The 112,211-nt window shown below is 67.9% G+C and carries 103 protein-coding genes (2 of these 103 only partly in view); 58 read left to right on the top strand and 45 right to left on the bottom strand.

All coding sequences use genetic code 11. The annotated features are described in order from the left end of the window. The 15 genes from AC1D2O_RS16125 to AC1D2O_RS16055 form a co-directional block, all read left to right on the top strand. On the top strand, positions 1–490 hold the 3' portion of the coding sequence (locus tag AC1D2O_RS16125; RefSeq protein ID WP_478157457.1) for a 3',5'-cyclic-nucleotide phosphodiesterase. Its footprint begins 326 nt before the window's first position; the window shows 490 of its 816 coding nt (coding positions 327–816); the start codon falls outside the window, past its left edge; its stop codon occupies positions 488–490. A gap of 50 nt (positions 491–540) precedes the next feature. Further along, positions 541–834 carry a helix-turn-helix domain-containing protein gene (locus tag AC1D2O_RS16120; RefSeq protein WP_478157455.1) on the top strand — a complete coding sequence of 98 codons (294 nt, stop codon included), beginning with the start codon at positions 541–543 and terminating at the stop codon, positions 832–834. Continuing rightward, positions 831–2,105, top strand: coding sequence for a type II toxin-antitoxin system HipA family toxin (locus AC1D2O_RS16115; RefSeq protein WP_478157453.1), 1,275 nt, complete (start codon positions 831–833; stop codon positions 2,103–2,105). Before AC1D2O_RS16120 ends, AC1D2O_RS16115 begins: the two co-directional genes overlap by 4 nt. Positions 2,106–2,307: 202 nt before the next feature. Next, entirely contained in the window at positions 2,308–2,823 is a 516-nt protein-coding gene (locus tag AC1D2O_RS16110) for a pilin (protein ID WP_478091934.1), read from the top strand. A 307-nt stretch (positions 2,824–3,130) separates the two neighbouring features. After that, a complete protein-coding gene (locus AC1D2O_RS16105) occupies positions 3,131–3,355 on the top strand; it encodes an acyl carrier protein (protein WP_478091933.1) in 225 nt (74 codons plus the stop codon). A gap of 6 nt (positions 3,356–3,361) precedes the next feature. Then, positions 3,362–4,399, top strand: coding sequence for a ketoacyl-ACP synthase III (locus AC1D2O_RS16100; RefSeq protein ID WP_478157451.1), 1,038 nt, complete (start codon positions 3,362–3,364; stop codon positions 4,397–4,399). Further along, positions 4,396–5,193 carry an SDR family NAD(P)-dependent oxidoreductase gene (locus AC1D2O_RS16095; RefSeq protein ID WP_478091929.1) on the top strand — a complete coding sequence of 266 codons (798 nt, stop codon included), beginning with the start codon at positions 4,396–4,398 and terminating at the stop codon, positions 5,191–5,193. Before AC1D2O_RS16100 ends, AC1D2O_RS16095 begins: the two co-directional genes overlap by 4 nt. Further along, positions 5,190–5,966, top strand: coding sequence for an SDR family NAD(P)-dependent oxidoreductase (locus tag AC1D2O_RS16090; RefSeq protein ID WP_478091927.1), 777 nt, complete (start codon positions 5,190–5,192; stop codon positions 5,964–5,966). The genes AC1D2O_RS16095 and AC1D2O_RS16090 overlap by 4 nt, the downstream gene beginning before the upstream one ends. After that, positions 5,963–6,619 (top strand): LbetaH domain-containing protein, encoded by a 657-nt coding sequence (locus tag AC1D2O_RS16085; protein ID WP_478091926.1) that lies wholly within the window; start codon positions 5,963–5,965, stop codon positions 6,617–6,619. The genes AC1D2O_RS16090 and AC1D2O_RS16085 overlap by 4 nt, the downstream gene beginning before the upstream one ends. A 7-nt stretch (positions 6,620–6,626) precedes the next feature. Next, entirely contained in the window at positions 6,627–7,769 is a 1,143-nt protein-coding gene (locus tag AC1D2O_RS16080) for an aromatic ring-hydroxylating oxygenase subunit alpha (protein WP_478157449.1), read from the top strand. After that, complete coding sequence (locus tag AC1D2O_RS16075) at positions 7,766–8,425, top strand: LbetaH domain-containing protein (protein ID WP_478157448.1); 660 nt, start codon at positions 7,766–7,768, stop codon at positions 8,423–8,425. The genes AC1D2O_RS16080 and AC1D2O_RS16075 overlap by 4 nt, the downstream gene beginning before the upstream one ends. A 10-nt stretch (positions 8,426–8,435) precedes the next feature. Further along, a complete protein-coding gene (locus tag AC1D2O_RS16070; RefSeq protein ID WP_478094388.1) occupies positions 8,436–9,587 on the top strand; it encodes an aromatic ring-hydroxylating oxygenase subunit alpha in 1,152 nt (383 codons plus the stop codon). Further along, positions 9,577–10,224, top strand: coding sequence for a DapH/DapD/GlmU-related protein (locus AC1D2O_RS16065; RefSeq protein WP_478094386.1), 648 nt, complete (start codon positions 9,577–9,579; stop codon positions 10,222–10,224). Before AC1D2O_RS16070 ends, AC1D2O_RS16065 begins: the two co-directional genes overlap by 11 nt. A gap of 21 nt (positions 10,225–10,245) precedes the next feature. Continuing rightward, positions 10,246–11,421, top strand: coding sequence for an FkbM family methyltransferase (locus AC1D2O_RS16060; RefSeq protein WP_478157447.1), 1,176 nt, complete (start codon positions 10,246–10,248; stop codon positions 11,419–11,421). Between the two features lie 42 nt (positions 11,422–11,463). Continuing rightward, entirely contained in the window at positions 11,464–12,696 is a 1,233-nt protein-coding gene (locus AC1D2O_RS16055; RefSeq protein WP_478157446.1) for an FkbM family methyltransferase, read from the top strand. A 30-nt stretch (positions 12,697–12,726) separates the two neighbouring features. Here the strand turns inward: AC1D2O_RS16055 and AC1D2O_RS16050 are convergent, their stop codons facing one another. The 3 genes from AC1D2O_RS16050 to AC1D2O_RS16040 form a co-directional block, all read right to left on the bottom strand. Next, positions 12,727–13,800: a DegT/DnrJ/EryC1/StrS family aminotransferase gene (locus AC1D2O_RS16050; protein ID WP_478157444.1), complete on the bottom strand. Its 1,074-nt coding sequence runs from the start codon at positions 13,798–13,800 to the stop codon at positions 12,727–12,729. Positions 13,801–13,926: 126 nt separating this feature from the next. After that, entirely contained in the window at positions 13,927–15,888 is a 1,962-nt protein-coding gene (locus tag AC1D2O_RS16045) for an O-linked N-acetylglucosamine transferase, SPINDLY family protein (protein WP_478157443.1), read from the bottom strand. Between the two features lie 2 nt (positions 15,889–15,890). Beyond that, positions 15,891–16,205, bottom strand: a complete 315-nt coding sequence (locus tag AC1D2O_RS16040) for a hypothetical protein (RefSeq protein WP_477650299.1) — start codon at positions 16,203–16,205, stop codon at positions 15,891–15,893. A gap of 415 nt (positions 16,206–16,620) precedes the next feature. Between AC1D2O_RS16040 and AC1D2O_RS16035 the strand changes: the two genes are divergently transcribed. After that, a complete protein-coding gene (locus tag AC1D2O_RS16035; protein ID WP_477650300.1) occupies positions 16,621–16,914 on the top strand; it encodes a hypothetical protein in 294 nt (97 codons plus the stop codon). Here the strand turns inward: AC1D2O_RS16035 and AC1D2O_RS16030 are convergent. The 7 genes from AC1D2O_RS16030 to AC1D2O_RS16000 are packed head-to-tail and all read right to left on the bottom strand — an operon-like array spanning position 16,901 to position 24,979. Next, positions 16,901–17,674 carry an energy transducer TonB gene (locus AC1D2O_RS16030; RefSeq protein ID WP_478157442.1) on the bottom strand — a complete coding sequence of 258 codons (774 nt, stop codon included), beginning with the start codon at positions 17,672–17,674 and terminating at the stop codon, positions 16,901–16,903. The two genes, AC1D2O_RS16035 and AC1D2O_RS16030, sit on opposite strands and share 14 nt — an antisense overlap. A 10-nt stretch (positions 17,675–17,684) precedes the next feature. Further along, the gene (locus tag AC1D2O_RS16025; protein WP_478157441.1) at positions 17,685–21,581 is read right to left on the bottom strand and encodes a pilus assembly protein; all 3,897 of its coding nucleotides are present in this window, start codon (positions 21,579–21,581) and stop codon (positions 17,685–17,687) included. A 30-nt stretch (positions 21,582–21,611) separates the two neighbouring features. Beyond that, the gene (locus AC1D2O_RS16020) at positions 21,612–22,247 is read right to left on the bottom strand and encodes a pilus assembly PilX family protein (RefSeq protein WP_478157440.1); all 636 of its coding nucleotides are present in this window, start codon (positions 22,245–22,247) and stop codon (positions 21,612–21,614) included. A 38-nt stretch (positions 22,248–22,285) separates the two neighbouring features. Beyond that, positions 22,286–23,467 carry a PilW family protein gene (locus AC1D2O_RS16015; RefSeq protein WP_477650620.1) on the bottom strand — a complete coding sequence of 394 codons (1,182 nt, stop codon included), beginning with the start codon at positions 23,465–23,467 and terminating at the stop codon, positions 22,286–22,288. Between the two features lies 1 nt (position 23,468). Beyond that, complete coding sequence (pilV, locus tag AC1D2O_RS16010; protein ID WP_477650621.1) at positions 23,469–23,942, bottom strand: type IV pilus modification protein PilV; 474 nt, start codon at positions 23,940–23,942, stop codon at positions 23,469–23,471. Positions 23,943–23,958: 16 nt separating this feature from the next. Next, positions 23,959–24,552: a GspH/FimT family pseudopilin gene (locus tag AC1D2O_RS16005; protein ID WP_478157439.1), complete on the bottom strand. Its 594-nt coding sequence runs from the start codon at positions 24,550–24,552 to the stop codon at positions 23,959–23,961. A gap of 16 nt (positions 24,553–24,568) precedes the next feature. Beyond that, entirely contained in the window at positions 24,569–24,979 is a 411-nt protein-coding gene (locus tag AC1D2O_RS16000) for a type IV pilin protein (protein WP_478157438.1), read from the bottom strand. Positions 24,980–25,224: 245 nt separating this feature from the next. On the opposite strand from AC1D2O_RS16000, the gene AC1D2O_RS15995 reads away from it, so the two are divergent. Both AC1D2O_RS15995 and AC1D2O_RS15990 read left to right on the top strand, forming a co-directional pair. Further along, positions 25,225–26,865, top strand: a complete 1,641-nt coding sequence (locus tag AC1D2O_RS15995; protein WP_478157437.1) for a PglL family O-oligosaccharyltransferase — start codon at positions 25,225–25,227, stop codon at positions 26,863–26,865. 92 nt (positions 26,866–26,957) lie between these two features. Next, a complete protein-coding gene (locus AC1D2O_RS15990; protein ID WP_478157435.1) occupies positions 26,958–27,872 on the top strand; it encodes a hypothetical protein in 915 nt (304 codons plus the stop codon). A 34-nt stretch (positions 27,873–27,906) separates the two neighbouring features. Here the strand turns inward: AC1D2O_RS15990 and moaC are convergent, their stop codons facing one another. Continuing rightward, positions 27,907–28,386, bottom strand: a complete 480-nt coding sequence (gene moaC, locus AC1D2O_RS15985) for a cyclic pyranopterin monophosphate synthase MoaC (protein WP_478093238.1) — start codon at positions 28,384–28,386, stop codon at positions 27,907–27,909. A gap of 55 nt (positions 28,387–28,441) precedes the next feature. Between moaC and AC1D2O_RS15980 the strand changes: the two genes are divergently transcribed. Beyond that, complete coding sequence (locus AC1D2O_RS15980) at positions 28,442–30,028, top strand: M48 family metalloprotease (protein ID WP_478093236.1); 1,587 nt, start codon at positions 28,442–28,444, stop codon at positions 30,026–30,028. A gap of 21 nt (positions 30,029–30,049) precedes the next feature. On the opposite strand, the gene AC1D2O_RS15975 is transcribed toward AC1D2O_RS15980, so the two are convergent. The 3 genes from AC1D2O_RS15975 to AC1D2O_RS15965 are packed head-to-tail and all read right to left on the bottom strand — an operon-like array spanning position 30,050 to position 31,680. After that, complete coding sequence (locus tag AC1D2O_RS15975; RefSeq protein WP_478093235.1) at positions 30,050–30,406, bottom strand: phage holin family protein; 357 nt, start codon at positions 30,404–30,406, stop codon at positions 30,050–30,052. Positions 30,407–30,425: 19 nt separating this feature from the next. Further along, complete coding sequence (locus tag AC1D2O_RS15970) at positions 30,426–30,890, bottom strand: hypothetical protein (protein WP_478093234.1); 465 nt, start codon at positions 30,888–30,890, stop codon at positions 30,426–30,428. Positions 30,891–30,942: 52 nt separating this feature from the next. After that, positions 30,943–31,680 (bottom strand): TerC family protein, encoded by a 738-nt coding sequence (locus AC1D2O_RS15965; RefSeq protein WP_478157433.1) that lies wholly within the window; start codon positions 31,678–31,680, stop codon positions 30,943–30,945. 416 nt (positions 31,681–32,096) lie between these two features. Between AC1D2O_RS15965 and AC1D2O_RS15960 the strand changes: the two genes are divergently transcribed. Then, positions 32,097–32,546: a DUF3717 domain-containing protein gene (locus AC1D2O_RS15960; protein ID WP_478094490.1), complete on the top strand. Its 450-nt coding sequence runs from the start codon at positions 32,097–32,099 to the stop codon at positions 32,544–32,546. A gap of 5 nt (positions 32,547–32,551) precedes the next feature. Further along, on the top strand, positions 32,552–32,857 hold the full coding sequence (locus tag AC1D2O_RS15955) for a DUF2007 domain-containing protein (RefSeq protein WP_478094488.1): 306 nt from the start codon (positions 32,552–32,554) through the stop codon (positions 32,855–32,857). 16 nt (positions 32,858–32,873) lie between these two features. Here the strand turns inward: AC1D2O_RS15955 and AC1D2O_RS15950 are convergent, their stop codons facing one another. Together AC1D2O_RS15950 and purB are read right to left on the bottom strand one after the other, a co-directional pair. Continuing rightward, positions 32,874–33,434, bottom strand: a complete 561-nt coding sequence (locus tag AC1D2O_RS15950; RefSeq protein ID WP_478094486.1) for a YaeQ family protein — start codon at positions 33,432–33,434, stop codon at positions 32,874–32,876. Between the two features lie 82 nt (positions 33,435–33,516). Beyond that, entirely contained in the window at positions 33,517–34,896 is a 1,380-nt protein-coding gene (gene purB, locus AC1D2O_RS15945) for an adenylosuccinate lyase (RefSeq protein WP_478157431.1), read from the bottom strand. A gap of 134 nt (positions 34,897–35,030) precedes the next feature. Between purB and AC1D2O_RS15940 the strand changes: the two genes are divergently transcribed. Then, a complete protein-coding gene (locus tag AC1D2O_RS15940; protein ID WP_478157429.1) occupies positions 35,031–35,642 on the top strand; it encodes a glutathione S-transferase N-terminal domain-containing protein in 612 nt (203 codons plus the stop codon). A gap of 488 nt (positions 35,643–36,130) precedes the next feature. Here AC1D2O_RS15940 and AC1D2O_RS15935 read toward each other — a convergent pair whose 3' ends face one another. Further along, on the bottom strand, positions 36,131–36,778 hold the full coding sequence (locus AC1D2O_RS15935) for a glutathione peroxidase (RefSeq protein ID WP_478094671.1): 648 nt from the start codon (positions 36,776–36,778) through the stop codon (positions 36,131–36,133). Positions 36,779–36,907: 129 nt separating this feature from the next. On the opposite strand from AC1D2O_RS15935, the gene AC1D2O_RS15930 reads away from it, so the two are divergent. Further along, complete coding sequence (locus AC1D2O_RS15930) at positions 36,908–37,765, top strand: ferritin family protein (RefSeq protein WP_478157428.1); 858 nt, start codon at positions 36,908–36,910, stop codon at positions 37,763–37,765. A 278-nt stretch (positions 37,766–38,043) separates the two neighbouring features. Here AC1D2O_RS15930 and AC1D2O_RS15925 read toward each other — a convergent pair whose 3' ends face one another. Continuing rightward, positions 38,044–39,084: a septal ring lytic transglycosylase RlpA family protein gene (locus AC1D2O_RS15925; RefSeq protein ID WP_478092828.1), complete on the bottom strand. Its 1,041-nt coding sequence runs from the start codon at positions 39,082–39,084 to the stop codon at positions 38,044–38,046. Positions 39,085–39,193: 109 nt separating this feature from the next. Further along, entirely contained in the window at positions 39,194–41,977 is a 2,784-nt protein-coding gene (gene glnE / locus AC1D2O_RS15920) for a bifunctional [glutamate--ammonia ligase]-adenylyl-L-tyrosine phosphorylase/[glutamate--ammonia-ligase] adenylyltransferase (protein WP_478092827.1), read from the bottom strand. 25 nt (positions 41,978–42,002) lie between these two features. Here glnE and AC1D2O_RS15915 point away from each other — a divergent pair, with 25 nt between their 5' ends. The 4 genes from AC1D2O_RS15915 (at position 42,003) to AC1D2O_RS15900 (ending at position 49,696) form a co-directional block, all read left to right on the top strand. Continuing rightward, positions 42,003–46,082: a YhdP family protein gene (locus AC1D2O_RS15915; protein WP_478157426.1), complete on the top strand. Its 4,080-nt coding sequence runs from the start codon at positions 42,003–42,005 to the stop codon at positions 46,080–46,082. Positions 46,083–46,192: 110 nt separating this feature from the next. Then, on the top strand, positions 46,193–47,008 hold the full coding sequence (locus AC1D2O_RS15910) for a carbon-nitrogen hydrolase family protein (protein WP_478092841.1): 816 nt from the start codon (positions 46,193–46,195) through the stop codon (positions 47,006–47,008). Positions 47,009–47,076: 68 nt separating this feature from the next. After that, positions 47,077–49,059 (top strand): two-component system sensor histidine kinase NtrB, encoded by a 1,983-nt coding sequence (locus AC1D2O_RS15905; RefSeq protein ID WP_478092848.1) that lies wholly within the window; start codon positions 47,077–47,079, stop codon positions 49,057–49,059. A gap of 10 nt (positions 49,060–49,069) precedes the next feature. Next, positions 49,070–49,696: a response regulator transcription factor gene (locus tag AC1D2O_RS15900; protein WP_478092842.1), complete on the top strand. Its 627-nt coding sequence runs from the start codon at positions 49,070–49,072 to the stop codon at positions 49,694–49,696. A 12-nt stretch (positions 49,697–49,708) separates the two neighbouring features. Here AC1D2O_RS15900 and AC1D2O_RS15895 read toward each other — a convergent pair whose 3' ends face one another. Both AC1D2O_RS15895 and AC1D2O_RS15890 read right to left on the bottom strand, forming a co-directional pair. Next, on the bottom strand, positions 49,709–50,374 hold the full coding sequence (locus tag AC1D2O_RS15895; protein ID WP_478092843.1) for a YiaD family glycine zipper/OmpA-like lipoprotein: 666 nt from the start codon (positions 50,372–50,374) through the stop codon (positions 49,709–49,711). A 205-nt stretch (positions 50,375–50,579) separates the two neighbouring features. Continuing rightward, on the bottom strand, positions 50,580–50,753 hold the full coding sequence (locus AC1D2O_RS15890) for a hypothetical protein (protein ID WP_478092844.1): 174 nt from the start codon (positions 50,751–50,753) through the stop codon (positions 50,580–50,582). Here AC1D2O_RS15890 and mltA point away from each other — a divergent pair. Further along, positions 50,752–51,888 (top strand): murein transglycosylase A, encoded by a 1,137-nt coding sequence (gene mltA / locus AC1D2O_RS15885; RefSeq protein WP_478157424.1) that lies wholly within the window; start codon positions 50,752–50,754, stop codon positions 51,886–51,888. The genes AC1D2O_RS15890 and mltA overlap by 2 nt on opposite strands. A 113-nt stretch (positions 51,889–52,001) precedes the next feature. Here mltA and AC1D2O_RS15880 read toward each other — a convergent pair whose 3' ends face one another. Then, on the bottom strand, positions 52,002–52,154 hold the full coding sequence (locus tag AC1D2O_RS15880; protein WP_478094323.1) for a hypothetical protein: 153 nt from the start codon (positions 52,152–52,154) through the stop codon (positions 52,002–52,004). Positions 52,155–52,229: 75 nt separating this feature from the next. After that, positions 52,230–52,691 carry an Lrp/AsnC family transcriptional regulator gene (locus AC1D2O_RS15875; RefSeq protein WP_478094321.1) on the bottom strand — a complete coding sequence of 154 codons (462 nt, stop codon included), beginning with the start codon at positions 52,689–52,691 and terminating at the stop codon, positions 52,230–52,232. Positions 52,692–52,797: 106 nt separating this feature from the next. Here AC1D2O_RS15875 and aceE point away from each other — a divergent pair, with 106 nt between their 5' ends. From aceE to AC1D2O_RS15850, 5 genes are read left to right on the top strand one after another with little or no spacing between them, the layout of a single operon-like run. Continuing rightward, the gene (gene aceE, locus AC1D2O_RS15870) at positions 52,798–55,539 is read left to right on the top strand and encodes a pyruvate dehydrogenase (acetyl-transferring), homodimeric type (protein ID WP_478157422.1); all 2,742 of its coding nucleotides are present in this window, start codon (positions 52,798–52,800) and stop codon (positions 55,537–55,539) included. 48 nt (positions 55,540–55,587) lie between these two features. Continuing rightward, a complete protein-coding gene (gene ltnD, locus AC1D2O_RS15865) occupies positions 55,588–56,481 on the top strand; it encodes an L-threonate dehydrogenase (RefSeq protein ID WP_478091865.1) in 894 nt (297 codons plus the stop codon). Between the two features lie 21 nt (positions 56,482–56,502). Then, complete coding sequence (gene otnI, locus AC1D2O_RS15860) at positions 56,503–57,327, top strand: 2-oxo-tetronate isomerase (RefSeq protein WP_478091867.1); 825 nt, start codon at positions 56,503–56,505, stop codon at positions 57,325–57,327. Continuing rightward, positions 57,324–58,526 carry an amidohydrolase family protein gene (locus tag AC1D2O_RS15855; protein ID WP_478157420.1) on the top strand — a complete coding sequence of 401 codons (1,203 nt, stop codon included), beginning with the start codon at positions 57,324–57,326 and terminating at the stop codon, positions 58,524–58,526. The genes otnI and AC1D2O_RS15855 overlap by 4 nt, the downstream gene beginning before the upstream one ends. Continuing rightward, positions 58,523–58,981 (top strand): RidA family protein, encoded by a 459-nt coding sequence (locus tag AC1D2O_RS15850; RefSeq protein ID WP_478091871.1) that lies wholly within the window; start codon positions 58,523–58,525, stop codon positions 58,979–58,981. Before AC1D2O_RS15855 ends, AC1D2O_RS15850 begins: the two co-directional genes overlap by 4 nt. A gap of 114 nt (positions 58,982–59,095) precedes the next feature. Here the strand turns inward: AC1D2O_RS15850 and acs are convergent, their stop codons facing one another. Beyond that, entirely contained in the window at positions 59,096–61,081 is a 1,986-nt protein-coding gene (gene acs / locus AC1D2O_RS15845) for an acetate--CoA ligase (RefSeq protein WP_478091873.1), read from the bottom strand. A 129-nt stretch (positions 61,082–61,210) separates the two neighbouring features. Between acs and AC1D2O_RS15840 the strand changes: the two genes are divergently transcribed. The 4 genes from AC1D2O_RS15840 to AC1D2O_RS15825 all read left to right on the top strand — a co-directional run bounded on the left by AC1D2O_RS15840 (position 61,211) and on the right by AC1D2O_RS15825 (position 66,108). Then, positions 61,211–63,202, top strand: a complete 1,992-nt coding sequence (locus AC1D2O_RS15840) for a hybrid sensor histidine kinase/response regulator (RefSeq protein ID WP_478157419.1) — start codon at positions 61,211–61,213, stop codon at positions 63,200–63,202. Then, complete coding sequence (locus tag AC1D2O_RS15835; protein WP_478093952.1) at positions 63,199–63,957, top strand: response regulator transcription factor; 759 nt, start codon at positions 63,199–63,201, stop codon at positions 63,955–63,957. Before AC1D2O_RS15840 ends, AC1D2O_RS15835 begins: the two co-directional genes overlap by 4 nt. 121 nt (positions 63,958–64,078) lie before the next feature. Next, positions 64,079–64,387, top strand: coding sequence for a DUF485 domain-containing protein (locus AC1D2O_RS15830; protein ID WP_442284308.1), 309 nt, complete (start codon positions 64,079–64,081; stop codon positions 64,385–64,387). Further along, positions 64,384–66,108, top strand: coding sequence for a cation acetate symporter (locus AC1D2O_RS15825; protein WP_478157417.1), 1,725 nt, complete (start codon positions 64,384–64,386; stop codon positions 66,106–66,108). Before AC1D2O_RS15830 ends, AC1D2O_RS15825 begins: the two co-directional genes overlap by 4 nt. A gap of 281 nt (positions 66,109–66,389) precedes the next feature. On the opposite strand, the gene AC1D2O_RS15820 is transcribed toward AC1D2O_RS15825, so the two are convergent. The 10 genes from AC1D2O_RS15820 to AC1D2O_RS15775 all read right to left on the bottom strand — a co-directional run bounded on the left by AC1D2O_RS15820 (position 66,390) and on the right by AC1D2O_RS15775 (position 77,849). Further along, entirely contained in the window at positions 66,390–67,019 is a 630-nt protein-coding gene (locus AC1D2O_RS15820) for a 3'-5' exonuclease (protein WP_478093937.1), read from the bottom strand. Further along, positions 67,016–68,857: a putative nucleotidyltransferase substrate binding domain-containing protein gene (locus tag AC1D2O_RS15815; protein ID WP_478093939.1), complete on the bottom strand. Its 1,842-nt coding sequence runs from the start codon at positions 68,855–68,857 to the stop codon at positions 67,016–67,018. The genes AC1D2O_RS15820 and AC1D2O_RS15815 overlap by 4 nt, the downstream gene beginning before the upstream one ends. Positions 68,858–68,964: 107 nt before the next feature. Then, positions 68,965–69,639 carry a TetR family transcriptional regulator C-terminal domain-containing protein gene (locus AC1D2O_RS15810; protein ID WP_478093941.1) on the bottom strand — a complete coding sequence of 225 codons (675 nt, stop codon included), beginning with the start codon at positions 69,637–69,639 and terminating at the stop codon, positions 68,965–68,967. Positions 69,640–69,676: 37 nt separating this feature from the next. Then, entirely contained in the window at positions 69,677–70,645 is a 969-nt protein-coding gene (locus AC1D2O_RS15805) for a PDR/VanB family oxidoreductase (protein WP_478157415.1), read from the bottom strand. Between the two features lie 7 nt (positions 70,646–70,652). Next, entirely contained in the window at positions 70,653–71,672 is a 1,020-nt protein-coding gene (locus tag AC1D2O_RS15800; protein ID WP_478092419.1) for an ABC transporter substrate-binding protein, read from the bottom strand. A gap of 41 nt (positions 71,673–71,713) precedes the next feature. After that, positions 71,714–73,114: an FAD-binding oxidoreductase gene (locus AC1D2O_RS15795; protein ID WP_478157413.1), complete on the bottom strand. Its 1,401-nt coding sequence runs from the start codon at positions 73,112–73,114 to the stop codon at positions 71,714–71,716. A gap of 141 nt (positions 73,115–73,255) precedes the next feature. Beyond that, positions 73,256–74,137 carry an ABC transporter permease gene (locus AC1D2O_RS15790; protein ID WP_478092415.1) on the bottom strand — a complete coding sequence of 294 codons (882 nt, stop codon included), beginning with the start codon at positions 74,135–74,137 and terminating at the stop codon, positions 73,256–73,258. Next, positions 74,115–74,915, bottom strand: coding sequence for an ABC transporter ATP-binding protein (locus tag AC1D2O_RS15785; RefSeq protein ID WP_478092424.1), 801 nt, complete (start codon positions 74,913–74,915; stop codon positions 74,115–74,117). Before AC1D2O_RS15785 ends, AC1D2O_RS15790 begins: the two co-directional genes overlap by 23 nt. 2 nt (positions 74,916–74,917) lie before the next feature. Then, positions 74,918–75,739, bottom strand: coding sequence for a creatininase family protein (locus AC1D2O_RS15780; protein WP_478092413.1), 822 nt, complete (start codon positions 75,737–75,739; stop codon positions 74,918–74,920). Between the two features lie 202 nt (positions 75,740–75,941). Beyond that, on the bottom strand, positions 75,942–77,849 hold the full coding sequence (locus AC1D2O_RS15775; protein WP_478157412.1) for an acyl-CoA synthetase: 1,908 nt from the start codon (positions 77,847–77,849) through the stop codon (positions 75,942–75,944). A gap of 145 nt (positions 77,850–77,994) precedes the next feature. Here AC1D2O_RS15775 and AC1D2O_RS15770 point away from each other — a divergent pair, with 145 nt between their 5' ends. From AC1D2O_RS15770 to AC1D2O_RS15735, 8 genes are all read left to right on the top strand, one after another. Then, positions 77,995–78,378 carry a VOC family protein gene (locus AC1D2O_RS15770; protein WP_478157411.1) on the top strand — a complete coding sequence of 128 codons (384 nt, stop codon included), beginning with the start codon at positions 77,995–77,997 and terminating at the stop codon, positions 78,376–78,378. Continuing rightward, a complete protein-coding gene (locus tag AC1D2O_RS15765) occupies positions 78,362–79,591 on the top strand; it encodes an NAD(P)/FAD-dependent oxidoreductase (RefSeq protein ID WP_478157410.1) in 1,230 nt (409 codons plus the stop codon). Before AC1D2O_RS15770 ends, AC1D2O_RS15765 begins: the two co-directional genes overlap by 17 nt. Before the next feature lie 95 nt (positions 79,592–79,686). After that, positions 79,687–80,202 carry a DUF1269 domain-containing protein gene (locus AC1D2O_RS15760; RefSeq protein ID WP_478157409.1) on the top strand — a complete coding sequence of 172 codons (516 nt, stop codon included), beginning with the start codon at positions 79,687–79,689 and terminating at the stop codon, positions 80,200–80,202. A gap of 48 nt (positions 80,203–80,250) precedes the next feature. Next, positions 80,251–81,414 (top strand): cytochrome c oxidase subunit II, encoded by a 1,164-nt coding sequence (locus AC1D2O_RS15755; protein ID WP_478093669.1) that lies wholly within the window; start codon positions 80,251–80,253, stop codon positions 81,412–81,414. A 26-nt stretch (positions 81,415–81,440) separates the two neighbouring features. After that, the gene (gene ctaD / locus AC1D2O_RS15750; RefSeq protein WP_478157486.1) at positions 81,441–83,207 is read left to right on the top strand and encodes a cytochrome c oxidase subunit I; all 1,767 of its coding nucleotides are present in this window, start codon (positions 81,441–81,443) and stop codon (positions 83,205–83,207) included. A gap of 43 nt (positions 83,208–83,250) precedes the next feature. Further along, a complete protein-coding gene (locus AC1D2O_RS15745) occupies positions 83,251–83,877 on the top strand; it encodes a cytochrome c oxidase subunit 3 (protein ID WP_478157408.1) in 627 nt (208 codons plus the stop codon). 11 nt (positions 83,878–83,888) lie between these two features. Further along, entirely contained in the window at positions 83,889–84,587 is a 699-nt protein-coding gene (locus AC1D2O_RS15740; protein WP_478157407.1) for a heme-copper oxidase subunit III family protein, read from the top strand. Between the two features lie 8 nt (positions 84,588–84,595). Then, positions 84,596–84,910, top strand: a complete 315-nt coding sequence (locus tag AC1D2O_RS15735) for a cytochrome C oxidase subunit IV family protein (RefSeq protein WP_442284327.1) — start codon at positions 84,596–84,598, stop codon at positions 84,908–84,910. 270 nt (positions 84,911–85,180) lie between these two features. Here AC1D2O_RS15735 and AC1D2O_RS15730 read toward each other — a convergent pair whose 3' ends face one another. Continuing rightward, positions 85,181–86,809, bottom strand: coding sequence for an MFS transporter (locus AC1D2O_RS15730; RefSeq protein ID WP_478094114.1), 1,629 nt, complete (start codon positions 86,807–86,809; stop codon positions 85,181–85,183). Positions 86,810–86,815: 6 nt separating this feature from the next. Further along, on the bottom strand, positions 86,816–87,334 hold the full coding sequence (locus tag AC1D2O_RS15725) for an Lrp/AsnC family transcriptional regulator (RefSeq protein WP_478094112.1): 519 nt from the start codon (positions 87,332–87,334) through the stop codon (positions 86,816–86,818). Between the two features lie 167 nt (positions 87,335–87,501). Here AC1D2O_RS15725 and AC1D2O_RS15720 point away from each other — a divergent pair, with 167 nt between their 5' ends. The 5 genes from AC1D2O_RS15720 (at position 87,502) to AC1D2O_RS15700 (ending at position 97,035) form a co-directional block, all read left to right on the top strand. Next, positions 87,502–91,107: an indolepyruvate ferredoxin oxidoreductase family protein gene (locus AC1D2O_RS15720; protein ID WP_478157405.1), complete on the top strand. Its 3,606-nt coding sequence runs from the start codon at positions 87,502–87,504 to the stop codon at positions 91,105–91,107. A gap of 211 nt (positions 91,108–91,318) precedes the next feature. Next, the gene (yajC, locus tag AC1D2O_RS15715) at positions 91,319–91,648 is read left to right on the top strand and encodes a preprotein translocase subunit YajC (RefSeq protein WP_478090479.1); all 330 of its coding nucleotides are present in this window, start codon (positions 91,319–91,321) and stop codon (positions 91,646–91,648) included. A 54-nt stretch (positions 91,649–91,702) separates the two neighbouring features. Next, positions 91,703–93,580, top strand: coding sequence for a protein translocase subunit SecD (gene secD, locus AC1D2O_RS15710; protein ID WP_478090478.1), 1,878 nt, complete (start codon positions 91,703–91,705; stop codon positions 93,578–93,580). Between the two features lie 12 nt (positions 93,581–93,592). Further along, positions 93,593–94,546, top strand: coding sequence for a protein translocase subunit SecF (secF, locus tag AC1D2O_RS15705; protein ID WP_478090477.1), 954 nt, complete (start codon positions 93,593–93,595; stop codon positions 94,544–94,546). Positions 94,547–94,650: 104 nt separating this feature from the next. After that, the gene (locus AC1D2O_RS15700) at positions 94,651–97,035 is read left to right on the top strand and encodes a DUF1631 family protein (RefSeq protein WP_478090476.1); all 2,385 of its coding nucleotides are present in this window, start codon (positions 94,651–94,653) and stop codon (positions 97,033–97,035) included. 271 nt (positions 97,036–97,306) lie between these two features. Here the strand turns inward: AC1D2O_RS15700 and AC1D2O_RS15695 are convergent, their stop codons facing one another. The 3 genes from AC1D2O_RS15695 to AC1D2O_RS15685 form a co-directional block, all read right to left on the bottom strand. Then, the gene (locus AC1D2O_RS15695) at positions 97,307–97,822 is read right to left on the bottom strand and encodes a Smg family protein (protein ID WP_478090475.1); all 516 of its coding nucleotides are present in this window, start codon (positions 97,820–97,822) and stop codon (positions 97,307–97,309) included. A gap of 67 nt (positions 97,823–97,889) precedes the next feature. After that, a complete protein-coding gene (gene dprA / locus AC1D2O_RS15690) occupies positions 97,890–99,017 on the bottom strand; it encodes a DNA-processing protein DprA (RefSeq protein WP_478157403.1) in 1,128 nt (375 codons plus the stop codon). An 18-nt stretch (positions 99,018–99,035) separates the two neighbouring features. Beyond that, positions 99,036–100,256, bottom strand: a complete 1,221-nt coding sequence (locus tag AC1D2O_RS15685) for a LysM peptidoglycan-binding domain-containing protein (protein WP_478089057.1) — start codon at positions 100,254–100,256, stop codon at positions 99,036–99,038. A 160-nt stretch (positions 100,257–100,416) separates the two neighbouring features. Between AC1D2O_RS15685 and def the strand changes: the two genes are divergently transcribed. From def to AC1D2O_RS15660, 5 genes are all read left to right on the top strand, one after another. Further along, entirely contained in the window at positions 100,417–100,950 is a 534-nt protein-coding gene (def, locus tag AC1D2O_RS15680) for a peptide deformylase (RefSeq protein WP_478089056.1), read from the top strand. Between the two features lie 2 nt (positions 100,951–100,952). Continuing rightward, positions 100,953–101,441 carry a hypothetical protein gene (locus tag AC1D2O_RS15675; protein ID WP_478089058.1) on the top strand — a complete coding sequence of 163 codons (489 nt, stop codon included), beginning with the start codon at positions 100,953–100,955 and terminating at the stop codon, positions 101,439–101,441. A gap of 154 nt (positions 101,442–101,595) precedes the next feature. After that, a complete protein-coding gene (fmt, locus tag AC1D2O_RS15670) occupies positions 101,596–102,549 on the top strand; it encodes a methionyl-tRNA formyltransferase (protein ID WP_478089055.1) in 954 nt (317 codons plus the stop codon). A gap of 46 nt (positions 102,550–102,595) precedes the next feature. Beyond that, complete coding sequence (locus AC1D2O_RS15665; RefSeq protein ID WP_478089054.1) at positions 102,596–103,336, top strand: AzlC family ABC transporter permease; 741 nt, start codon at positions 102,596–102,598, stop codon at positions 103,334–103,336. Next, positions 103,333–103,680, top strand: a complete 348-nt coding sequence (locus AC1D2O_RS15660) for an AzlD domain-containing protein (protein ID WP_478089053.1) — start codon at positions 103,333–103,335, stop codon at positions 103,678–103,680. The genes AC1D2O_RS15665 and AC1D2O_RS15660 overlap by 4 nt, the downstream gene beginning before the upstream one ends. A gap of 18 nt (positions 103,681–103,698) precedes the next feature. On the opposite strand, the gene AC1D2O_RS15655 is transcribed toward AC1D2O_RS15660, so the two are convergent. From AC1D2O_RS15655 to AC1D2O_RS15630, 6 genes are read right to left on the bottom strand one after another with little or no spacing between them, the layout of a single operon-like run. After that, positions 103,699–104,670, bottom strand: coding sequence for a Bug family tripartite tricarboxylate transporter substrate binding protein (locus tag AC1D2O_RS15655; protein WP_478089052.1), 972 nt, complete (start codon positions 104,668–104,670; stop codon positions 103,699–103,701). Between the two features lie 37 nt (positions 104,671–104,707). Then, a complete protein-coding gene (locus tag AC1D2O_RS15650) occupies positions 104,708–105,667 on the bottom strand; it encodes an MBL fold metallo-hydrolase (protein WP_478089051.1) in 960 nt (319 codons plus the stop codon). Beyond that, on the bottom strand, positions 105,664–105,882 hold the full coding sequence (locus tag AC1D2O_RS15645; protein ID WP_478089050.1) for a DUF2783 domain-containing protein: 219 nt from the start codon (positions 105,880–105,882) through the stop codon (positions 105,664–105,666). The genes AC1D2O_RS15650 and AC1D2O_RS15645 overlap by 4 nt, the downstream gene beginning before the upstream one ends. A gap of 13 nt (positions 105,883–105,895) precedes the next feature. Beyond that, positions 105,896–107,536: an FAD-dependent oxidoreductase gene (locus AC1D2O_RS15640; protein ID WP_478157401.1), complete on the bottom strand. Its 1,641-nt coding sequence runs from the start codon at positions 107,534–107,536 to the stop codon at positions 105,896–105,898. 26 nt (positions 107,537–107,562) lie between these two features. After that, entirely contained in the window at positions 107,563–108,684 is a 1,122-nt protein-coding gene (locus AC1D2O_RS15635) for an alpha/beta hydrolase family protein (protein ID WP_478089048.1), read from the bottom strand. Beyond that, on the bottom strand, positions 108,677–109,228 hold the full coding sequence (locus tag AC1D2O_RS15630) for a VOC family protein (RefSeq protein WP_478089047.1): 552 nt from the start codon (positions 109,226–109,228) through the stop codon (positions 108,677–108,679). The genes AC1D2O_RS15635 and AC1D2O_RS15630 overlap by 8 nt, the downstream gene beginning before the upstream one ends. A gap of 214 nt (positions 109,229–109,442) precedes the next feature. Here AC1D2O_RS15630 and AC1D2O_RS15625 point away from each other — a divergent pair, with 214 nt between their 5' ends. The 3 genes from AC1D2O_RS15625 to pyk form a co-directional block, all read left to right on the top strand. Next, positions 109,443–110,351, top strand: a complete 909-nt coding sequence (locus AC1D2O_RS15625; protein WP_478089046.1) for a LysR family transcriptional regulator — start codon at positions 109,443–109,445, stop codon at positions 110,349–110,351. A 65-nt stretch (positions 110,352–110,416) separates the two neighbouring features. Further along, on the top strand, positions 110,417–111,607 hold the full coding sequence (locus AC1D2O_RS15620; RefSeq protein WP_478089045.1) for a phosphoglycerate kinase: 1,191 nt from the start codon (positions 110,417–110,419) through the stop codon (positions 111,605–111,607). A gap of 170 nt (positions 111,608–111,777) precedes the next feature. After that, positions 111,778–112,211 carry the start of a pyruvate kinase gene (pyk, locus tag AC1D2O_RS15615; RefSeq protein WP_478089044.1) on the top strand. The gene runs 1,015 nt beyond the window's last position, so the window shows 434 of its 1,449 coding nt (coding positions 1–434); its start codon is at positions 111,778–111,780; the stop codon falls past the right edge of the window.

The raw sequence follows: 112,211 nt of genomic DNA, 5'->3' as shown, positions 1-112,211 counted from the left end.
GTCGCCCTTCGTGAGCTTTCACGAAGTCACGATCGGTCAGCAATTGCAGCTCGGCACCCGGGCGCCCAAGGTGATCGAAGTGCTGCCCGCGGTCCACACGGTGCCGGCCTGCGGCTACGCCGTGCGCTGCGCGCAGGGCACGAGCCACTGGGTCTTCAGTGGCGACACCGAGCGCAATGCGCCCTTCTGGGCGCGCGTGAACCAGCTGGAGGTCGCGATGCTGGTGATCGAGACCGCCTTCAGCAACCGCGAGCAGGCGCTGGCGCAGCGCAGCCTGCACCTGTCGCCCACCACCCTGGCGGACGAGCTGGCCCAGATTGCACCCGGGCGGAACTACCCGATCTACATCACGCACACGAAGCCGGCGGAGACGGAAGAGATCATGAGCCAGATCGACGGCATCGCCGACAGCGCGCCGCCCGTGCCCAGCGGCGCGGGGCGGGCGTGGGACATCCGGTGGCTGCAGGCCGCGGAGGTGCTGCAGATCTGAGCTGCTATCTATATGTTGCATTTCCTCTCGCAAAAAGAATAATGCAACATATGAATAGCAAACCCGCCGCACCCATCTCCTCGCTGTCCGAGGTCGGGGCGGCCATTCGCAGCGCGCGCCGCCGCAAGAAGCTCTCCCAGGCCACACTGGGCGAGCACGCCGGCCTGTCGCGCATGCCGGTCTACCGGCTCGAGGCCGGAAAGGACGTCTCCCTGGCCTCGCTGCTCGCCATGCTCCCACCGCTGGGCCTGGCGCTGAGCCTGGACCCGCGCGAGCCGGGTCCGCTGCGCGCGGCCGACCTGGCGAAGGCCTTCGCGCACCTGCAAGAGCCCGACGAGACGTGACGGCGCTGCCCGAAAAACTGCGCGACCTGCAGCTGGCCATCCGAGGCCAGCCGCAGGCCCTGCTTGCCAAGCGGTCGATCTATTCGCTGGTCTATGAAGCAGAGGCGCGCCATCAGGTCGGCCTGGGCCTGCCGATCGCCGACCGCGTGTTCCAGGACGGCGACCTCTTCGCCGCCCTCGACATGAACCTTCCCGAGGGCTATCTGTTCGAGCGCATCCTGGCGCGTTTCGGCAAGTTCCAGGTCACCAAGATGCACCTGCTGGCCCTGATGGGCGCCGGCGCCATCGGCCGCGTGGCCTACCAGCTGCCCGGCGAAGCGCCGCTGGGCGCGGGGGCCGCCGGCCTGGTCTCGCGCGACGACCTGCTGGCGGGCGGGCGCAGCGAAGCCCTGTTCGAGGAACTGGTCGACGCCTTCATGGGCCCGGGCACCGGCCTGGCCGGCGTCCAGCCCAAGATCATGGTGCCGGTGGCCGACAAGGCCGTGGTGCCCGGCCCCAACGCCATCGTCAAGGCCGAGGGGCCGCGCTACCCCGGCCTGAGCGCCAACGAGTGGCTGTGCCTCGAAGCCGCGCGCCACGCCGGCCTGCCCGTGCCGCGCGCCGACCTCTCGGCCGACGGCAAGCTGCTGGTGCTCGACCGCTTCGACATCCTGCCCGACGGCAGCCGCCTCGGTTTCGAGGACATCGCGGCCGTCATGCAGCTGCGCGTGCGTGAGCGCCTGTCCAGCCGCAAGTACATCGGCAGTTATGAAGACGTGGCCGCGGCGCTGCGCCTGGTGTGCAGCGAACCTGCGCCGGCCCTGCACCAGTTCTTCAAGCTGCTGGTGCTCACGGTGCTGGTGCGCAACGGCGACGCCCATCTCAAGAACTTTGCGGTGCTGTATGACGACGAGCGGGTCTGGCCCAGCCCGGTGTACGACCAGGTGTGCACCGTGCTCTATGCCTACGAGCGGCCGGGCGGCATCGAAACCGTCGACCACACGCTGGCGCTCAAGTGGCGGCGAGGCGGCCGCAGCGGCGACAAATCCCCGGCCCGCAGCTACCCGAACCGGGCCGAACTCGAGGCCTTCGGCCGCGACGTCTGCGGCGTCCATCATCCGGGCGCGGTGATCGAGCACAGCTGCGAGGCGATGAGTGCGACCCTGGCCGCCCCGCATCCGGCGGTGCCGGCGGAGCTGCTGCAGCGCATGGTGCAGGTGTGGGATGGATCGCGGGCGTGGATGCGGGTGGAGCGGATGGGAAGTGCGGCCGGCCGGGAGCCGCGGGCATGACGCGGGTTGGCAGGAAGCTGACAAAAATGTCACCCTACGTCGGTGGGCAGCAACAGTTTTCGTCACACGTTGTAACTAGAACGTGAACAACTGCACGGTCGAAGTGGCCTGGGAGGGGGCGAAACCGGGGTGGCATGGATGCTGCGGTTACCTGAGCGCACCGGGGGCCTCCTCGGGCCCTCAACCAACCTGGAGTAAGTAAATGAACCGTCGTTCCATCGTACGCAATGTGCAAAAGGGTTTCACCCTGATTGAATTGATGATCGTTGTCGCGATCATTGGTATTTTGGCTGCGGTGGCGCTGCCGGCTTATCAGGACTACACGGTTCGCGCCAAGGTTACGGAAGGCTTGGCGCTCGCATCGTCGGCGAAGACTGCCATCGCTGAAAACGCCGCCAACGGTGCCCCGTATGCATCCGGCTGGACGAAACCCGAGCCCACCAAGAACGTCGCCAGCATCACCATCGACGACGCGGCCGGCTTCATCACCATCACCTATGACTCCAGCATCGACGGCGGCAAGACTGTGATGCTGAACCCCATTGACGGTGGCAAGTTGACGGGCTCCGTGTTCAGTGGGGGCACTACATCGAAGACCACCATCCCCACTGCTGGCTCGATCAGCTGGACCTGCACTTCGTCCCTTTCGCCATCTGCCGTGCTGGGTCAAAAGGGCACGCTGAATGGCAAATACGTCCCGGCAGAATGCCGTACCTGATAGTCACGCACTTGTGAACAAAGCCGCCTTCGGGCGGCTTTGTTTTTCCCAAAGTTTTCCGATTCCTGACAAGCATTAAGCTGGAAATTGCTGCAAATCAAATTGAATGATCTTTAAGGCGTAAAGGTCGATGAATAAGGGATGTTTTCAAGATTCAGAAAATCAAGTATCAGCGCTTTAAGCGGTATGGGTTGGCTGATCTTATTTCAAAATGGAATTGAAAATCGCATCTCGTTCCGGTTCACATTTGAGCTAGACTAGCCCGCAAATACATACGCTGCTGTCTTGCGTCCACACGATATACAACATGACCACCATTGCGCAGTTCATCGAGAACTTTCTGATCGCCGTCGACTTTCAAGAACCCATCGAGGTGACCCCCGAGACCGAACTGCTCAGCCTCCCCGAGTGGGACTCGCTGGCAGCCCTGGGCGTGATCGTGATGTTCGATGTCGACTACAACAAGACCATCGTCGGCGACGACCTCAAGAACTGCGCCACCGTCACCGACCTCTACAAGCTGCTGGGGTAGGGCGCCATGGGCTTGTCCACGCTTCACAACGTCCGCTTTGCGGGCATGGCCTCCTGCGTTCCCAAGCGAGTGCTGTCGAACCTGGAGGATTGCCCGCCCAAGATGCGCTCGGAACGCGAGCGGCTGGTGCGCAACATCGGCATCCACAACCGGCGCATCTGTGCCGAATGGCAGTGCTTTTCCGACCTGGCCTTCGACGCCACCGAAAAGCTGCTCGAAGAACTGCAGTGGCAGCGTGAAGAGATCKATGCCTTGATCGTGGTCACCCAGTCGCCCGACTACCTGATTCCGGCCACCGCCATCATCCTGCAGGATCGGTTGAAGCTGTCCCACGCCACCATCGCCTTCGACGTCAACCTCGGCTGCTCGGGCTACCCGTTCGGGCTCCACATCCTGGGCAGCATGATTGCCTCGGGTGCGGTGAAGAAGGGGCTGGTGCTGGTGGGCGATCGCTGCGCCACGGTCAACGACCCGCTCTTCTCCGATGCCGGCACCGCCACCGCGCTCGAGTTCGACCCGAACGCGGCGCCCATGCATTTCGACCTGAACAGCGACGGCAGCGGCTTTCGCGCCATCATGCTGCCGGTCGGCGGCCATCGCGAGCCCTTCGGTCCGCAGCATGCGGTTCCTACGAAGGACGAGAACGGCAGGCTGCACTGGCCCTCGGAGCTGATCCTCGACGGCCCGGCGGTGCTGAGTTTCTCGACCCATCAGGTGCCGCCCTCGGTCCGCCGTGCGCTCGAGCACGCCGGCGTCACGAGCGACGACGTGGACTACTTCATCTTCCACCAGGCCAACCGGATGATCAACGAGACGGTCCGCAAGAAGCTCGGCCTGCCGGTGGAAAAGGTGCCTTCCACCTTGCACGATTTCGGCAACACGAGCGGTGCCTCGCTGCCGGTGACGATGACCGCGCGGATCCACGAGGCCTTGAGCAGCGGCCGCAAGCGGCTGTCGCTGAGCGGCTTTGGCATCGGCCTGTCGTGGGGCACCTGCGTGCTGGAAGTCGCCGACGCCAAGTTTCCGCCCCTGCTGATTTCATGAGCCTGGACGCCGACACCCCGGAGCCGTCCTCCGTTCGCGCGGCCGCCTCGACCAGCGCCTTTTCGCTGGAGGGCCGCGTCATCCTCGTGACCGGCGCGTCTTCCGGGATCGGAGCCGCCACGGCGCGCTTGTGCGCGGAACTTGGCGCCCGGCTGGTGCTCAATGGGCGTGACGTCGATCGGCTCCACGCGGTGCGCGACGAATTGGCCGGCGAGGGCCACGTCGCCATCGCCGGCGACCTGTCCCTCGCCGACACCCGCGAGGCGCTGGTGGAAGCCGCGCCCGCCTACGACGGCCTGGCCTCGTGCGCCGGCATCGCCGCCCTGGTTCCCCTGCGCATGGCCAACGAGGCGCACCTGCAGAAGATGCTGTCGGTCAACTACCTCGCCCCGATCACGCTGACGCAGCGGCTGCTCTACAAGAAGCGAGTGCGTCACGGAGCGTCGCTTGTTTTCGTGACCGCGCTGTCGGCCAACGCCGCGCCTCAGGCCGCAGCCGGCTATGCGGCCTCCAAGGCCGCGTTGGAGGCTGCTTCGCGCACGCTGGCGCTGGAGCAGGCCAAACTTCGCATCCGTTCCAACTGCGTCGCGCCCGGCTATGTTGAAACGCCGATGCTGCAAGGCCTGGGCGCTCAGGCTGGAATGGACGACAAGATCGACCTCACGCCGCTGGGGCGATTGGCGCCCGAAGATGTCGCATCGTCCGTCTGCTTTCTGCTGTCGGGCGCGAGCCGGTGGATTACGCGCTCCACACTGACGGTCGACGGTGGCTTGGGCATTCCGATGCGCATATGAACATGACGGCAATGACTTCTGAAGGTTTCGGCAAGGATGCCGCCCGCCGTCTGTACGGCCTCGAAGGGAAGACGGTGCTGGTGACCGGTGCTTCCAAGGGTATCGGCGAAGCGGTCGCGCGCAGCTGTGCCGAAGCAGGTGCGCGTCTGGTTCTATCAGGGCGCGACCCCGATCGGCTTGAGGCCACGCTGAACGCGCTGGCTGGCGACGGCCATCGGGCCCTGCGAGCGGACCTCACCGACATGGCCTCGTTGCGCCAACTGGCGGTTGATTGCGGCCCCGTGGACGGCGTTGTCCACAGCGCCGGCATCCGTGGCCTGTCGCCCATGAAGATGGTGAGCGACAGCTTTCTGCGCGAGGTCATGGAAACCAACTACATCGCGCCGATGATGCTGACGCGTCAGTTGCTCAGTCGGTCCGCCATTCGGCCCGGCGGCTCGATCCTGTTTCTGTCGTCGATCGCGGCGGTGACCGGTACGGTAGGGCTGGGCCCGTATGCGGGTTCGAAGGCCGCCTTGATCGGGTCCATGCGTCCGTTGGCTCTGGAAATTGCGAAGCGGGGCATCCGGGCAAATGCTCTGGCGCCAGGCATCGTCGAAACGCCATTGACAACGATCGATGCAGACTGGTTCGAGTCCATTCGCAAACGTTATCCGCTCGACGTCGGGCAGCCGGAAGATGTAGCTTGGGCCTGCCTCTTCTTGCTGTCGGACGCCAGCAGCAAGGTCACCGGCACCGTGTTCAGCCTCGACGGCGGGGTCGAATACACATGACGGATCGTGCGGCGGGCACCGTCCCGAATCATCTGCTGGTCGTCAGTGCCGGAGGATTCGGCCGCGCCACGGCCAGCCTCGCACGCTCGGACATCGCATGCGGCACGCACTGGGACGTCAAGGGCTTCCTCGATGGCCGCAGCGGGCTGCACAACCCTTCGGATTTGCCGATCCTGGGCGACCCGATGACCTACCAGGTACAGGAAGGCGACATCTTCACCTGCGCACTGGGCAATCCGGCCGACAAGCGCCGCTACACCGAGCGATTGCTCGCCCAGGGCGCGAACTTCATCGTGCTGCGGCCCGATCTCGTCACCGGCGAACGCACGCAGCTGTCGCCGGGCGGGCTGTTCGAACGCAACGTGTCGCTCGGTCCGGACGTGCGGGTCGGCGCCTTCGTCACCATTCTGTCGACCACCATCGTCGGCTATGACGTGCAGATCGGCGACTACTGCCAGATCGCCAGCTTCGTCTTCATCGGCGGTGGCGCGCGCATCGGCGACGACGTCGTCATCCATCCGCACGCGACGATCCTGCCGGGCGTGCAGGTCGGCCAGGGCGCGGTGGTCGGTGCCGGCAGCGTGGTCATCCGCGACGTCGCGCCCGGCACGACGGTGATGGGCAATCCGGCCAAGCCGTTTTCGTTCCGCTGAGCCCCTGATGCTCTCGAAGCTGTCCCCGGCGCATTACCTCGACCCGGCGGTCTTCGACCGGGAGCGAACCCACATCTTTCGCAAGCTCTGGTTGTTTGCCGCCTTTCGCACTGCGCTGGCGGAGCCAGATGCCTTCGCCACCCGCGAGATCGGTGGCCTGCCGGTGCTGCTGCAAAACTGCGACGGCGAGATCCGCGCTTTCGAAAACCTGTGCCCGCACCGTCAGATGCCCTTGCAGAAAGAGGCTTTCGGCCAGGCGCGCATGGTCTGCCCGTACCACGGCTGGGTGTTCGACCATGCCGGCCAAGTGAAGACCATTCCGCACGAGGACAGTCTCTACGCCTATGCGCCGCAGGAGCGCGCGGGGCTCTGCCTGCGTCGTTACGCGGTGCGGGAAGTGGGCAATCTGGTCTTCGTCAACCTCGACGAGGATCCGCTGCCTTTCGATGCGCAATTCGCGCCGGAACTCCAGCAGAAGCTTCGCGATATCAGCGGCCACTTCGGCGCCCAGGCGATCCATGCCGACCTGCCCGTGCGCTACAACTGGAAGTTGAACTACGAGAACGTTCTGGACTACAACCACGTTCCGTATATTCACCCGAAGACGTTTCAGCCGTTGTTGCGCAAGGACACCTCCGACAACCGCGACAAAGCGACATCGAAGCCGGTATTGGACGAAGGCCGCGGCGACGGAGCCGATGCATCGCCTTCCGGCAACCTTGCTGCCCAGAGCTTCTGGACCCGCTCCCCGATTCGCATCGAAGCCTGGCCCTGGCACACGGGTGTAGCTCGCTATGGCGAAGACGATGACTACTACAACTTCTTCCTGTACCCCAACGTCAATTTCATTTCGCTGGGTGGCCTGACCTTCCTGTTGCAGCAGTTCCATCCGGTTGCGCCGGACCGCACCGAGGTGCGCTTCACCTTGTGCGCAGCCCGCGAGACGCGGCGACTGCCCGGCTTGCCCGCCATCTTGTGGGGCCATCTCAAAAGCGAGGTCGCCGTGCTGCATGAAGACGTGGGTCATCTCGAGGCGCTGCAACAGCGCCTGCACGCCGATGCACCCCACGCACGTCACGGCCGCTACGAAGAACGGCTGATCGCGGCGGCCGACACGTACCTGCGCCTGATGGGCGAGGAGGCGGCATGAAGGTCCGGGTTGACCTTTGCCTGCTCGGCTTCGGCAGCGTCTTCGACGCCATTGAGGGCGATCCCATCGGTCATGGCCTGCCGGTCGATTGGCAGGCTCGTCGAGCCGACAGCGTCGCCGCGCTTTCCACGTCCTGCGCGCAATTGCTGGACGGGCTCGATCCGGCCGCGACCCGGTTGTTCGTGGCGGTGGACCAGAACGCGCTCAATTACGCAAGGCTGGAACTCTATGGCGCCGCGCGCCTGCGCGGCTTCAAGCTGGCGACGCTGGTCCATGCGCGCGCGTGCGTGGCACCGGATGCGCGCCTGGACGACAACGTCTGGATCGGCGCGGGCGCGCTGGTGGGCAGCCGCGCGCACCTCGGGAGCGACGTGCTGGTGCATCCAGGGGCGCGCATCGATGCCGGCGCGCGCATCGGCGCGCATGGCTGGATCGGCCCCGGCGCTTCTGTCGGCGCCGAGGCCGAAGTCGGCATCCACTGCGTCATCGGCGCCGATGCTCGACTTCGGACCGGCCTGCGCATGGGCCGCCATTGCCTGATCGACAGCGCCGGCCCCTGGAGCCGGGACCTGGCGCCCGGCAGTTTCATGGCTCCGGAATTCGCCGTGCCGGCGCGGATCATTGGCGCTGGCTACAGCTTCGAAAAGCGGCGCTAGGAAAGATCTCATGCAATCGCTGATGCCTGCGGAGGCCTATACCGATGACGCCTGGTTCGCCCGCGAGCGCGAACTGCTGATGCGTCCGCTGTGGCAGTTCGTCGCGCCGCGCATGCTGCTGGGCAAACACAATGCCTTCGTGCGCCGCAGCATCTGCGGCGTCGATGTGGTGGTGCAGAACTTCAACGGCGAGCTGCGCGCCTTCGACAACCTTTGCCTGCACCGCCAGAACCCGCTGCAGCAGCAGCCGCAAGGCGTGCGGCCGCTGGTCTGCGGCTACCACGGGTGGGGCTACCGCTCCGACGGCGGGGTCGACAACATTCCGTTCCATGACGAGTCCTACCGGCTGCCCAAACAGGAGCGCGAATGCCTGCGGCTGCGGCGCTTCGCACTGGCCTGTATCGGAGGCCTGGTCTTCGTGAACCTCAGCGAGCAACCGATGCCGATCGAGGACCAGTTTTCGATCCCGGCACTCGAGATGCTCCGCGCGGCGTCCGAACAGTTCGACGACGAGGTGCTGGTCACCACATTCGAGGCGCGCTTCAACTGGAAGCTGGCTTACGAGAACCTGCGCGACAGCCTGCACCCGCGCTTCGTTCATCCGCGCACGCTTTACCAGAACGTCAAGTTCCAGGCGCAGATGGACGAACCCGCCATCGCCGACTCGCATGTCTATCACGCGCAGGGCAGCACCGGCCGGGACGGCCATCTCGCCAGGCTGCGCGGCTTCAGCGGCGGCGGCCTCAACGAGCGCCTGGAGGCCATGCCGCACTATGCCTGGCACGACAATGTCGAGCGCTTCGGCAGCGACGACTGGTACCTCAACTGGCTGGTCTTCCCGAATCTGCACATTGCTTCGGGGTCGGGGGGCTACTCCTTCATCATCGAGCACCATCAGCCGGTGTCGGCTGGCCGAACGGACTTGATGGTCTACTACGTCACGGCGAAAAAAAAGCGTCGCTATCCCACCTCGGCGGCGGTACTCATGGCGCATCTCGAGGGCGCCGAGAAGGTATTGCGCGAGGACATCGACATCATGGAAAAGGTCCAGTCCGGCCTGCGTCCGGGCGCGCCCCGCGCGACGCTGGGCGACTACGAGTTCGCCAACATGGCGGTCGAGCGGTGGTACATGGACGTGATGGAGGGTCACCATGCCCTCTGAAAAATACGTGATCGGCAGCGGCGCACTGCTTGCATGGGCGCTGGCAAGCTGGGCCGAGGTGGCGCCGGATGAAGCTCTGCGAGCGATCGATATCGGCCAGGACAGCGACTATCGATTCGACCTCCGCATACTCGCCGACATTTCGCCCCGCGATGCGACGGCCTTCGTCGCCTGGGGCCCGCAGTTCCTGAACTTCCGGCGGCTCGAACTGATGGGTGAGCTGAAGGGCCGTGGCTTCAGGCTGCCGCCGCTGGTGTGCCGCGGCGCGCTGGTGTCCGCAACGGCCGCGCTCGGCGAGAACTGTGCCGTCGGCGCGGGAGCCATCGTCGGCAGCGGCTGCAAGATCGGCTTCAACAGCCATATCGGCGCCGGTGCCTTGATTGGCAATGGGGTTCAGCTCGGGTCTTCCGTATGGATCGCCGATGGCGTGCAGATCGGACCCGAGGCCCGGATTGGAGCCAACGCGACGCTCGGGCGCGGCGTCATCCTGGACGACGGGGTGGTGGTCGGTCGCCAAAGCATCCTCGATCTGCCGGGCAGGCGGGCGATTCCCCTGCCCGACAAGACTTTTGTCACCGCCCCATTTCCGACCGGTGCAGTGGTCATCGAAGGTGGCGGGACCGTTCCCGTTTTTTGAGCTTGCTGCCAAGGACCACGCATGTATTCGGCACTTTCGGAATCCTTGAGGATTCAGCTGATTGAAACGGCCTCCGAGGCCGCGGAACCCAGGGTCGCGGAGCTTGAGCGGCGCCCCGTGTTTTTCCTCTCCCCGCTGAGCTTGTTGGGGTCGACACACGGGCCAACCATCGCGGCGGCCGCACAAGGTCTCATCGCCGTCGTGGACGACGTTGCGACCGACCCGGCGCTCCATGGCGCACCCCGCTGGACCACCGCCGAATTCCTTGCGCGCGCGCACGAACACCCGGGTGCCGTGGCGATCGACTTTTCAGAAAGTCCGGTCGACAGAGCCCTGGCCGTGGAGCTGTGCCGCCAAGCCGGTGTCGAGCGTGCGGACTGCGTGGCGGCCCAGGCACAACTGGGCATGGTGTCGGTGTACGAACTGGCTTCTGTCTATCGCAGCAAGACCCTTGAACGCCTCGACGATTTCCTCCGCTTGGCGCACCGATTTGCCGACGATCACAGTCGCGCCACGCTGTACGCAAACCTGCTCTTCCGGATTACCTACGACCGCTCGCACATGCTTGCGACATGGGCCAATCCCATCGACGAGTATTTCTCGAGCTACGCCTCGCCCTCTACCTTCAAGCTTGGGGCGAACGAACACTATTGCGACTGCGGCGCCTTTCAGGGCCCGATCGTCTCCAAGTTCCTCGGCGCGACCGGTCATCGCTACGGCAGCATCACGGCATTCGAGCCGGATCGAGCCAACTTCGAGTTCCTTCAGCGTGTGTCGCCTTTGGCGCTGCCCAACTTCCGCCCGATCAACAAGGCCGTCTCGAGTCGACGACAGACCTTGAGGTTCATGGAAACCGGCACCGTCTCCAGCTATGTCTCGGCCGCCGGTTCGGTCGTCGTGCAAACGGCCAGGCTCGACGACGAGCTGGAGAAGCTCACGTTCCTCAAGATGGATGTGGAGGGTTTCGAAGCCAAGACGCTTCAAGGAGGCGCGCAGCTTCTGAGCAGTCAGCGGCCACGCGTGGCCGCCTGCGTCTATCACTACGCACACGACCTGCTGGACGTGATGGATCAGTTCGACAAGAACGTTGATGACTACCATTTCCGCCTTCGCCAGCACAACGGCAGCTACTACTACGACCTGATCCTGTATGCCTCTCCGGTGGCTGGGGTCGAGGCGCCTGCCTGGGCCGCCTGACAGGGTGGCCCGGCATCATCCATCGCCCCAACAGGCCACGACATGAACGCAAAACTTCCTGTGCCTTCCGTCCTCGAGCGACTCAATCTCGGCGGCATGGACGCCAAAGACGCGCTTCTGGATGCGCTCGCGCGCTATCGGGACGATCCGCTTTTCTGCGTGCCGGCCAAGGCGCGAGAGATCGCCGCCCGGCGCGGCAAGGAGACCTCGTTCGTGCTGCTCGGCACCAAGGACTTCGCCGCCGTTTTCATTGCGGCCCTCGCGGGCAAGGGCCGGATCCTGAACGTGGTCGACGACTTCAAAAGCCACCGGGGTGAGCGCTTTCATGGCGTCGACATCGTGTCCACCGACAAATTCCTGGAGATCGCCCGTGGCGATCCCGATGTCATTGCACTCAATTGCTGCAGGTTCGACTACTCGCGGCGATTCTTCGAGGATCTCTGCCGGCATCAGGGCATTCCCCTGCTGAACCACGAGCAGGCCATGCGACTGCTGGACCTCAACGGAACGGCCGACCACCGCGTGGCAGACTGGGGGCCGTGCATCTCGGCGCGCTTCGACGAGTTCATGGCGCTGGAAAAAAGACTGGCCGATCCCTATTCGATCGAGACGCTACGCGGGGTGTTGACCTTCCATCTGACGGGAAATCCGGAGTGGCATCTCAACATTTCGCGGCCCTATTCGAGCTTGTATTTCAGGTCCGGGCTGTTCTCTCTTTCCGATCGGGAGAGGTTCGTGGATTGCGGTGCATCGATCGGCGAATCCACACTGGGTCTGGTAGGTGTCACCGGCGGCCGGTTCGCGCATTCCTGGATGATCGAGCCGGATCGCTTCAACGTCGAGACGCTGCTCAAGCTGCAGCGCAGGTTCGCAGGAAGTGCAATGGAGGCGAAGATCTCGCTGCATCCCGTTGCAGTCGGCGAATCGGTCGCCGAAGCGCCCTTTCATCACCAGGGCGGCCATAGCGGATCGATCGCGCTCGCCGACCCCGAGGCCCGGTTGGAGAAGGTCAGCATCAAGCCCATCGACACGGTCATCGACGACGTGCCGACCTTTATCAAGATGGACATCGAAGGCTTCGAGTTGGCGGCGCTCAAGGGCGCGGTCAATGCGATCCAGGCCGGCAAACCCAAGCTGGCGCTCTCTGCATATCACCGGGCCACTGACCTGCTGGACCTGCCTGCATTCATCGACAGCGTCGCGCCGGGATACACCTTGGGCCTGCGGCATCACACCGAAGATCGCTGGGACACCTGCCTTTACTTCTATCGTTGAACGGACCTGCGATCCGGTCAGTGGATGGCGTCAGGCTCCCTGCACGACGCTGACGACGCGATCCAGATCCTCTGCCGTGAGCGCGGCATAGATCGGCAAACACAGCACCTTCTTCGCGGCGAGCGAGGCCTCGGGTAGGTTCTCCGGCTGAGCCGAAGGCATGTCCCTGTACATCGGAAAATCCGCAATCAAGGGATAGAAGTACCGGCGTGCGTAGATGCCGTTGTCCCTGAATTTTTGATAGAGCGCATCGCGGCTGAGCGGGTAGTCGGGCTCGACCAGGATCGGGAAGTACGCATAGTTGAACACCTGGCCGCCTTGCTGCGACAGGCAGTGGATGCCGGGGATCCCGCTCAATGCTTTCCTGTAGATCGTGTCGACGCGCCGGCGCTGGTCCAGCGCCTGGTCGATGTGCCGCAGCTGCAGCATGCCGAAGGCGGCATTGATCTCGCTCATCTTTCCGTTGATGCCGGGCGCGACCACCGTGACCTCGTCCACGAAGCCGAAGTTCTTCAGGTGATCGACGTGTTGCTTGGTCTTGGCGTCCGGGCAGATGATCGCGCCGCCTTCGAAGGTATTGAAGACCTTGGTGGCATGAAAACTCAAAACCGAAAGATCGCCGTGGCGCAAGATGCTGCCGCCCTCGTCCCTGACGCCGAACGCGTGGGCGGCATCGTAGATGACCTTGAGCTGGTGCCTGTCGGCAATCTCCTGGATGGCCTCCACATTGCATCGATGCCCATAGACATGCACCGGAAGAATGGCTCGGGTGCGCGGCGTGATCGCGGCTTCGATCTTGGAGGGGTCCAGGTTGAGGCTATGAGGTTCGATGTCGACGAACACAGGCTGCAGGCCGTTCCACAGCAGCGAATGCGAGCTGGCGACAAAGGAGTAGGGCGTCGTGATGACCTCGCCGGCAACGTCCAGTGCCTGCAGCGCGGTGACCAGCCCCAAGGTTCCGTTCGAGCAAAGCGACAGGTGCTCGACACCCAGGTAGTCGCACAGGGCAGCTTCCAGCTGTTGATGGAACGGGCCTGCGTTGGTCAGGATCTTGTTGGCCCAGATCTTCTCGAGGTAGGGGAGGAACTCCTCCAGGGGCGGCATGTGAGGCTGGGTAACATAGATTGGCTGAGCCATGAAGTGGGTACCCTAGACCTCAGAGGCGTCTGAGAAAAAACGAAAGATGGGACAGGCGTGGCCGGGTCATGGTCGGCTCCGTGGAGTGCTCGCTCAATGGCTCCCTTGCGTCACGCAGAACTCCGTCCAGCACGTGCGCAGTGCGTTCTCGAGGGAACTCGTCACCTCGATCGACAGCTGACGGGTGACAATGGTCATTTGTTCTCTCAGCGCCAGGCGCACCTGCTGCAGTTCTTCGAGATGCTCCGCGTAGTGCACGGCTCTTTCGATGTATTGCTCCTTGTTCGCGGCGCAAAAGCTCGAGCGCCCCAGTCCATGCATGATCGAGGCGCCCACTCTGGACAGCGATGTATCGCCCTCCATTGCGATGATGGGAACCCCCATCCACAGCGAGTGGAAGGTGGTCGTGCCGCCATTGTATGGAAATGTGTCCAAAGCCAGGTCGATCTGGTTGTGAAGCGCCAGATAGTCGGCCAGGGAGACCTTGGACTTGAAGTCGATGCGCTCCGCGCCGATGCCGCATCCAAGAAACTGCGCGGAAATCCGCTCGGCCAGTTCCGGCGTCGAATTGCCGATCATGAGGCGGGCGGCCGGCGCGCCCTTGAGGATTTCGGCCCATAGAACAATGACTTCGTCCGTGATCTTGGAAGGATTGTTCAAGCAGCCGAATGTGAAGGGTCGACCGTCGAGGGCGGGCAGCGAATTGACCGGCGGACTGTCCGGCGAGGGGCTGAAGGTCCCGCTCGACGGCAGGCGCAAGAGCTTCTCCGAATGAACGTCCTCGGCGATGCCGAGCGGGTCCAGCGATTCTTCGGTGATGCGGAAATCGACGGCGCGAAGACCGGTGGTCGCCTGGTAGCCCAGCCAGGTCATCTGAATGGGGGCAGGCTTGCGCGCGAAGACCAGCAGCCGGTTGTGCCCCGTGTGTCCGGAGAGGTCGATCAGGATGTCGATGCCGTCGGCGCGGATTTTCGCTGCCAGGTCCTCGTCCGCCATGTTGGCGACGTGGTTCCAGCGATCGGCCAGGCCCTTGATGCGCTCGGAAACGTCGTCATGGACCGGATGCGCGTAGTAGCAGTGGATCTCGAACCTCGACCGATCGTGATGCTGCAGCACCGGTTCGATGAAGAAGGCCAGCGAATGGCTGCGCAGGTCTCCGGAGACATAGCCCACCTTGAGCTTTCGATCCGGCGTCAGGTCGTTGCCGTAGTGGCCCCACTGCCCGAGCAGCGGCGTCTCGAAGCGATCAGAGAACGCGACATGCGCCGCGAATTTCTCCTGCCTGGAGAATTTCTGGCTGTATTGGAGGCTGAACAGGTGGTTGCTGGCGATGGTGGCGTCGTCGGGCGCCAGCGCGACGGCCTTCTGCAGAACTTCGATGGATTGGTCGAGATCCCCGGTTTGCCTCAGCGCGTTCGCGAAGCTGGAGAGCAGTCCCGGGGGCGGTGCATCGATCGCCATCGCCTCCCTGTAGGCGCTCAATGCTGCTACGAAATCCCCGCCTTCCGAGAGCAGGTTTCCAAGATAGAAATGGAGCTCGGATTTTCGAGGGTGGATGGAAAGGCCTTTTTCGATCAACTTCCGGGCGGCGGCGGTTTTCCCTCTGGAGAACAGCAGCAGGCAGTAGTCGCAATAGACGTGCTCGAAATCCGGCGAAAGCTCGTGGGCCGTGCGCCATGCGGCCTCCGCCGCATCGGGATTGCCTGTCTCGAGACAGGCTCTTCCCAGCATGAAATAGCCATCCACGCTTTGGGCATCGAGGGCAACGGCTTTTTCGAGAACAGGAATCGCTCGCCTGAATTCCCGAAGCTGCGACAGGCAGAACCCGAGTCCGATGTGGCTGGATGGATTGTCGGCGCGGACAGCGATCGCCTTCTCGTAGAAGCCGACGGCCTCGGAAAAGCGTTCATTCCCGATCGCCGCGATGCCCTGCTGAATAAGAGGAGCGTCGGTCGGGGCGCTGGAGGCAGGCGCCACGGGTGCGCTGCCTGCACGGGCACCGTTGTCGGCCTGGGGTTCCGTCTTCCTGAAGTACTTCCGGATCGAGCTGAACATGTCTATTTGCACTTGAGCAGAAGCCAGGTCGTCGTCTTGTCGGAGAAATCCGGCTCGAATCCGTTGTCCAGCAAGGTGTACTTGAAGGAGTTGCCCAGCTGCGCCTTGGTATAGATGTTCAGGCGATTCTTCGCTTTGAAGTCCTCGAGCTTTTTCTCGATCAGCAAAAACGTGGCCTCGTGCCGCTTCTCTGCTTTCCTGGTCGATTTGGCCCTGTTCAGTTTCTCCTGCTCGCTCTGATTCCGCTGGGACAGGAGGAGCGCCATTTCAGTGCCGAATTTTTTTGCCTCGGTGGCATCGAACCATTTTGTGAACATGATGTGCGGGCGGCTTGCGGGTTTGGGATATGGGGTCCGGACGTACGAAGGTCGGTCGTCGCACTGCGTGCGCAGCCACCGTTTGTGCCGTAAGCGGATGTTAGTCTGTGGCGGGCCGGCTGGCGCGGCGTTCGCACGCGGGTAGCCCCCTGGCTATACTGAATGCGTCACGCCAACAACGGCGTGATCGGGATTGGCGTCCCATGTAACTGCTGCGACGCAAGCCGCAGTCTCTACCGCAGTAGGTCTGCGGCTTCGTCGTTCGTGCCTCCATTTTTTGGCGGCTCGGGCAGGGAGCCGCGAGGCTCGCCGGTTTGCGCAAGCAGTTCCCGGTACGCCAACCTGTTCGAGTCGCCGCCACCAATTGGCGTTGGGTGCGGCGGTTTCTGCAAACCGAACTGCTTGGAGGCCACTCATGGCTAAATCCCCCCGCGCACCCGCGCCATCCTCACGCAAGGCCGCATCCGCCGCCCTGCGGATCACCGACGAATTCTGCAATCTGAAGGACGTGCATCGCGCCTTCGTCTGTCTCCAAGGCCTGCTGTCGCCGATCCATCGAACGAATCACTACGAAGAGTTCAGCATCGAACCAGGGGATCTGCGTGCCTTGATGGCGGTGATCAACATCGAACTGGAGCGCCGGACCGAGCCTGTCGAAGACGCGATTCGTTCGTTGCGCAAGGCCCTCAAGAAGGTCAAGGTCCACTGAGGACGCCTGCTGCTGCCCCGCCTTGGTTGCTCGCCTGCGGCAGCGCTGACAGCGCGGGCGTGTTGTCAAACACGACTTCCACGCGCAGCCTCGATTTCACCGCTCGGCCATCGACCTGGCCAGGCGAAAACTGCGCTGCCATGAACGCCTCGCGCGCCGCTTGCTCGAACGCGGGCGGCAGCGAAGGTTCGTTGGCGGCAATGCGTTGCACGCGGCCTTCTTCGTCGATGAAGAGCGACAGGATTCCGACATGGCGCACCATCCGGGTCTCGCCGGGTGGTGCAACGAGAATCACAGGCGCCTGGGCGACCGGCGCCACGCTCAGCAAGGGGCGCGGCACATAGTCATCGTGGCCTGCTGCGGAGGCGGGGGCGGCGATCGAGGGCGCTACCGGAACGTCTGCCCCTGCCGGCACGGCTTGCGCATTCGGCGCCGCGGCCAGGGGCTGCGGCGGGCTGGGTTCCGGCTTCACCCGCGAGGAAGACGGGGGCGGGCCTACCGCTTCGGTCGTCGCCGGGCCGGAAGGCTCGACGCCCGCAGTTGCTGCAGGCGTCGACACGAGCCGCGCCCGCATGGGCAGCGCAGCGCCCGGTGCATGGGCCGCCTGCCTGGGGGTGACCGAAGGCGCGCGGACCGAAAGCCCGAGCCCATGCAGCGCGAGCGAGAGTCCCACGCATATCGGCAAGATGTGCCGATCGGTGGTCAGCCATCGCGCTGCAGGCCCCGCCGGCCATCTGTTCGCCGTGATCGAGGCGGCCATTCCGGAATCCTCAGTCGGCCAGTTCCCGCCAGGAGTTCCGGTGCGGCATGCCGGCCGAGCCGCCGCCGCCCGGCGGCTTTTCAACCTGGATGGTGCCGTCGCTGTTCTGACGAAGGATCCGCGTCTGGCCGTTCTCGAGCTTCACCCAGCTTTGCCCGACGATCAGCGCATTCGCATTCCACATTTGCCCGGCCGGATCATCGAGCGCGTGTCCGTTGGAGGCGTTCAGGTAGTAGCGCCAGGACTTACCGCCTGAACTGCAGGCGTCGCCGTTGGGGATCGCGGTCCCGATCGAGATCGTCCCGAACTGCAGTGCCAGGTCGCCGACCACGCGTTCACCGGAATGCGGCAGGTCGACCCACCACCCGTCTTGCGTTCCCCAATCGACCGGGTTGCTGGAGATCGATGCTTCGTTGCCGGTCGCCGTGAAGGTCTGGCGAACCGTCTTGTCGCTGGTGCGGACGTCGCCCACGCCCGTGCTCGTCAGCGAATCCTTGATGGCATAGATCGACTGTTGGGTCGTGTCCTCGATGTCCGCGGTGCCCAGGTAGCGTCCCGTGGCCACCACGACCCCCGGCTTGCCTCCAACAAGCACGGTTTCCGGTGCGATCGTCACGGGTTGCGGCGTGCTGGCATTGATCTGGAACTTCGCCAGGGCCAGTGCACCTTGGTGAGGCTCCACGAGCTCGTCGACGTCGAATCGCCAGAGATTGCCCTGCAGGTCCCCGCCGTAGAAGCGCTTGGCAGTGTTGTCCGAGGGATCATCGATCCAGGCGTTGATCTTCGACAGGCCGCTGGGATCGCTGGTGCTGCCGGCAGTGGTGGGGATGTCCAGCGCCAGCGCGCCGGTATTGGCATTGACCACGAAGAGATGCCCCTTCCCGTCGCCTCCGGAGACGTGGTTGTTGTACCCGGACGAGAAGGCGACCACCCAGGTTCCATCCTTGCGTTTGGTGATCATCGGATTGCCGAAGGTCAGGCCGAGGTTCGTGTTCGTGAACTCCCAGAGTGCCTTGGGGTTCTCGGGGTCGGTCACATCAAGCGCGTAGTAGCTCCGGCCGCCCTTGCCCAGGCCGCCGACCACGATGGTCTTCCACGTGGTGCCCACCTTGATGTCGCCAACCACAGGCGCACCATCCACGAAGTAGCGATGCCTTGATTCATAGCTGGTGTCTGCGAGCCGATATATGTCAGGCATCACCCAGGAGGGCACGTAGGCCCACAGTTCGACACCCCCGCCTGTGCCGCTGGCTGCCGAGAAGGCATGCAGCATGCCGTCGTTCGCTGCGGCATAGACCATCGGCGTCCGGCTCTTGCGTGCGGCGACGAAGTCGGCATAGCCCGGATCGGAATAGGAGAAGGGGGGCTTGGAAACGTAGACCGGCGCCCCGTTGATGATGTCGCCCAGGACGCCCGCGCGGGGTCTGAACAGGGCCCGCGTGGTTTTGTCCGCGGTGCTGCCTGTGGTGTTCGCCGCTTCGTACGTGCGCACGCCGCGCAGGTAGTCGACCAGCTTGGCGCCGGCCTCGGCGGCAGTCTTCTCCGTGGCGCTGAAGTGGGCGCACTGCGCGGCGATGAGCGTCTTCGAGCACAGGTTGGTGAAGCTGTCGCCATAGCCGTCGGCGTTCAGGTTGTCCCAATTGAACGCGCGCAGCGTCGTGGTGGCCGTCGGCTGCCGATAGTAGATCTTCCGGTCGGCCGCTGCCATGCCTGACGTGAGCTTGGTCTGTGCCGACCACTGGTACGCCGTGCCGATGGTGCCGTCGTCGCCGTTCAACGAGTAGGCCTGCACATCACCAACCCAGGTCTTGGTGGTGTAGCTGGCCTTGAAGACCTGGTTCTTGTCGCCGGAGACCAGTTCGAGCGCGCTGGTGGAGGCGGCCGACGAAGAGCCCGTGTCTTCCATGATGGTGTTGACGACGCCGCTGATGGCTTCGCCGAGCTCCGTGGCATTCAGGGCCGAGTAGTACTGGCCCCTGCCGTTCACTGCCGCGTGCCAGAGATCGTCGATGTTCCGCGCATCTCCGGCGTTGTCGCCGACTGCCGGCGCCGGCCAGTTCGTCGGACCGCTGGTCAGGTCGACGTAGGCGCCTGTGGGCTGCGTCAGGTAGTTCCTGTCATAGGCCAAGGTCCCGCTGAGACCCAGACCGATGGTGAAGGTCGTCATGTGTTGATGGGGGGCGGTGTCGCGCCCGCTCGGCTTCAGGATGTTGCTGCAGACGTTCTGGCTCGTGCCGGACGCGGTCGACGTGCAATTTCCAAGTTCGTCGGTACGCAGGTCGGTCTTGTAGTAGTACTCGGCGATGTCGGCCAGGGTGTCGGCAGCGCCGCCGGTGACTTCTGTGTTCGTGCTTTCAGGACCCGCTTCGCTCTTTCCGGCCAAGGTGCTTGCCGACTTTCCGTTCACCACGGCCGTCGACCCTGCGACGCAGTCATTGCTTGCGCGCCCCTGGTTGGTCCAGACGCCCGAATCGAATTGCTGGGGTTGGGCCGTGACGGTGAAGCCGCTGCGGCCGTTGTTTCTCGTACAGGATCCCGAGTTGCCCACCGTGTAGTACGTGCGAATCGTGGTGGTCGTGGTGGCCGTCGTCCCGTCGTACATGGGGCGAACTTCGGTTCCGTCCTGATTGCCTACAGTCCGTTGATTCAGATCGAGTGGACCGTAGCTGGAAGTCTCCGCTCCCGTATTCCAGTAGCCGTCCGTGGAGAGCAGGGTGTAGTTGCGCTGGCAGGAATACTGAACGGGGTCAGTCTGATCAGGGTAGTTCTTCGCGTAGTAGCGACCAGCCTTCGACAGTGCGCCGCGCAATGGCGTGTTGCCGCTTGCGCCTGCGCTGTAGAGCTTCGAGTAGACGTCCGTCTTTTGGGTGGTTCCGAAATCGTCGATGGGATGGAAGCCCGCAGACGTCGTGACATCCTTGCTGCTGTTGATCGTCGAGAAGCCCACTCGGTAGCTGTCGTCGAGCGTCTTGAACGCGCGGCCCACCGCCGTACGCATCAACAATGAGCGCGTGCGATAGTAGGAGTACCAATTGGCATAGTTCTGCGCCTCGGCAGAACTGCTTCGCACAGTCACCCTGGCATTGAAGACGCCGCTGCCGGGTGTGGCGCCCACATCGCTCATGCACTCCCTGTAGAAGGTGTTCTGAACCACGCCCGAGCTGGTGAATGTCCATCCCATCTTGGGCTGAGAGCCGCTGGTCGTGTTGTAGGTGTAGTAGTAGCTGGGATACGACACCGCGGTCCAGCTCGTCGCGGAGCCAGTTCCTGATGCTGACGTGACCGCGAAGTCCAATGTCCCACCGTTTTTGTTGCTCCAGGCCCAGCTTGTGACGGTTCCGGCCATGGACCTGCTGCCGCCGTCAGTCAGCGTGAGTACTTGTCCAGCCGTGAACGTGTTGCTTGAAAGACTGGAATTCGACGAGATCGAAAAGGTCTTGCTGCCGGTGCCTGGCGTGACAGCAGATTTCGTCGTGAACGACGCGATGCTTTCTTGATCCAGGTTGATCGTATCGCCGGTTCGAGCGAACCCGTCCCTCCAGGCTGCCGTGAAACTCGGGGCGGGGAGAGGTTGGCCGGCCGCATCCAGCGGCAAGGCATAGGTGATCGTTGGATCGTAGGCAACCCCATTGCATTGCGCCGACCGGTACCCATACGTTCCGGTATTGCTCATGTCGTCCGGCATGAAGTCCCAGGCCATACTGCCCGAGTCGTCCAGAACGAACAGCAGATTCGGCTTGGCCTTGACATTGGGCCGTGTGGCCAGCGGCTCGTCCAGGATGTAGGTCTCGCCCGCGAACGCATGGGCGAAGACAGCGCAAAGCGCAGCCAGGGCCATTCCGCGCAGGCGGGCGGGTGTGCCGCTGAAAATCTTTCGCCTGGCGGATGGCGTGGCATTCGATTGCATGACCGAGGACTCCTTGTGCCTGCTGGCGAGCTACTGGAAATTGACGATGGACTCGATGACGCTGGTCGTGTTGCGGGCACCCTGCACGCGAACGACCACGCGGTAATACACGCTGCCGACCCCCGACAGGGGACCCTTGCCGTACGAGATGCCGCCTTTGCTCGTGGACCCGCTGGCACTGCGCAGAGGCGCAGCGCAACTGTTGTTGATTTCATCACTCGGATCGCCTGCGGAAGCACAGAGCCGGAAGATCGTGTAGCTAGCCTGGTTGCCGTTGATGGTGCCCGCCGACATGGACTTCAAGGTGCAGCTGGCGAAAGTCTTTTCGGTCGCATAGTTGCACTTCGTGTTGTTTTCCCAATCGATGAGCTTGCGGGTCACGTCGTTCGGGTACTGCTGGCCCGTCACGTCGACCCGCGTGTTCGACTTGTCGGCGTTCAATTCCTTCGTGCTGGCGTAATAGCCGCTGGCAGGCGCGTCGTCGTTGAGGCTCGCCAGATTGTTCTTGAGCCATTTGATGGCTTGATCGGTCGCCTGATCTCCAGCCACCGTGGCGTCCTGCTTGAAGCCGATGTTGCCCAGCACCAGGGCGCCCGTATCGATGGAGCGCACCAGTGCCAGTGACGCCAGGGAAAGGGCGACCAGCGCAATCAGCGCGAACAGCAATGACACGCCGCGATGCTTGATGTTCGAAATCCGATGCTTCACGATGATCCACCTCCCGCCGAGTTCCAGAGCATGTTGCGAAGTGGCACGACGGTGTCGTAGACCTTGTAGCGGTAGGACTCCCAATCCGGCAGGCCGTCGACCTTGAGAGTCAGGCATTTGCTGCCGCCGTGACACGCGTCACTTCCGCTGACGGCGGCATCCGAGCCCACGTCCCACAGGGGCTGTTTCAGCGTGACTTTTTCCTTCTCGCGCTGATTGCTGCGCGCCACGACTGCCAGGCGGATCGCAAGCACCTGTTGCCAGTCCGCCGCCGTGAGCGGCGTGTCGGTGTTGTACACATCGACCTTTCCGTCGCCGTTGGTGTCCTTTCCGTACAGCGCCTGGAGGTTGACGATCTGCGGGTACAGCGCGGTGGACGCCCCGCCGGCCGCGCCGGCCGTGCGTGAATTGACAACCAGGTTGTGATCGGCGTCGATTTCGTAGGTATTGAGCGACATGGATCCCAGGTTCAGCAGGTAGCTCTCCACCGGGTAGGCGGTATCGGGGAAGGCGCTGCTTCGGTTCCACCGACTGTTGCCGCCGGTCACATGCGGGATGCGCTGATTGCTCAGGGTGGTGGTGGTGGGCGGCGAGGCGGAATCGTCGGTCGCTTCGAACACCGCGCACCAGTTGGTGATGCTCCATGGATCGTGCGACACGGCGATCATCAGGTCGCCGGCCGTGACGCCGAGCGCAGATTGGACGACGAAGAATTCGTCGGTCTTTGCGTGCTCTTTCTTGACGCGAATCGGCGCCGAGAAAACGGACTTCCGACTCTGAAGTACCGTGATCTTGTCCGGTGCTCCGTCGACACCATCGGTGATGACGACCGGCGCGAGGGTGGGCGTGAACGTGATCGAAGGGTCGCCAGCGGGAGCGGCCGGATCTTTGAACTCTCCCTTGATGGGGCAGCCGAGGGCGGCAGGCTCTGTCACCGTGCCATAGCCGGACATCTGGATGTCGCGTTGAAGGGTGTAGAGAGAAAGCGCGCCGTTGACTTGCGCGTCGCCGCCCAAGGTCAATGTGCGCTTCTTGCCTTCCGACAACGCAAGTACTTCGCTGATGACAAGCGTGGTCAGCAGGCCCAGCAGCAAGCCGACCATGAGTTCCACCAGCGTGAAGCCACGCGAGGTGCGCCTGCGGCGAATGCGCAAAGGAATTGGCGTGCGAGTTTGCATATCAGCTGGCTGCCTTGCCCTTGATGACGGTTTGCGTCACATACTTGTGGGCCCCGCCATTGGGCACATTCCAGGTCACTGTGATGGAGATGTCACCACTGAGTCCGTCGACAGTGACTTCCGCGCCGCTGCCCGGAAGAAGCTGCGTCAGCTTGGCGCGCCATTCGGTGCAACTCGAGGCACTGCAGCTGTCCTCGCCGGCATAGGCCGTGAGGTTGCTGCTGTCGGCCCACATCCGGCCGACGAGCTCGTTGGCAAGGAAGGCCGCGTCGGCGCGAAACTTCGATTCCGTCTGGGTGCGCGTCAATGAACTCTGCATGCCGATCAGGCCGAGCACACCGAGCATGAAGATGAGCAGGGCAACCAGCACCTCGATGAGCGCAATGCCGGCACTGCCGCGTCGCGAGCCTCCGCGGCCCCGCTGGCAGGTGGGTCGCGAGGGCGATCTGAAGCGGAGCTTCTGGGGGGCTTGCATGTCGTTGGCTCCGGCCTCAGCACTTGCGTGGGTCGTTGGAATCCGCCTTCGGATCGCACATGCGGATGGCACCTGCGGCGGTGATCCGGATCTGCAAATCGCGATAGCTGACGTTGTCCTTCGTGCCGGAAACAGTGATGCGAGCAAGCGGGGTGGCATTGACCACCCGGCCGAAGCCGTTGAAGGTGACGGTCGTGCCTGCGGTCGCGCCATCTTCCTGCCACCCGTTGACCTTCACTTTGCCCCCGGAGTCGCCGACCGCGCGGGCTGCCACGATCTTGGGTGCAACGCTGGTCGACGGGGCGCTTGCGCATTTGGTCGCCGGCTCCGTTGCGCTGACGACCCAGGACCCGCTGATGGCCGACAAGGCGCAACTGTCGTCCATGACATTGGGATCGGTCAGGGTGACCAGATTGAAGGAGATGTTCTGATTGCGCACCACCGCTTCACTGCGGGCCCTCTGCAGACCCGTCTGCAGCGACTCCGTCGTGTTCCGGATGCGGGTGTTGTCCATCCAGGTGCCGAGGCTCGGTGCCGCCGCGAACAGGACCAGCGCCAGCACCGCAATGGTGACGACGATTTCGATCAGGGAGAAGCCGCGCTGTCGCATCTTTGAGCTCGGCGGGTCAGCAGGCGGCGGCTTTCGTCAGCCAGCATGTAGCGGTCACGTCGGCGTTCTTGAATTTCGTGGTCGTGCGATCTCCGTTCTGGTTGATCTTGTAGACGTGGCCGACGGCGCTGGCTGCATTGCCTGTGGCGGTGATCACGTAGCCCTGCTGGGCATCGACGGTTTTGCAGCCGTAGCCGAAGTACTTTGCATTGCCGGGAGTGAAGCCGTTCCAGCCATCGGCGGTGGAATCGGCAGCGCACTTGTCGACGGTGCCGTAGTTCCGGTTGTCCTGGTAATACTGTTCCATCCTGGCCCGGTATTCCGACAGCTGCGCGAACGCTTCCGGGATCTGCCCCCGCCGCACATAGTCGTTGTACGCAGGCAAGGCCACCGCGGCCAGGATCCCGATGATCGCGACGACGATCATCACTTCGATGAGCGTGAACCCCGCCGAACGGCGACGAGGATGGGAGACGTTTCGCACTGTGATGACCTCAGCCCGCATGTTTTATAAAGGTCACAAATTGTCACGGGCGTGTTTCTTTTCGAATTGCCGCCCGTCTGCGCATGGCGTCCTTTCGTCGCCCCCGAACGGCTACCCTGTGAACGGTTTCACGTATGGGATCAATCTTTAGTTTTCGTTTTGAGGCTTCGAGCGAAAGGGCATCCGCTTTGCGGACCGTCGCCCGGGCAGCGCTGTTCGCGTTCCCGTTCCTGTTCCCTTTCGCGGTCGGCCCCTCGGTGAACGTGCTGCAGCAGCTGGTCGCGTGGGCCTGCGTCGCCCTGTCGCTGGCGCTCGGTCCCCGTGCGCTGCCGTCGGGGGCGGTGCTCGGCTGGCTGACCGTGACGGCCCTGGCGGTTCTGGCCGGTCAGGGGCAAGCCCCGGCCTTCGACGGATCGGCCGTTCTTGCCGTGGCGGCGGTCGGCCTGGCCGGCTGCGTGGGCGCGGGCATGGCGCATGCACGGTCGCCGGCGCCATGGGCCTGGGCCCTGCTCACCGCCGGGCTGATCAATGCCTTGCTGGGTTTGCTCCAGTACTACGGCCTCGCCCAGCCCCTGGTCCCCTGGACCAGCGCCCCCGAACTCGGCCAGGCCTACGGCAACCTGCGCCAGCGCAACCAGTTCGCGACGCTGATCAGCATGGCGCTCGTCTCGGCGCTGTGGCTGCATGCGGCCGGCGGCCGCCGCGTGCGCGCGGCGCTGGTGCCGGCGGCGGCGCTGCTGGTGGTCGCGGCTGCGGCGGCCACCTCGCGCACGGGCCTGTTGCAGCTCCTGCTGATCGTCGGCGGGGCTGCTTTCCTGGCTTGGCGGGAGCGTCGCGAGCCAGTCGGCCTCCATCGCTTGCCGCATCCCTGGCTGCTTATGGCCGCAGTACCTGCTTACTTCGTTGCCGCCTGGCTGCTTCCCCAACTCGCCAGCCCGGGTGTCGAGGGCATGATCACCCGCCTGCGCGACGGCGCCCCGGCGGCCCACAGCCGGCTCCTGCTGTGGCACAACGTCCTCGACCTGATCGCCCAGCGTCCCTGGGCCGGCTGGGGCTGGGGCGAGCTGAAGTTCGCGCACTACAGCACGCTCTACGCCGGCCCGCGCTTCGTCGAGATCCTCGACAACGCGCACAACCTTCCCTTGCATCTGGCGGTCGAACTCGGCATTCCGGCGGCGCTGCTGATCTGCGGCGGCTTCGGCTGGCTGGTGCTGGCCGCCCGTCCGTGGCGCGAAAGGGATCCGGCTCGGCTCCTGGCCTGGGCCCTGCTCGGCGCGATCGTGCTGCACAGCCTGCTCGAATACCCGCTCTGGTACGGCCCGTTCCAGCTGGTCTTCGGGCTGTGCCTCGGCTTCTTGTGGCCGGCGGCGCCGATGGGGGCTCGCGCCGCCCGGGCTCGCTGGCAGACGGCGCCCGCTCTGGCGATGGCCGCCGTGCTCGCCCTGATGGCGAGCGTCGGCTACGCCGCCTGGGACTACACCCGCATCAGCCAGGTTTTCCTGGAGCGCGACCGGCGGCTGCCGGCCTACCGCGACCACCCGCTCGAGGTGGCGCAGGGCTCCTGGCTGTTCAAGGCGCCGGTCGCCTTCGCCAGGCTGACCCTGACGCCGGTCACCCGCGCCAACGCCGCCGAGGTGCACGCGCTCGCGCAGCGCGTGCTGCACTTTTCCCCCGAACCGGCCGTGATCGTCAAGCTGATCGAGAGCGCGATGCTGCTGGGCGACGACGAAGAGGCCTATGCGCAGGCCGCCCGATTCAGGGCCGCCTTTCCGGCCGAGTACGCCCGCTGGGTCGGCGGCCAGCCGATGGAAGAGGATCCGGCCGGGTAGGTCCGGATGCGTGCGCCGTCCGCAGTTCTGCAAGGAGTTGTTTCGAGCTACATTCCGTTGGGCCAACGGATCCCACCTCACGCAGGCAGACCATGACTCACTACAGCTTTGTCCATCTCGAGTTTGGAAGTGCGCGCAGGGAGCCTTCCGTCGAGCTGCTCGCCCGGTTTCGCGAGGCGTTCGCGAAGCCCGGAGACCGGGTCACACTGGTCGTCGTCGACAACGCCCGGACGGACGGCGAGGAGACCTACGCCGGGTTCGGCTTCGAGGCCCGGGTCATCCCGGGAGACAACTCGAATCGCGAATTCTCCGGCTGGGATACAGGGGTGGCCGCGGTCCTGTCACGCAGCGACGAACCCGACGTCTGGATCTTCACGAACGACACGGTGGCCCGTCACCAGGGCTGGAGTCCCCAGCGAGCGGCTCGATTCGGCCAGGAGATCGAGAAGCTCAGCGTCCACGCCGGCCCCTGGATCCTCGGGGAGATCCACGACCACGTGCGCTCCGTCAAGACGCCGCTGGGGCCGCAGCTCGAGTACATCGTCACCTATGGCTTTGCGATGAACAACACGCTGCGCAAGGGGCTGGTGACCCTCTCCCCGGGCAACGAATTCCTGGATTCGCTCGTGCATGACGGCTACGAGCCGGCCCACAAGCTGTTCCGGGATCACGTCGATCCCGGGTACGCCCAAAACCGCCTGGTCTTCATGGTTGCGGATCCGGACGCGATGGCCGAGACGAAGCGGAAGTTCAAATGGAGCGGCGGCTGGTACAAGGCCAGCCCGCTGACCGCGGAAACATTCGAGGACATGCGCATGAAAGCGCGCTGCGTTCTCTCCGAGACGCTGCTCAGCGTGCGCGCGCGACAACTGGGCGCGGACATCCGGTCGCCCTACGACGCCCGCAATGGGCGCGATCGCGTCCGCAAGACCGTGCAATTCTTCGCGGACAAGCTCTGGGAGCGTCGTTTCAAGCGCAGACTGAAAAAATCTGCCGACCGGACCTGACCAAGCCCACGTTGGAGCGGTCCGGCCGTGGGGCCTAGCCCGCCACCCAGCTCCCCGACTTCCCCCCGTGCTTCTCCAGCAGGTGCACGTCGGTGATGCGCATCCCGCGATCCACCGCCTTGCACATGTCGTAGATGGTCAGGAGCGCCACCTGGACGGCGGTCAGGGCCTCCATCTCGACGCCGGTGGGGCCGACCGTTTCGACCGTCGCGGTGCAGGTCACCTGCGGCGGGGTGCCGTCGACCAGCGCGAAGGCCAGCGCCACGCGGGTGAGCGCCAGCGGATGGCACAGGGGAATCAGGTCGCTGGTCTTCTTGGCGGCCTGGATGCCGGCGATGCGCGCGACGCCGAGCACATCGCCCTTCTTGGCGCTGCCCGACTCGATCAGGGCCAGGGTCGAGGCCAGCATCTCGATGCGGCCGGTCGCCACGGCCACGCGATGGGTCGCGGGCTTGGCCGCCACGTCGACCATGTGCGCCTGGCCCTGGGCATCGAAATGTGTAAGAGAGCTCATCTGTGAACGTTCTGCGGAGTGAAGCATCATACGGGGCCGAGCCAATGGACGAGGAATGCCGCGCTTGACTCCCTTTCACCACTCCATCCTCTCGCGACCGCCGGTTGCCCGCCTGCTGCGCGGCCTGTGCGCCGGGCTGCTGATCGCCGCCCAGATCGCACTGCCCTTGCGCGCGCTGGCCCAGCAGCTGCCCGGCATGGGCGACGGCGGCGAGATGACCGCCAGCGCCGAGCGCCACCTGGGCGACCAGATCGCCCGCGAGCTCTACCGCGACCCGGACTTCATCGACGACCCGGTGCTGGTCGAGTACGTGCAGGACATCTGGCAGCGCCTGCTCGCCGCGGCGCGGCTGCGCGGCGAACTCACGCCCGAGCTCGACGAGCGCTTCGCCTGGGCCATCCTGCTGGGCCGCGACCGCAACATCAACGCCTTCGCCCTGCCCGGGGGCTATCTCGGGCTCAACCTGGGGCTGATCGCGGTGGTCGGCAGCCGGGATGAGCTCGCCACCGTGCTAGGGCACGAGTTGTCCCACGTCACGCAGCGCCACATCGCGCGCATCATGACCAAGCAGAGCCAGCAGATGCCGATGATGCTCGCCGGCCTGATCCTGGGCGTGATCGCCGCCAGCAAGAGCCGAAGCGCCGATGCCGGCCAGGCGATGATCATGGGCAGCCAGGCGATGTTCATGCAGAACCAGCTCAATTTCTCGCGCGACATGGAGCGCGAGGCCGACCGTGTCGGCTTCGGCGTGATGACGCAGGCCGGCTTCGCGCCGCAGGGTGCGGCCTCGATGTTCGAGAAGCTCCAGTACGCCTCGCGGCTCAACGACAACGGCTCCTACCCCTATCTGCGCAGCCACCCGCTCAACAGCGAGCGGATCGCCGACATGCAGGGCCGCATCCAGGCCAAGCCCGGCGCCACCGCACCGCTGCCGCTGGTGATGGACCACGCCATGATTGCCGCCCGCGCCCGGGTGCTCACCCGCCCCGGGGTCGACGTGCTGCGGCTGTGGGCCGATTCGGCGGGCACCGGAGAGTTCGCGCGCAGCTCGCCGGCGCAGCAGGCCGGCATCCTCTATGCGGCGGTGCTCTCGGCCAGCGAGCTGCGCGACTTCAAGGCGGCCCGTGCGCTGGCCCAGCAGTTGGTCGCCCGCACGGCCGGCGACGCGCCGTCGGCCCGGCTGGCGCGGTTGCTCTCGGCCGAGATCGAGCTCGCGGCCGGTGCGGCGCCTGCGGCCGCGGCCTTGCTGAATCCCAAGGCCAAGGAGCGGCCTGAAATGATGCTGGCGGCCCAGGCCGCGGTCGCCACGCGCAATCCGGCACCGATGATTCCGGCGCTGCGCGACTGGGTCGCCACCCACCCGCGCGACGCCAGCGCCTGGCGCATGCTCGCCAACCTGTATGGCGCGAACAACGAGACGGTCAGCGCGGTGCGCGCCGATGCCGAGGCCAACGTCGCCTCGCTCGACTACGCGGCGGCGCGCGACCGCTTCAAGGCGGCGCAGGACCTGATCCGCAAGAGCGCGCAGGGCCAGCCGGGCGCCGGTCCGGTCGACCACTACGAGGCGTCGATCATCGACACCCGCGCCCGCGCCATCGACGCGATCCTGAGGGAGCAGGCCGCCGAGGCGAAGCTCAGGTAGGAAGCCGCCGGGGCGCGCGCGTCAGCGCTGCTTCTCGAACAGCCCGCCGAGCGCGGACTCGATCAGCACGCCGAGCAGCGAATAGATCAGCGAGCCGAGCAGCGCCGCGAAGAAGCTGTTGACGTGAAAGCCCGACAGCAGCCCCGAGGCGGCCCAGAAGAGCAGGGCGTTGATCACGAACAGGAACAGGCCCAGCGTGACGATCGTGACCGGCAGGGTGAGCACCACCAGCACCGGCCGCACGAACATGTTGAGCAGCCCGATCACGGCCGCGGCCAGCAGCGCCGAGGTGTAGGTGGTGACCTGGACGCCGCTGTAGAGATAGGCGACCGCGAGCAGCGCCAGCGCGCTGAGCAGCCATTTGATGAGGAGTCGCATCCGGCGTGGGCCCGACGGGCTATTCGGACAGCTCGTTGGCCAGCACCAGCAGCGCGCCCATGCCCAGCACCGCGCCCGGCAACGCCCAGCCGGACTGGCCCGCCGGCGTCTGGTCGGGTGCCACGGGTTCGAGATCGACGCCGAGCTTCGGCCGGCGGGCATCGATCACCCGTGCGGCACCGTGCTCCAGCTTCAGGCGCTGCGTCAGTTCGGTCAGCGGGCCCTTGGCCAGCACCGGCGTCACCGGCGCATTGCCGCTCGTCAGCACCGGCAGCAACTGCTCCTGCACCTTGGCGAACCACTTGGCGCGCCAGTTCTCGCGCGCACTGTGGCTGACCCATTTGCTGATGCGGTGGGTCATGCGCGGTGCGCAGGCCACCAGCACCCAATGGCGTGCTCCGGCGGCGCCGGCCTCGGCCGGCGCCTTGGCGAGGAACTCGCGGGCATAGCCCGCGTCGTCCACGTACAGAATGACCTTTTCCATGGTTGCTCCTTCTATGCTGGTTGGAGTGGGAGAGACATTGGGCAAGGGAAGTTCAGGCGGCGACCGTGTCGGCCGGCTTCGGGCGGCGCGCGGCGACCCACTTGCCGATCGCCAGCACCAGCAACGCGCCGATGACGCCGGCAGCGTAGCGCACCAGGTCGGTCTGCGGCAGCTTCGGCACCCAGGTCCAGGCGGCCGGATTGGCCACCGACGGATCGGACACGGCCATGGTTCCGGCGATCCAGCCGAGCAGCATGCCGCCCAGCGTGATGATCAGCGGGAAGCGGTCCATCAGCTTGATCACCAGCTGGCTGCCCCAGACGATGATCGGGATGCTGACCAGCAGGCCGAAGACCACGAGCGGCATCTGGTGGCCGGCGCCGGCGCCCTGTGCGGCACCCGCGATCGCGATCACGTTGTCCACGCTCATCACCAGGTCGGCCACGATGACGGTCTTGACCGCGGCCCAGAGCTTGTCGCTCGCCGCGATGCTGCCGTGGGCGTCGTCGTGCTCGGGCGCCAGCAGCTTGACGCCGATCCACAGCAGCAGGATCGCGCCGGCCAGTTTCAGGAACGGAATCGCCAGCAGCGTCAGGGCGAAGAAGATCAGGATGACGCGCAGCACGATGGCGCCAGCGGTGCCCCAAAGGATGCCCTTGGTGCGCTGGGCCGGTGGCAGCTTGCGGCAGGCCAGCGCGATCACGACCGCATTGTCGCCACCCAGCAGAATGTCGATCATGATGATCTGGCCGACGGCGACCCAGAATTCGGGGGTTAGAAATTGCTCCATGAAGTCCTCTCTGTTTTCGTTTCACTCCCGCTCGCGTGGATCGGATGAGGCGTTGACGGAGAGAACGGAGTCTCGGGGGCTTGCAACGCTTCGATCAAACCCGCGAGGGCTCACATCGAAGGTCTTGCTTGACAGCACGCGGCTGCCCGACAGGCCGGAAGTGTTTTGCTTCGTATTGACGACCTGGCGAACCCACTCCCTGGAGAGCGAGTGGGAGCTACTCCCCTTCGTGGGCGGAATTAGAGCATCGTGGCCAGGGTGTTGCAACCAGACTTGTCTCATTCCTTGAAGAGAATGAGCCTGGATTCGGCGTGGACAGGCGCAGCGGTGCTATTGATTTCGGAGCAAGCAATCCCTCCAACCATTGCGGGACATTGCCCGGACTATGATGCGCGCTCGCTTTTTCTTGTCTCCCCATGGCTGCCATTCACATCACCGACATCGAGGCCGCCATCAATTTCTGGCGCGAGAGAAAACCTTCGCCCGACGGCATCACGCTGGCCCCCGAACTGCGGGCGCTGGCCGAGGTCTATGCGCTGATGGTGTTCCACCACGAGGACGAGGTCGACGAAGTCGGCTTCCCTGCCAAGGCCTGGGCCGCCTGGATGGACTGGTACCAGAGCACGCCCGACACCCCGTGCATCGCGATCTGCTCCACCAGCCAGGGCGACGACCAGTGCAAGGGCTGCGGCCGCAGCTTCGACGAGGTGCAGCACTGGCCGGCGATGTCGCCGGCCGAGAAGCGCTCGACCTGGCGTCGCATCACGATGCAGGACACGGCCTGGCGCTTCAACAAGTATGCCGAGCGCGCGCGCGAGACCGAGCAGGTCTGGCCCGAGGACGCGCCGCCCGATCCGGCCGACTGAACGCCATGCGACGCCTCGCGCAAGCCCCGAACCTGGCCATCGCGACGCTGTGGGTGCAGATGCTGCGCGACGACGGCATCGGCGCCTCGGTGCAGAGGGAGTACCTGGGCGCCGCGGCCGGCCAGTTGCCGCCCGACCAGTGCCTGCCGGAGATCTGGATCGAGGACGACGGCCAGCTCGCGCTGGCCGAGCGGCTGTTGCATGCGCTCAAGCACCGGCCGCAGCGTCGCTGGGAGTGCCGTTGCGGGGAGCTGGTGGAGGGCGGATTCGAACAGTGCTGGCAGTGCGGCGCCCCGATGCCCAGGGATTAGGGCCTGTTCACGGGCCCTAGCGCAGCCGCACGGGTTCTATGTCGATGCTGGTCTTGCCGTCGCCCAGCATCAGCGCGCCTTCCTGGATCGTCGCCTGCAGCTGCATCGAGCGCTGCGCCAGCGCCGCCAGCGACTGCGAGGCCGCGGTCGGCACGCGAAACACGCTGAGGTTCTGCGGCCGCGTCAGCTTGGTCTCGATGCCGCGCCACCAGATCTCGGCGGCATGGTTGAAGCAGTAGACGATCACCTCGTCGGCCTTGCCGCAGGCCTTGATCACCGGCTTGTCCTCGGGTTGGCCGACCTCGATCCAGAGCTTCACCTGGCCGGTGAAGTCGCGCAGCCAGACATCCGGCTCGTCCGGGTTCGACAGGCCGGCACCGAAGGCCAGCGTGCCGTCGCCGTTGCACACGTCCTGCAGCTTGTGGGCGTTGAGCGCCAGCGCCACCAGCCGGATCATCATCCGTTCGTCGGTTTCGCTGGGATGGCGCGCCAGGGTCAGCGCGTGGTCGGCGTAGTAGTTGTGGTCGATGTCGGCGACCGCGAGACTGGCCTTGAAGATGGTCGATTTGAGTGCCATCAGATTCGCCGCCGGGCCGCCCCAAGGCGGATCAGCCCCCTCGGGGGGCAGCGAGGACACGAAGTGCCGAGCGTGGGGGCCTTCATGCCCGCCGGGCCAGTTCGGCAGCCTTGCCGATGTAGCTGGCGGGCGTCATGGCCAGCAGGCGCTCCTTTTCGGCCTCCGGAATGGCGAGCGAGCGGATCAGCCCGTGCAGCGCCTCGGCGGTCACGGTCTTGCCGCGCGTGACTTCCTTGAGCTGCTCGTAGGCACCCTGCACGCCGAAGCGCCGCATCACGGTCTGGATCGGCTCGGCGAGCACTTCCCAGGAGCTGTCGAGGTCATCGGCCAGCGCTTCCTGGTTGAGTTCGAGCTTGCCCAGGCCGGTGGCGAGGCTGGCGTAGGCGAGCGTGGCATAGCCGAAGGCGACGCCGATGTTGCGCAGCACCGTGCTGTCGGTGAGGTCGCGCTGCCAGCGGCTGATCGGCAGCTTCTCGCTCAGATGGCGCAGCAGCGCATTGGCCAGGCCCAGGTTGCCCTCGGCATTCTCGAAGTCGATCGGGTTGACCTTGTGCGGCATCGTCGAGGAGCCGATCTCGCCGGGCTTCAGGCGCTGCTTGAAGTAGCCCAGGCTCACGTAGCCCCAGATGTCGCGCGAGAAGTCGACCAGGATAGTGTTGGCGCGCGCCACGGCGTCGAACAGCTCGGCCATGTAGTCGTGCGGCTCGATCTGGATGCTGTAGGGCTGGAAAGCCAGGCCCAGGCCGAGCGGCGCGGGCGTCTCGACCACCTTGCAGCTGAAGGCTTCCCAGTCGAAATCGGGCCAGGCGGCCATGTGGGCGTTGTAGTTGCCGACCGCGCCGTTCATCTTGCCCAGCAGTTGCACGGCCGCGATCTGCTCGCGCGCCTTGGCGAGCCGCACCGCGACGTTCGCGAGTTCCTTGCCGACGGTGGTCGGGCTGGCGGTCTGGCCGTGGGTGCGCGAGAGCATGGCCACATCGGCGAACTTGCCCGCCATGTCGCGCAGGGTCGCGATCAGGCCGTCGATCGCCGGCAGCATCACTTTTTCGCGCGCAGCCTGGATCTGCAGCGCATGGCTGGTGTTGTTGATGTCCTCGCTGGTGCAGGCGAAATGGACGAATTCGGACGCGGCCAGCAGTTCCGGGCGGGCCTCGAACTTCGACTTGATCCAGTATTCGACCGCCTTCACGTCGTGATTGGTGGTCTTCTCGATCTGCTTGATCGCGACCGCGTCGGCCTCGGAGAAGTTGGAAACCAGGCCGAGCAGGTATTTGCGGGCGCCGCCGGTGAGAGGCTTGAATTCGGCGAAGCCGCAGTCCGAGAGGGCGATGAACCACGCCACCTCGACCTGCACTCGCCGGTGCATGTAGCCCTGTTCGCTCATCAGCGGGCGCAGCGCCGAGAGCTTGGCCGCATAACGGCCGTCGAGGGGGGAAAGGGCGGAGACGGTGGAGAAACTCATGGGCCAATTTTAGGTTGCGGCCCGGCCGAAGCAATTTCGCTTCGGAACGCGGGGCCGGAACGGGATTTCGCGCTGCCCGCCTTCCCCTAGAATCAAAGCGCTACAACGAAGACCCTGATGGGGGGAATGCCCGCATGAAACTGATCGGATCCGCTGCCAGCCCTTACGTGCGCAAGGTGCGCGTGGTCATGGCCGAAAAGCGGCTCGACTACCAGTTCGTGATCGAAGACGTCTGGTCTGCCGACACCACGATTTCCAGTTCCAACCCGCTCGGCAAGGTGCCCTGCCTGATCATGGACGGCAGCGAGGCCATGTTCGACTCGCGCGTGATCGTCGAATACCTCGACACCCTGTCGCCGGTCGGCAAGCTGATCCCGCAGCAAAGCCGTGAGCGCGCCGAGGTCAAGACCTGGGAGGCGCTGGCCGACGGCGTGATGGACGCCGGCGTGCTGCTGCGCATGGAAGCCATCTGGACGCTGCGCGCCGACAGCGAGCGCAGCCAGGCCTGGATGGACCGCYAGCGCGGCAAGGTCACGGCCGGCATCGCCGCCATGGCCAAGGGCCTGGCCGACAAGCCCTTTTGCAGCGGCATCCACCTGAGCCTGTCCGACATCGCCGTCGGCTGTGCCCTGGGCTGGATCGGCTATCGCTTCCCCGAAATCGATTGGCGCGCCGACCATTCCAATCTGGTCCGCCTCTACGACAAGCTGATGCTCCGCCCCAGCTTCGCCGACACAGCACCTTGAACACCCCCAGGTTGGCTCACTTCGTGTAGCCGCCCACCCCCTTGCAGGGGGCGCAGCCGGCGGCCCGGCGAAGCCGGTTCCGCGGCAGCCCCCGAACAGGCGCGCTACGCGCAGCCCCAAACAAGAAAAGCCCCGCGATGCGGGGCTTTTCAGTTTGCGAGGCCGGCGAAGCCAGGCCATTGGTGAAACACCGCGGAACCGGCTCCGCCGGGCCGCTGGTGTTGCCCCCGGTAGGGGGTGGGCGCCCGACACGAAGTGCGGGCAACCTGGGGGCGAGCACTATCCCCGAGATAAAGATGTTGCGAGGCGCCCCGGACGAAGGAGGGAGGGAGGGAGGAGGAGAAGAATCGCCTCGGGATTTCAACCTGACGGCAAGCGCCTGGAAGACCTCGCAACATGAAAAGAAAACGACCGGGCCCTACGTGCCCGGAAACGGTATGAGCATGGGGCGGCGACCGGGTTCCCGCTCGATGAGTAAGCGTTTGTGACTAGTTCGAAAGTGTTGCGGAATCCGACCTGGCCGCCGCGAGCGGCGCTGCGTTCAACTGCTTTTCGATCTCGCGCACGAAGGCGCGGTCGTCCGGCGAGGTCAGGCTCGAATAGGAGTCCACCACCTTGCCGTCGCGGCCGATCAGGTATTTATAGAAGTTCCACTTGGGCGTCGTTCCGGAGAGTTGCGCCAGTTGCTTGAACAGCGGGTTGGCCTCCGGCCCCCGGACCGATGATTTCGCGAACATCGGGAATTTGACGCCGAAGGTGCTTTCGCAGAAGTCGGCGATCTCCTTGTTCGAGCCCGCTTCCTGGGCGAAGTCGTTCGAGGGGAAACCGAGCACCACCAGCCCGCGCTCGCGGTACTTGCTGTCCAGCGCTTCCAGGCCCTTGTACTGCGGTGTGAAGCCGCAAAAGCTGGCGGTATTGACCACCAGCACCACCTTGCCGGCGTACTGGCACAGCGCCTGGGGCTTTTCGTCCTGCAACCGCGGGAAGCTGTGCTGCAGGAGGGCCGGGCAGGCGGGCGCGGCGGCGGAAGAAGGGGCCTGCGGGGTGCTCTGGGCCGTGGCCGCGGCCGGGATCAGGCACGCCGCGAGGGCGAGCGCCGGAACGAGAAGCACTGTCGGCCGGATGGGCATTGGCATTTTGCGATTTCCCGAGTGAAAGTGCGCAGGAATTCGGTTTCTGGCGCCGGGCAAATCCCGATCATCGCGCGCCTGTCACGGGCGTGTCCGGCCTCCCGACTAAAATCCCATGGCTTAAGAAAGACATTGATGCTTTATCCGGAACTCTTCAGACAACTCGAATCTGTCCGCTGGGACATGGACAAGGATATTCCTTGGCAGTCTTTCGACGCAACCCGGCTCACCGAAGAGCAGGCCCAGACCATCAAGATGAACGCGATCACGGAATGGGCCGCGCTGCCGGCCACCGAGATGTTCCTGCGCGACAACCGCCATGACAGCGACTTCTCGGCCTTCATGTCGATCTGGTTCTTCGAGGAGCAGAAGCACTCGCTGGTGCTGATGGAATACCTGAAGCGCTTCAGCCCGCAGCACGCGCCGACCGAGCAGGAACTGCACGATGTGCGCTTCGATTTCGACCCGGCTCCGCCGCTCGAGACGCTGATGCTGCATTTCTGCGGCGAGATCCGCCTCAACCACTGGTACCGCCGCGCGGCCGAGTGGCACACCGAACCGGTCATCAAGCACATCTACACCACGCTGAGCCAGGACGAGGCCCGCCACGGCGGCGCCTACCTGCGCTACATGAAGCGCGCGATGGAAAAATTCGGCGACGAGGCGCGCTCGGCCTTCACCAAGGTCGGCGTGCTGATGGCCAGCGCGCGCCGCACCGCGCAGGCGCTGCATCCGACCAACCTGCACGTCAACAAGGCGCTGTTCCCGAACGACACGATCCAGAGCCGCGTGCCCGATCCGGACTGGCTCGAGCACTGGCTCGACAAGCAGATCAAGTTCGACGCCGTCTGGGAAAGCAAGGTCGGCGAGCGCATCCTGCACAACCTGAGCCTGCTGATGAACCGGAGCTTCAAGACGGTGCAGGAGCTCAATCGGTATCGCAAGGAGCTGGCCGCCTCCCTGGGTCCCAAGCCCGAATACCAGGGCGCTTGAGGCTGTTGCTCGCCCCCAGGTTGCCCGGCACTTCGTGTCCGGGCGCCCACCCCCTACCGGGGGCGCAGTCAGCGGCCCGGCAAAGCCGGTTCCGCGACTGCCCACCAACGGGCGCGCTACGCGCAGCCGAAGACAAACCACAGCGCCGGTATTCACCGGCCGGCGCAGCCAGGCCCGTTGGTGAAACACCGCGGAACCGGCTCCGCCGGGCCGCTGGTGTTGCCCCCGGTAGGGGGTGGGCGGCTACACGAAGTGAGCCAACCTGGGGGCGAGCCTAGTCACCGGCGCTCGACGATCACCGGCGCCAGTTGCAGGCCGTTGCGGACCTGTTCGACCGTGTCGCGCGCCAGATCGCGCGATGCAAAGGGACCGGCCTGCAGCCGGTGCGTGCCGCTCTCGCTGAACACGGCGAGGTTGGCGGACAGCATCGGCATTTCGCGCGCCACCTGCTGCTGGAAGCGCAGCGCGCCGTCGCGCTGGCTGAAGGCGCCGAGCTGGACCCAGAAGCCGGGCCCGGCAGCGGCCGCCGCACGCGGCGTCGGCGCGGCGTCCTGGACCGCAGGAGCGGCCAGCGGGGCCATCGGCGGCAGCGCCGTGACCTGCATGGCGTCGTCTCGCGAGGTGGCGACCACCGGCACGGTCAACGTCGAAGGCACCGCGACACTGTCGGGTGCAGCGGCCGGCGCGGCCGCCACAAAGGCGGGAACCGCCTGCTGCGCCAGCACCGGCGCATCGGCCCGCCGCCAGGCGCCGGTGCGGATGTCCTCGTTGGTGATGCGCTCGATCTCCACCGGTGCGACGCCGCGCAGCAGGTCGAGCTTGAGCGCCGCGGTGTAGCTCAGGTCGATCACGCGGTCGTCGTGGAAGGGGCCGCGGTCGTTCACGCGCACGATCACCTCGCGCCCGTTGGCCGGGTTGCGCACCCGCACGTAGCTCGGCAGCGGCAGCGTCTTGTGTGCGGCAGTCATCGCGTACATGTCGTAGGGCTCGCCGCTCGCGGTGGACTGGGCGTGGAACTTGGCGCCATACCACGAGGCCAGGCCGCTTTCGCGGAACGGCCGGTCGTCCGCGATCGGGACGTAGGAGCGGCCGAGCACCGTATAGGGTTTGCTGGTACCGCCGCTGCTGCGGATCGACTCAACCCGGGGCTCGGCATCGGGCACCTGGCTCAGTCCGGAAGGCGGATTGGCGTCGGCGCCGTCGCGGCCGACGCCGGAGCCGCCGCGCGGTCCGCTGGCGCAGCCGGCGAGGAACACCAGCGTCGCCGCCGCGATCCCGAATGCGATCCGTGGTGCGATCAGGCGGCCCAGCGCACGCAGTGGGGGAGCGTGGGGGCCATCCAGGCCGGCGCCGGGCCGTCCCAAGGCGGCCTGCGGCCCCCTCGGGGGGCAGCGACCCACACGCAGTGGGGGAGCGTGGGGGCCAGTCTCAATCAAATACGGCCTTCCACAGGGCCAGCATGGCCTCGCGCTCGACCACCAGCGCCGTCATCGGCACCTGCGTCGGTTCCTCGTTGAGCCGGGCCCGGTGCTGCACCCGGCGCAGCTCGCGGTAGGCGGAGGCGGCGGCCTGGCCGATACCCGTGGGGAGCAGGCCGGCCGCCTCGGCCCGCAGCAGCAGTGCGATGTTGCCGACATTGGGCACCAGTTCGGGATGCGCCTCGGCCGCCGACAGCACCAGGAACTGCACCGCGAATTCGGCGTCGACCATGCCGCCCGCGCTGTGCTTGACGTCGAAGCGGTCGGGCTTGACCGGGCGCGCGGCGCGCACCTTCTCGCGCATCGCCACGATCTCGGCCTTGAGCGCGTCGCGATCGCGCGGCGCCGTGATCACCGCCTCGCGGATGCGGTCGAAGCGCTCGCCGAGCGCCGGCGCGCCGAGCACGAAGCGGGCGCGGGTCATGGCCTGGTGCTCCCAGGTCCAGGCGGTGTTGCTGCCGCGGCCGAGCTGGTATTTCTCGTAGGCCTCGAAGCTGGTGGTCAGCAGGCCCGAGTTGCCGTTCGGGCGCAGCGCGGTGTCGATCTCGAACAGGTCGCCTTCGCGGGTCTTGACCGTGAGCCAGTTGATCAGCTTGCGCACGTAGGCCGCGTAGACCTCGCCGGCGCGCTCGTCCTCGTCGTCGTAGACGAAGACGATGTCGAGGTCGCTGCCGTAGCCCAGTTCCTTGCCGCCGAGCTTGCCGTAGCCGATGATCGCGAACTGCGGCTGCTCGCGGTGCGGATTGCGCACCTGCGGCCAGCACCAGCGCGCGGTGACGCGCAGCACCACGTCGGCCAGCGCGCTCAGGTCGTCGGCCACCTGCTCGACCGTGATCCGGCCATCGACGTCGCGCGCCAGCGTGCGGAACAGCTCGGCATGGTGCGCATGGCGCAGCAGGTTGAGCAGGCGCTCCTCGTCGGCTTCGCCGGTGCGTGTCAGCGACTGGTGGCGGTCCTCGAGCTCGCGTTCGAACTCGGCCGCCACGAAGCGGCCGCTCAGCATCTCGTTGCTGGCCAGCTCGTCGATCACGCCGGGATGCTGCAGCAGGTAGCGCGCCGGCCACTTGGCCGAGCCGAGCAGGCGCAGCAGCCGCTCCTGCACGGCGGGCCGTTCGACCAGCAGCGCGATGTAGCTTTCGCGGCGCAGCAGCGGCTCGATCCAGTCGGCCCAGCGCAGCGCAGCCTCGACATGGTGGGAAATGCGGCCCGGCGCCTCGCTGTCGGGCTCGCGCAGCCACTGGCCGGTGCGCTGGATCAGCTGGCGCAGGCGGGCCCGCGTGTCGTCGCGCAGCGCCAGCACGCGCGGGTTCTCGCTCCAGCCGCGGATGCGTTCGGCGAACGGACCGGGCAGGGTGTCGATCAGGTCGTGAATGTCCACCGGCGCCGGGCCCGGCGCGCCGCCCTTGCAGCCGTTGCAGGGCGCCTTGCCGCCGAGCAGCTTGTCGAACTCCTGGGCGACGAATTCGCGATGGGCGTCGAGCTGGGCCAGGAAGGCGCAGCAGTCGGCGTACCCGAGGGTCTGCGCGATCCACCGCAGATCGTCGTCGTTCACCGGCAGCACGTGGGTCTGCTGGTCGTCCAGGTACTGGATGCGGTGCTCCACCCGGCGCAGGAACTCGTAGGCGGCGGCCAGCGCATTGGCCGTTTCCTGCGGCATCAGGCCGGCGCGCGCCAGGCGCTGCAGCGCATCGAGCGTGGGCCGGGTGCGCAACTCGGGGAACTGGCCGCCGCGCACCACTTGCAGCAGTTGCACCGTGAACTCGATCTCGCGGATGCCGCCGCGCGACAGCTTGACGTCGTTGGCGCGTTCGGGCCGGCCGGCGCTGCGGCGCGCCGCCTGTTCGCGGATCTGCCGGTGCAGCGTGCGCAGCGAGTCGAACACGCTGTAGTCCAGGTAGCGGCGGAAGACGAAGGGAAGCACCACCCCGCGCAGCGCCTGCGCCGAGCTGTCGGCCACCACCGCCGCGGGCGCCACCACGCGGCTCTTGAGCCAGGCGAAGCGCTCCCATTCGCGGCCCTGGACCTGGAAATATTCCTCGAGCGCATCGAGCGAGACCACGCTCGGCCCCGAGTTGCCGTTGGGCCGCAGCGCCAGGTCGACGCGGAACACGAAGCCGTTCCCGGTGGTGTCGCCCACCAGCGCGTAGATGCGCTTGACCGCGCGCGCGAAGTATTCCTGGTTGGCGAGCCGTGAACGCCCATCGGGGTCGCCTGCGGTTTCGCCGTCCTGGTCGTAGAGATAGATCAGGTCGATGTCGCTCGACACGTTGAGCTCGCGCGCGCCGAGCTTGCCCATGCCGACGACCCAGAGCTGGGCGCGCCGGCCGTCGGCCGCGAGCGGTGCCCCGTGCACTTCGTCGAGTTCGGCGCAGGCTTCGCGGCAGGCGACGTCGAGCGCGAATTCGGCCAGTTGCGTGACCGCGGTGGTGACCACCGCCAGCGCCGCCTGCTGGTCGCAGTCGAGCGCGATCAGCCGCTCCATCACCAGCTGGCGCACGATGCGCAGCGCGTCGGCGGCCGTGTCGCCGCGCGCGCGCAGGGCCTGATAGGCCTCGGCCATAGGGGCGCGCAGCGGTTCGCCTGGCGGCAGCAATGGCAGCTCGGCAGCGTAGCGGCGCCGAAGCCGCTGAACGAAGCGCGAATAGGCCGACAGTGGCGGCGAATCGGATGGCGGCATCGACCGCTGAATCTCGGCATCGGCACCGGTGGAACCCGGTTGGGTGCTGGCGGTCATAATTCCTGACACAGCGCGATCCTCAATGAACGACACGACGTCTTCCCCTTCACGTCTGCTCAAGATCACCGCTGCGACGGCGCGCTGGTTGTTGGGTTTGCTGATCGGTGCATGGCTCCTGCTTGCGCTGTCAGTCGCTGTCCTACATCTCTGGATTGTGCCGCGAATCGGCGACTACCGTGGCGCGCTGGAAGCGCAGGCCACACGGGCCATCGGCGTGCCGGTGCGCATCGGTTCGATCGGCGCCCGGTCGGGCAGCCTGTTTCCCACGGTCGAGCTGCGCGACGTGGTGCTCCTGGACGCCCGCAACCAGGAGGCGTTGCGCCTCGAGCGGGTGGTGGCCAGCGTGTCGCCGCGCTCGCTCTGGAACCTGAGCTTCGAGCAGCTCTACATCGAGCGGCCGCAGGTCGAAGTCCGGCGCGACGCGCTCGGCAAGCTGCACATCGCCGGGCTCGACATGTCCAACGAGACCAGCGGCGGCGGCGACGGTGCCGACTGGTTCTTCGCCCAGCGCGAGGTCGTGGTGCAGGGCGGGACGGTGCGCTGGACCGACGAGCGGCGCAAGACCGGGCCGCTGCTGCTGACCGACGTCCAGTTCGTCGCCCGCAACGGCGGCCGCCGCCACGCGATGCGCCTCGACGCCACGCCGCCGGCCGGCTGGGGCGAGCGCATCACGCTGCGCGGCCGGTTCCGCCAGCCCCTGCTGTCGGTGCGCAGCGGCAACTGGCGCACCTGGGACGGCCAGGTCTATGCCGACCTGCCCTACATCGACATCACGCGGCTCGGCCGCTACGTCGACCTCGACGGCCGGATCCGCGAAGGCGCGGGCGGCTTGCGGGTCTGGGCCGACGTCAATGACGGCGAGTTCAGCGGCGGCGCGGTCGACCTGGCCTTGACCCGCATCGACGCCTCGCTCGGCAAGGCGCTCCGGCCGCTGGTGCTGCGCGACGTCACCGGACGCCTGGCCGGCAAGCGCAGCGACGGCACGCTGGAGTTTGCAACCAGCCGGCTGCAGTTCGACACCGCCGATCAGATGCGCTGGCCCGGGGGCAATCTGTGGTTCCAGCACACGCCGGCCAAGGGCCATGCCGCAGAGCGCACCGCGCTGCGAGCCGACCGGCTCGATCTCGCGGCGCTGGCGATGATCGCCGACCGGTTGCCGCTGGGCGAGGCGGCCCGCAAGCGGATCGAGGCGTTCCAGCCGCGCGGCCTGGTCGAGCGCATCGAGGCCAGCTGGCAAGGTACGGCGGGCGAACCCGACCACTATCAGTTCAAGGGGCGCATGAGCGGCTTCAGCGTGGCGTCGCAGCCGGGTGCGCCGGCGGCCGCCCCGGCCCCGGTGCCCGCGAGCGCGCCGCCGCACGAGCCGGTCGGAACCCCCGGCGTGAGCGGCGCCACGGTCGACTTCGAGGCCAGCCAGGCCGGCGGCAGCGCCACGCTGTCGATCGCGAACGGCGCGCTCGACCTGCCCGGCGTGTTCGAGGAGCCGGTGGTGCCGATCGAGCGGCTGTCGAGCCAGCTCCAGTGGAAGCTCGAGGGCGGCGCGGCCCAGCTGCAGGTCTCGAACCTGCGCTTCGCGAACGTCGATGCCGAGGGCGAGGCCCAGGCCAGCTGGCGCACCAGCGACCCCGCGGTGTCGCGCGGCGCCGACCGCTATCCCGGCGTGCTCGACCTGCAGGGCAAGCTGACGCGGGCCGACGGCACCCGGGTCTGGCGCTATCTGCCGCTTCACATTCCGAAGCCCACGCGCGACTACGTGCGCGACGCGGTCACCAAGGGCACCGCCAGCTCGGTCGACTTCAAGGTCCGCGGCGACCTCTGGGACATGCCCTTCATGGACCCGAAGCACGGGGACTTCCGCATCGTCGCGAAGGTCGCCGACGTCAGCTATGCCTATGTGCCGCCGGCGCCGCGGGAGACCAAGGTCTGGCCAGGGTTGACGGGCCTGTCGGGCGAGCTGGTGTTCGAGCGCGCCGGCATGCTGGTGCGCAACGCGCGCGGGCGCATCGCCGGCGCGCAGGGGATCGAGATCACGAAGGCCGAGGCCCAGATCGCCGACATGTCGCACCATGCGCTGCTCAAGGTCGATGCGCAGGCCAAGGGCCCGCTGGGCGAGCTGCTGCGGGTCGGCGGGCCGCTGGCCGGCGAAGTCGGTGCCACCCTGGCGGAGATGCGCGCGACCGGCAACGCCGACTACAAGCTGCGCCTCGAGCTGCCGCTGGAGGCGATGGACAAGACCAAGGTGCAGGCCAGCATCGTGCTGGCCGACAACGAGCTGCAGCTCGCGTCCGCTGCGCCGGCGCTGACGCAGGCGCGCGGCACGCTGAGCTTCACCGAGAACGGCTTCTCGTTGGCCGGCGTGCAGGCGCGCGGGCTCGGGGGTGCGATGCGCATCGAGGGCAGCGGCCGCTTCGGCGCCAGGCAGGAACTGGACATCCGCGTCCAGGGCACGGCGAGCGCCGACGGCCTGCGCGCGGCGCGCGAGGTCGACTGGCTGGCGCGATTGGCCAAGAACACGACCGGCAGCACGCCCTACGCGGCCCGTTATTCGGTGCGCGAGGGCGCCTCCGACTTCCTGCTCACGAGCAGCCTTCAGGGCCTGGGCCTGCAATTGCCGGCGCCCATGACCAAGCAGGCCGACGAGATCATGCCGCTGCGGGTCGAGAAAAAGGTCGTGCTGCGCGAAGCCCGGGCCTCGGGCGCCGCGCCGCTGGTCCACGATCAGATCTCGCTCGAGTTCGGCAAGGTCGGCTCGGCCAGCTACGTGCGCGACATTTCCGGCCGCGAGGCGCGCGTGCTGCGCGGCGGCATCGGCATCGGGCTGGGGGCCGACGAATCCGCGCCGTCGCCCGAACGCGGCGTGCTCGCGAACATGCGCTTCGCCCGGCTCGACCTGAGCGCCTGGCAGGCGCTGTTCAGCGAGACCACCGGCAAGGCGCCCGAAGCGGCGCCCAATGTCGACAGCGGCGACGACGCGCTCGCCTACCTGCCCACCGTGATCGCGCTGCGCGCGCAGGAGCTGGCGTTCGGCGGCCGAACGCTGCACGACGTGGTGCTGGGCGGCACGCGCGACGGCCAGCTCTGGCGCGCCAACGTCGACGCCACCGAGCTCAGCGGCTACGCCGAATACCGTCATGCGCAGGCCGGGCGGCTGTACGCGCGGCTCGCGCGGCTCAAGATCGCCCGCAGCGAGGCGACCGCGGTCGAGTCGCTGCTCGACGAGCAGCCGAGCACCCTGCCGGCCCTCGACATCGTGGTCGACGACTTCGAATTGCTGGGCCGACGGCTCGGCCGGGCCGAGATCGACGCGGTGAACCGCGGCGGCGTCGGGCGCGAATGGCGGCTCAACAAGCTGACCCTCACCAACCCCGATGCCACCTTCAATGCCCAGGGCAGCTGGGCGGCACCGCCGGGCGGCAGCGGCGGGCGCGAGCAGCGCCGCACCGCCATGGAATTCAAGCTCGACATCACGGATGCCGGCGCGCTGCTCAATCGCTTCGGCATGAAGGATGTGGTCCGGCGCGGCCGGGGCCGGCTCGAGGGCGAGGTGAACTGGACCGGCTCGCCGTTCTCGATCGACTACCCGAGCCTGGGCGGGCAATTGAAGATCGACGTCGAATCGGGACAGTTCCTCAAGGCCGATCCGGGCATCGCCAAGCTGCTGGGCGTGTTGAGCCTGCAGGCCCTGCCGCGGCGCCTCACGCTCGACTTCCGCGACATCTTCAGCGCCGGCTTCGCCTTCGATTTCCTGCGCGGCGATGCCACCATCGTCAAGGGCGTGGCGTCCACCAACAACCTGCAGATGAAAGGTGTCAACGCCGCCGTGCTGATGGATGGCTCGGCCGACATCGCGCGCGAGACGCAGAACATCCGGGTGGTGGTCGTGCCCGAGATCAGCGCCGGCACGGCGGCGCTGGTGGCGACTGCAATCAATCCCGCGATCGGCCTCGGGACCTTCCTGGCCCAGATGGTGCTGAGCCGGCCGCTGATTGCCGCCGCCACGCAGGAGTTCCAGATCGACGGCACCTGGACCGACCCGAAAATCACCCGGGTGGCGCGCCGGCCGACCCCCGAGGCCCAGGCTGCGCCGTCGATTCCCCGATAAGACATGGCCCCCACGCTCATCACTTCGTGTATCGCTGCCCCCCGAGGGGGTGCAGTCCGCCCTTGGGGCGGCCCGGCGGGCGGCCTCAACGAGTTCAGGAGACAACCGCCATGAAAGTCGCTGCGATCCAGATGGTGTCGGCCATCGCCCGCGAGGCCAACCTGGCGCGCGCCCACGACCTGCTGGCCCAGGCCGCAGCCGCGGGCGCGGAGCTCGCGGTGCTGCCCGAGTACTTCTGCATGATGGGTCGGCGCGACACCGACAAGCTGGCGCTGCGCGAGACCGCCGGTGCCGGCACGGTGCAGAGCTTCCTGGCCGATGCCGCGCGCGAGTTCGGGCTCTGGATCGTCGGCGGCACGCTGCCGATCGAGACCGACGACGACCAGCATGTCTTCAACAGCTCGCTGGTCTACGCACCGGACGGCGCCTGCGTCGCGCGCTACGACAAGATCCACCTGTTCTTCTTCGACAATGGCCGCGAGCGCTACGACGAGCGCCGCGTGATCGCGCCGGGCTCGCAGCCGGTGTGCTTCGACCTGCCCTCGCGCGACGGCCATCGCTGGCGCATCGGCATGAGCGTCTGCTACGACCTGCGCTTTCCCGAGCTCTATCGCGCGCTGGCGCGCGAGGGGGCCGAGCTGCTGCTGGTGCCCAGCGCCTTCACGCGCACCACCGGCGCCGCCCACTGGGAGGTGCTGCTGCGCGCCCGGGCGATCGAGAACCTCGCCTGGGTGGTCGCGCCGGCGCAAGGCGGCACCCACGAGAACGGACGCCAGACCTGGGGCCAGTCGATGGTGGTCGACCCCTGGGGCGCGGTGGTGGCGCAGCACGCCGAAGGCGAAGCCGCGGTGCTGTTCGAGATCGATGCCGCGCAGCTCGAAGCCGCGCGCGCGCAACTGCCCGCGCTGTCCCACAGCGTGATCTGAAGCCGGTGTCCGCGCCTCCGCTGCCCGTCGCCCGCGTCCTGCGGCCCGCGTTCGCGCGGTTGCGCTTCATGCGCTCGGTGTGGCGGCGCTGGTTCCTGTGGGTGCTGCTGGCGATCCTGGTGCTGGCGCTGCTGGTCACCGTGGTCTGGCTGGCCGGCCGGCACGAGGTCGAGCAGACCCAGACCGTGCTGGACCGCGACACGGCCGATGCGGTGTCGGACCTGCGCGATGGTCTGCAACGCAACGTGCAGACGCTGCGCGCCTCGCTGGCCGGCGGCGTCGACCGCGAGCAGTGGGAAACCCGGGCCGCCGGCCTGCTGCGCGACCATCGCGAATGGCTGCGCCTCGAATGGCGCGACCCGGCCCTGCATCCGCTCGGCGTGGTCGATTCGCCCTATCGACGGCGGGTGTTCGGCGACAACGAACGCGGCCCCAACCAGACCGACGTCGAGCAGGCCTGCACCAGCGCGCGCAAGCTCGGCACGCCGGCCTATTCGCCCAGCCACTACGTGGCCTCGACCCAGGGCAGCGGCCTCGAGGTCCTGGAACTGTGCGTGCCGGTCGAGGGCGGCGGCTACCTGGTGGCTGCCTACTCCCTTCGCGACACGCTGACCGAGATGCTGGCGCCGATGCTCAGCCGTGGTCAGGAGGTGGCCTTCACCGAGGCCGACGGCACCCGGCTGGTGGCGATCGGCGCGCCGCGCCGCATCGGCACGCGGGTCTTCACCGCGCAGCAGCTGATCGACCTTCCGGGCGCCACCCTGATGCTGCGCGTCGACGGCTGGCGCGCCGTGCCCGACCTGTTCCCCAACATGCTGACCGCGCTGGTCACGGCGATCTCGATCGCGCTGGTGTCGGTGCTGGTGCTGCTGGCGCGCGACACGCGCCGGCGCCTGCGCGCCGAACGCGATCTCGCCGATGCGCTGGCGTTTCGCAAGGCCATGGAGGACTCGGTCATCACGGGCCTGCGCGCGCGCGACCTGCGGGGCCGCATCACCTATGTCAATCCGGCCTTCTGCGAGATGGTGGGCTTCAGTGCCGAGGAGCTGATGGGCAGCGACGTCGAGGCGCCCTACTGGCCGACCGAACTGGCGCACGAATACCAGCGCCGGCAGGCGGTGCGACTGGCGGGCGCCACGCCGCCGCGCGAGGGATTCGAATCGGTCTTCATGCGCAAGGACGGCACCCGCTTCCCGGTGCTGATCTTCGAGGCCCCGCTGATCAACGCGCAAGGGTCCCAGAGCGGCTGGATGAGCGCCTTCATCGACATCAGCGAGCAGCGCCGCATCGAGGAACTGTCGCGGGCCAGCCAGGAGCGCCTGCAGGCCAGCGCGCGGCTGGCGACCGTCGGCGAGATGGCTTCGCTGCTGAGCCACGAACTGACGCAGCCGCTGGCGGCGATCGCGAGCTATGCGAGCGGCTCGCTCAACCTGCTCGGTGCCGACGGCCTGCCGCGCGCGAGCGAGCACGAAGAGGTCGCGATGGCGGTGCGCCGCATTGCCGAGCAGGCCGACCGCGCCGGCCAGGTGATCCGCAGCGTGCACGACTTCGTGCGTCGGCGCGACCGCACGCGCGAGGCGGTGACGCCCCAGGCGCTGGTCGATGCGGTGCTGCCGCTGGTGCGGCTGCAGGCGCGCAAGCTGGGGGTCCGCGTCGAGCTCGCGTTCGAGGAGCACCTGCCGGCCGTGGTGTGCGACCGGACGCTGGTCGAGCAGGTGCTGCTGAACCTGGCGCGCAACGGCATGCAGGCGATGGACATGCCCGGCCTGGCCGAGCGGGTGCTGCGGCTGCGCGTCGTGCGCGCCGGCGGAAGTCCGGGCGCGGACGCGCGCCGCTGGCTCGAGTTCTCGGTCGCCGATGTCGGCTGCGGCATCAGCGACGAGGTGGCGGCGCGCCTCTTCACGCCTTTCTTCACGACCCGGCCCGACGGCATGGGGCTGGGCCTGAGCCTGTGCCGCACCGTCGTCGAGCAGCACGGAGGCGTGCTCATGTTCGAGCCGCAGCGGCCGCGCGGCACGGTCTTCCGATTTACTCTTGCGACCGCCAGCTGACACTCATCTCATGCAACCCCTGATCGATGCCTTGATCTTCATCGTCGACGACGACGCCAGTGTGCGCGAGGCGCTGGCCTGGCTGCTGCGCTCGCGGCGCCTGGTGAGCGAGCAATTCGCCAGCGCCGAAGCCTTCGAGGCGCGCCTGGCCGACGAGCCGCTGCTGGACCACCCGCACTGCCTGCTGCTCGACGTGCGCATGCCCGGCACCAGCGGGCTCGTGCTGTTCGACCGGCTCGCGGAACGCGGACTGCTCGACACCATGCCGGTGATCTTCCTGACCGGCCACGCGGATGTGCCGACCGCGGTGGATGCGGTCAAGCGCGGCGCCTTCGACTTCTGCGAGAAGCCTTTTTCGGACAACGCGCTGGTCGATCGCATCGAGCATGCGCTCGGCGTTTCGCTGCAAGCCATCGAGGCGCAGCGCACGCGAAAGCTGCTCAAGCACCGCATCGACGAGCTGACGGATCGCGAGCGCGACGTGATGCGCTGCGTCGTCGAAGGCCTGCCGAACAAGCTGATCGCCGATCAGCTCGCGATCAGCGTGCGCACGGTGGAGGTCCACCGCGCGCGCGTGTTCGAGAAGATGGAGGTCAAGTCGGCGGTCGAGCTCGCCAACCTGCTGCGAGGGGTCTAGAGCCCCCGCGCCTTAGCCCTGGGGGCGTTCCCCGACGTAGATTTCCACGCGGCGATTTTGCGCCCGGCCGGCATCGGTGGAGTTGTCGGCGATCGGCTCGCGCGCGCCGCGGCCTTCGGTGCGGATCGATCCGGCCGGCACGCCGCGCGCGACCAGGTAGTCGCGGGTGCTGGCGGCACGCGCGATCGACAGCGGGTTGTTGATGGCGTCGGTGCCGGTGCTGTCGGTGTGGCCGATGATGCGCACGTCGGCGTTCGGGTTGTTGCGCAGGCCGCTGGCGAACTGGTCGAGCACCGGCGAGAAATTGGGCTTGATCGCCGAACGGCCGACGTCGAAGGAGACATCGCTCGGGATCGCGAGCTTGAGCTCGTTGTTGGCGGTCTGGGTCACGGCCACGCCGGTGCCCTGGGTGGCTGCTTCCATCTGGCGCTTCTGGTTCTCCATGCGTTGCGACCACAGGTAGCCGCCCGCGGCGCCCGCCAACGCGCCGACCGCCGCCCCGGCACCGATCGCGCCCCGGTTGCCGCCGGTGGCCGAGCCGATCGCCGCGCCCGCCAGCGCGCCCACCCCGGCACCGATGCCGGTGTTGCGCTGGGTGTCGGTCATGCCGGTGCCGGTGCCGGCGCAGCCTGACAGGACGAGCGCTGCGGCGCTGGTGGCGAGTACGAAATTTCTCATGTCAATCTTTCTCGGGGTCCAAAACAAGGAACGGCGATTATCCCGAGCGACTGGCGTCGAATGTCTGGCGCGGCGGTTTCCGCATGTAACACCCGCGGCGGTCTAGAGCCCTGGCCTGGCTTATCGTTGCTTGTCGCGCTGCTATCGATTCGATAGCGATCGGCGCTGCGGCCGACAGGCCGAAGCGGCTCGAGACGACACGCCGTCAATCGCGTGGCGGCGCTTCGGCGGGAGGTCGAGATGGCGTGCCCGGCGGTGCTTCGTCGGGGCCGTGCACGTCGTGCAGTTCGCCGCCCTTGCGGCCCGAGAACATGGTCCACCAGATGATCAGGATGAACACGATTCCGGCGCCGAGGGCTTCAAGCAAAATCAGACCCATGAACAAAGGACTCCGGTGGCTGGTGGGACTCGCGATCGTAGCAACGCTGGGTGGCTGCAGCGTCAGCACGCGACAGCCCGAGGTGCCGGCGGCGACGCCGAGTGCGGCTGCGCCGCGCGATCTCGGCCCGCTGACCGGATCGCTCGCGCATCCCAAGAGCCGGTGGACGCCCGTGGCCTGGTCCGAGCTGCCGGGCTTCAACGAGGATGCGCTGCACGAAGGCTGGGTGGCGATGGTCGCCAACTGCACGCGGCCGAACGCCGCCATCGCGCCGCTGTGCCGCGAGGTTCGCCAGCTCGCGTTGGCCGACGCCGACCAGCAGCGCGAATGGATGATGCAGCGACTGCAGCCCTTCCGGGTCGAATCGCCCGCGGGCCCGAGCGAAGGCAAGCTCACGAGCTATTACGAACCGGTCTTCGACGCCACGCGCCTGCCGACCGCGACGAACACGGTGCCGCTCTACCAGACGCCGGCGGGCCTGGTCGCCAAACGGCCGTGGTACACGCGCCAGGAAATCGACACCCTGCCCCAGGCCCAGGCCGCGCTGCGCGGCAGGGAGATCGCCTGGCTGGCCGACCCGATCGACGCGCTGATGCTCCATATCCAGGGCTCGGGACGGCTGCGCATCACCGAGCCCGATGGCACTCGGCGCACGGTGCGCGTGGCTTTCGCGGCGACCAACGAGCAGCCCTACCGGAGCGTGCAGCAATGGCTCATGAGCCAGGGCGCGACCAAGGTGAGCCTGTGGCCGGAGGACACCAAGCTGTGGGTCGCCCAGAATCCGCAGCGGGTGTCGCAACTGCTGTGGAGCAATCCGCGCTATGTGTTCTTCCGCGAGGAGCCCTTGAACGAGGTCGATGCCGCCTCGGGGCCGGTGGGTGCGCAGGGCGTGCCGCTCACGGCCGGCCGCTCGATCGCGGTCGATCGCGACAGCATTCCCTACGGCACGCCGGTCTGGCTTGCATCGCCGGGACCGGCCGTGCCGCTGGCCAAGCTGGTGATCGCGCAGGACACCGGCAGCGCCATCGTTGGCGCCGTGCGGGCCGACTACTTCGCGGGCACCGGCGCCGATGCGGGCCGCGTCGCGGCAAGGGTCAATCAGCCCCTGCGCCTTTGGGCCCTTTGGCCTAGGTAGAGGCCGCGCCGGCGCCCTCTGTTCGTGGGCTGCCGCGGGCCGGCTTCGCCGGACCGCTGGCAGCGCCCCCTGAAAGGGGGTGGGCGGCTACACGAAGTGAGCCAACCTGGGGGTCAGCCCATTTTCACGACGAAGATGGTGAGCATGGTCACGATCGTGATGTGCATGAGGAATTCGAGCCGCCGCTCGCGGGGCGCGATGGCCAGCGCGGCGCCTGCCACGATCAGCGTCAAGGCGCCGAACACGAGATCGAAAGAAATGTCCACTGAACGGTCGTCCTTGCCGGCTCACCGGCCTGCGCGATCGCGGATTATCAATGAGGGCCGCACGGGGCCCGGACTTCAGGGCAGCGGCAGCGCGGTCTTGTAGCGCACCTGCTTGAGCGCGAAGCTCGAACGGATCTTCTCGATCCCGGCGATCGGCGTCAGCTGCTCGAGGATGAACTTCTCCAGCGCCGCGATGTCGGCCACCGCGACCCGGATCAGGTAGTCGCTGTCGCCGGTCATCAGGTAGCACTCCATCACCTCGTCGTGCTCCGCGATGCGCTGCTCGAACTCGGCCAGCGACTGCTTGCTCTGCGTCGTCAGGCTGATCGAGATGAAGACGTTCAGGCCCAGACCCAGCGCGCCGGCATGGACGAGCGCCACGTAGCGCTGGATCACGCCCGCGCCTTCGAGGGCCTTCACGCGCGCCAGGCAGGGCGAGGGCGACAGCCGGATGCGGCGCGCCAGTTCGACATTCGACAGCGCGCCATCGCGTTGCAGCTCGTCGAGAATGCGAAGGTCGATCGTGTCCAGTTGCATTTGATGCTGCCGCTCGGGAGGGTTGCGGCATTTTATGCGGCCGGCATCGCGGAAAAGGCGTACAAACAGCAGCTAGTTTCAACGCCGCCGGCCTAAATTGCGGTTCATGAACGCTCCGATCTCCCCCAGCCAGCTGCGCGCCCCGTTCGACATGCCCCTGCACGACCCCGACCCCGTGGAAAGCGCCGAATGGCGCGAGGCTTTCGTTGCGCTGGCTCAAGCCCACGGGCCGGAGCGCGCGCGCTGGATGCTCGACGAGCTCGCCCGCCTGGCGCGGGCCCGGCGCATCGGCTGGCAGCCCGAGCTGGCGACCCCCTACGTCAACACCATCGCGGTCGACGACCAGCCCGCGTTCCCCGGCGACCTCGCGATCGAGGAGCGCCTCGCCTCGCTGATGCGCTGGAACGCGCTCGCGATGGTGGTGCGCGCCAACCAGGCCTATGGCGAACTCGGCGGCCACATCGCGAGCTACGCCAGCGCGGCCGACCTGTTCGAGACCGGCTTCAACCACTTCTTCCATGCGCGCACCGACGCCGAGCCGCGCCGGGCCGCCCCAAGCGGCGAGCGCCCCCCGAGGGGGGGCAGCGACCCACACGAAGTGGGGGAGCGTGGGGGGCAACACCTTGGCGACCTCGTCTTCTTCCAGCCGCACAGCGCGCCCGGCGTGTATGCGCGCGCCTTCCTCGAAGGCCGTCTGAGCGAGGACGACCTCACGCACTACCGCCAGGAGCTGACGGCGCCCGCCTTCACCGAAGGCCAGGGCGCGCGCGGCCTCAGCAGCTACCCGCATCCGTACCTGATGCCGGACTTCTGGCAGTTCCCGACCGGCTCGATGGGCATCGGGCCGATCAGCTCGATCTACCACGCGCGCTTCATGCGCTATCTCACGCACCGCCACCTGCTGAACTGCGAAGGCCGCAAGGTGTGGGGCGTGTTCGGCGACGGCGAGATGGACGAGCCGGAATCGATGAGCGCGCTCACGCTGGCGGCACGCGAGAAGCTCGACAACCTGGTGTGGGTGGTCAACTGCAACCTGCAGCGCCTCGACGGGCCGGTGCGCGGCAACGGCCGCATCATCGACGAGCTCGAGAAGCTGTTCGCCGGGGCCGGCTGGAACGTCATCAAGCTGGTCTGGGGCAGCGATTGGGACGGCCTCTTCGCGCGCGACATCGGCGGTGCGCTGGTGCGCGCCTTCGCCAACACGGTCGACGGCCAGATGCAGACCTTCGCGGCCAAGGACGGACGCTACAACCGCGACACCTTCTTCGGCCAGGACGAGGCGCTCGCGCGCCTGGCGCAGGGCATGACCGACGAGCAGATCGACCGCCTGAAGCGCGGCGGCCACGACCTCGTGAAGATCCACGCCGCCTATGCCGCGGCGGCCGCGCACCGCGGCCAGCCGACCGTGATCCTGGCCCACACCAAGAAGGGCTTCGGCATGGGCAGCGCGGGCCAGGGCAAGATGACCACGCATTCGCAGAAGAAGTTCGAGGACACCGACCTGATCGAATTCCGCAACCGCTTCAACCTGCCGCTCACCGATGCCCAGGCCACCTCGCTCGCCTTCTACAAGCCGGCCGAGGACAGCCCCGAGATGCGCTACCTGCTGGACCGGCGCGCCGGGCTCGGCGGCAGCATGCCGCGCCGCGTGACCGACTGCGAGCCCGTCGCCAAGCCCGGCATCGCGGCCTATGCGCAGTTCGCCGTGGCGGCCGCCGGCAAGGAGATGAGCACCACCATGGCCTTCGTGCGCATGCTGGGCAACCTCATGAAGGACCCCGTCCTGGGCCCGCGCATCGTGCCGATCGTGGCCGACGAGGCGCGCACCTTCGGCATGGCCAACCTGTTCAAGCAGGTCGGCATCTATTCGAGCGTGGGCCAGCGCTACGCGCCCGAGGACATCGGCTCGGTGCTTTCGTACCGCGAAGCCACCGACGGCCAGATCCTCGAAGAGGGCATCAGCGAGGCCGGCGCGATCGCGAGCTGGACCGCCGCGGCCACCAGCTACAGCGTGCATGGGCTGGCGATGCTGCCGTTCTACATCTACTACTCGATGTTCGGCTTCCAGCGCGTGGGCGACCAGATCTGGGCCGCGGCCGACCAGCGCGCGCGCGGCTTCCTGCTCGGCGCCACCTCGGGCCGCACCACCTTGGGCGGCGAAGGGCTGCAGCACCAGGACGGCGCCAGCCACCTGATCGCCGCGACCATTCCGAACTGCAAGGCCTACGACCCGGCCTTCGCGGGCGAGATGGCGGTGATCGTCGATGCCGGCATCCGCGAGATGATGGTCGAGCAGAAGGACGTCTTCTACTACGTCACCCTCATGAACGAGAACTACGCGCAGCCCGACCTGCCCGCAGGCGCCGAGGCCGACGTGCTGCGCGGCTGCTATCGCTTCGACGGCTGGCGGGGCGCGCAGCCGGCCACGGCGCAGGTGCAGGTGACGCTGCTCGGTTCCGGTGCGATCCTGACCGAGGTCGTCAAGGCGGCGCAGCAACTCGCCGAGCAGGGCATCACCGCGGAGGTCTTCAGCGTCACCAGCTGGAGCGAGCTCGCACGCGACGGCCGCGCCTGCGAGGAACGGGCGCTGGCGGGCGATGCGGAACCGGGCACGCCCTTCATTGCGCGGCAGCTTGCGGCCGGCCGCGGCCCCGTGATCGCCGCGACCGACTATGTGCGCACGGTGCCCGAGAGCGTTCGCGCCTTCCTGCCCGAGGGCAGGCGCTTCCTGACGCTCGGCACCGACGGCTTCGGCCGCAGCGACACGCGCGCCGCCTTGCGACAGTTCTTCGGCGTCGACGCGCAGAGCATCGTGCGCGCGGCCCGGCACGCGCTCGCATCGCGCTGAGGCGCCTATGATGCTCGCGCGCGCTGCGCGAACCTCCTAGGACCTCTCATGAAAAAAGCAGGACTTATCGGCCTGGGCGCCATGGGCGCAGGCATTGCCGCCACGCTGCGCGACCGCGGCCATGAAGTGCACGTGTGCGACGCGCGCCCCGGTGCGGCGCTGCGCTTCGCCGAGGCCGGCGGCGTCGCCTGGGCCACGCCGGCGCAGGTGGCGGCTGCCTGCCAGGTCGTGATCTCGGTGGTGGTCAACGCCGCGCAGACCGAAGCGGTGCTGTTCGGCGAGGGCGGCGCGGCCGCGGCGATGAAGCCCGGCAGCGTGTTCGTGATGTGCTCGACCGTCGACCCCAACTGGTCGATCGCCTTGGAAGGGCGCCTGAACGCGATCGGCATCCAGTACATCGACGCGCCGATCTCCGGCGGCGCCGCCAAGGCCGCGAGCGGCCAGATGACCGTGATGAGCTCGGCCCGGCCCGAGGCCTATGCACTCGCCGACGCGGTGCTCGAAGCGATGGCCGGCAAGGTCTACCGCCTGGGCGACCGCGCCGGCGCAGGCAGCAAGGTGAAGATCATCAACCAGCTGCTGGCCGGCGTGCACATCGCGGCCGCGGCCGAGGCGATGGCGCTGGGCCTGCGCGAGGGCGTGGCGCCCGAGGCGCTCTACGAAGTCATCACCCACAGCGCCGGCAACAGCTGGATGTTCGAGAACCGCATGGCCCACGTGCTGGCGGGCGACTACACGCCGCTGTCGGCGGTCGACATCTTCGTCAAGGACCTCGGGCTGGTGCTCGACACCGCGCGCGCCAGCAAGTTTCCGCTGCCGCTCGCCTCCACCGCGCACCAGATGTTCATGCAGGCCTCCAGCGCCGGCTTCGCCAAGGAAGACGACAGCGCGGTGATCAAGATCTTCCCGGGCATCGCGCTGCCGGGCTCTTCGTCGACCTGATCGCGTCTTAACATCTCGCCCATGCCCCGATTCGCCGCCAATCTCTCGATGCTCTATCCGGAGCTCGACTTTCTCGATCGCTTCGAAGCCGCCGCCAAGGACGGCTTTCGCGCGGTCGAGTACCTGTTTCCCTACGCCTGCGCGCCGCATGAGTTGTCGGCGCGGCTGTCGGCCAACGGACTGCAGCAGGTGCTGTTCAACGCGCCGCCGGGCGACTGGGAGCGCGGCGAGCGCGGCCTGGCCTGCCTGCCCGGGCGCGAGGCCGAGTTCCGCGAAGGCTTGCACAAGGCGATCGAGTACGCGGTCGCGCTGGACTGCCCGCGCATTCATGTCATGGCCGGCCTGTTGCCCGAGGGCGTCGATCGCGAGACGGTGCAGCCGACCTATCTGGCCAACCTGCGCTGGGCCGCGGTCGAAGCGGCCAAGGCCGGACGCGACCTGCTGATCGAGCCGATCAACACGCGCGACATCCCGCGGTTCTTCCTGAACCGGCAGGACCATGCACACGAGATCGTCGAAGCGGTCGGCGCGCTCAACCTGCAGGTCCAGATGGACCTCTACCACTGCCAGATCGTCGAGGGCGACGTGGCGATGAAGATCCGCAAGTACCTGCCCACCGGCCGTGTCGGCCACTTCCAGATCGCCGGCGTGCCCGATCGCAACGAACCTGACGCCGGCGAGCTGAACCACGCCTACCTGTTCGACGTCATCGACGAGGTGTCGGCCCAATGCGGCTGGCAGGGCTGGGTCGGCTGCGAGTACCGGCCACGACGCGGCGCGGTCGGCAACGGCACGTCCGCCGGACTCGGCTGGCTGCGGTCCCTGCCGCGCTTGTCGCGCGCATGACGGCGCGCCTGACGCTCGAAGCCGTTCGCATCCCGCCGCGACTGCGGGCGTTCCCGGCGGGCGATGCCGAGGTCTTCGATGTCACGCTGGCCGGCGCGCAGGTCGCGGCCATCGCGCCGAGCCGGCAGCCGGCGCGCGGCACCCTGCTGAGCGCGATGGTCGACGCCCATGCCCATATCGACAAGAACTACACGGTGCGGGAGGCCGGCGCGGCCGAGGGCAACCTGTTCGCGGCGATCGAACGCATGGCGGCGCATCGCGCGGGCTGGACGGCGCAGACGCTGCGCACGCGCATGCAGCGCGCGCTGGACGAAGCATGGCGCGCGGGCACGCGCGCGCTGCGCACGCATCTCGACTGGAGCGGCGCCGAGGCGCCGGTCTCGCTGGCGGTCTTCGCGCAGTTGCGCGATGAATGGCGCGGCCGCATCGAGCTGCAGTTCGTCGCGCTGACGCCGCTCGACCTGTTCGCCGATGGCGATGCCGGCGAACGCGCCGCGTCGGCGGTGAAGCGCGCGGGCGGCGTGCTGGGCGCCTTCGTCTACCGCAACGAAGGCATCGTGCACAAGCTCGGGCGGGTCTTCGACCTGGCGCAGGCGCACGGCCTGGCGCTGGACTTCCATGTCGACGAAGGGCTCGACGCGGATGCGACCGGCCTGCGCACCATCGCGCAACTCACGATCGCCCGCGGCCTGCGCGGCCGCGTGACCTGCGGCCACGCTTGCTCGCTGGCGGTGCAGGACGACGCCGGCGCCAATGACACGCTGGCGCTGTGCGCGCAGGCGGGCATCCACCTGGTCGCCTTGCCCAGCACCAACCTCTACCTGCAGGGCGCCTGGGACCGCACCCCGGTGCAGCGCGGCATCACGCGCCTGCGCGAAGCCGCGGCGCACGGCCTGCGACCGAGCCTGGCGACCGACAACGTGAAGGACGCCTTCTATCCTTACGGCGGCTACGACCTGGTCGAGACCTTCGGCCTGGGCGTGCAGATGGCGCACCTCGCGCCGGCCGCCGACTGGCTCGACGCCATCACCGTGAGCCCGGCGCGGGCGCTGGGGCTGGACTGGGACGGACGCATCGCACCCGGCTGCCCGGCCGACCTGGTGCTGCTGGCCGCGACCGACGAATACGAACTGCTGGACCCGCGCGGCCGACGGCGCACCGTCATCCGCGCCGGCCGCGCCCTGGAGAACAACGAATGAGCATGGGCAAACCGATGGCCAACTACGCGGCCGCCAAGCGCGTCGGGGACTTCGTCTTCATGAGCGGCGTGGTCGCGGTCGATCCGTCGACCCGGCGGGCCGTGGCCAGCTACGAGGACATTCCCGACGCGGCGCGCGCGGCCCTGCGCACGCTCGGCTATGCCACCGGCCAGATGTCGGTCGACGTCTTCGAGGCGGCGATCGTGGCGCAGAGCTGGTTCGTGCTCGAGCGCATCCGCCAGATCGCGGCCGAGCACGGCGGCACGATGGACGACGTGGTCAAGCTGGTCCAGTACTTCCGCCGCCTGCCCGACTACGCGCCGTACAACCGGGTGCGCGGCTTGTTCTACCCGGGCCAGCCGCCGGTCAGCACCGTGGTGGAGGTGTCGCGCTTCCTGCCCGGGGACGAGGTGCTGGTCGAGGTCGAAGCGACGGCGTACCTGCCGCAGCGCTGATCAGGCCGGCGCCGGGCCGCCAGCGCGGCGAAGTCCGCGCTTCGCACGGACGGGCGGCCTGCTGCTTCCCCCTCGGGGGGCAGCGACCCACACGAAGTGGGGGAGCGTGGGGGCCTAGTAGGGCTGGCCCAACTGCTCGAGCACGGCCGGGTTCTCCAGCGTGCTGACGTCCTGCGTCACCACCTCGCCCTTGGCCAGCGTGCGCAGCAACCGGCGCATGATCTTTCCGCTGCGGGTTTTCGGCAGGTTGTCGCCGAAGCGGATGTCGCGCGGCTTGGCGATCGGGCCGATCTCCTTGCCCACCCAATTGCGCAGTTCGTTGGCGATCCGCCGTGCCTCGTCGCCGGTGGGCAGCGGGCGCTTGAGCACCACGAAGGCGCAGACCGCCTCGCCCGTGGTGTCGTCCGGGCGGCCCACCACCGCGGCCTCGGCCACCAGGTCGGTCATGGCCACCAGGGCCGATTCGATCTCCATCGTGCCCATGCGGTGGCCGCTGACGTTGAGCACGTCGTCGATGCGGCCGGTGATCGTGAAGTAGCCGGTCTTGCTGTCGCGCACCGCGCCGTCGCCGGCCAGGTAGTAGCGGCCCTGGAACTCGTCCGGGTAGTAGCTGGTCTTGAAGCGTTCCGGGTCGTTCCAGATGGTGCGGATCATCGAGGGCCAGGGCTTCCTGACGACCAGGATGCCGCCCTGGCCCCAGGGCAGCTCGTTGCCGGCCTCGTCCACCACGGCGGCGTCGATGCCCGGGAAGGGCAGGGTGCAGGAGCCCGGCACCAGCGGCGTCACGCCGGGCAGCGGCGTGATCATGTGGCCGCCGGTCTCGGTCTGCCAGAAGGTGTCGAGCACCGGGCAGCGGCCGCCGCCCACATGCCGGTGATACCACTCCCAGGCGGCCGGGTTGATCGGCTCGCCGACCGTTCCGAGGATGCGCAGGCTGCTCAGGTCGTAGTTGCGCGGATGCACCGCTTCGTTGGCCTCGGCCAGCTTGATCAATGAGCGGATCGCGGTCGGGGCGGTGTAGAAGACGCTGACCCGGTGGTCCTGGATCATCTTCCAGAAGCGGCCGGCGTCCGGGTGGGTGGGCACGCCCTCGAACACCACCTGCGTCGCGCCGATCGCCAGCGGGCCGTAGGCGATGTAGGTGTGGCCGGTCACCCAGCCGATGTCGGCGGTGCACCAGAACAGGTCGTCGGGGCCGAGGTCGAAGGTCCACTGGCAGGTCAGCGCCGCATGCAGCAGGTAGCCGCCGGTGGCGTGCTGCACCCCCTTGGGCTTGCCGGTGGAACCCGAGGTGTAGAGCAGGAACAGCGGGTGCTCGGCGTTCACCCATTCGGGTTCGCACACCGGCGGCTGCGCGGCCGCGAGTTCGGCCATCCACTGGTCGCGCGGCGCCTGGAAGGGCACCGCGCCGCCGGTGCGGCGCGTCACCAGCACGTGGCGCACGCTGTCGCAGCCGCCCAGGCCGAGCGCCTCGTCGACGATCGCCTTCAGCGGCAGCTGCTTGCCGCCTCGGACCTGCTGGTCGGCGGTGAGCACCATCACGGCGCCGGTGTCGGCGATGCGGTCGCGCAGGGAGGGCGCCGAGAAGCCGCCGAAGACCACCGAGTGGATGGCGCCGATGCGGGCGCAGGCCTGCATCGCCACCACGCCGTCGATCGACATCGCCATGTAGACCACGACCCGGTCGCCGCGGCGCACGCCCAGCGACTTCAGCACGTTGGCGGTGCGGCAGACGCGCGCCAGCAGGTCCTCGTAGCTGATCCGCGTCACGGCGCCGTCGTCGGCCTCGAAGACGATCGCGGTCTTCTCGCCGAGGCCGCTCTCGACGTGGCGGTCCAGGCAGTTGTAGGAGGCGTTGAGCGTGCCGTCCGCGAACCACTCGAAGAAGGGCGCGCGGCGCGCGTCCAGCACCTGGGTGAAGGGTTTCTTCCAGGTGACGAGTTCGCGCGCCAGCCGTCCCCAGTAGGCCTCGGGATCGGCCTCGGCCTCGGCGACCAGCCGGTCGTAGGCGGCGCGGCCCGAGATCCGGGCCTGCCGCACGGTGGCCTCGGAGGGTTCATACAGCGTGAGAGGTGCTGCGGGGGAAAGGGTCGGTTCCATGGCGTACTCCTGAGGTGAGGCGTCCGGTTTGACGCAGGTCATGCTTGTCTGCGACGAGCTGTTCAACAATTCACAGCCATAGGATGTCCGACGAACATTGCAGGAGACACATCCAAAGATGACGAATGTTTGCAGCCCCTGCGGGAGGCCCCGGTGATCCGCGCGCCGGCGCCTGCGCCGGCCCCCCTGGAGCGCTATCTGACGCTGCAGACCGGGCTCGACCTGCTGGACCAGGGACTGTCGATCTTCGACGGCGACCTGCGCCTGGTGGCGTGGAACCGCGCCTACGTCCGCCTGCTCGGCTTCACGGACGAAATGGCGTACCTCGGGGCGCCCTTCGAGAGTTTCATCGGCTACAACGCCCGGCGCGGCGAGTACGGTCCGGGCGACCCGGAGCGGCTGGTGGCCGAACGGGTGGCGGCTGCGCGCCACTTCGCGCCGCACGAGATCGAGCGGGTGCGCCCCGACGGGCGGGTGCTGCGCATCCGCGGCGAGCCGGTGCCGGGGCATGGTTTCGTGACGCTCTATTCGGACATCACCGAGCAGCGCCGCGCCGAGCAGATCATCCGCCGCCACAACGCCGAACTCGAGGACCGGGTGGCGTCGCGCACCACCGAACTGCAGCGCAGCGAAGAGCGGGTGCGGCTGATCATGGACTCGATCCCGGCGCTGGTGGCCTATTTCGACCACCGGCGCGTCTACCGCTACCTCAACCGCGGCTACCACGACTGGTTCCGCGTCGACACCACGCGGCCCGAATCGGTCAGTGCCAGGGTCTTCCTGGGCGATGCGGCCTACGCGCGGATCAAGCCGCAGGTGCTGCGCGCGCTCGCCGGCGAGACGCAGAGCCTGGAGTACGAACTCCAGACCTGCGACGGGCGCCGGCTGTGGGTGCGCACCTCGCTGGTTCCGCAGCGCAGCGCCGAGGGCGCCGTCGTCGGCTGCTTCGAGCTGACCTTCGACATGACGCAGGAGCGTCGCTCGCAGGCACTGCTGGCACGGGCCCAGAAGCTCGAATCGCTGGGTCGCCTGACCGGCGGCCTGGCGCACGACTTCAACAACATCCTGACGGTCGTGATCGGCAACCTGGCGGCGCTGGCGGAGGCCCGGCCCGCCGATCCGGCGCTTGGCGAGTACGTGCAGCCGGCGCTCGACGCCGCGCGCCGCGGCGCCGACCTGGTGCGGGGCCTGCTGAGCTTCGCGCGGCGCCAGCCGCTGCAGGCGGCGGCGGTGCACGTGGGCGCGCTGGTCGACACCGTCGCCCGATTGGTGCGGCGCTCGCTGCCGGAAACCCTGCGCCTCGACATCGACGTCGGCGAGGTGCCGCTGTGGACCTGGATCGATGCCACGCTGCTCGAGCAGGCGCTGTTGAACCTGGTGCTCAATGCCCGCGACGCCACCGGTCCCGAAGGCCGCATCACGCTGCGTGCGCGCCGCGCCCATCTCGACGCCGCGGAGGCCACTCCGCTGCAGCTGTCCGCGGGCGACTGCGTGTGCATCGAGGTCGAGGACGACGGCGCCGGCATGGATGCCGACACCTTGGCGCACCTGTTCGACCCCTTCTTCACCACCAAGCATCCGGGCCGCGGCACCGGGCTCGGCATGGCGGTGGTCTACGGCTTCATCAAGCAGTCGGGCGGCGCCATCGATGTGCAGAGTGCGCCCGGGCGCGGCACCACGGTCTCGGTGTGGCTGCCGGCCGCCGAACCCTCGCCGGCCGACGGCGCGGCCGACGCCGACGGCGAAGCCGCCGGGCGCCCGGCCGCGTCGATGGGGTTGGCGCTGCTGGTGGATGACGACGCGCAGGTGCGACGCGTGATCCGGCGCAGCCTGCTGGAACTGGGCTATTCGGTGCTGGAAGCCGACGACGGCGCCGCCGCGCTGAGCCTGCTCGAACACACGCCGGACATCGCGCTGCTGCTGTCCGACGTCGTGATGGCGGGCGGCATCGACGGCCGCGCGGTGGCGCGCGCGGCGCGCGAGGGCGGCCGGGCGCGCGCCGTGGTGCTGATGAGCGGCTATGCGCCGGGCGACCTGTCGCTGCAGACGGATTTCCCGATGCTGACCAAGCCCTTCAGCACGGCACAGCTGGCGCAGGCGATCCAGGAGGGCGTGAGATGACCGAGTACCGAAGCGCAGGCCTGACCCACCGTTCGGCCACCGACGAGGCGACACCGCCGTCGCTGGTCTTCGTGGTCGAGGACGACCCGGCCGTGGCCCGGCTGGTGCTCTCCACGCTCGGCGAGTTCGGTTTCAACTGCGAGGGCTTCTCGAACGGCGCGAGCGTGCTTCGGCGGCTGCAGGTCGAGAAGCCCGACCTCTGCATCGTCGACCTCGGCCTGCCCGACATGGACGGCATCGACCTCATGCGGCGCATCACCGCGGCATCGAATGCGGGCGTGCTGATCCTCACGGGCCGCGGCCATCCGGCCGACCGCGTGATGGGGCTGGAACTCGGCGGCGACGACTATGTCACCAAGCCCTTCGAGGCGCGCGAGCTGGTGGCGCGGGTGCGCAGCATCCTGCGACGCCGCAGCCTGGCGCCGGGGCAGGCCACCGGCCAGCGGCGCTACGCCTCCTTCCTGGGCTGGCGCATCGACTGCGCGGCCAACGTGCTGCGCGCGCCCGACGGCACCGAGCACCTGCTGGGCACGGCCGAGACCCAGGTCCTGCGCTGCTTCGTCGAGCGCCCGCACCAGATCCTCACGCGCGAGCAGCTCATGGGCGCGCGCGACCTGCTGCCGACCGACCGCAGCATCGACGTGCGAATTTCGCGCCTGCGCAGAAAGATCGAGCGGGATCCGCACGATCCGGCGATCATCAAGACCGTGTACGGCGCGGGCTACCTGTTCGCGGCGAATGTCAGCTGGGAGTGAAGGGAGTGAACCAGCGGCATTCGCCTCGCATTGCATCGCAATGTGACGAATGATTGCATCGCGCCCCGCACGCGCAGGCCTCATCCCAGAATCATCCCGACCGATGTCCAGGAGACCAATCATGAGCGACCCCGTGGTGGAGAAGATCCAGTCGAACCCCAAGTACCTCGAGCTGCGACGCAAGCGAAACCGCTTCGGCTGGTGGCTCACGGCGCTGATGATGGTGGTGTATTACGGCTACATCGCGCTGATCGCGTTCAACAAGCCCTTCCTCGCGCAGCCGATCGGCGGCGGCGTGACCACCATCGGGATTCCGATCGGGCTCGGCGTGATCGTCTTCACGATCCTGATCACGGCCTTCTACATTCGCCGCGCCAACGGCGAGTTCGATCGCCTCACGGCCGAGATCATTCGCGAGGCCACGCGATGAAAGCCCGCCACCTCACCGTTGCCGCGCTGCTGGGCGGCGCCTGCACCCTGGCCTCGGCGGCCGGTGCCGATCTCGGCCAGGCCGCCAAGCAGCCGACCAACTGGATCGCGATCGCGATGTTCTCGGGCTTCGTGCTGCTGACACTGTGGATCACCAAGTGGGCCGCCTCCAAGACCAAGTCGGCGGCCGACTTCTACACCGCCGGCGGCGGCATCACCGGCTTCCAGAACGGCCTGGCGATCGCCGGCGACTACATGTCGGCGGCTTCCTTCCTCGGCATCTCGGCGGCGGTGATGGCCACCGGCTACGACGGGCTGATCTACTCCATCGGCTTCCTGGTCGGCTGGCCGGTCATCACCTTCCTGATGGCCGAGCGGCTGCGCAACCTGGGCAAGTTCACCTTCGCCGATGTCGCCGGCTACCGCTTCCGGCCCGGACCGATCCGCGCCTTCGCGGCCTCGGGCACGCTGGTGGTGGTGGCCTTCTACCTGATCGCCCAGATGGTGGGCGCCGGCCAGCTGATCAAGCTGCTGTTCGGGCTCGACTACTGGGTGGCGGTGGTGATCGTGGGCGCGCTGATGATGGTCTACGTGCTGTTCGGCGGCATGACCGCCACCACCTGGGTGCAGATCATCAAGGCGGTGCTGCTGCTGGCCGGCGTGAGCTTCATGGCGCTGATGGTGCTGGCGGCCTTCAATTTCAGCCCCGAGGCGCTGTTCGCCAAATCGGTCGAGGTGCGCACGAAGATCGCGGCCAATGGCGGCAAGAGCCCGGCGGAGGCCGCGGCGATAGGGCTCGGCATCATGGGCCCGGGCGGCTTCGTGAAGGACCCGATCTCGGCCATCTCCTTCGGCATCGCGCTGATGTTCGGCACCGCCGGACTGCCGCACATCCTGATGCGCTTCTTCACGGTGCCCGATGCCAAGCAGGCGCGCAAGTCGGTGTTCTGGGCCACCACCTGGATCGGCTACTTCTACCTGCTGATCTTCATCATCGGCTTCGGCGCCATCACACTGGTGCTGACCAACCCCGAGTTCGCCGACGTCGCGACCGGCACCATCAAGGGCGGCGGCGGGGCAGCCAACATGGCGGCGGTGCTGGTGGCCAAGTCGGTCGGCGGCAATGTTTTCTTCGGCTTCATCTCGGCGGTGGCCTTCGCCACCATCCTGGCGGTGGTGGCGGGCCTGACGCTGTCGGGCGCCTCGGCGGTGTCGCACGATGTCTATGCGACGCTGATCAAGAAGGGCAAGGCCGACAGCCGGGCGGAGCTCAAGGTGTCGCGCATCACCACGGTGGCGCTGGGCATCGTCGCGGTGCTGCTGGGCATCGCCTTCGAGAAGCAGAACATCGCCTTCATGGTGTCGCTGGCCTTCGCGGTGGCGGCCTCGGCCAACTTCCCGGTGCTGTTCATGTCGGTGCTCTGGAAGGATTGCACCACGCGCGGCGCGGTCGTCGGCGGCTCGCTGGGGCTGGTGTCCTCGGTGGCGCTGACCATCGTCTCGCCGTCGGTGTGGGAGGCCACGCTGGGCCATCCGGTGGGTTCGGCCTGGTTCCCCTATGCCTCGCCGGCGCTGTTCTCGATGACGCTGGCCTTCGTCGGCATCTGGTTCTTCTCGATCACCGACCGCAGCCGGCAGGCGCAGCAGGAGCGGGCCGCCTTCCCGGCGCAGCAGGTGCGCTCGGAAACCGGACTCGGGGCTTCGGGCGCATCGGGGCATTGATGGATCGCGGCCGCAGCGCACCCGCCGGGGCCAGGCCGGCGCCGGGCCGCCCCAAGGCGGCCTGCGGCCCCCCCGGGGGGCAGCGACCACACGAAGTGAGGGAGCGTGGGGGCCAGGCCGGCGCTGGGCCGCCCCAAGGCGGCCTGCGGCCCCCCCGGGGGGCAGCGACCACACGAAGTGAGGGAGCGTGGGGGCCAGGCCGGCGCCGGGCCGCCCCAAGGCGGCCTGCGGCCCCCCCGGGGGGCAGCGACCACACGAAGTGAGGGAGCGTGGGGGCCATCTCACGCCAGTGCGCGCAGCTTGAGGAAGGCCAGTGCCGCCATCACCGCATCGTTCAGTGCATCGTGCGCCGGGCGCTGCGGCAGGTCCAGCGCCGCCATGATGGCGGCGAAGCGAAGGTCGATGTCGCCATTGCGAAGGTGCGGCGAACGGCGCCGGTTCACGTGGTCGTAGTAGAGCGCCGAGACCTCGATCTTCGGCTGCGGCAGGCCCATGCCCAGCATCGGAAACAGCACGCGGTCGATCATCGCGACGTCGAACTCGAGGTAGTAGCCCACCAGGGGCCGGCTGCCGATGAAGTGCATCAGGCGCTGCACCGCGGCGTCGGCCGTCAGGCCCTGCGCCAGGTCGCGCTCGCGCAGCTGGTGCACGCGCACGCTGCCGGCGGCGACGCTGCGGCGTTCGGGCCGCACCAGCAGCTCGAGCCGCTCGCTGCACATCACCCGGTTGCCCTGGATGCGCACTGCGGCGATCGCGACGATCTCGTCGCGCCGCGGGTCCAGTCCGGTGGTCTCGCAGTCGATCGCCACCCACTCGTCGGCGGGCGGCGGATCCCACATGAAGCGAAAGCGCGGGTCGCCCAGGTGCTGGAGCAGCCACCAGCGCTTGAGGGCGGAGAGCCAGCCGGTCACAGCGCGTCCAGCCGGAAGCTCAGGCGCAGCATGCGGCGAAAGCGCTTGACCACCTCCAGCGTGTCCTTGAGCAGGTCGCGCTCGAGACTGCTCATGCGGGCCGGATCGATCTGGCCCGTCACCGTGTGCCCGGCCTCCTGTTCCGCCAGTCCGGCCTTGAGCCTCAGGCCCATGAAGAAATAGAGGCTCTCGAGCACGTCGGTGGCGAGCTCGCGCTCGATGTGGCCGCCGGCGGCCAGGGCCTCGAGGCGCCCCGTGGTGGAGCTCGTGTCCAGGCCCGCGCGCAGGGCCAGGCTGCGCACGCCATGCACGATCGGGAACAGGCCCTGCTTCTTGATGTCGAAGCGCTGCCCGGCTTGCTCGCCAAGCGTCAACAGGCGCTGCCACCAGCGCGGGTCGTCGGCGAAGGCATCGATCGCCGCGGCGAATCGCGCCAGCATGGCGTCGTTGTCGGTGGCCAGAGAGAACAATCGGGCCCGCACGCCGGCCAGCAGCGCGGCGTCGCCGGACACTGCGTGGGCATCGAGGAAGATCGCCAGTGCCATCAGCCGCTCGCCATCGGCCTGCAGCAGCCACTGGCAGGCGCGTTCTCCGAACTCGGCCTGGCTGCCGCGCCACTGCGGACTCGAGACCATGATGCCGCCGGGACATTCGGGGTAGCCGAATTCGATCAGTGTGCGCGTCAGGCGGGCGCAGATCTCGTCCAGGTCGGCCGGCGGCGCATAGCCGTCGCGCAGCAGCAGGCCGTTGTCCTGGTCCGTTTTCAGCAACTGCTCGCCGCGCCCCTCGCTGCCCATCACGAACAGGCAGCTGTTGGCGACCAGCGCCGGCGGCGCGATCAACGCCCAGGCGCGCTGGAACAACTGGGCGTTGAGTGCCTGCACCAGCGTGGCGATCTGCCCGACCCGGGTGCCGCCGCCGTGCAGCAGGCCCACCAGCTGCGTGACGTGCCCGCTGGCCCGGGCCAGGGCCTCGAGGTCCTGCGCCTCGGCGATCTCGCGGTTGATCAGGTAGGAGTGGTTGGAGAGGAAGCTGAACAGGTCGAGCGCCTCCAGCACGCCCAGGACCTCCCCGCCGCCGTTGCCGGCCATCACGACCACGCGGTGCACCTTGTGCCGCACCATGACGGTCAGCGCGTCGCCCACCGGATCGGCGGCGTTGACGGTGATCAGGCCGAAGCTGCTCACCTCGCGCACCGGCAGCCGGTCCAGCGGGGTGCCATGCAGCACCGCGCGCTGCAGCGCCGTCACGGTGAAGATGCCCAGGCGCGGCGCGCCGCCGGCCAGGTCGCGCACCAGCACGTTGGTGCTGCGCTCGGCCTGCAGCAGGCGCACGACCGAGAGAACGTCGCAGTCGGCGTCGACGAAGTGCGGCGCCCGCACGGGAATCGCATCGACCCGCGCCAGGGCCAGCGACTGGAGCTCGTGCTGGCCGCGGCGGCCCGCGATGGTGGCCAGCTTGTTCGACAGGTCGGAGAACAGCAGGGCACCGAAGGCCGCGTTGCGTGCGATCAGTTCGTTCACCGCCTCGCGCGCGAGTTGGTAGGCCAGCACCTCCTCGGCCGCCACGAAGCGCCCGCTGACCTGCCCGGCCACCAGGCTGCGGCCGTCGAAGGTGTCGTGCGGGCCGAAGCTGGCGACCGGTTCGCTGTCGCCCGGCGCGAACTGCCGCACGAAGCCCTTGATGACGACGAACAGGTGGGTCGGGGCCATGCCGGCCTCGAGGATCGCCTCGCCCTCGCGGAAGTAGGCGATGTCGACCTGCGCGCGCACCCGTTCGCGCTCTTCGGGCGTCAGGCAGTCGAAGGGCGAGTGGTCGAAGTCGAAGGCGCTGGGCATTGCGGGTGTGCGCCGGCAGCGCATGGCTGCATCGGCGTGGACCCGATGATCGACCAAAGGCCGACTTGGTGCCACCCCGCGGCATCAAGCTTTGGCATCCGCGGCCTCTAGCGGACCCCGGCGCCCTTCAGCAGGAACGCGGTCACCTGCTCGATCAGGTAGCGGCGGTCCTTGTCGTCGCTCTCCGGCATTCTCCTGAACAGCGCGACCTGCGTCGCGTGGTCCGCATAGAACTGCGTCACGGCCCACAGATGGAACAGCAGCAGCATCGGGTCCACCGGGTCCATCAGGCCCTGGTCGATCCAGTTCTGGATCACCGCCGCCGCCTGGTCGGTGCGCTCATGGCTGTGGCCCATCAGCGGCCGCAGCACTGGTGCGCCGCGCATCATCTCGGCCGTGAAGATCCTCGAGCGCAGCGGGTGTTCGAACGAGAACATCATCTTGCGATGGATCAGGTCGCTGAGCACCTTGCGCGGCCCGAAGGCCTCGTCGCTGAAGCCGAAGACGCCGATCCAGTCGTCGATGATCCCCTGCAGCACCTGCCGGTACAGCGCCTCCTTGCTCTCGATGTAGTAGTGCAGCTGCGCCTTCGACAAGCCGGCCTTGTCGGCGATGGCCTGGGTCGAGGCGCCGGCCAGGCCCTCGCTGGCGAACACCTCCACCGCGGCCTGGTGGATCAGGGCCTGCAGCTGGGTGTACTTGCGCGCCCGGCCGCGCGTGGCGGGCGCGTCGAGGGACTCGTCCGGTGCATTTGCGGCGTCGCTGTTCGGTGCGGTGGTCATCGGATGTACAGGGTAACAAGGCAGCCGCGCGGGCCGCCTACAGTTCGATCACCAGTTCCTCGCCCTTGGCGCGCGAGCAGCACAGCGCCACCTTGTGGGCGCGCTCGCTGCCGGTGAGGCAGAAATCGCGATGCTCCGCGCCCTCGCCCTCGCAGCCCACCACGCAGGTGCCGCACAGGCCCTGCTCGCACGACACCGGGATGTCGATGCCGAAGCCACGCAGCGCGTCGACCGCGCTCTGGTCGCCGGCCACCGGCACGCGGATGTTGCGCTGCGCGAGCCGCAGCACGAAGGGCTTGCCGGTGCCGCCCGCGGCATCGGCGGGGGCCGCGAAGTACTCGGTGTGCACCACGTCCTCGGGCCAGTGGGCGGCCGCTGTGCGAACCGCCTGCATGAAGCCGGCCGGACCGCAGACGTAGAGGTGGGTGCCCGGGTCGTGCCGCGCCAGCAACTGCCTCAGATCGATCTTCTGCGAAGCGTCGCCGGCGTCGAAGTGCAGCCGCACGTGCGGCGCCAGCGCCGGCGCGCGCAGCGCCTGCGCGAAGGCCAGGTGCTCCTCGCCGCGCACGAACAGGCAGAGTTCGAAGTCGGCGCTCGAGCGGGCCAGCGCCTGGGCCATCGCCAGCAGCGGCGTCATGCCGATGCCGCCGGCCAGCAGCAGGTGGCGGCGGGCCTCGCCGCGGATCGGAAAGCTGTTGCGCGGCGCGCTGATCGGCAGCAGGTCGCCTTCGCGGACGCGGCCATGCATCGAGGCCGAGCCGCCGCGGCTGTCGGTCTCGCGCTTGACGCCGATCAGGTAGCGCGAGGCCGCGCTGCCGTCCGCGCCGGCGTCGCTGGCCAGCGAGTACTGGCGCGAGAAGCCGCCGGGCATGTGGACGTCGATGTGGGCGCCGGCCTGGTAGGCCGGCAGCGCGCGGCCGGCCGGATGCACCAGTTCGAAGGCCAGGATCTCCGGCGTCTGGCGCGCGATGCGCGCGACCCGCACGGTGAGGTTTCGCTCGACCATGGCCGGGCTACTTGGCGGCTGACTTGCGCAACTCGACCCCGGTGCCCTTGTTGACGAACTGCGTGGTGTAGGCGTCGCGGTAGTTGAAGTCGGTGGGCTTGTAGAGCCCGGCCGACACCGTCTTGTCGTAGAAGTCCTTCATGCGCTCGTCGCTGATCGCGCCGATGCCCTTGGTGGCGGCGTCGCCGACGTCGATGTGGGCGCGCAGGATCGGGATCGATTTCTCGATGTAGTCGTCGCTGATGTCCGGGTTGATCTTCTGGATCATCTCGTCGGCCGCCTTGCGGTCGCCGTAGAGGTAGTTGTAGGTGCCGATGTTGGTGGCCTCGACGAAGCGGCGCACCACGTCGGGCTTGGTCTTCACCAGGTCCTGGCGGGTCTCGATCACCATCCCGTAGGTCGACCAGCCGGCGTCGGCCAGCGACAGCACCACCGGCTTGAAGCCGGCCTGCTTCTCGACCGCCAGCGGCTCCGAGGTCGCATAGGCCTGCTGCACCGCCTGCTTGTCGGCCAGGAACTGCGACAGGCTGTAGTTGTACGGGCGCACCTGCTCGTCGCGCATGCCGTAGGCCTTCTTCATCCATTGCCAGTAGCTGATCTGGCCGTCCTTGGCCAGCAGCACGGTCTTGGCGCGGGCCAGGTCGGCGAACTTCTCGAAGCCCTGGCCCGGGTGGGCGATGATGGCCTGCGGGTCCTTCTGGAAGTAGGCCGCGACCACCACGGTCGGCACCTTCTGCTTGATGTTGTCGAAGGCCATCAGCATGTTGCCGGTCATCAGGAAGTCGACCTTTCCGGCCGGCAGCATCGGCCGGTTGTTGACCTGCGGGCCGCCCTGCTGGATCTCGACATCGAGCCCGTACTTCTTGTAGGTGCCGTCGGCCAGCGCCTGGTAGAAGCCGCCGTGGCCGGGCTGGGCGCGCCAGTTGGTGGCCAGCACCACCTTGTCCTGGGCGAAGGCGGCGAAGGCGCTGCCGGCGAGCACGGTGGCCAGCAGGCTGCGGGCGATGAAGCGGGAGTCGGATTGCATCGTGGTTCCTCGGGTTGTGTCTCTGTCGGGGTGTTGCGGGTTCAGGCGTCGCGCGCCATGTCGGGGTGCCAGCCGCGCGTCTTGCCGGGGTTCATCAGGCCCATCGGGTCGCTGCGCTTCTTGAAGTCGATCTGCTGCGTGTCGATGGTCTTCATGCCGCCGTCCTCGATGGTCACGACGTGCGGGTTGAAGATCTGGCAGCCGCCCTGCGATTCGATCTCGCGCATGACCTCGTACTGGTGCGCCTCGCCCTTCCAGCGCACGAGCAGGATCGAGAAGGTGCCGTACTCGCCGCCGGCGCGTGCGAACTCGTGGTGCTGCAGCACGTCGTCGCCGAAGATCTCGATGTGGCGGTCGACCACCGCGGGATCGAAGGGCTGGGCGTAGGCCACCTGCAGGTAGGTCCAGCTGCGGTCGACCTTGAGCGCCTGCAGCGTCGTGTGGTTGTAGGCGCATTCGTAGGCCGGCGGCAGGCCGGCCGCCTGCAGCTCGGCCTCGGTGCCTTCGAGCGAGACGCGGCCGCCGTGCGCCGCGACCAGCGCGCGAAAGGCCGGCATCGACCCGGGCGCGACCATCGCGAACATCGCATGGCGGTCGGGCGGGAAGTGCTCGCCCAGCGTCGCGTAGTAGGGCGAGAAGCGCGCATCGACGGCCGACAGCAGGAACAGCTCCAGCGCCGGCGTGCTCGCGGCCACGCCGAAGTCCAGCACCCGCCGGTAGCTGTCGAACAGCGCGATGCAATGCACCCATTCGACCGCCGGGCTCAGCGCCACCTCGACCTCGGTCAGGATGCCGTTGGTGCCGTAGGCGTGGTGCACCTGCTGGATCTCGTCGCCGTGCAGCTCGATGATCCGCGGCTCGCGCTCGACGGTCATGATGCGCGCGCGCAGCAGGTTGCCCGGGTCGCGCAGGATGCCGTGGCGGATCGAGCCGATGCCGCCGAAGCCGCCGGCGATGAAGCCGCCGATCGAGGCCACGTGCCAGGTCGAAGGCCACATGCGCAGCGCCTGGCCGGTCTCGGCCACCGCGAGGTCGATGTCGTGCATGCGGGCGCCGGCCTGCACCCGCACGCGGCCGTCGCCGATCTCGAGCACGCGGCTCATCGGCGTGACGTCGAGCACCAGCCCGCCTTCGAGCGGCACGCACTGGCCGTAGTTGCCGGTGCCGCCCGCGCGCACCGTGAGCGGCAGCTTCCACTTCGCGGCCACCGCCGCGGCCTGGCGCACGTCGTCCTCGGTCGAGACCCTGACCACCAGGTCGGCCACGCAGCCAGCGAGCTGTTCGGTCAGGATCGGGCTGTACCAGTAGAAGTCCTTCGAGAGCTGCTTGCGCTGGCTCGCCGAATCGATGACGTTGAGGCCATGCAGGTCGCGCCGGACGGCGTCCCAGTCGATGGCGCCTGTTTCAGGAAGGGTGTCTCGTTCAAGGACGGTCGAATTCATCATGTGCTTTTCAAGTGGCTCGCAGCCGTGGGTTCCCATTCCCTTCGTGGAACACCGCGGAACCGGCTTCGCCGGGCCGCTGGTGTTGCCCCCGGCAGGGGGGGCGCCCGGACACGAAGTGCCGGGCAACCTGGGGGCGAGCTACCTTTCCCTCCTCATTTCGCTCTCGTGCCAATGGCCCAGAACGGCGCGCGACAAGGCGGCGAACACGATGAAGATCACGATGCCCAGCAGGGACACCAGCAGCAGGGCCGCGAACATCATCGGGATCTCGGTGCGGAAGCTCGATTCGAGGATCCGCGAGGCCAGCCCGGTCTCGCGGCCCGCGGTGCCGGCCGTGAACTCGGCCACCACGGCGCCGACCAGGCTCAGGCCGCCGGCGATCTTGAGGCCGGCCATGAAGTAGGGCAGCGCGCTCGGCGCCAGCAGCAAGCGGAAGGTCTGCCAGGGCGAGGCCTTGTAGAGCTGGAACAGGTCGCGCAGGTTGCTGTCGGCGCTCTTCAGGCCGATGACGGTGTTCGACAGGATCGGGAAGAAGGCCACGATCCAGGCGCACAGCAGCAAGGCCGCGGTGGTGCTCGACACGTAGATCAGGATCAGCGGCGCGATCGCGATGATCGGCGTCACCTGCAGGATCACCGCGATCGGGAACAGGCCGATCTCGACCCACTTGAAGAGCGCGAAGGCGATTGCCAGCAGCACGCCGCCGACGATCGCCGCGGCCAGCGCGAGCAGCGTGAGCTTGACCGTGAACCACAGCGCGCTCGACAGCGTGTCCCAGTTGTCGATCAGGGTGGTGAAGATCAGCGACGGCGCCGGGATGATGTAGTGCGGCACATGGTTGACGCGCACCAGCACTTCCCACAGCGCGAGCAGGCCGGCGACGATCGCGATCGGCACCGCGATGCGCAGCAGCGACTCGCGCCGCCGCAGCCGCTCGTCGCGCGCCTGCAGCTGGGCGGCCGAGGGCGCGTCCTGCAGCTGCGCCAGCGCCGGTTGCTCAGTGATCGATGTCGACGCCATGGAGGGCTCCGTGCAGGGATTGCGACACCGCGGTGCAATGCGCGTTGTAGCGGGTGGAGGTGCGGAAGGCTTCGCCGCGCGGATAGGGTTCGTCGATGCGGATCTCGTCGATCACGCGGCCCGGGCGCGGCGCCATCACCACGATGCGGTTCGACAGGTAGACCGACTCGTAGACGCTGTGGGTGACGAAGATCACCGAGAAGCGGTGCTCGCGCCAGATCGCCAGCAGGTCGTTGTTGAGCTTGATGCGGGTCATCTCGTCGAGCGCGGCGAAGGGCTCGTCCATCAGCAGCAGGCGCGGCCGCGTGACCAGCGCCCGCGCGATCGACACCCGCATCTTCATGCCGCCCGACAGCTCGCGCGGATAGACGTCGGCGAAGCGCGAGAGGCCGACCATCTCGAGCACCTGCGCCACCACCGGCGCCGCTTCGTCGCGGCCCATGCCGGCGAGCTTGAGCGGCAGCCAGACGTTGTCGAACACCTTGGCCCAGGGCATCAGCGTCGGCTCCTGGAAGACGAAACCGAGCTCGCGGTCGCTGGTCGAGGCGACGCTGTTCGCGGCCGACCAGGCCACCTCGCCCGAGCTGATGCGGGCCAGGCCGGCGATCAGGCGCAGCGCGGTGCTCTTGCCGCAGCCCGAGGGGCCGAGGAAGCTGATGAAGTCGTGCTCGCCGCAGTCGAGCGTCATGCCCTGCAGCGCGAGGGTGCCGTTGGCGAAGCGCTTGCTGACGTTGCGCAGGCTGACCAGCGGCGGCGTGGAGGGCGTGGCTTCGGCCATGCTCAGCGCCAAGCCGGTTCGTTGGCCAGCCGCTCGATCGGGAAGCGATGGACTTCCTGCAGCAGCTCGACGAAATTCCGCCCGACGTGGTCGAGCACCGCCTGGCCCTTGGCCGCGGTGGCGAGCGTGGCATCCCCGGCCGCACCGGCCGGATTGATGTCGTGCATCTGCCAGCCGAGCTTGCCGGTCGGGGTGATCGAGAGGAACCGGTTCTCCTTCGCCAGGTCTTCGGTCAGCGAATGGAAGTTGCGGAAGTTCTCGGGCCGCACGTGGTCGGGCGTCAGGTGCAGCATCACCGAGCTTTCGAGGTCGCCCGCGTGCACGCCGTGCTTGCCTTCGTGCGCCGTGAAGAGGCCTTCGGGCAGACCCAGCGTGTACCAGTTGGCCGCCACCACCATCATGTCGTGCGACTCGCGCAGGTCGCGCGCGACGATGTCCATCACCGCCATCTGGCCGCCGTGGCTGTTGTAGAGCACCAGCTTGCGCACGCCGGCGCGGGCGACGCAGGCGCCGATGTCCTTCCATTGCGCGATCAGCGTCGAGGCCGACACCGTCAGCGTGCCCGGGTAGCGCGAATGCTCGTTGCTCTTGCCGTAGGCCACGGTGGGCAGGAACAGCACCGGCAGGTCGTCCGGCAGGTGCGGGATCGTCGCGCGCACCATGCCGTCGATGGTGGCGGTGTCGGTGGACATCGGCAGGTGCGGTCCGTGCTGCTCGGTGGCGCCCACCGGCAGGACGGCGATCAGCCGCGAGCGGTCGAGGCGGGAAAACTCTTCGCTGGTCAGGTCGGACCAGTAGCGGCTGCGCGGGCGGGCGGAACTCATCAAGCACCTCGTTCGTCGTGAAGGTGCCTAAATTATCCACTCGGTAAAGAAAGAGTCTTAGCGTTTACCCGAAAAGTTGTCACAAAGCCAAAGCCAGGAATACCGCGGAACTGGCTCCGCCGGGCCGCTGGTATGGCCCCCGGAGAGGGGGTGCCTGAGCCACGCGAAGTGGGCGAGGCTGGGGGTGATCTTGATCATTCGGTCAAATACGCCAGGCAATCTCGTGCCGCGCCTCCAGTCGGCCGAGCCGCTCGTCGATCTGTCGGGCCAGGGCGCCTTGCGCGGCCTCGGGGACGCCGCGGATGCCGATCGTGACCAGGCTGCCGTGCACCGCGTTCGCGCCCACCTCGACCTGGAAGCCGCCGGCCTGCGGAAGGTCGGCCAGCAGCTGGGTCACCACGCGCCGCGCGGCATCCCAGCGCAGCGCGGGCTTGAAGATCTTGCCCACGGCCGTCAGCGGCATGGGGTCGACAAAGAGGACGTTCACCGGCACCGCGGCACGCTCGGGCGTGCGTGCCCGGACGAAGTCGAGCAACGCCGCCTCGTCGAGCGCCGCGCCGGCCTTCAATTGCACATACGCGACGGGCATCTCGCCAGCACGGATGTCGGGCTGGCCGACGACCGCCGCCAGCGCGACGGCGGGGTGCTGGAAGAAGACCTCCTCGATCGCCAGCGGATCGATGTTGTGGCCGCCGCGGATGATGAGATCCTTGGCGCGGCCCGTGAGCCAGAGATAGCCTTCGTCGTCCAGCCGGCCCAGGTCGCCCGAGTTGACCCAGCCGGGCTCGACAAAGGCCTGGCGGTTGTGCGCGTCGCTGACGTAGCCCTTGAAGACGCCGGGCCCCGACATGGCCACCACGCCGATCTCGTTGACCGCGCAGTCGCCTTGCCAGCGGCCTTCGGCGTCGACTTTCACGATCCGCACCCGGCTGTAGGGGAGCGCGTGGCCCACCGACCCGATGCGCAGCGGGCGTTCGGCGTAGCTCATGGAATGAACGCTCGAAGTCTCGGTCATGCCGTAGACCTCCAGCACCGGCCGGTGCAGCAACTCGCCGTAGGTCTTGCAGACCGCCACCGGAATGGCAGAGCCGCCGCCCGAGACGATCTCGATGCTCGACACGTCGGCACCGCCCACCGGCACGTTCAGCGCGGCGGCGAGCACCGTCGGAACGCCGCCGAACACGGACGGCCGGTAGCGTTCCACCAGGCGCCACACGTTGCGGACCGCCTGGGGATCGCGCCAACCGGCGGGCGAGACCACCACCAGCGTGCCGCCGGCGCACAGCGTGGCCAGCCCCTGCGTGAGGGCGCCGCCGACGTGGAACAAGGGCAGGCCGAAGAGCAGGGTCCGCCCGCCGCCCACCGGCAGCATCAGGCTCAGCGCCCAGGCCTGGTAGACCTGGTTGGCGTGGCTGTGGCGTACCAGCTTGGGCGAGCCCGTCGTGCCGCCGGTGTGGAAGTAGCCCGCCGTGTCTTCGGCGCTGATGCGGCGCCCGCTGAGCAGGCGATCGGAGGGGCAGGCGTCGATCCGCTGCTCGAAACTGTGGACCGCGCCGGTGCCGTCCGGACCGCCGCGCACGACCACGATGGCTTCGAGATCGGGCAGCTCGCCGCGAATGGCCTGCACCTTGTCCCAGATGTCGGAGCCTTCCGTGGGGCCGAGCGCCACCAGGACCTTGGTCTTCGCGGCACGCAGGATCTCGGCAATCTGGGCGGCCGACAGCCAGGCATTCACCGGGTTTGCGATGCCCGCCGCCTGCGCGCCGAACAGGGCATAGAAGCTCTCGGGAATCAGCGGCAGGAGCAGGCTGACGACATCGTTCGGCCCGACGCCCAGGTCGTTGAACAGGTTCGCCGCCTGCGTGACGCGGGCGATGAACTGGCGATGGGTGACCGTGAATGGCGCTTCCTCGGGGTCGCCCCTGGTCAGGAAGTGGAGCGCGGGTTCATCGGGCGCATGCGCTGCGCCAAGCTGCAGTGCCTGGTAGGTGCTTTGCGCAGCGATGCGCTCCATGTAGGGCGTGGCCTCGAAGGTCTTCACCGCTTCCGGCGTGCGCAGCGAAGGGACGTCGGCGCCAATCACACGATCCAGCAAAAACGGACCCATCATGATGTTCCTCCAGGATTTTTGGGGCCGCCGCCAAGTCAGAGGCCTGCGGAATTCTGGGTTGGAGCCGGCGGCGAAGCCACCCGACTTACCCGAACGATCGAACGCCGATGGACGTAATATTTGTGGTCTTCCTTGGAGAAGCATCATGCCCATCCGGTTGAATCACACGATCGTCAAGGCCCACGACCCGCGGGCGTCCGCCGAGTTGCTGGCCGAGTTGCTCGGACGCGGCGCGCCGGTCCCGTTTGGCCCGTTTCTCGGCGTGGAGGTCGACAACGGCGTCACGCTGGATTTCATGCGCGCCGACGGCGACATCGACGGGCAGCATTACGCCTTTCTCGTGAGCGAAGGCGAGTTCGACGAGATTTTCGGCCGCATTCGCGAACGCGGAATCACCTACTGGGCCGACCCCGGCCAGCACCGTCCCGGCGAGATCAACCATGGCGACGGCGGCCGCGGCTTCTACTGGAACGACCCGGATGGCCACTTCCTCGAGATCCTCACCCGTCCTTATGGCAGCGGCGCCTGATCCGATCGCCGCCGACCCCGCTCCGTCGTCCTGTGAGGTGCTCGTGGTGGGCGCGGGCCCCGCCGGCAGCGCCTGCGCACAGAGGCTCGCGCGCGCGGGCTTCGACGTCGTGCTCGCCGACCAGCACGACTTTCCGCGCGACAAGGTCTGCGGCGACGGGCTGATCCCGGACGCGCACCGCGCGCTGGCGCGCCTGGGCGTGCTCGATGAAGTGCTGGCGCGCGCCAGGAGCGCGCGGCACGTCGGCTGCGTCGGCCCGCGCGGCGGGCGGGTCGAGGTGCCGGCGCGGCTGGCGGTGCTGCCGCGCCGCGAGCTGGACGAGATCACCCGGCGGGCGGCGCTCGCGGCCGGTGCGCGCTGGCTCTCGCCGGCACGGTTCGAGGCGCCGTTGCTCGATGCAGATCAGCGGGTGGCCGGTGCGAGCTTCACGCGGGCGGGCGGTGTCCCGCACACCCTGCGTGCGCGCTGGACCGTGCTCGCCACCGGCGCGGCGTCCGGGCCTCTGAGCGCCGCGGGCCTCTGCGAGCGGCGCGCGCCGAGCGGCATCGCCCTTCGCGGCTACGTGAAGAACGAAGCCATGGTCGACCGCGTCACCGACCTCGACGTGGTGTGGCATCGCGCGCTGCGGCACGGCTACGGCTGGATCTTTCCGTGCGCGGGCGGCGTGTTCAACGTCGGCGTCGGCTTCATCGGCCCGGCCGATGTGAACCTGCGCGATCTGTTCGATGCCTTCACGCGCGTCCACCCGCCCGCCCGCGAGCTGATGGCGTGCGGCATGCCGCTCGGCCCGCTCAAGGGCGCGCCGCTGCGCTGCTCGCTCGGCGGAGCGCGCTGGTCGCGCGCCGGACTGCTGGTGGCGGGCGAGGCTGCGGGAAGCACCTATTTCTTCACCGGCGAAGGCATCGGCAAGGCGCTGGAGACCGGCATGCTCGCCGCTGAAGCGATCGGCGCGGGGCGTGACGAAGGACGGGACGACGCGGGAGTGCGCGCACGCTACGAAGCCGCGTTGAGCGCGCTGAAGCCGCGCTTCGCCGAGTACGAGCAGGCCAACCGCATCAACAACCACCCGTGGCTGGCCGACCTGCTCGTCTGGCGCGCGAGCCGCAGCGACAGCATCCTGAACCGCCTGAGCGGCGTGCTGGAGGAAACCCACGACCCGGGCGATCTCGTGACGGCCCGGGGCGTCCTGCGGCTGTTTCTGCCTCTGGGTTGAAGAGGTTCGTCGGCCGCCGACTTGATAACGGCGTCCCTTGGGCATATAAGTGGTCATGGTTCCTTATTGCGTCGCGAGACGGAAAGGAGGGCCCCATGCGGAGACGAACTTTCTGGCTGATGCCGGACCCGGCGAGCGCCAGGCGAGCGATGCACGATCTCGTGCAGGCGCGCGTCGACGTTGCGCGCATTCATTTCGCCGCGGCGGACGGCGCCGACATGACCGGGCTTCATGCGGCGAACGTGTGGCAGACCTCGGACCTCGTTCACGCGGCCAAGACCGGCTGGGTGGTCGGAACGGCCTGCGGCATCGTCATCGGCCTGATCGCCGCGCTGATGTTTCCGATCGTGGGCGACGAGCCCGAGTGGGAACTGGCCGTGGTGCTGGGCGTCCTCGGCGGCGTGACCGGCGCGTGGTCGGCGAGCATGATCGGCATATCGATCCCGAGTCCCCGCCTGCAGCGCTTCGAAGGCGCCATGGCGCAGGGCTGGATTCTCCTGATGGTGGACCTGCCGCGCTCGCGCGCGCAGGACATCGAGACGCTGATGCGGACCGCGCATCCCGAAGCCCTGTTCGAGGGCGGGGAGCAGCAGGTCCCGGCGTTCCGCTAGCGGCGCGCACGAACCGCGCAACGACGATGACGAGTCAAGGTGCCGCCCATGATCATGGCTGTCGCCCTGCTGCTCATCGTGATCGGTTCCGTGCTGTTCCATTGGCTCAATCCTTGGTGGACCACCCCGCTGGCGTCCAACTGGCAGCAGATGGACGACACCCTGACCATCACGCTGGTGATCACGGGCATCTTCTTCGTCGCCATCAACCTGTTCGTCGTCTACACGCTGGTGCGCTTCCGTCATCGCGACGGTCGCCGCGCGGCGCATGAACCCGAGAACAAGAAGCTCGAGCGCTGGCTGATCGGCGGCACCACCGTCGGCATCATGGCGCTGCTGGCGCCCGGCCTCGTGGTGTACGCGAACTATGTCCGGGAGCCGCGCGACGCCCTCGTGCTGGAGGTGCTGGCCCAGCAGTGGCAATGGCGCTTTCGCTTCCCGGGCGAGGACGGCAAGCTGGGCGCGACCGATGCGCGCTTCTTCAGCGCCACCAATCCGTTCGCCATCGACCCCGCCGACCCGGCCGGGCAGGACGACCTCCTGATCGCCTCCGACGAGGTGCACCTGCCGCTCGGCAAGCCGGTGTTGGTGCTGCTGCGCTCGAACGACGTGCTGCACGACTTCTTCGTGCCGCCCTTCCGCGCCCGGATGAACACGGTGCCGGGGCAAGTCAGCCGCTTCTGGTTCACGCCGACCGTCGCGGGCCGCTTCGAAGCGCTCTGCGCGCAGTTGTGCGGCGTGGGCCATCCCAACATGCGCGGCTTCGTGGTGGTGGAGGATCCGGCGGCCTACAAGGCCTGGCAGGTGGCGCTGCCGACCTTCGCCAGGACGCAGGCCAAGGCCCCCGAGGCCCCGTCCGGCGGCGAGGCGGCCGGCGGCGCCGGCGCACGCGTCGAACAGGGCCGCGCGCTGGCGGACGCCAAGGGCTGCGTGGCCTGCCACACGATCGACGGCAGCCCGCGCGTGGGGCCGACCTGGAAGGGCCTGCACGGCAAGACCGAGACCATGGCGGACGGCTCGACCGCGCTGGTCGACGAAGCCTATCTGCGCAGCTTCATCCGCGATCCACAGGCCCGCCACGTGAAGGGCTTCCCGCCGGTCATGCCCAAGATCGAGCTGAGCGATGAAGAGCTGGCCGCGCTGGTGGCCTATATCCAGAGTCTGGGCAGCCCGCCGGCGCAGGCTGCCACCGAACAGAAGGCTCCGCGATGAACCCTTCTTCGCCCTCGGGGTCCGCCATGGCCCATGACGCCGACGCCGAGCACCACGCGCCGCAGAGTTTCCTGACCCGCTATGTCTGGAGCCAGGACCACAAGGTGATCGCGGTCCAGTACGCCTGCACCGCGATCGCGGTCGGCGTGGTGGGCCTGGTGCTGTCCAACCTGATGCGGCTGCAGCTCGGCTTTCCGGGCCAGTTCGAGTTCATCAACGCCGAGCGCTATTACCAGTTCGTGACCATGCACGGGATGATCATGGTCATCTACCTGCTCACGGCGCTGTTCCTCGGCGGCTTCGGCAACTACATGATTCCGCTGATGGTGGGGGCGCGCGACATGGTGTTCCCCTACCTCAACATGCTGAGCTTCTGGGTCTACCTGCTGTCGGTGGTGGTCCTGATGGCGAGCTTCTTCGTCGAGGGCGGACCCACCGGCGCGGGCTGGACGCTGTACCCGCCGCAGTCGATCCTGCCCGGCACGCCGGGCCATGCGGGCGGCATCGTGCTGATGCTGGTGTCGCTGGTCATCTTCATCGTGGCGACGACGATGGGCGGGTTGAACTACGTGACCACCGTGCTGCAGGCGCGCTGCGAAGGCATGACGCTGCTGCGCATGCCGCTCACGGTGTGGGGCATTTTCGTCGCCACCATCCTCGCGCTGCTCGGTTTTCCGGCGCTGTTCGTCAGCGGCGTGATGCTGTTGCTCGACCGCACGCTGGGCACCAGCTTCTTCATGCCGGCGCTGGTGTCGATGGGGCAGGTGACCGGCTACAAGGGCGGCAGTCCATTGCTGTTCCAGCACCTGTTCTGGTTTTTCGGCCATCCCGAGGTCTACATCGTGGCGCTGCCGGCCTTCGGCATCGTCTCCGACCTGATCAGCGTGCACGCGCGCAAGAGCATCTTCGGCTACCGCATGATGGTGTGGGCCATCGTCGCCATCGGCGGACTCAGCGTGGTGGTCTGGGCGCACCACATGTTCGTGAGCGGCATGAACCCGTACTTCGGCTTCTTCTTCGCGACCACCACGCTGATCATCGCCGTGCCCACGGCGATCAAGGTCTACAACTGGCTGCTGACGCTGTGGCGCGGCGACATCCACCTGTCGGTGCCGATGCTGTTCGCGCTGGCCTTCGTCTGCACCTTCGTCATCGGCGGGCTGACCGGGCTGTTCCTGGGCAACGTGAGCGTGGACATTCCCCTGTCCGGCACCTACTTCGTGGTGGCGCACTTCCACATGGTGATGGGCGTGGCGCCGCTGCTGGTGGTGTTCGGCGGCATCTACCACTGGTTCCCGAAGATCACCGGCCGCATGCTCGACGACCGGCTCGGCCAGCTGCATTTCTGGATCACCTTCATCGGCACCTACCTGATCTACTTCCCGATGCACTACCTCGGCGTGCTGGGCATGCCGCGGCGCTACTACAACTTCGACGGCTACAAGTTCATTCCGCCGTCGGCGTTCAGCCTGAACGAATTCATCACCGTGATCGCGCTGATCGTGGGCGTCGGGCAACTGCTGTTCATCGTCAATCTCGCGTGGAGCGCCTGGCGCGGCCGGCCGGCCGACGCCAATCCCTGGCGTGCCGCCTCGCTCGAATGGCAGACGCCGACGACGCCGCCGGGCCACGGCAACTGGGGGCCGCGGCTGCCGGTGGTCTACCGCTGGGCCTACGCCTACGGGGTGCCGGGTGCGGCGGAGGATTTCATCGCGCAGAACGCCCCGCCGGAAGCCGGGGGCGAGGAGCCCGAATCGGAAGGCCGGGGCGAAGTTCGAGGGGCGCCGGCATGAGCGCAGCGCCACGTCGCTCCCAAGCCAGCTCGGAGGTCGCCTGATGAGCCCGGGCGCCGCCTTGGGCGTCCGCGGTGTCGACCGCGGCGGCCGGCTTCGCGATGCGCGCGCGAGCGCGGCCAGCATCGGCCTGTGGGTCTTCATGGGCGTGGCCACCGCGTTGTTTTCGCTCTTCATCATGGCCTACGTGATGCGCATGAGCGGCGACGATGCGGTGACGATCGCGCTGCCCAGGCAGCTCTGGCTCAGCTCGGCGCTGCTGGTCGCCGGCAGTGTGACGCTGCAATGGGCCCATCACGCATCGCGCGGCCCCGACGGGCGGCGCGCGCGTCGCCTGCTGCTGGCCGGCGGTCTCTGCGCCCTGGGCTTCCTGGGCGCGCAGCTGTGGGCCTGGCAGGCGCTGTTGAGCGCACAGGTGATGCCGGCCGGCAATCCGGCGGGCAGCTTCTTCTATCTGTTGACGGCCATGCACGGACTCCATCTGGCGGGCGGGCTGGTCGGGTGGGCATGGACGGCGCGCGCCGCGTGGCCCGATCCTGCCAAGGCCGCATGGCGCATCGCGCTGTGCGCGCGCTACTGGCACTTCATGCTGGTGGTGTGGCTGGTGCTGTTCGCGATGCTGGGCTGGGTGACGCCGGAGGTGGCGCGCTTCATCTGCGGCACATCCTGAGGAGGCTTCCCATGACCAGCGTCACGATCGCAGCAGCGCCCTTGAATCCGGCCATCGCCGCCAGCGGCTGGCGCGGGCTGATTGCCGACTGGTCTTCCGATCGCCAGGCGTTCCATGTCTCGTGGGGCAAGGCGATGATGTGGATCTTCCTGCTCAGCGACACCTTCATCTTCAGCTGCTTCCTGACCGGCTACATGACGGTGCGCGCCTCGACCACCGCGGAGTGGCCCAACCCGAGCGAGGTGTTCGCGCTTCATGTCGGGGGGGCCGACATCCCGCTGCTCCTGATCGCGATCATGACCTTCGTGCTCATCAGCAGCAGCGGCACGATGGCGATGGCCGTCAATTTCGCCTACCGCCGCGACCGCGTGAACGCCGCCACGCTGATGCTCGTGACCGCGACCTTCGGCGAACTCTTCGTCGGCATGCAGGCCTTCGAATGGTCCAAGCTGATCATCGAGGAGGGCGTGCGGCCCTGGGGCAACCCGATGGGGGCGGCGCAGTTCGGCTCGAGCTTCTTCATGATCACCGGCTTTCATGGACTGCACGTGTCGGCCGGCGTGGTGTTCCTGTTCATCGTGGCCTTCAAGCTGATCCGCGGCGACTACGACAAGACCGGCAACTACCAGATCGTCGAGATCGCCGGCCTGTACTGGCACTTCGTGGATCTGGTGTGGGTGTTCATCTTTGCGCTGTTCTATCTCTGGTGAGGACGACCATGAACCCCGGCACAGGCCAACAACATCCGATCAGCCTCTACCTCAAGATCTGGGGGCTGCTGTTCGTGCTCAGCACGCTGTCGTACCTGGTCGACTACTTCCATTTCCAGGGCTATCTGCGCTGGGGCCTGATCATCACCTTCATGCTGCTGAAGGCCGGACTCATCGTCGCGGTCTTCATGCACATGGCCTGGGAGCGGCTGGCGCTGGTCTATGCCATCTTGCTGCCGCCCCTGTGCCTGCTGGTGCTGGTCGGCCTGATGGCGGCGGAGGCCGGCCATACCTTCCTGACGCGGCTGCTCTTCTTTCATTAGGTTTGGCTCGCCCCCAGGTTGGGCTCACTTCGTGTAGCCCGCCCACCCCCTACCGGGGGCAACACCGGCGGCCCGGCGAAGCCGGTTCCGCGGTGTTTCACCAACGGGCCTGGCTGCGCCGGCCAGCGATCGGCGCTGGGGTTTTTCTACAGCTGCGCGCAGCGCGCTTGTTCGTGGGCAGTCGCGGAACCGGCTTCGCCGGGCCGCTGACTGCGCCCCCGGTAGGGGGTGGGCGCCCGGACACGAAGTGCCGGGCAACCTGGGGGCGAGTCACCGGTGGGCGATGTAGCGGGTCACGATCGGCAGCGCCTCGCCGTGGTGGAAGGCCAGCCTGCGCTCGCGCAGGGCCATGTCGGCGGCGGTGGCGCGGTGGAAGCGGCGCAGGTGCTCGGTCCAGGATTCGTCGACGATCTGCTCCACGTAGCGGCCGGGCTCGGCGATGTCGTGCAACAGCTCCCAGCCGATCGCTCCCTGGCTCAGGCGCGCGCGGCGCGTCTCGTGCATGACCAGGTGGAAGGCGGCCGCGCGCGCCGGATCGATCAGGTATTCGACCGCGATCACCACCCGGCCGGCCTCGTCGGGCGCGCTGGCCGGCGGGCCGGCGGCCCAGCCATGGCGCGCCGGGCTGGTGTCGTCGTCCTCGCCGGTGCCGTCGGTCACGTAGCGCAGCGCCAGCCCCATGCAAAGGACCGCCGTCACCGAGGCGATGCCGAGGCTGGTGTAGATCGAGCTGAGTTCCGCCACCTGGCCCCACAGCGCGGCCCCCAGCGCGCTCGCCCCCATGATCGCCATCTGGTACATCGACATGCCGCGCGCGCGCACCCAGTCGGGCAGCGCCAGCTGGGCCGAGACCGAGAGCGTATTCGCGACCGTGATCCAGGCCATGCCGCCGAGGAACATCGCGGGCACCGCCACCCAGGCATTGGGCGCCACGGCCATGACGGCGGTCGCGCCCGCTTGCAGCAGCGTGCCGCGCAGCACCAGCTGATCGCGCGCCAGCGCCTGCCGCAGCCGGGGCAGAAACAGCACCGCCACGATGGCGCCCGAGCCCATCGCCGCCAGCAGCAGCGTGAAGGTGCCGGCGCCGCCGCCCTTGAGGTTGCGCGCCAGCAGCGGCAGCAGCGCCAGCACCGCGGTGGAATGCAGGAAGAAGATCGAGATCCGCACCAGCACCGCGCGCATGCGCTGCGACTGCCGCACGAACTGCACGCCGACGCGCATCGCGCTGATCAGCCGCTCGCGGCCGAGCGGATTGGGCGTGTGCTCGCGCCGCCAGCGCAGCACCACGAAACCCGAGGCCACGCACAGCACCGCGTTGAGTCCGAACACCCACACGGTGCCCGCGCTCGCGATCAGCGCACCGGCCACCAGCGGGCCGATGATGCGCGAGGCGTTCATCGAGATGCCGTTGAGCCCGAGCGCCGCCGGCAGGTGGCTGCGCGGCACCAGCTCGGGCACGATGGCCGAGAACACCGGCCAGCGCAGCGCCAGGCCGATGCCGTTGGCGAAGGTCAGGGCCAGCAGCAGCGGCGCGCTCATGAGATCGAGCACCACGGCGACGCACAGCACCACTGCCGAGCCCGCGAGCCAGAACTGGGTGGCGACCAGCCAGCGCCGGCGGTCGAGGATGTCCGCCAGTGCGCCGCTGGGCAGCCCGAGCAGGAACACCGGCAGCGTCGAGGCCGATTGCACCAGCGCGACCCAGATCGGCGAGCTGGTCAGCGAGGTCATCATCCAGGCCGCCGCGACGTCGTTCATCCACATGCAGACGTTGGCGATCAGCCAGGTGGTCCACAGCATCCGGAACACCGGGATCCGGAGCGGTTCGAGCGGGCCGACGCGCGGGGCTTGCGCGGGGGCGGAGGCGACGGGGTTTTCCTGGGGCGAGATCGGCGGCATCGCGGCCTATTGTCGGCGGCCCGGGCGGCTTGCCGTGTCGGCGGAGCGCGCGGGGGCCAGGTGCGCCAGCGGCAGGGTCCGGCTCGCCTTGACCTCGCCGAGCGAGAAGCTGGTGTGCAGGTCCTTCACGTTCGGCAGGTTCAGCAGGTGCTTGAGCGCGAAGCGCGAGAAGCTGTCGAGGTCCTGCGACACCACCTGCAGCTCGAAAGTCCCGGTGCCGCTGATGTAGTGGCAGGCGATCACCTCGGGCAGCTGGCGGATCGCGTCCTCGAGCAAGCGGGTGGCGTCGCCGGAGATGCGCTCGGTGTCGACGCGCACGAAGGCGAGCACCCCGAGCCCGATCTTCTGGCGGTCGATCTCGGCGTGGTAGCCCTTGATGACGCCGGCCTCCTCGAGCGCCCGGACCCGGCGCCAGCACGGCGCCGCCGAGAGTCCCACGCGCTGCGACAGCTCGGCATTGGTCAGGCGCCCGTCGGTCTGCAGTTCTTGCAGGATTGCAAGATCGAACTTATCAATGCTTTCCATTTAATGCCATTTTAAGCAAGATTCGTTCAAAAAGGTGGCGCCATAGGGTGCAAAACGCAAACACCTGTCGAGGCCGCAGGCATACACTTTGCGTGATGATGGCCGAGGGGTATTCGACCCGGATGCCTTGCACGCCACGCCCACAAGGCACAGCCACTGGAGACAACATGAACGCCCCGCTGCCCGAGCACATCCGCCGCGCCCTCGAAACGGTGACGCTTGACGACAAGTATTCGCTGGACTACGGGCGCGCCTTCATGAGCGGCGTCCAGGCGCTGGTCAAGCTGCCGATGCTGCAGCGCCTGCGCGACCAGCAGCAGGGCAAGAACACCGCCGGCTTCATCAGCGGCTACCGCGGCTCCCCGCTCGGCGGCTACGACCAGGCGCTCTGGAAGGCCAGCAAGTTCCTGAAGGAACAGAACATCGTCTTCCAGCCCGGGGTCAACGAAGAACTCGCGGCCACCGCGCTATGGGGCACCCAGCAACTGGGCTTCTCTCCCGCGGGCACCAACAAGTTCGACGGCGTCTTCGGCATCTGGTACGGCAAGGGCCCGGGGGTGGACCGCTGCTCGGACGTCTTCAAGCACGCCAACATGGCCGGCACGACCGAGTTCGGCGGCGTGATCGCGGTGGCCGGCGACGACCACATCTCGAAGAGTTCGACCGCGGCGCACCAGAGCGACCACATCTTCAAGGCCTGCGGCACGCCGGTGTTCTTCCCGGCCAACGTGCAGGAAATCCTCGACCTCGGCATCCATGCCTTCGCGATGAGCCGCTTCGCCGGCATCTGGTCGGGCATGAAGACGATCCAGGAAATCGTCGAATCCAGCGCCACCGCGATGATCGACCCCGAGCGCGTCGAGATCGTCATCCCGACCGACTTCCAGATGCCCCCCGGCGGCCTGCACATCCGCTGGCCCGACCATGCGCTCGAGCAGGAAGCGCGGCTGATGCACTACAAGTGGTACGCCGCGCTGGCCTATATCCGCGCCAACCGCCTGAACCACAACGTGATCGAGGGCCCGAACGACCGCTTCGGCATCATGGCCAGCGGCAAGGCCTTCAACGACACCCGCCAGGCGCTGATCGACCTCGGCCTGGACGACGCGGCCTGCCGGCAGCTCGGCATCCGGCTGCACAAGGTGGCGGTGGTCTGGCCGCTCGAAGCCCAGCTCACGCGCGCCTTCGCGACCGGCCTGCAGGAAATCCTGGTGGTCGAGGAAAAGCGCCAGGTCATCGAGTACCAGCTCAAGGAAGAGCTCTACAACTGGCGCCCGGACGTGCGGCCCAACGTGGTCGGCAAGTTCGACGAAGGCGAGGTCCACGCGGCCGAGGGCTACTCCGGCGGCGAATGGTCGATGCCCAACCCGAGCGCGCACGAGCTGTTGCGCGCCAACGCCGACCTGAATCCGGCGCTGATCGCCAAGGCGATCGCCCTGCGCCTCAAGAAGACCGGCCTGCTGGCCGCCGCGGGCGCCGACATGGCCGCGCGCATCGACGCCCAGCTCGCGATCCTCGAAGCCAAGGAGCGCGCGATGGCCGCGCCGCAGGTGATCGGCGTCTCGGACGCGGCGCGCCAGCCCTGGTTCTGCTCGGGCTGCCCGCACAACACCAGCACCGTGGTGCCCGAGGGCTCGCGCGCGCTGGGCGGCATCGGCTGCCACTTCATGGCGACCTGGATGGACCGCTCGACCATCGGCTTCACGCAGATGGGCGGCGAGGGCGTGCCATGGGTCGGCCAGCAGCCGTTCACCACCGACCAGCACATCTTCGCCAACCTCGGCGACGGCACCTACTTCCACAGCGGCCTGCTGGCGATCCGCCAGAGCATCGCGGCCGGCGTCAACATCACCTACAAGATCCTCTACAACGACGCCGTCGCGATGACCGGCGGCCAGCAGGTCGGCGAGCGGCCCGAGGGCCATTCGGTGCTGCAGATCGCAGAGAGCCTGCATGCCGAAGGCGCGGTCAAGGTCGTCGTCGTCACCGACGAGCCCGAGAAGTACGAAGGCGTCAGTGTTCCCGGCGACAACGTCAAGGTGCGGCACCGCGACGACCTGGACGAGATCCAGCGCGAGTTCCGTGAAATCAAGGGCACGACGGCCATCATCTACGACCAGACCTGCGCGACCGAGAAGCGGCGCCGCCGCAAGCGGGGCACGGCGGTCGATCCGGCCAAGCGCGTGGTCATCAACGAACTGGTCTGCGAAGGCTGCGGCGACTGCAGCGTGCAGAGCAACTGCCTGTCGGTGGAGCCGCTGGAGACCGAGTTCGGCCGCAAGCGCACCATCAACCAGAGCACCTGCAACAAGGACATGAGCTGCCTCAAGGGCTTCTGCCCGAGCTTCGTCACGGTCGAAGGCGGCCAGCTCAAGAAGAAGGCGAAGAACAAGGGCGCGACGCCGGCCGATCTGGGCGCGCTCTCCGAGCCGGCGCTGCCTTCGCTCGCGGGCGACCAGGTGTGGGGCATCGTGGTGGCGGGCGTCGGCGGCACCGGCGTCATCACCATCGGTCAGCTGCTGGGCATGGCGGCGCACATCGAGGGCAAGGGTATCGTCACCCAGGACGCGGCCGGCCTGGCCCAGAAGGGGGGCGCCACCTGGAGCCACGTGCTGATCGGCGAGACGCAGGACGCCATTCGCACCACCCGCGTCGGCACCGCCGCGGCCGACCTGATCCTGGCCTGCGACCCGCTGGTCAGCGTCAATGCCGAGAGCCTGGCGCGCATGCGTGAGGGCCGCACCCACGTGGCGCTCAACAGCCACAGCAGCCCGACGGCCGCCTTCGTGCGCAACGCCAACTGGCAGAACCCGCAGGAGGCCTGCGCGGCCGAGATCGCGCGCGCCGTCGGCGTCGACGCTGTCGGTGCCTTCGATGCCGATGCGGCGGCGACCTCGCTGATGGGCGACAGCATCTATGTCAACCCGATGATCCTGGGCTACGCCTGGCAAAAGGGCTGGGTCCCGCTGGCGCTCGAATCGCTGATGCGGGCGATCGAGCTCAACGCGGTGGCGGTCGACAACAACAAGGCGGCCTTCGAATGGGGTCGCCAGGCCGCAGAGCGGCCGGCCGAACTGCAAAAACGCGTGCAGCCGGGCCAGGTCATCGAGTTCAAGAAGCGCGAGACGGTCGACGCGCTGGTGGCGCGCCGCGCCGAATTCCTGACCGGTTACCAGAACGCGGCCTACGCCGACGACTACAAGGCCTTCGTCGCCAAGGTGCGGCAGGCCGAGTCGGCGCTGGGCAAGACCAGCCTGACCGAGTCCGTGGCGCGCTTCCTGTTCAAGCTGATGGCCTACAAGGACGAGTACGAAGTGGCGCGGCTGCACACCGACCGCAGCTTCCTCGACCGGGTCGAAGGCATGTTCGAGGGCGACTTCAAGCTCAACTATCACCTCGCGCCGCCCATCATCGCGAAGAAGAACGCCAAGGGCGAACTGCAGAAGCAGAAGTTCGGACCGTGGATGCTCACCGGCTTCAGGGTGCTGGCGAAGCTCAAGGGCCTGCGCGGCACGGCACTCGACATCTTCGGCCGCACCGAGGAGCGCAAGACCGAACGCGCCCTGATCGGCGAATACCGGGCCAGCATCGAGGAGGTGCTCGCCGGGTTGAGTGCGGCCAATCACGACACCGCGCTGGCGATCGCCGGCCTGCCCGAGCAGATCCGCGGTTACGGCCATGTCAGGGAACGCAACCTGGCCGCCGCGCGGGTGCGCTGGGCCGAGTTGCTGGCCAAGTGGCGCGATCCGCGCGCCGCCCGTGTCGCGGCTTGAGGCTTGCGCGCCGTCAGGACCCCCGGAAAAAGCCCCTGAACGCCGCCCCGGCTTAGGCCGGGCCGGCCTGCCGACGGCCGAATACAATGCTCGGTGCTGTGCGCGGCCCTGGCTCCGCGCTGCGTGGCCGCCGGGTGCGGCCGCGGATGCGACGGAACCTCATGCAAGCGAGGGCCGGCGCTCCTCTTCCTTTCCCCTGTTGGAGACTTCCTTGTTCATTTCTTCTGCTTTTGCCCAGACCGCGCCCGCTGCCGGGGGCGGCGACATGATGTCCTCGCTCGGCAGCATGCTGCCGCTGGTGTTGATGTTCGTGGTCCTCTACTTCGTCATGATCCGCCCGCAGATGAAGCGCCAGAAGGAAGCGCGCGCCATGATCGAAGCCCTCGCCAAGGGTGACGAGGTCGCCACCTCCGGCGGCATGCTCGGCAAGATCACCCAGATCGGCGAGCAATACCTGACGGTCGAGATCGCCAAGGGCGTCGAAGTCCAGATCCAGCGCAGCGCCGTGGTCCAGGTGCTGCCCAAGGGCGCGATCAAGTAAGTAGAGCCACAACGACGCGGGCGCCGGACTCCGCGCGCCCTGAAGGTTGAATCGATGAACCGTTACCCGGTCTGGAAGTACGCGATCATCGTGATCGTGCTGCTTGTGGGGCTTGTCTACGCCCTGCCCAATTTCTTCGGCGAGGCGCCTGCGGTGCAGGTGTCGTCGGCCAAATCGACCGTCAAGGTCGATGCCGGCACACAGGCCCGGGTGGCTGAGGCGCTCAAGGCCGCCTCGCTGGTGCCCGACCTGCTGACGCTCGACGCCACCTCGGTGCGGGCGCGCTTCGCCACCACCGACGACCAATTGAAGGCGCGCGACGTGATGCAGCGCGCGCTGGTGCCCGACCCGAGCGATCCGCCCTACACGGTGGCGCTGAACCTCGTATCGCGCTCCCCGAGCTGGCTCACCGCCCTGCACGCCTTCCCGATGTACCTGGGCCTCGACCTGCGCGGCGGCGTCGATTTCCTGCTCCAGGTCGACATGAAGGGGGCCATCGACAAGCGGGCCGAATCCTTCGCCAGCGACCTGCGCACCGCATTGCGCGACAAGAGCGTGCGCGGCAGCGCGGTCAGCCGCAACGGCCAGACCATCGAGATGCGCTTCCGCGATGCCGCCGGACTGGATGCCGCCAAGGGCCTGCTGCAGGACCAGTTCCCGGACCTGACAGGGGTCGAGAGCCAGGAAGGCACCGACTTCAAGCTCGTCGCCTCGATCAAGCCCGAGGCCGCGCGCCGGCTGCAGGACGCTGCCCTGAAGCAGAACATCACCACGCTGCACAACCGGATCAACGAGCTCGGCGTGGCCGAGCCGGTGATCCAGCAGCAGGGCCTGGACCGCATCGTGGTCCAGCTGCCCGGCGTGCAGGACACGGCCAAGGCCAAGGACATCCTGGGCCGTACCGCCACGCTCGAGATGCGCCTGGTCGACGAAAGCACCGAAGGCCGCGCCGCGGAGATGGGCACCGGTCCGGTGCCCTTCGGCTCCGAGAAATTCCTCGACCGCCAGGGCCGCTCGGTGATCGTCAAGAAGCAGGTGCTGGTGACCGGCGAGAACCTCACCGATGCCCAGCCCGGCTTCGATTCGCAGACCCAGCAGCCCAAGGTCGACCTGACCATGGACGCCAAGGGCGGCCGCATCATGCGCGACGTCAGCCGCGAGAACTTCAAGAAGCGCATGGCGATGCTGATCTTCGAGAAGGGCAAGGGCGAGGTGCTCACGGCCCCGTCGATCAACGGCGAGCTCGGCAACCGCTTCCAGATCTCCGGCTCGATGAGCGTGGTCGAGGCCAACGACCTCGCGCTGCTGCTGCGCGCCGGTTCGCTGGCCGCGCCGATGGAGATCATCCAGGAACGCACCATCGGCCCGAGCCTGGGTGCCGACAACATCAAGAAGGGCTTCGACAGCGTGATGTACGGCTTCGCCGCGATCATGGTGTTCATGTGCCTCTATTACGCGTTGTTCGGCGTCTTCTCGTCGATCGCGCTGGCGGTCAACTTGCTGCTGCTGGTGGCGATCCTCTCGATGCTGCAGGCCACGCTGACGCTGCCCGGCATTGCCGCCATGGCGCTGGCCATCGGCGTGGCGATCGACTCCAACGTGCTGATCAACGAGCGCATCCGCGAGGAACTGCGCAGCGGCGCCTCGCCGCAGGCCGCCATCCATGCCGGCTACGAGCGCGCCTGGGGCACCATCCTCGACTCCAACGTCACGACGCTGATTGCCGGTGTCGCGCTGCTGGCCTTCGGCTCCGGCCCGATCCGCGGTTTCGCGGTGGTGCATTGCATCGGTATCGTCACCTCGATGTTCTCGGCCGTGTTCTTCTCGCGCGGCCTGGTGAACTTCTGGTACGGCAGCAAGAAGAAGCTCAAGACGGTGTCGATCGGCACCGTCTGGAAGCCGGACGCCACCACCGTGGCCGACGCGAAATAAGAGACACGACAAATGGAATTCTTCCGGATCCACAGGACGATCCCGTTCATGCGCCACGCGCTGGTGCTGAACGCGGTGTCCTTCATCACCTTCGCGCTGGCGGTCTTCTTCCTGTTCCACCGCGGACTGCACCTGTCGGTGGAGTTCACCGGTGGCACGGTGATGGAAGTCGCCTCCCAGCAGTCGGTCGACATCGGCCGCGTACGCGAGACTATCTCCAAGCTCGGCTACCAGGACGTGCAGGTTCAGAACTTCGGCACCTCGCGCGACGTCCAGATCCGCCTGCCGGTGCAGAAGGGCCAGACCTCGGCCCAGCAGAGCGAACAGGTCATGGCGGCGCTTCAGGCGGTCGACCCGACGGCGACCCTGCGCGGCAACGAGTTCGTCGGCCCGCAGGTCGGCGAGGAGCTGACCACCAACGGCCTCAAGGCGCTGGGCATGGTGGTGGTCGGCATCATGATCTACCTGGCTTTCCGCTTCGAATGGAAATTTGCGCTGGCCACCGTGCTGGCCAACCTGCACGACGTGGTCATCATCCTGGGCTTCTTCGCCTTCTTCCAGTGGGAGTTCTCGCTGGCGGTGCTGGCGGCGGTGCTGGCGGTGCTGGGCTACTCGGTCAACGAGTCGGTGGTGATCTTCGACCGCGTGCGCGAGAACTTCCGCCGCTATCGCAAGCTCAGCACCCCCGAGGTGATCGACAGCGCGATCACCTCGACCATCAGCCGGACCATCATCACCCACGGCTCGACCCAGCTGGTGGTGCTGTCGATGTTCTTCTTTGGTGGCCCGACGCTGCACTATTTCGCGCTGGCCCTGACCATCGGGATCTGCTTCGGCATCTATTCGTCGGCCTTCGTGGCGGCGTCCATCGCGATGTGGCTGGGCGTCAAGCGCGAGGACCTGGTCAAGGGACCGGTCAAGCGCGACGGCGATCCGAACGACCCCAACGCCGGCGCCACCGTGTGAGCCCGGCTTTGGGGTTGCCGAGCATGGCGGGCCCTTGTGCGGTTACGCTTCCCGATGCAAGCTCGAAGTTTGCCGAATCGAAATAATTGCCGTCCCGACCATCCATGACCACGCGGTCCCATGCAGCTTCCCTCCAACTCTCCCGCGAGACGCGCGAGCGTTTCGTCGCCGCCACCGAGCCGCTGATCGCGCCGGTCGGGCATGCGGTCCTCGAACGGCTGGCGGTCCTGGCCTCGCAGACCGGCAACGCGCGCGAGATGCAGGAGAACCGCGACGGCTTGCTGGCCTTCCAGACCCACGGCGCCGACTGGGTGTCGCGTTCGCAGTCGGCTTGGCGCAAGGCGCTGGCCGCCAGCACGGCCGAAGGGCCGAGCTCCAATTCGCTGTCGCACCTCGAACTGATCGGCGACGAAGTGGTCGAGACCAGCATCCTGTCGTCGCGGCTCGCGCAGTCGATCCAGGACAAGGCCAGTTTCGAACTCAGCGACCTGCGGCTGCGCATCCAGCATCTGGAAGGAACCCACGAGCTGAGCGCGAAGGACATCCTCAAGCCCGAGGCGCTGGCCAGGGTGCTGGTCGACCAGTGGCTCGCCACTGGTCTGAACCGCGGCATCTGGAACAAGGTTCAGGACCAGGTGCAGCAGCACATGGTCGAGGTGGTGGTCCAGGCCTACAAGGATGCCAACGCCTTCCTGGTCGGCAAGGACGTGATGGCCGAGATCGACCTCAAGAGCTTCGTCCGTCGCACCGGATCGGTGAGCTCGGGCACTGCGCCGCTGGGCGGCAGTTTCGCGGGTAGCCACGGCGGCAGCGCGTCGATGGGCATCTCCGGGCAACCGCAGGCGGGTGGCTTCGGGGCCCCGGCGGGCAGCTTCGCGCCGGCAGCGATCGGCGTCGGGCGAGGAGCTGGCGGACCCGGGCAGGCCGGCGGCGATACCCAGGTCGCCACCGGCGGCTCGCCGCTGCTGATGGCGCGCCAGCGAGCGCAGGGCGTGCTGCTCAATCTCAAGCGCTTCGTGACCGCGCGCATCGGCGGCGACATCACTCAGCCCCGCCTGAACGGCGGCGGCGAGATGGCGGGCGGCGGGGGCGGCATGGGCGGCGGTGCGCCGGGCTTCGCGGCAGCGATCGCGGACGCCGAGGCGGCCTACCAGATCGCGGCCTCGCAGTACGTGGTCGGCGAGGAGGCCACGGCCATCCACCATGCCTCGGCCGAACTGCGCCGGCGCACCAGTGAACTCAAGAAGAAGGCGCCCACCACGGCCGACAAGGCCACGGTCGAGATCGTGGCGCTGATGTTCCAGGCCATCCTGGCCGAGGAGCGGATCCCGTTCTCGGCCCGGGTCTGGTTCGCGCGCCTGCAGATGCCGGTGCTGCGCGTGGCCATCGCCGAGCCGGAATTCTTCGGCACCCTGCAGCACCCGGCGCGCATGCTGATCGACCGCATGGGTTCGTGCGTGATGGGCTTCGATGCGGCCGCGATTTCGGGCAGCGCGCTCGAGGGCGAGATCCGCCGCGTGGTCCAGGTGATCGAGCAGTACCCTGAAACCGGCCAGCGCGTGTTCAAGCTGGTATTCGACGAATTCGTCGCCTTCCTCAACAAGTACCTGACGCAGAGCGACACCACCCAGCGGGTGATGAGCGTGGCGCAGCAGGTCGAGCAGAAGGAGACGATGGCGATCCAGTACACCATCGAGTTGCGCAAGATGCTCAACGACATGCCGGTACGGGAAGAGATTCGCGAGTTCCTGTTCAAGGTCTGGGCCGAGGTGCTGGCGATCGCCGCCCTGCGCTATGGCGCCCAGGACGAGCAGACCGTGACCCTCAAACGGGCGGCCTCCGACCTGGTCTGGGCGGCCAGCGCCAAGCCCAACCGCAACGACCGCACCCGCGTGATCCAGGACCTGCCGAAGCTGTTGCAGCGGCTGCGCCAGGGCATGACGCTGCTGGGCATCGTGGGTGAGCCGCAGGAGGCGCACATCAAGATCATCGGCGCGACCCTGTCCGATGCCTTCCTGTCGAAGACCGAGGCGATCCCGCCGGCCAAGATCGAGGCCATGGCCAAGCGCCTGGCCAACCTGGAGGATTTCGTCTCCGACGAAGGCACCACCGACCTGCCGCTCGATGCCGCGAGCATCGAGTTGCTGCTCGGCGTCGATGCGGCCTCGATCGAGGTGGTGCCCGACACCGGCACCAAGGTCAGCGAGGACATGCTCGCTTGGGCGCACGAACTCCAGGTCGGCACCTGGTTCATGCTCGACCACAATGACCGCGTGAGCCAGGTCCAGTTCGTCTGGCGCAGCGACCGCAAGCAGCTGCACCTGTTCGCTTCGAGCGACGGCCACAGCTTCCTGATCCAGGTCGGTCGCCTGGCGTCCTACCTGCAGGCCGGCCTGCTGGTGCCGGCCGAAGAGGAAACGCTCACGGTGCGCGCCACGCGCGAAGCGCTGGCCAAGCTCGACGCCAACCCAGAACGGCTTCTGAACTAGCTCGCCCCCAGGTTGCCCGGCACTTCGTGTCCGGGCGCCCACCCCCTACCGGGGGCAACACCAGCGGCCTGGCAAAGCCAGATCCGCGGTGTTTCATCAACGGGCCTGGCTGCGCCGGCCGATTGAAGAGAGGCGCCGCGCTTGTTCTCCGGCGGCGCGCAGCGCCCGCCCGTTCGTGGGCAGTCGCGGAACCGGCTTTGCCGGGCCGCTGACTGCGCCCCCGGTAGGGGGTGGGAGGGCTACACGAAGTGAGCCCGACCTGGGGGCGAGCCTAGTGCGCGACGCGAAGCGTCGCATCGTCGCAGAGCTCGTCGAGCACCAAGGCGTCGGGTTCGACACCGGTGCTCCAGTGCACCATCAGCACGATGATCTTGAGCTCGTCGAGTGCCAGCGGCTCGCCCGGCGTCGCCATGGCGCGTTCGACCACGATCTCGCGCATGCCGGCCGGCAGCACACCCGCGGATTCGAGGAAGCTGATGAAGCCCAGGCATTCGGCGCCGATGTGTTCCTGTTCGGAGGTCGAGTAGACGCGCATCGCATCGGCCGACTGCGCCATCGCGGCATCGGCTGCGACGCCCGGCAGCACGGTGGCGCTGATGCCGTCGGCGTGGCGGCTGAGCTGCACGCCCCGGGTCGCCAGGCTCAGGCCGTCGAGCCAGTGCAGCGCCTCGCGGATCTCTTCCGCATCGAAGCCCTGGGCGCTGAGCTTGCGCCCCAGCTGCTCGGGTTCCGGGCAGGCATCGCCGCGCCAGTAGTTTTCGTAGACATACACGAGCACTTCGAACATGGGTTCAATATAGCCCACTCCGGGCGTTGCCCGTCGAAAGTTGCATCGACACGACGCAGGCTGTGGGTCAGCCGAGCGCGATGCGCTGGAACAGGCCGCCCGGCAGGCGGGCGACACGGCCTGCCAGCTCGAGTTCGAGCAATTGCGCCTGCAGCGTGGCCGGGCTGAAGCCGGTGCGGGCGCACAGCGCATCGAGGCTGACCGGGTCGAACCCGAGTTCGCGCAGCAGCGCGGGTTCCGTCGCATCGTCCGCGGCGGCGGGCGATGGCGGCGTGGGGCCGCCATCGAAGCGCAGCTCTTCCAGCACATCGCCGACCGATTCGACCAGCTTGGCCCCCTGGCGGATCAGTTCATGGCAGCCGCGCGAGTGCGGCGAATGGATCGAACCCGGGATGGCGAACACCTCGCGCCCCTGCTCGGCCGCGAGCCGGGCCGTGATCAACGACCCGGAGCGCAGCGCGGCCTCGACCACCAGCGTGCCGCGCGTGAGCCCGGCAATGATGCGGTTGCGCTTCGGGAAGTTCTGGTTCAGCGGCGGCGTACCCAGCGGGTACTCGCTCACGATCAAGCCGTGCGCGGCGATCCGATGGGCCAGCTCGCGATGCCGGGCGGGGTAGACGCGATCGAGTCCGGTGCCCACCACCGCCACCGTGGCCGGCCGCTCCGGGCCCCCGGTCTCGAGCGCGCCTTCATGGGCCGCCCCGTCGATCCCGAGGGCCAGGCCCGAGACCACGGGAATCCCGGCCTCGCCGAACGCGCGCGCGAACGCACGAGCGTTCTGCGTGCCCTGGGTCGTGGGATTTCGGCTGCCGACCATGGCGATGCTGCGGTCCAGCTGCGTCAGGTCGAATCCGGATGCGCCGAGCACATACAGCAGCAGCGGCGGGTCGGCGGTGGCGAGCAGCGCGGCCGGGTAGCCCGGGTCGCCCAGGGTCAGCAGGCGTCGCGTGACGCCATGGGCTTCGGTGCCCTGCAGCCATTCGAGCGTCCGCTCGAGCAGGGCGGCCAGCCCGACCGGTTCACGCTGCAATGCCTGCGCCTGGGCGCTGCTTGCGACCTGCTGCAGTGCCGCGTGCGACTGGGCGAAGATCCCGGCAGGCAGGCCGAAGGCCGCGAGCAGCGTGCGGGCGCCGACGTTGCCGATGCCCGGCGTCAGCGAGAGGCGCAACCAGCCCGCAAGTTCGTCGCGTTCCACGCCAAGAGGACGCCCGCGTCAGGGGTTGACCAGCAGGTCGCCGATCCGCGGTGTGTCGTTGATCTCGAGCACCAGGGCGTAGGACGCCTTGTCGAACGGACGGAACACCATCAGCAGGCCGATGCGCTCGTTCGGCAGCTTGACCACGTTCTTGCCGGTGTAGTTGGGAGTGCTCGCGCGGTCGATCATGGTCTCGCCGTTCTTGAGGATGGCGAGCACGTGGCCGGATTCGATGCCGTCCCGGGTGCCCTTGTTGATCACCACCACCTGGTTCTGGGCCGCGAACTGCACCGCGTTGCCGTAGACCGACACGATGCGTCCGTTGACGATCTGTTCCGGCGCGCGCGGCGCATAGCTCAGCAGCTGGCGCTGGGGCTCGGGCAGCAGGCGGTCGCCGGCGCGCATCTCCTCGCGCGCCGCCACGATGTCGATGGTCGCCGGGACCACGTTCACGACTTCCTTGCCCTCGTCGAGCTCGGTCCCGATGGTCTGGCTGCGCTTGAGCTGGGCCTTGCCGAGGTAGGCGGCCTCGTAGCCGAGCAGTTCGCCGGTGGCCGGGTCCTGCAGTGGCGTCGCGTTGCGGAACACGCGAAAGGTCTTGATCGGGCCGGCGACCTCGATCAGCGGCGAATTGGCGTCACCCAGCGCGTAGGCGCGGTCGCCGCGGGCCAGCAGCACGCGGTTGTCGTTGCCGGCGACGATGTGGGGCGCGGTCTTGAGCGTGTCCTCGTCGACGATGATCGGCTCGCTCAGGAACGGCTCGATCAGGCTCGGATTGAGCGTCGGCAGCGCCATGCCGGACATCGATTCGAAGCGGGTTCGCGGCGACAGCTTGATCGTGCCGTCGGCCGCGCCGCCGCGGCGGGTGCTGAGGCGGGCGCGGCCGCCGGTCTTGTCCAGATAGAGCACCTGTCCGGGGTAGATGCGGTGCGGGTTCGAGATCTCGCTGAGGTTCATGCCCCAGAGCTCGGGCCAGCGCCACGGGCTGCGCAGGAACAGGCGCGAAATCGCCCACAGCGTGTCGCCCGGCTTCACCGTGTACTGATCGGGCGCGGTCGGGGCGAGTTCGCTGACCGGAATGCCTGCCTGCGCGGTCTCCTGGGCTACCGCGCGCTGCTGGGGCGTCACCGGATAGCTCTGAGCGAAAGCCGTCGCGGCGCCCATGCCCGCCAAGGCGACAGCCGCCACGGTGGCCAAAAGGCTGGGACGCAGGCTTTCGTTGAGTCGGAGTTTGTTCATGGTTTATGGTGTGCACACACTACGCCACGCAGGATGTACGTATCCTCACAATTTGCAACGAATTTTGCGCTGAAGCCCTTGATAGGGCAACGTATTCGGGACGTTCGCCGGCGCGGCGTCGCGGAAATGGCGAAAATAGCGACAACTTTTCCCCGACTTCATGGCTAAAAGAACCATTTTGAGTTACCCGGACCCGCGCCTGCACACGGTCGCCAAGCCGGTGCAAGGTGTCGACGCGCGCATCAAGACGCTGGTCGCGGACATGCTCGAGACGATGTACGACGCCAACGGCATCGGCCTCGCGGCGACCCAGGTCGACGTCCACGAACGGCTGGTGGTGATCGACGTTTCCGAGGATCGCGACAAGCCGCTGGTGCTGATCAATCCCGAGATCGTCTGGGCCAGCGACGACAAGGTGCTCAACGAAGAGGGCTGTCTCTCGGTGCCGGGCATCTACGACGGCGTCGAGCGCTCCACCGCCGTGCGCGTGACCGCGCTCGATGCCGAGGGCGAACCGCAGACGATCGAGGCCGAGGGCCTGCTGGCGGTCTGCATCCAGCACGAACTCGACCACCTGCAGGGCAAGGTGTTCGTCGAATACCTGTCGCCGCTGAAGCGCAATCGCATCAAGAGCAAGCTGCTCAAGCAGCAGCGCGAAGACCAGAAGCACGATCAGCGCGAAGGACGGCGTTGACCGTGGGGCGCCTGTGGCCCGTGGCGGCGGCGCTGGTTCTGGCGCTCTCCGGTTGCGCGCTCGACCCGACCCGGCTGCCGCTGGGAAGCACTCGCGCCGAGACGCTGCACAAGCTCGGCAACCCGACGGCGACCTATCCGGTGCCCGGCGGCGGTGAGCGGCTCCAGTATTCGCGTGCGCCGGCGGGTTTTGCGGTCAACAACGTCGACCTCGACGCCGGCGGCCGTGTGGTCTCGATCCGCCAGGAACTCGAGGACGGCATGTTCGACATCACCGTCAAGCCCGGCGTCTGGCGTGTGGAGGACGTGCTGCGAAGCTACGGCCGGCCGTTCGAGATTTCGCGCGTCACTTCCTTCGACGGCGACATCTGGGCCTGGCGCTATCAGTCGATGAACACGCCGCGCCTGTTCTACATCTACATCGGTCCGGACGGCGTGGTCGACCGCTATCACACCGCCGACGACCTGCGGCGAGTGATGACCGACCGATGAACGGAAGTGAAACACCCCCGATGCGCCTGCGGCGCCTCCCCCTCGAGGGGGCGATACCAGCGGCCCGGCAAAGCCGGTTCCGCGGTATCTCTGGCATCGGACTGCGCCGGTTTCATGCGTTACGGATCACGCGATCGCGTGGCGACAAGCTGATATGAAAGTCGCATTTGCGGGCACGCCCGAATTCGCCCGCGTCGCGCTCGAGGCGATCGCCGCGGCCGGATTCGAGATCGTGCTGGTCCTGACCCAGCCCGACCGTCCGGCCGGCCGGGGCATGAAGCTGCAGGCCTCGCCGGTCAAGCAGTTCGCGGTCGGCCACGGCTGGCCGGTGGTGCAGCCGCGCAGCCTGCGGCTCGACGGCAAGTACCCGGAGGACGCAGCCGCCGCGCGCGAGGCCATCACCGCGGCACAGGCCGACGTGATGGTGGTCGCCGCCTATGGGCTGATCCTGCCCCAGTGGGTGCTGGATGCACCGCGGCTCGGCTGCCTCAACATCCACGCCAGCCTGTTGCCGCGCTGGCGCGGGGCTGCGCCGATCCACCGGGCGATCGAGGCCGGCGATGCGCAGACCGGCGTCACGATCATGCAGATGGACGCCGGCCTCGACACCGGCGCCATGCTGCTTGGCGAATCCATGGCCGTCGGCGACGACACCACGGCGCGCCTGCACGATCGGCTCGCCGCGCTGGGCGGGTGGCTGATCGTCGATGCGCTGAAGCAGGCCGAGGCCGGCGCGCTGCAGGCCGAGCCGCAGCCCGCCGAAGGCGTGACCTACGCGCACAAGGTCGAGAAGGCCGAGGCGCAGATCGACTGGTCGCTGGACGCTGTCGCGATCGTGCGCCGCGTGCGTGCCTTCGACCCGTTTCCGGGCGCCAGCAGTGTGATCGGCGGCGAAGTCATCAAGCTCTGGGCCGCCCAGGCGCGACCGGGCGCCGCCGCGGCCGCGCCGCCGGGCACGGTGCTGGCGGTCTCGCCCTCGGGCATCGAAGTGGCCGCGAAGGATTCCACCGTCGTGCTCACCGAGCTGCAGCGCGCCGGCGGCAAGCGCCTGCCGGCCGCCGATTTCCTGCGCGGTTTCGAGATCCGTCCCGGCCAGGCCTTCGGCTGATGGATCGCCCCCGCGCTCGGCACTGCGCGTCCTCGCTGCCCGCCTGATGTTTCTTTCCCCAGCGATTCGCCGCCAGCCGGAGTTCCGCCAGGGCATGCGCGACATGTCCTCGGTCGCCGTGGGCATCGGAGCCTGGGGCCTGATGACCGGCGTGGCGATGCTCAAGTCGGGCATGAGCGTGTTCGAGTCGGTCGCGATGACGCTGCTGGTGTACGCCGGCAGCTCGCAGCTCGCGGCCATTCCGCTGCTGATCGCCGGCGCACCGGCCTGGGTGATCCTGGCCACGGGCTTCTGCGTCAACCTGCGCTTCGTGGTCTTCAGCCTGCACCTGCGGCCTTACCTGATGCACATGCCGCGCTGGCGCCGCCTGACCCATGGCTACCTCACGGCCGACATGAGCTATGCGCTGTTCACCCGGAAGTATGTGCAGCCGCCGCTCACGCTCGCCGAGCAGCAGGCCCAGGAGGCGTACCTCACGGGCAACTACTTCGTGACCTGGGCGGCCTGGATGGGCATGAGCCTGCTTGGCATCGGCCTGGCCAACATGATTCCGCAGAGCTGGGGCCTCGGCTTCGCCGGCGTGCTGAGCCTGATCGCGATCGTCTGCTCGATGGCGACCACGCGCCTGCGCCTGCTGGCGGTGCTGATCGCTTCGGCGACCGCGGTCGCGGCCTATGCCCTGCCGCTCAAGCTCAACATCGTGGTCGCCATCGGCGTGGCGGTGCTGGCCTGCTTCTGGCTCGAGAAGCAGCTCGGCTTGGACGCCGATGCGGAGGACGACCAATGAGCGTGGTCTTCGGAGGTACCGATCTCTGGACCCTGGCCGTGATCGTCGGCCTTGCCGGCATCACGGTGCTCACGCGCTGCTTCTTCTTCATCCTTGACCGGCCCTGGGGCCTGCCGGAGTGGGCGCACCGCGCGCTGCACTACGCGCCGGCGGCCGCCCTGGCGGCGGTGATCGCGCCGGAGATCGTCATGTCGCAGGGCCACTTGGTCTCGACCTGGCAGGACGCACGCCTCTATGCCGCCGCGGCCGGCGCCGCCTATTTCTTCTGGCGGCGCGGCGTGCTGGGGACGATGCTGGCCGGGATGGCGGTCTACCTGCCCCTGCACCTGGGCCTGGGCTGGTAGAGCACGTCAACGCTCCGGTCAGTCGAGCTGCACGCCGGCGGTCTTGATGATCTTGCCCCAGCGCTCGCTCTCGGCGCGCGACAGCTTGTAGAAATCCTGCGGCGTTCCGGGCAGCGCCTCGAAGCCGAACTCCGAGAACAGCTTGACCACCTTCGGCGCCTGCATCGCCTTGTTGAGCTCGCTGTTGATGCGGTTGACCGCGTCCGGCGGCATGCCCGCCGGACCGATCAGGCCGTGGAAGGCGTAGGCGTTGACGTCCTTGAAGCCCAGCTCGGCGAAGGTCGGCACCTCGGGCAGGGCGCCGGCGCGCTGCGGCAGCGCGATCGCCAGCACGCGCACCTTGCCGGACTTGATGATCGGCAAGCCCGAGGCCAGGTCCAGCATCATGGTCGGGACCTGCCCGCCCATGATGTCCGTCATGGCGGGCGCGGCACCCTTGTAGGGCACGTGCTGGATGCTGATGCCGGCCTTCTGCTTGAAGAGTTCCATTGCCATGTGGTGCGGCGAGCCGTTGCCGGGCGAGGCGTAGCTCACCTTGTCGGGGTGGGCCTTCACGTAGCTCACGAACTCCGCGACCGTCTTGGCCGGGAAGTCGGGATGGACCACCAGCGCGACCGGGAAACGGCCGATGGTGCCGATGTAGGTGAAATCGTTGGCCGGCTTGTACGGCAGCTTGGCGAACATGTGCTCGTTGAACAGCAGCGCGGCGTTCTCCGCCTGCATGATCGTGTAGCCATCGGGCTTGGCCTGCATCAGGACCGACACGCCGATGTTGGTCGAGGCGCCCGGACGGTTGTCGATCACGATCGGCTGGCCCAGCGAGGGCTGCATCGCTTCGGCCAGCGAGCGCGCCAGGTTGTCGGTGCCGCCGCCGGCGACGTAGGGCACGATCCAGCGCACGGGCTGGCTGGGGTAGGCGCTCTGCGCCGATGCATGACTGGCCACCGCGAGCGTGAAGCCGGCGGCGAGCAGTTGCAGGAATCGTTTCATCGGGTGTGTCTCCGGGGTTGAAAAAAGCAGTCTCGAATCAGCCGCGCAGGGTCTGCCAGAGCGCGCGGTCGCGTTCCGCGGTCCAGACCACCGGATGCTCGATGCCGCGCAGTTCGTCATAGGCGCGCGAGACATCGAAAGGCAGCACGTGCTGGAACACCGGCCAGTCGCCGAAGCGCGGCTTCATCGCCGCTTCGGCGCGCTCGAAGCAGGCGCGCAGGCCCTCGCCCGCCTCGAGGCCGGCGCGCACGCTGGCGAGCAGGGTCGACAGGAAGGCCTGGGTCAGCGCGATCGCTTCCGCGCAGGCCGGCGCGCCCTGCAGCACGGCGCCGCGGCCCGGCACCAGGACGCGGGGCTCGAGCGCGGCGACCGCATCGAGCGTGCCCGCCCAGTCCTGGATGTAGGCGTCGCCGGCATACACGCCGCAGCGGTTCTCCACCACGTCGCCCGAGAACAGCACGCCGCAGTCGGGCAGCCAGGCCACCGTGTCGCCGCCCGAATGGCCGCGGCCCAGGCACATCAGGCGCACTTCGCGCTGGCCGAGCCAGAGGCTCATCTCGCGCTCGAAGCTGAGGGTCGGCATGGTGAGGCCGGGGATCTCCTCGACGCCCGCGAACAGGCGCGGAAAGCGCCCGACCTCGGACTCGAAATCGGCCTGCCCGCGCTCGCGCACCCAGTCCAGCGTGCCCTGGCTCGCGACGATGGCCTGCACCTCGTCGAAGGCGCTCGCGCCCATCACGCGCACCGCGTGGTAGTGCGTCAGCACGATGGCCTTGATCGGCTTGTCGGTGACGCTGCGGATGTCGGCCAGGAAATCGCGCGCCATGCGCGGCGTCGGGCGGGTGTCGATCAGCACGACGTGCTCGTCGCCGACGATGAAGCCGCAGTTGGGGTCGAAGTCGCTGATGTAGCCGTACACGCCGGGTGCGAGTTCGCGCAGCTGCGGTTTCTGTTCCCGGGTGTCGGAGGCGGAGGCGAAGGAGACGGGAGCGTTCATGCGGGGCTTCGGGTCGTGGTTTCGGAAGGCGGACCGCTCTCGCGGGCGGCGGCGATGCAGTCGAGCAGCACGGCCTGGTCGCCGCACTGGTTGGCCAGCAGCAGCACGAGGCGGGCGTTGTAGTCGGCGCTCTGTGCCTCGCTCAGGCCCTCGTGGGCAGCGACCCACGCCGCATAGAAGCCGTCGGGATCGGGGATGTGGGGTTCGGTGATCATGGGGTCCTTCGGTTCAGCCATGGGCCAGCGCGGTGTGCACGGCGGCCGCGACCGAGGCCGGGGTGGGGTCGCGCAGCAGCGCCGCGCGGTAGGCGTCCGGGCGCACCAGGCAGAGGCTGCCGGGGGCAGCGATGCCGAGCTGCCGCGCCAGCGTGTCGTCGGGTTGCAGCGTGTCGAGGCCGGTGGCGCCGCCGACGGCGACCAGCCGCAGCGGCAGCGATGCCGCGACGTCGGCCAGGGCTTCGGCTTGGGCACGGGTCGGTGCGAACCACAGGCCCAGGCACTGCGTGCCCTCGGCGAGCAACTGCATCAGCGTGGTCGGCCTGCCGTCGGCGTGCCGCAGCGGCAGGTTCTGCACGCTGCGTGCGCCGTCGGGCAGGTGCGGCGCCGCGGGGTAGTCGTTGGCGACCGACATGCGGCCGGTGTTGACGAGGCCGCGGGCGAAGGCATGGCGCGACGCCAGCGCCACGACAGCGCGCCGCAGCGTGTGCTCGGCCGGCGTGCGGGGCGCGAGGAAGCGGGCCGACCGGCTGGTGACGCGCAGGTTCTCCGTGGCGGCCGGGCGGCGCTCCGCATCGTAGCTGTCGAGGAGCCCGTCGCCGGCCTGGCCCTGCGCCACCAGCGCCAGCTTCCAGCCGAGGTTGGCCGCATCCTGGATGCCGCTGTTGCCGCCGCGGGCGCCGAAGGGGCTCACGACATGGGCCGAATCGCCGATGAACAGGATGCGGCCGTGCCGGAAGCTGTCGAGCAGGTGGTCGCGGTAGCCGTACGGCCCGATCCAGACGAATTCGAACTCGACGCCGGGGCCGAGCTGCTCGCGCAGCCGCGCGCCGGCGACCTCGGGCCTGCTGATGTGGGCCGTGTCGCAATCCTCGGGCATCTGGTAGTCGATGCGCCAGACGCCATCGCCCATCAGGTGCTGCCAGACCGCGCGGCCCTCGTTGAAGGGCGCATCGACCCAGGTCCAGCGCTCCGTCGGCAGCGGTTTCTTGAAGCGCACGTCGCTGATGCACCAGCGGTCGGTACTGCGCGACGGGTGGGCGTCGATGCCGAGCTGGGTGCGGATCGGGCTGTTGGCCCCCGTGGCGTCGATCAGGTGGTCGGCTTCGATCGTGTAGCTGCCGGCCGGGGTTTCCACCGCCACGCGAACGCTGCCATCGAGCGGCGTGACGTGCGTCACGCGGTTCTTCCAGCGCAGGTCGGTGAGGCCCAGTTCGAGGATGCGGTCGACCAGGAACCACTCGACGTAGAACTGCTGCAGGTTGATGAAGGGCGGCTGCACCGAGACGCTGTCGGTCTTCAGGTTGAAGTTGTAGACCTCCTGTTCGTCGGAGAAGGTGCGGCCGAAGGACCAGGTGATGCCCTTGTCCGCGATGCGCTCGTAGATGCCGAGCCGCTCGAAGATCTCCAGGCTCTTCTGCGCGTAGCAGATGCCGCGCGACGAGGCGCCGCGCACGCCGACCGTGTCGTCCTCGTCGAGCAGCACCGCGCGCACGCCGCGGCGGGCGAGGTCGCACGCCAGGGTCAGGCCCGCGGGACCGGCGCCGACGATGACGATCGGATGGCGCACGACCGCGTCGCTGCCGAGCTCGGGCGGTGGCACGAAGGGCCAGCTGGGCAGTTCGTACGCGGGTGCGAAGCTGTAGCTTTCCATCGGGGTGTTCGGGGTGTTCGGGGCGTTCACAGCGCGTGCGCCCAGTCGGCGATCGCGTCGGCCGCACGCGGCACCAGCGCCGGCTGGCCCGCGAGGTAGTGGTTGCCGCCGACGATGTCGAAGTTGCGGATGCGCGCACCGCCCGCTGTCATCCAGGCCTCGCGGGTGCTCGGGAAGGTGGACTGGTCGCCGGTGTAGGTGAGCAGCAGCTTGGGCACCGTGGTGCGCGCGAGATTCGACGGGCCATCGGCCTGGGAGCGCGAGGACCATTGCGACAGGAAGGCGGTCAGCGAGGTGGTCCGGCCCATCGCGTTGGCCGAGTAGTTCACCTGCCGCGCATCGCCCCACACGCTGCCGGGTGCGCGGTCGTTGGCGTCGATCGAGAGGTCCACGCAGCGCGGATCCGCATGCGTGCGGTAGACCACGAAGGCCTGGTCGCGCGGCGCGCCGGGCGTGCTGCGCAGCACGCGCAGCCGTTCCAGCGCCCAGCCCTCGATGCGGTCGAGCCGCGCCTTTTGCGCCGCGCTGAAGCGGGCGAGGAACTCGGCGCTGTACGGCAGCGCATGGCGCGGGTCGTACATGTCGAGCGCCGGGTCCACCGACAGCGGGTCGGGTTCGTCGATGACCGAGGGGTCGATCCAGTCCCGCATCAGCTTCGAGCGGCCCTGGTGCGCGGCGCACAGCGCGATGCCGTCCACCGGCGGCAGGTCGTCCGGATGCAGGTGGGTCGGATCGCCATCGGCGAAGTGGTGCGCCGTGAGCTGCTCGGCCTGTGCCTGGTAGAAGCTGGCCAGCGCGGCGCCGCCCGAGTTGCCGATCAGAACGACCTTCTCGTAGCCGGCTGCGCGCAGGAACTGCACGCCGGCGCCCAGGTCCTGGATCGCGCGCTCCATCAGCAGCACCGTGTCGTTGCCCATGTAGCGCGAGTTCAGGCCCATGCAGCAGATGCCGCGCTCGGCCAGCGGGCCGATCAGGTAGTGGCCCATGAAGTTGCTGGTCGGATGCATCACGATGGCCGCGAGCTTCTTCGGCCCGGCCGGTGCCCGGTACGCGCCGTAGATGCGCGGGCGCAGCATCTGCAGGCCCGACTGGCTCTCGAGCGAGGCGCCCGGCTTGACGTCGATGACCGCAAGTTGCAGCTCAGCCATGGGCCGCCTTTCCCGCGGCCGCGGCGGCGAGCAACCCGGCCTTGCGCAGCGTCCAGGCGTCGAGTTCGGCCCGGGCGTTGAGCGCATGCGCATCCATCTCGGCCTGCGGCACCGTCGGCGTGGTGAGCTCCACGCGGATGCCGTTCGGGTCGAAGAAGTAGATCGATTCGATGATGTGGTGGTCGGTCAGGCCCAGCACCTCGACGCCGGCCGCTTCGAGCCGGGCCTTGGCCGCCCGCAGCTCGGCCACGGAGTCGACGCGCAGCGCGATGTGGTTGACCCAGGCCGGCGTATTGGGCGAAGGCAGCGCCGCCACGTTGTCGCCGAGGTCGAAGAAGGCGATGTACGAGCCGTCGCGCATCTGGAAGAAGATGTGGACGTAGGGGCAGTACTCGCCGGTGCTCGGCACGTGGTCGCTCTTGATCACGTGCGCCAGCGGCAGGCCCAGCAGGTCTTCGTAGAAGCGGCGCGTTTCCTCGCTGTCGCGGCAGCGCCAGGCGAAGTGGTGCAGGCCGCGAACGGGCGGGGGCGGCGGGAGGGCCATGGTCTGTCTCTCTAGTCAGTTGAGGACAGAGCAAAAACTGCTGCGCAGTTTCTTGGTCTGTCCCGCAAGGTCTCAGCAGGTCGAGGACAGAGCAAAAACTGCTGCGCAGTTTCTTGGTCTGTCCCGCAAGGTCTCAAAAGGCTCGGAGCGGATTGGGCCGCCGATCTTCTTATGATTCAATCGAAATAAATTCATTGATTGATGAACTGAGGCCATGAATCTGACGCTGCGCCAGTTGCGCGCCTTCGCTGCCGTGGCCGAGACCGGCAGCTTCACCGCGGCTGCCGCGACCCTGCACCTGACCCAGTCGGCGCTGAGCGTGCTGGTGCGCGAGCTCGAGCGCGAGATGGGCGTGCAGCTGTTCGACCGGCACACGCGGCGGGTTCTGCTGTCCGAGGCCGGGCGCGAGTTCCAGCCCTCGGTGCAGCGGCTGCTGGCCGACCTGGCGGGCGCGGTGGCCGGCGTGACCGACCTGCGTGACAAGAAGAAGGGCGTGCTGCGGCTCGCGGCGCCGCAGCTGATGGCCTGTACGCTGATGCCGCGCGTCATCGCGGCCTACCGCGCGCGGCACCCGGACATCGACGTGCGGCTGACCGACACGCTGCCCGAGCACCTGCTGGACGGGCTGCTGTCGGGCGAGGTGGAACTCGCGGTCGGGCAGGACGTGGCCGTGGACGCCGCGATCGAGCGCCGCACGCTGTTCCGCGACCGCCACTGGCTGATCTGCCCGCCCGGCCACGCCTTCGCGCGCCGCCGCAAGGTGCGCTGGGCCGAACTCGGGCCCTACACCTTCATCGCGCCGACGCGCGACTTCCGCCAGCGCGTGCTGCCCGAGCTCGACGCCGCAGGCCGCGAACTGATGCTGCGCGCCACCACCCAGGAGGTGTCCTACATGACGACCGCGCTCGGCATGGTGGCCTCGGGGCTGGGGCTCACGGTGTGCCCGACCTATTCGGCGTCGCTGGTGCGCGCCCACGGGCTGCAGATGGTGCGGCTGGAGCAGCCGGATTTCCACCGCGAGGTCTGCGTCTACGGGGCGTCGAAGCGCTCGCTCTCGCCCGCGGCGGCGAGCTTCGTGCAGCTGCTCGAGCAGTTCGTGCGCGAGCCGGGCCTCGCCGGCTGACACCTGAAACCTACAATGGGCGCTGCCCTCGAGGCTCTCCTCATTCGCTTTCAAATCGTCTATCCATGAACGTCCTTCGATTCACCGACCTCTGTGCGCAAGGCAAAGTCGCCGGCCAGCGCGTCTTCATCCGAGCCGACCTCAACGTGCCGCAGGACGACAGCGGCCGCATCACCGAGGACACGCGCATCCGCGCCTCGGTGCCCTGCATCCGGCAGGCGCTCGACGCCGGCGCGGCGGTGATGGTCACCTCGCACCTCGGCCGGCCGACCGAAGGCCAGTTCAAGCCCGCCGATTCGCTGGCGCCGGTCGCGGCCCGCCTCGGCGAGCTGCTGGGCCGCGAGGTGCCGCTGGTGTCCGACTGGGTCGACGGCGTCCAGGTGGCGCCGGGCCAGGTCGTGCTGCTCGAGAACTGCCGCCTCAACAAGGGCGAGAAGAAGAACGACGAGACGCTGGCGCGCAAGCTGGCCGCGCTGACCGACATCTACGTCAACGACGCCTTCGGCACCGCGCACCGCGCCGAGGCCACCACCTACGGCATCGCGCAATACGCCAAGGTGGCCTGCGCCGGGCCCCTGCTGGCGGCCGAGATCGACGCCATCACCAAGGCGCTGGCGCAACCGTCGCGCCCGCTGGTGGCGATCGTCGCGGGTTCCAAGGTCAGCACCAAGCTCACCATCCTCGAGAGCCTGGCGGCCAAGGTCGACCAGCTGATCGTGGGCGGCGGCATCGCCAACACCTTCATGCTGGCCGCAGGGCTGTCGATCGGCAAGTCGCTGGCCGAGCCCGACCTGCTCGACCAGGCCAAGGCGGTGATCGAGGCCATGCGCGCGCGTGGCGCCGCGGTGCCGATCCCGGTCGACGTGGTCACGGCCAAGACCTTCGCGGCCGATGCCGCGGCGACCGTGAAGGACGCCAGCGAGGTCGCCGACGACGACCTGATCCTGGACATCGGCCCGAAGACCGCCGCACTGCTTGCGGCGCAGCTGCGCGAGGCCGGCACCATCGTCTGGAACGGCCCGGTGGGCGTGTTCGAGTTCGATGCCTTCGCCAACGGCACCAAGACCATCGCCCACGCCATCGCCGAGAGCCCTGCCTTCTCGATCGCCGGCGGCGGCGACACGCTGGCCGCGATCGCCAAGTACGGCATCGAGGACAAGGTCGGCTACATCTCCACCGGCGGCGGTGCCTTCCTGGAAGTGCTGGAAGGCAAGACCCTGCCGGCCTTCGAGATCCTGGCGAAGCGGGCTGGATAGGCTCGCCCCCAGGTTGGGCTCACTTCGTGTAGCCCGCCCACCCCCGACCGGGGGCAACACCAGCGGCCCGGCAAAGCCGGTTCCGCGGTGTTCCTGGAAGGAGCGGTTCAATAGTTCTGGCTGTTGACGAGCAAAGTGTATACAGTGTCGAATACAAACCGGAGACCTGAATGAGCACGCCCCGCCTGCCCCGCCACGCCACCAAGATCGTCGCCACCCTCGGGCCCGCATCCAACACGCTCGAGCTGCTCGAGCAGATGATCCTCTACAAGGTCAGCGTGGTGCGGCTCAACTTCAGCCATGGCACGGCACAGGACCACATCAACCGCGCCGCGATGGTGCGCGAGGCAGCGCGCCGCAGCGGCCGCGAGGTGGCGATCATGGCCGACCTGCAGGGCCCGAAGATCCGGGTCGGCAAGTTCGCCGAGGGCAAGATCTGGCTGGAGCCCGGCGCCAAGTTCGTTCTTGACGCCTCGCGCACCGAGCCCGGCGACGTCGACGCCGTCGGCCTCGACTACAAGGACCTGCCGCGCGACGTCAAGCCCGGCGACAGCCTGCTGCTGAACGACGGCCTGATCGTGCTGACGGTCGATGCGGTCAAGGG

It is taken from the genome of Variovorax sp. P1_G12, assembly GCF_056405555.1.
This window is presented reverse-complemented; position numbering and strand designations above follow the sequence as displayed.

Bases quoted from the DNA above. Each gene is read 5' to 3' on its own strand.
- AC1D2O_RS16120 (WP_478157455.1), top strand. From the start codon at position 541: ATGAATAGCAAACCCGCCGCACCCATCTCCTCGCTGTCCGAGGTCGGG.
- AC1D2O_RS16110 (WP_478091934.1), top strand. From the start codon at position 2,308: ATGAACCGTCGTTCCATCGTACGCAATGTGCAAAAGGGTTTCACCCTG.
- AC1D2O_RS16105 (WP_478091933.1), top strand. From the start codon at position 3,131: ATGACCACCATTGCGCAGTTCATCGAGAACTTTCTGATCGCCGTCGAC.
- AC1D2O_RS16095 (WP_478091929.1), top strand. From the start codon at position 4,396: ATGAGCCTGGACGCCGACACCCCGGAGCCGTCCTCCGTTCGCGCGGCC.
- AC1D2O_RS16090 (WP_478091927.1), top strand. From the start codon at position 5,190: ATGAACATGACGGCAATGACTTCTGAAGGTTTCGGCAAGGATGCCGCC.
- AC1D2O_RS16085 (WP_478091926.1), top strand. From the start codon at position 5,963: ATGACGGATCGTGCGGCGGGCACCGTCCCGAATCATCTGCTGGTCGTC.
- AC1D2O_RS16080 (WP_478157449.1), top strand. From the start codon at position 6,627: ATGCTCTCGAAGCTGTCCCCGGCGCATTACCTCGACCCGGCGGTCTTC.
- AC1D2O_RS16075 (WP_478157448.1), top strand. From the start codon at position 7,766: ATGAAGGTCCGGGTTGACCTTTGCCTGCTCGGCTTCGGCAGCGTCTTC.
- AC1D2O_RS16070 (WP_478094388.1), top strand. From the start codon at position 8,436: ATGCAATCGCTGATGCCTGCGGAGGCCTATACCGATGACGCCTGGTTC.
- AC1D2O_RS16065 (WP_478094386.1), top strand. From the start codon at position 9,577: ATGCCCTCTGAAAAATACGTGATCGGCAGCGGCGCACTGCTTGCATGG.
- AC1D2O_RS16060 (WP_478157447.1), top strand. From the start codon at position 10,246: ATGTATTCGGCACTTTCGGAATCCTTGAGGATTCAGCTGATTGAAACG.
- AC1D2O_RS16055 (WP_478157446.1), top strand. From the start codon at position 11,464: ATGAACGCAAAACTTCCTGTGCCTTCCGTCCTCGAGCGACTCAATCTC.
- AC1D2O_RS16050 (WP_478157444.1), bottom strand. From the start codon at position 13,800: ATGCCGCCCCTGGAGGAGTTCCTCCCCTACCTCGAGAAGATCTGGGCC.
- AC1D2O_RS16045 (WP_478157443.1), bottom strand. From the start codon at position 15,888: ATGTTCAGCTCGATCCGGAAGTACTTCAGGAAGACGGAACCCCAGGCC.
- AC1D2O_RS16040 (WP_477650299.1), bottom strand. From the start codon at position 16,205: ATGTTCACAAAATGGTTCGATGCCACCGAGGCAAAAAAATTCGGCACT.
- AC1D2O_RS16035 (WP_477650300.1), top strand. From the start codon at position 16,621: ATGGCTAAATCCCCCCGCGCACCCGCGCCATCCTCACGCAAGGCCGCA.
- AC1D2O_RS16030 (WP_478157442.1), bottom strand. From the start codon at position 17,674: ATGGCCGCCTCGATCACGGCGAACAGATGGCCGGCGGGGCCTGCAGCG.
- AC1D2O_RS16025 (WP_478157441.1), bottom strand. From the start codon at position 21,581: ATGCAATCGAATGCCACGCCATCCGCCAGGCGAAAGATTTTCAGCGGC.
- AC1D2O_RS16015 (WP_477650620.1), bottom strand. From the start codon at position 23,467: ATGCAAACTCGCACGCCAATTCCTTTGCGCATTCGCCGCAGGCGCACC.
- pilV (WP_477650621.1), bottom strand. From the start codon at position 23,942: ATGCAAGCCCCCCAGAAGCTCCGCTTCAGATCGCCCTCGCGACCCACC.
- AC1D2O_RS16005 (WP_478157439.1), bottom strand. From the start codon at position 24,552: ATGCGACAGCGCGGCTTCTCCCTGATCGAAATCGTCGTCACCATTGCG.
- AC1D2O_RS16000 (WP_478157438.1), bottom strand. From the start codon at position 24,979: ATGATCGTCGTCGCGATCATCGGGATCCTGGCCGCGGTGGCCTTGCCT.
- AC1D2O_RS15990 (WP_478157435.1), top strand. From the start codon at position 26,958: ATGACTCACTACAGCTTTGTCCATCTCGAGTTTGGAAGTGCGCGCAGG.
- moaC (WP_478093238.1), bottom strand. From the start codon at position 28,386: ATGAGCTCTCTTACACATTTCGATGCCCAGGGCCAGGCGCACATGGTC.
- AC1D2O_RS15980 (WP_478093236.1), top strand. From the start codon at position 28,442: ATGCCGCGCTTGACTCCCTTTCACCACTCCATCCTCTCGCGACCGCCG.
- AC1D2O_RS15975 (WP_478093235.1), bottom strand. From the start codon at position 30,406: ATGCGACTCCTCATCAAATGGCTGCTCAGCGCGCTGGCGCTGCTCGCG.
- AC1D2O_RS15970 (WP_478093234.1), bottom strand. From the start codon at position 30,890: ATGGAAAAGGTCATTCTGTACGTGGACGACGCGGGCTATGCCCGCGAG.
- AC1D2O_RS15965 (WP_478157433.1), bottom strand. From the start codon at position 31,680: ATGGAGCAATTTCTAACCCCCGAATTCTGGGTCGCCGTCGGCCAGATC.
- AC1D2O_RS15960 (WP_478094490.1), top strand. From the start codon at position 32,097: ATGGCTGCCATTCACATCACCGACATCGAGGCCGCCATCAATTTCTGG.
- AC1D2O_RS15955 (WP_478094488.1), top strand. From the start codon at position 32,552: ATGCGACGCCTCGCGCAAGCCCCGAACCTGGCCATCGCGACGCTGTGG.
- AC1D2O_RS15950 (WP_478094486.1), bottom strand. From the start codon at position 33,434: ATGGCACTCAAATCGACCATCTTCAAGGCCAGTCTCGCGGTCGCCGAC.
- purB (WP_478157431.1), bottom strand. From the start codon at position 34,896: ATGAGTTTCTCCACCGTCTCCGCCCTTTCCCCCCTCGACGGCCGTTAT.
- AC1D2O_RS15935 (WP_478094671.1), bottom strand. From the start codon at position 36,778: ATGCCAATGCCCATCCGGCCGACAGTGCTTCTCGTTCCGGCGCTCGCC.
- AC1D2O_RS15930 (WP_478157428.1), top strand. From the start codon at position 36,908: ATGCTTTATCCGGAACTCTTCAGACAACTCGAATCTGTCCGCTGGGAC.
- glnE (WP_478092827.1), bottom strand. From the start codon at position 41,977: ATGACCGCCAGCACCCAACCGGGTTCCACCGGTGCCGATGCCGAGATT.
- AC1D2O_RS15915 (WP_478157426.1), top strand. From the start codon at position 42,003: ATGAACGACACGACGTCTTCCCCTTCACGTCTGCTCAAGATCACCGCT.
- AC1D2O_RS15910 (WP_478092841.1), top strand. From the start codon at position 46,193: ATGAAAGTCGCTGCGATCCAGATGGTGTCGGCCATCGCCCGCGAGGCC.
- AC1D2O_RS15905 (WP_478092848.1), top strand. From the start codon at position 47,077: ATGCGCTCGGTGTGGCGGCGCTGGTTCCTGTGGGTGCTGCTGGCGATC.
- AC1D2O_RS15900 (WP_478092842.1), top strand. From the start codon at position 49,070: ATGCAACCCCTGATCGATGCCTTGATCTTCATCGTCGACGACGACGCC.
- AC1D2O_RS15895 (WP_478092843.1), bottom strand. From the start codon at position 50,374: ATGAGAAATTTCGTACTCGCCACCAGCGCCGCAGCGCTCGTCCTGTCA.
- mltA (WP_478157424.1), top strand. From the start codon at position 50,752: ATGAACAAAGGACTCCGGTGGCTGGTGGGACTCGCGATCGTAGCAACG.
- AC1D2O_RS15890 (WP_478092844.1), bottom strand. From the start codon at position 50,753: ATGGGTCTGATTTTGCTTGAAGCCCTCGGCGCCGGAATCGTGTTCATC.
- AC1D2O_RS15875 (WP_478094321.1), bottom strand. From the start codon at position 52,691: ATGCAACTGGACACGATCGACCTTCGCATTCTCGACGAGCTGCAACGC.
- aceE (WP_478157422.1), top strand. From the start codon at position 52,798: ATGAACGCTCCGATCTCCCCCAGCCAGCTGCGCGCCCCGTTCGACATG.
- ltnD (WP_478091865.1), top strand. From the start codon at position 55,588: ATGAAAAAAGCAGGACTTATCGGCCTGGGCGCCATGGGCGCAGGCATT.
- otnI (WP_478091867.1), top strand. From the start codon at position 56,503: ATGCCCCGATTCGCCGCCAATCTCTCGATGCTCTATCCGGAGCTCGAC.
- AC1D2O_RS15855 (WP_478157420.1), top strand. From the start codon at position 57,324: ATGACGGCGCGCCTGACGCTCGAAGCCGTTCGCATCCCGCCGCGACTG.
- AC1D2O_RS15850 (WP_478091871.1), top strand. From the start codon at position 58,523: ATGAGCATGGGCAAACCGATGGCCAACTACGCGGCCGCCAAGCGCGTC.
- acs (WP_478091873.1), bottom strand. From the start codon at position 61,081: ATGGAACCGACCCTTTCCCCCGCAGCACCTCTCACGCTGTATGAACCC.
- AC1D2O_RS15835 (WP_478093952.1), top strand. From the start codon at position 63,199: ATGACCGAGTACCGAAGCGCAGGCCTGACCCACCGTTCGGCCACCGAC.
- AC1D2O_RS15830 (WP_442284308.1), top strand. From the start codon at position 64,079: ATGAGCGACCCCGTGGTGGAGAAGATCCAGTCGAACCCCAAGTACCTC.
- AC1D2O_RS15825 (WP_478157417.1), top strand. From the start codon at position 64,384: ATGAAAGCCCGCCACCTCACCGTTGCCGCGCTGCTGGGCGGCGCCTGC.
- AC1D2O_RS15815 (WP_478093939.1), bottom strand. From the start codon at position 68,857: ATGCCCAGCGCCTTCGACTTCGACCACTCGCCCTTCGACTGCCTGACG.
- AC1D2O_RS15810 (WP_478093941.1), bottom strand. From the start codon at position 69,639: ATGACCACCGCACCGAACAGCGACGCCGCAAATGCACCGGACGAGTCC.
- AC1D2O_RS15805 (WP_478157415.1), bottom strand. From the start codon at position 70,645: ATGGTCGAGCGAAACCTCACCGTGCGGGTCGCGCGCATCGCGCGCCAG.
- AC1D2O_RS15800 (WP_478092419.1), bottom strand. From the start codon at position 71,672: ATGCAATCCGACTCCCGCTTCATCGCCCGCAGCCTGCTGGCCACCGTG.
- AC1D2O_RS15795 (WP_478157413.1), bottom strand. From the start codon at position 73,114: ATGAATTCGACCGTCCTTGAACGAGACACCCTTCCTGAAACAGGCGCC.
- AC1D2O_RS15790 (WP_478092415.1), bottom strand. From the start codon at position 74,137: ATGGCGTCGACATCGATCACTGAGCAACCGGCGCTGGCGCAGCTGCAG.
- AC1D2O_RS15785 (WP_478092424.1), bottom strand. From the start codon at position 74,915: ATGGCCGAAGCCACGCCCTCCACGCCGCCGCTGGTCAGCCTGCGCAAC.
- AC1D2O_RS15780 (WP_478092413.1), bottom strand. From the start codon at position 75,739: ATGAGTTCCGCCCGCCCGCGCAGCCGCTACTGGTCCGACCTGACCAGC.
- AC1D2O_RS15775 (WP_478157412.1), bottom strand. From the start codon at position 77,849: ATGATGGGTCCGTTTTTGCTGGATCGTGTGATTGGCGCCGACGTCCCT.
- AC1D2O_RS15770 (WP_478157411.1), top strand. From the start codon at position 77,995: ATGCCCATCCGGTTGAATCACACGATCGTCAAGGCCCACGACCCGCGG.
- AC1D2O_RS15765 (WP_478157410.1), top strand. From the start codon at position 78,362: ATGGCAGCGGCGCCTGATCCGATCGCCGCCGACCCCGCTCCGTCGTCC.
- AC1D2O_RS15760 (WP_478157409.1), top strand. From the start codon at position 79,687: ATGCGGAGACGAACTTTCTGGCTGATGCCGGACCCGGCGAGCGCCAGG.
- AC1D2O_RS15755 (WP_478093669.1), top strand. From the start codon at position 80,251: ATGATCATGGCTGTCGCCCTGCTGCTCATCGTGATCGGTTCCGTGCTG.
- ctaD (WP_478157486.1), top strand. From the start codon at position 81,441: ATGGCCCATGACGCCGACGCCGAGCACCACGCGCCGCAGAGTTTCCTG.
- AC1D2O_RS15745 (WP_478157408.1), top strand. From the start codon at position 83,251: ATGAGCCCGGGCGCCGCCTTGGGCGTCCGCGGTGTCGACCGCGGCGGC.
- AC1D2O_RS15740 (WP_478157407.1), top strand. From the start codon at position 83,889: ATGACCAGCGTCACGATCGCAGCAGCGCCCTTGAATCCGGCCATCGCC.
- AC1D2O_RS15735 (WP_442284327.1), top strand. From the start codon at position 84,596: ATGAACCCCGGCACAGGCCAACAACATCCGATCAGCCTCTACCTCAAG.
- AC1D2O_RS15730 (WP_478094114.1), bottom strand. From the start codon at position 86,809: ATGCCGCCGATCTCGCCCCAGGAAAACCCCGTCGCCTCCGCCCCCGCG.
- AC1D2O_RS15725 (WP_478094112.1), bottom strand. From the start codon at position 87,334: ATGGAAAGCATTGATAAGTTCGATCTTGCAATCCTGCAAGAACTGCAG.
- AC1D2O_RS15720 (WP_478157405.1), top strand. From the start codon at position 87,502: ATGAACGCCCCGCTGCCCGAGCACATCCGCCGCGCCCTCGAAACGGTG.
- secD (WP_478090478.1), top strand. From the start codon at position 91,703: ATGAACCGTTACCCGGTCTGGAAGTACGCGATCATCGTGATCGTGCTG.
- secF (WP_478090477.1), top strand. From the start codon at position 93,593: ATGGAATTCTTCCGGATCCACAGGACGATCCCGTTCATGCGCCACGCG.
- AC1D2O_RS15700 (WP_478090476.1), top strand. From the start codon at position 94,651: ATGACCACGCGGTCCCATGCAGCTTCCCTCCAACTCTCCCGCGAGACG.
- AC1D2O_RS15695 (WP_478090475.1), bottom strand. From the start codon at position 97,822: ATGTTCGAAGTGCTCGTGTATGTCTACGAAAACTACTGGCGCGGCGAT.
- AC1D2O_RS15685 (WP_478089057.1), bottom strand. From the start codon at position 100,256: ATGAACAAACTCCGACTCAACGAAAGCCTGCGTCCCAGCCTTTTGGCC.
- def (WP_478089056.1), top strand. From the start codon at position 100,417: ATGGCTAAAAGAACCATTTTGAGTTACCCGGACCCGCGCCTGCACACG.
- fmt (WP_478089055.1), top strand. From the start codon at position 101,596: ATGAAAGTCGCATTTGCGGGCACGCCCGAATTCGCCCGCGTCGCGCTC.
- AC1D2O_RS15665 (WP_478089054.1), top strand. From the start codon at position 102,596: ATGTTTCTTTCCCCAGCGATTCGCCGCCAGCCGGAGTTCCGCCAGGGC.
- AC1D2O_RS15660 (WP_478089053.1), top strand. From the start codon at position 103,333: ATGAGCGTGGTCTTCGGAGGTACCGATCTCTGGACCCTGGCCGTGATC.
- AC1D2O_RS15655 (WP_478089052.1), bottom strand. From the start codon at position 104,670: ATGAAACGATTCCTGCAACTGCTCGCCGCCGGCTTCACGCTCGCGGTG.
- AC1D2O_RS15650 (WP_478089051.1), bottom strand. From the start codon at position 105,667: ATGAACGCTCCCGTCTCCTTCGCCTCCGCCTCCGACACCCGGGAACAG.
- AC1D2O_RS15645 (WP_478089050.1), bottom strand. From the start codon at position 105,882: ATGATCACCGAACCCCACATCCCCGATCCCGACGGCTTCTATGCGGCG.
- AC1D2O_RS15640 (WP_478157401.1), bottom strand. From the start codon at position 107,536: ATGGAAAGCTACAGCTTCGCACCCGCGTACGAACTGCCCAGCTGGCCC.
- AC1D2O_RS15635 (WP_478089048.1), bottom strand. From the start codon at position 108,684: ATGGCTGAGCTGCAACTTGCGGTCATCGACGTCAAGCCGGGCGCCTCG.
- AC1D2O_RS15630 (WP_478089047.1), bottom strand. From the start codon at position 109,228: ATGGCCCTCCCGCCGCCCCCGCCCGTTCGCGGCCTGCACCACTTCGCC.
- AC1D2O_RS15625 (WP_478089046.1), top strand. From the start codon at position 109,443: ATGAATCTGACGCTGCGCCAGTTGCGCGCCTTCGCTGCCGTGGCCGAG.
- AC1D2O_RS15620 (WP_478089045.1), top strand. From the start codon at position 110,417: ATGAACGTCCTTCGATTCACCGACCTCTGTGCGCAAGGCAAAGTCGCC.